Below are 113,446 nucleotides of genomic sequence, written 5' to 3'. Positions count from 1 at the left end.
CGCGCTCATCATCGGCGGTGGCCATAACGGCCTCGTCTGCGCCTTCTACCTCGCGCGCGCCGGGCTCAAGGTCCGCATCCTCGAACGCCGCCATGTCGTCGGCGGGGCGGCGGTAACCGAGGAATTCCACCCCGGCTTCCGCAATTCGACCGCGAGCTACACCGTCAGCTTGCTGCGCCCCAAGGTCATCGCCGACATGAAGCTGCACGACCGCGGCTTTCGCATCATCGAGCGGACGATCAGCAACTTCTTCCCCTTCCCCGACACCTATCTCACGCTCGGCGGCGGCACCGCGCGCACGCAAGCGCAGTTCGCGCGCTTCAGCCAGAGGGATGCCGACGCCTACCCGGCCTATGACGCCGCGCTCGAAAAGGTCGCGCAAGTGCTCCGCGATCTCGCGCTCAAGTCCCCGCCCAATGTCGGCGGGGGGTTACGCGCGCTGCTCGCGGGTGCGGCGCAGGGCTGGCCGGTCGCCAAGATGGGGATCGAGCAGCAACGCGACCTGCTCGACATCTTCACCAAATCGGCGCGCGATTTCCTCGGCGGCTGGTTCGAGGACGACCATGTCCAGTCGGCCTTCGCCTTCGACGCCGTCGTCGGCAATTATGCCGGCGTCTCGACGCCGGGCAGCGCCTATGTCCTGCTCCACCACGTTTTCGGCGAGGTGAACGGCAAATACGGCGCCTGGGGCCATTCGGTCGGCGGAATGGGGGCGATCACGCAGGCGATGGCGCACGCCTGCCTCGAAGCGGGTGTCGAGATCAGCCTCGACGCACCCGTCGCCAAGTTGCTGACCGAAGGTGGCAAAGTCGCGGGCGTCCGCCTTGAGTCGGGCGAAGAGATTGCTGCCAAGATCGTCGCAGCCAATGTCGGCCCGGCCTTGCTCTATCGCCAGATGGTCAATTCCTCCGATCTGACGGCCGACTTCAACCGCCGGATCGCCGGGTTCAAGACCGGCAGCGGCACCTTCCGCATGAACGTAGCTCTGTCCGAACTGCCCGATTTCAGCGTGCTGCGCGGCAAGGACAAGGCCGAGCATCATACCGCCGGGATCATCATCGCGCCCGGCATGGATTACATGGACCAGGCGTTCATCGACGCGCAGCAATACGGCTGGTCGAAACAGCCGATCGTCGAGATGAAGCTGCCGACGACGGTCGACGACAGCCTCGCCCCGCCCGGCCAGCATATCGCCAGCCTGTTCTGCCAGCAATTCGCGCCGACGCTGCCAGATGGCCGCTCGTGGGACGATGCGCGTGAGGAGGTCGCCGATCTGATCATCGACACCGTCACCGCGCACGCCCCCAACTTCAAGGCGAGCGTGATCGCGCGCCAGATCCATTCGCCGCTCGATCTCGAGCGCAAGTTCGGGCTGGTCGGCGGCGACATCTTCCACGGGGCGATGGGCCTCGATCAGCTTTGGGCGGCACGACCGGTGCTCGGCCACGGCGACTATCGCGGGCCGATCAAGGGGCTCTATTTGTGCGGATCGGGCGCGCATCCCGGCGGCGGCGTGACCGGCGCGCCGGGGCACAATGCGGCGCACGAGATCCTGCGCGATCGCAGTCTAGTCGGGCGCGTCTTCGGATAGCGCCGCGCGATACCGCAGCAGATACAGCGGGATCGCGGTCAGCATCAGCCCGACGCTCAGGCCGATCGCCTCGATCCCCGCGCCCCACATCGCCCACGCGGCAAAGGCCAGCCCCAGCGCGGCGGCGACGGGCGCGATCCGCAGGATCAGCGCGGTGAGGCACGCGCCGACATAGAGCCAGATCGTCGCCGCTGCCGTCAGCCGCAGCATGAAGTCGAGCAGCCCGCCGAGCGACCGCGTCGCGTTCGACAGAACGAGCAAGCTGGCGAGCGTGCTCGACACGAGCAGGATCGCAACCGGCACGTCGCGCGCGCTGGTTGCACCGATCCAGCGCGGCAGCAGCCCGGCGCGCGCCATGCCGAGCGGCACCTCGCCCTGCACCAGCGTCCAGCCGTTGAGCGCGCCGATCGCCGCGATCGCGGCGAAGCCTGCGGTCGCAAGCCCCGCCCAAGGCCCCCAGAAGGTCGAGACGAACAGCGCGAACGGTGCCTGCGCATTGGCGACAGCCGCGCTCGGCAATGCGAAGATGATGCCGGTGCAGACGATGAGATACAGCACCCCCGTCAGCGCGAGCCCGAACAGCATCGCGCGCACCACATTGCGCGCCGGATCGCGCACCCGCTCGGCGGCGACGCTCGCCGCTTCGAACCCGACGATCGCGTAGAAGGCGAAGGTCAGCGCCGGCGTCAGACCGCCCCATGCGAAATCCGCATAGGGCCCGGCCGAATGCCCCACCCCACCTCGCCACGCGATCCCGACGAGGATCAGGACAATCGCACCAAGCGGGACGAGCTTGATCACCGTCGTGCCGACTTGGAACGCCCCCGCCAGCCGCGCACCGCCGAGGTTGAGCACCGTCAACAGCCAGATCAGCACCGTCGCCGACACCGCCTGGGCAAGCGCCGTCGCGCCGATCATCGGCACGAATTGCGCGAGATAGCGCACTGCGGTCAGTGCGATCACCGCATTGGCGGACCAGATACCGATCCAATAGCTCCACCCGACGAGCACGCCGCACAGCGGACCCAGCCCGGCGCCGCACATCGCGACCACTCCCGTCGCTTCGGGCATCGCCGCCGTCAGCCTTGCGAGCACCCAGGCGATCAACATCGCGCCGCTGACGCCCACGATCCACGCCACGATGCTCGTCCAGCCATAAGGCGCAAGTTGTGCGGGCAGGACGAAGATGCCCGAGCCAATCATCCCGCCGACCACCAGCGCGGTCGCGGTCCAGAATCCGAATGGGCGGTGCGACTCCGACTCGATGCGGCAGCTCCCTTCGCCAGCGAATGGAGCACGCTGCGCAGCGCTATGCCAGAGCGATTTCCGTCGCCGCGAATTCCGCGCTGCTAGCGGTGACAGGCCTCGGCTGCAGGAACGCCCGAGAGCAAAGCGGTACGCTGGACACGGAAATCCTCGCCGCCACGCGTGCTCGGCTGCGCGCCAGCGCCGAGCCCGTTCCACAAAGCGGCGTTGAAAGCATCGGTATCGAGGCGATCCTCGGTCGCGAAATTCTGTCCTCGCATCGCAGCGGCCCAATAAGCGGCGTCGTGCGGGGCACATCCGGCAGCCACCGGTGCCGCCACGAAGCGATCCCGCGGGATCGGCAATTGCGTCGCGCGCAGCACGTCGGCGGCGACGGCGTGGTAGCGCCAGCCCGTCATCGCCGGATCGAACACATCGGCCATCGGCACCGCGAGCGCATCGTTCAACCCGAGCGGCGCCAGGCCGAGCACCGCCTCGATCGTCCGCAACAGGCTGACGGTGGTATAGCGCGTCGAGACCAGGGCGTTGTGGCGCACCATCGGCCCGACGATGAACGCCACGCTGCGCCGGGCATCGACATGGTCGGCACCGTTCTGCGCATCATCCTCGATCACGAAGACCAGGGTGGAATCACGCGCGCGGCTCTGCGCGATCGTCTCGACGACCTGGCCGAGCGCATAGTCATTGTCCGCCATTTGCGTCTCGACGGTGTTCACCCCGTCGATCGCATCGCTGAAATCGCCGAAATGATCGTGGCTGAGCCGCAGCAGCGTGAGCGCGGGGACTGCGTCCTTCGCGTCCGCCACGGCGAATTCGCGCTGCCATTCGAGCATGCGCCAATAATCGGGCATCTTCTGGTCGAAGCCGCGGAAATACGGGTCGCTGCGCGAGGCCAGCAAGCGGTCGCCCGGCGTGTAGATCCGCGTCCCTGTCTTCGCCGGCTCGCGCTCGAGCGGAATGAAACCGGGCTTGCCGAGATCGTAGACCGAAGCGTCCGAAAAGCCGTAATTGCGAACGCTCAGCCCGGCACGGATCGCGGCATTCCACAGGAAACCCTGGCCCGTCTCGTCGTCACGATCGCCATCGGGCGCAGTGAGCAGCGCTGGCCCGGGCAGCAGATCGGGATCGGTCGAGACCGCCGGATTCGTCGCGTGCCGCTCAGCGGGCGTCTGTGCTGTGTAGATGAAGCGATCGGCCTCCTCCGCCTCATACGCCAGCCCGCGCCCGGCATAATTGACCGGTGCGGTCTTCTCGAGGAGGTCTGGCACGCGCGCCGCGGTCGACCAGGTCCAGCCGGTGCTCGACTGCTCGCCGCTGTCATAGAAATTGTCGAGCGTGACGAAGTCGCGCGCGAGGCGGTGATGATTGGGCGACAGCCGCTCGCCGAGGATCGCGAGCCGCGGATCACCATTTCCGACCGCCAGATCGCCGAGCACTTGGTCGTAGGTCCGGTTTTCCTTGATGATGAAGACGACGTGCTTGATCCGCGCACGCACCGCCGCCATCGTCGCGTTCGCGGCCGCGCGCGCCTGCGTTGCGGTCAGCCCGATATTGTCGGCGACTTGCAGCGTGGTGCGCACCAACGCCGCTGGCTTGGGGAGCGCGAACTGCAGCAGCCCGGCCTTTTCGAGCTGGAAGATATATTGGTTGGCGGCGCCGCATGCATTGGGCTGGCCGCGATAGATAGCGAGCTTCGGCGCGCAGCCGAGCGGGTTCGGCCCCGGCGGGCTCTTGCGATTGACGACGAACACGCGACCGCCATCGCGGCTCACGGCGACCGCGCTGGGATACCAGCCCGTCGGCACGAGCCCGTCGACGCTCGCGCCATCGGCGCGCGGCGTAACCAAGGCGACCGCGTTGATTCCCCCCATCGTCACGAGCAAGCGGTGATCGGGGAGCAACGCCAGCGCATTGGCATTGAGCCCCTTGGCGAGCGGTGCCGCGCCGAGTGCGTCCGGCAGCCCGAGCCGCGGCTCGGCGGCGAGACGGCCGGTCTTGAGGTCGATGATCGCCAGCCGGTCGGCATTGTCCTCGGTCGCGTAGAGCCGGCCGAGGCGTGGATCGACCAGCAGTGCGGTCGGCGCACCGAGCGTCGCCACGCGGCCTGTCACACGGACCGCAGCGCCGATGATCTCCAGCGCGACGAGTTGCCGATCGCGTGGTGCCGACACCCAGGCATGCGTCGCATCGATCCAGACGATCGCAAACGGGTTCTCGCCGCCCGGAACGCCGACTTGCGCGGGATCGATCTTGCCAGGCCGCAGATCGCGCTCGGCGATCACCTTGCCCGCCGCCAGGTCGATCAGGCTGATCGAATCATTGTAGTAATTTGCGACCAGCGCGCGTCGCCCATCGGGGCTGACCGCAAGCCCCGCCGCCTGCGGCTTGACCTCGGCACCGTTTCCGGTCGCATGCCCCAGCGCGATCGGCGCGCGCGTCTCGGCGAAGCGGCTTCCGTGCGCCTCGAACCGATGGACGACATCGTCGACTCCACCCCCGACGACGAAACCGCGGCCGTCGGGCTGCCACGCGATCCCCGAATAGCTGTTCGGCACGCGCGTCGTCTGAAGCAACCGACCGCCGCGCGCGTCGATCGCGTAGCGAAAGACATATTGTGTCGACTGCGCGGGGAGCCGTTTGCCATCGCTGCCGTTGAACAGATTGAACCCGCTGGTCAGTACCAGCATCTCGCGCCCGTCGGGGCTGACCGCAATCGCTGCGGCGCCATCGGCGACATACTCGGGGTGCGGCGCGATGCGCGTCGTCAGCGGTTCGAATCGTGCGCCTGGTGCTGCCAGCGGGGTCAGCCGCTGCCCGGTCGGCAGCGCGACGCCTGGCTCGGAATGGTCGCGTGCCGCAACCGACGCGGTGATCGCGAGCAAGCCACCAAACAGAAATGCTTTGTGCATGATACCCATCCCGACGCCGTAGCGCGGGCTTACGACATTTTGGCGACACAGCCTATGGAGCGTTCGCCCTGTATCGCGACGCTCCGCCGCCCCCTTCGTACGGGAAAACCCCAATATCTGCTGCGGTGCGAAATCGGGTGAAGCCGGGCGACCGCTGCTGTGCGGCGTTAACGAAGATTGACCATGGATCCAGGTGTCGTCGACCTGTCGCGGCTGCAATTTGCCCTGACCGCGCTGTACCACTTCCTGTTCGTGCCGCTGACGCTCGGCCTGAGCTTCATGTTGGTGATCATGGAATCGGTCTATGTGATGACCGACCGGCCGATCTGGCGCGTCATCACGCGCTTCTGGAGCAAATTGTTCGCGATCAACTTCGTGCTCGGCGTCGCTACAGGGCTGACGATGGAGTTCCAGTTCGGCACCAACTGGTCGTATTTCTCGCATTATGTCGGCGACATCTTCGGCGCGCCGCTCGCGATCGAAGGGCTGATGGCGTTCTTCCTCGAGGCGACGTTTGTCGGGCTGATGTTCTTCGGCTGGAACAAGATGTCCAAGCTCGCGCATCTCGGCGTCACCTTCATGGTCGCGCTCGGCACCAATTTGTCGGCCTTGTGGATCCTCGTCGCCAATGGCTGGATGCAGAACCCCGCGGGCGCGACCTTCAACCCCGAAACGATGCGGATGGAAATCAGCGATTTCGGCACGGTGCTGTTCAACCCGATCGCGCAGGCCAAGTTCGTCCACACCGTGAGCGCCGGCTATGTCTGCGCGGCGGTGTTCGTGCTCGGCATTTCGGCGCTCTATCTGCTGCGCGGCAAATATGTCGGCGTGGCGAAACGCTCGATGGCGGTCGCCGCGGCGTTCGGCCTCGCTTCGTCGCTGTCGGTCGTCGTGCTCGGCGACGAGAGCGGGTATGCGCTTACCGACAACCAGAAGATGAAGCTCGCCGCGATCGAGGCGGCGTGGCATACCGCCCCCGCCCCCGCCGGCATCACGCTGATCGGCATCCCTGATGTCGCCGCGCGAACGACGCACTATGCCGTCGAAGTGCCGTGGGTGCTCGGGCTGATCGCCACGCGCAGCCTCGACACCGAAGTCACCGGCATGTCCGAACTCGTGCTGAAGGCGCAGGAGCGGATCACATCGGGCGTGGTCGCATACGACGCCGTCCAGAAGCTCAAGACCGACCCGACGAATGTCCGCGAGCGCGCACGGTTCGAGCTCCACAAGCGCGATCTCGGCTATGCCTTGCTGCTCAAGGCGCACGTCGCCGATCCGCGCCTGGCGAGCCCCAAGCTGATTGCGGCGACTGCGTGGGACGTCGTCCCGAACGTCCCGCTGATGTTCTGGAGCTTCCGCGCGATGGCGTTCATCGGCTTCTATATGATCGCGCTGTTCGCCACCGCGTTCGTGCTCGCGAGCCTGCGCCGCCACGACAGCACGCGCTGGTTCCTGCGGATCGCGCTCTATTCGATCCCGCTGCCGTGGATCGCGATCGAGCTTGGCTGGATGCTCGCCGAGATCGGGCGTCAGCCCTGGGCGATCGAAGGCGTGTTGCCGACCTTCCTCGCCACCTCGACGCTGAGCGTCGCGGCGTTGTGGACGACGATCATCGGCTTCACCGTACTCTACGGAGCGCTCGCGGTGATCGAAATCCGCTTGATGATCGCGGCGATCCGCAAGGGCCCGTTCGAGCATGTCGACGATCCCGTGCCCGACCAGAGCGATACCGTCGTGGTTCCCATTCTCCCCGTCGCCGCCTGAACCGAAAGGACGGACAATGTTCGACTATGAAACGCTGCGCGTGATCTGGTGGGCGCTGCTCGGCGTGCTGCTGATCGGGTTTGCGGTTACCGACGGCTTCGATCTTGGCGTCGCCAGCCTGCTCCCGTTCGTCGCGCGCAACGATGCCGAGCGGCGGATGGTGATCAATTCGGTCGGCCCGACCTGGGAAGGCAACCAGGTGTGGTTCATCACCGGTGGCGGCGCGATCTTCGCGGCGTGGCCGTTCGTCTATGCGGTCAGCTTCTCGGGTTTCTACCTCGCGATGTTCCTGCTGCTCGCTGCGCTGATCCTGCGCCCGGTCGGCTTCAAATATCGCTCGAAGCGCCCTGACGCGGCGTGGCGGAACCGGTGGGACTGGGCGCTGTTCGTCGGCGGTTTCGTCCCCGCCCTGGTGTTCGGCGTCGCGGTCGGCAATGTCCTGCTCGGGGCGCCGTTCCGGCTCGATAGCGACTTGCGGTCGTTCTACGAAGGCGGCTTGCTCGGCCTGTTCACGCCGTTCGCCTTGCTGTGCGGGCTGCTCTCGGTCGCGATGCTCGCGCTTCACGGCGCGACGTGGCTGACCTTCAAGGTCGAGCGTGGCGGCCCCGTCCATCGGCGCGCGCGCAGCTTCGGGGCGGTCGCTGCGATCCTGACGCTGCTGCTGTTTGCGGGGGGCGGATTGTACGTCGCGTTCGGCGACATTGGTTATCACATGCAGTCGGTGGCCGATCCGCTCGGCCAGTCGAACCCGCTACGCACCACGACGCAGCAGATCGCGGGTGCCTGGATCGGCAATTACGCGCTGCATCGTTGGATGCTGATCGCGCCAGTGCTTGGCATCGGCGGCGCGGTGCTCGCGTTCGTCGGCATTACCGTGGGCGCCGAGAAGAGCTCGTTCGGCGGTTCGGCGCTGGCGATCACCGGGATCATCGCGACCGTCGGCCTGTCGATGTTCCCCTATATCCTGCCCTCGAGCATCGATCCGCATTCGAGTCTGACGGTGTGGAACGCCTCATCGACCCCGGCGACGCTCGGGCTCATGCTGTTCGTCACCGCGATCCTGCTGCCGATCGTGCTGCTCTACACGAGCTGGGCGTTCAAGGTGATGTGGGGCCGCGTCACCACCGCCGACGTCGCCACCAACCCCGATTTCTACTGATCCCGAAAGGACTAGACGATGTGGTATTTCACTTGGGTTTTGGGTCTCGGGCTCGCAGTCGGCTTCGGCATCCTCAACGGCATGTGGCATGAATTCCACCTGCCGGCCGACGATGAGGACGCTCCACCGCCCGCGTGATCCACGCTTGCATACCAAAAGACCAAAGGCGATCCGAACGATCGGCAGCGGTCTGGCATAGACGGCGCTGTTCGCTGGCAGCAACGTCCGGGGCGGCGGGCTCGACGGAACGTCAGCCGTGGCTGAGCGCGAGCTGCTCTAACGGTGTTACGCGGGTTAAAGCGGGATGGGTGGCTCTGGCCCTCGGCGCGTCGCCGAAGCGCTGTTCGGAGGTACGAAGCGTGCTTTGCTCATGCACAGCCTACCTCCCGCTATTCCTCGCGCACTAAGTCCGGGCGCACCTTACGCCACGCTTCTGACGCGATCCCGGCCCGAACGCTTGGCATCGTATAAGGCGCTGTCGGCGCGAAGCATCGCCGATTTGAGCGACGCGTAGTCGCGCACGACCGCGAGCCCGCACGAAAAGGTCAGCGCGTCGCCGCCGCGATGGCCGATTTCGTCGCGATGGAGCGAGGCGCGCAGCCGTTCGACGATCTCGGTCGCTTCGTCGAGCGCGGTGTCGGGCAGCAGGATCGCAAATTCCTCGCCGCCCCAGCGCGCGGGGAGATCCGACCGGCGCAATTCGGTCTGCAGCCGCTTGGCGAACTCGACCAGGACACGGTCGCCCTCGTCATGGCCGTGACGATCATTGACCGCCTTGAAATGATCGAGGTCGAGCACCGCGACCACCGAATTGCGGTCGTCGCGCAACACCGGTGCGATCGCGTCCATAAAACCTCGGCGGTTGCGCAGCCCGGTCAACACGTCCTTTTCGGCGGCATCGGCCAGCCGCTCGACCCGCGCATGGGTTTCCGCCGAAGCGCGCGCGACCGAGGCGAGCAAGGCCCCTACCAGATCATCGCCGCCCGTCGGTACCGGCGGGACGGGCTCGCCGCGTTGCAACGACTGCAGCAAATCGGTCGCATGCGCCACCGGCGCGAGCAGCCCGCGCAGCGCGACGATCGCGGTGACCGTCCCGACCAGCGTCGCGACGAGCAATGCCGCGAAAAGGCGCCAATCCCACCGCGCCAGCACCAACTCGCTCACGCAGAAGACGATGATCGGCAAATGCACCGCGCCAAAGCAGATGCTGAACATGCGGAACTGGAAATTACGCGGAAACAGAAACCGCGTGGCTTGATAAAAACGCATGCCTATACTCCGGCAACCTCACCCATGATCGGCGCTATTGGATCGCGGTTTCTGAATCGTTAATCCCCAATACCGGGCCGCCCTCATCAGCGGCCACGCCGGAATAGCGGTGGTCGATCAGTAAACGACCACGCTGCGGATGCTTTCGCCGGCGTGCATCAGCTCGAAGCCCGTATTGATCTCCTCGAGGCTGAGGACGTGCGTGATCATCGGGTCGATCTCGATCTTGCCGTTCATGTACCAATCGACGATCTTCGGCACGTCGGTCCGCCCCTTCGCGCCGCCGAACGCGGTACCGCGCCAGTTGCGCCCGGTGACGAGCTGGAACGGGCGCGTGCTGATTTCCTTTCCCGCTTCGGCCACGCCGATGATGATCGACGTGCCCCACCCGCGGTGGCACGCCTCGAGCGCCTGGCGCATCACCGTCGTGTTGCCGGTGCAATCGAACGTATAGTCTGCCCCGCCATCGGTCAGCGCGACGAGGTGCGCGACGAGATCGCCGACGTCCTTCGGATTGACGAAATGCGTCATGCCGAACCTGCGGCCCCATTCCTCGCGGTCGGGATTGATGTCGACCCCGACGATCATGTTCGCGCCCGCCATCCGCGCGCCCTGCAGCACGTTCAGCCCGATCCCGCCGAGACCGAACACGATGATATTGTCGCCAACCTGGACCTTGGCGGTGTTGACCACCGCGCCGACGCCCGTCGTCACCCCGCAGCCGATGTAGCAGCTCGTCTTGAACGGCGCGTCCTCGCGGATCTTCGCGACCGCGATTTCGGGGAGCACGGTGAAGTTCGAAAAGGTCGAGCAGCCCATGTAGTGGAAGATGGTCTCGCCCTTGTACGAGAAGCGCGAGGTGCCGTCGGGCATCAGCCCCTTGCCTTGCGTCGCGCGGATCGCGGTGCACAGGTTGGTCTTGCCGCTGAGGCACGACTTACACTGGCGGCATTCGGGGGTGTAAAGCGGGATGACGTGATCGCCCGGCTTCACGCTCGTCACGCCCGGCCCGACTTCGCGCACGATGCCGGCGCCTTCATGGCCGAGCACGCTCGGGAACAGCCCTTCGCTGTCGAGCCCGTCGAGCGTATAGGCATCGGTGTGGCAGATCCCGGTCGCCATGATCTCGACCAACACTTCGCCCGCCTTGGGGCCTTCGAGGTCGAGCTCGACGATCTCGAGCGGTTGCTTGGCGGCAAAGGCGACGGCGGCGCGGGTTTTCATGGGGCACTCCTCGAGACGGTCGCCAATCCCTTACGGCTACGCCCGGTTGCGTCAACCGCCCGCCCGGTCAGAGGATCCCCCGCCGCGGCATGCCGCGCAGCACGAGCGCCACGCCCAAGGTCGCCACACCGAGCATCCCGATCACCCCCGGCACATCGCTGCCGAGTGCGATCATCGCGGTCGCGACGATCACCACCAGCACGGTGACGATCGAGTTGGCGATGTTGTTCGCCGCGATCACGCGCGAGCGTTCGGCCGCCGGCGTCGCGGTCGAGAGGATCGCGTAGAGCGGCACGATGAACATTCCGCCCGCGAACGAAATCCCGGCGAGCCCGATCAGGATATGCCAGCTCCCGGCCGCGGCGAAGAAGTGCGCGATGTCGAGCCCTGCCGCGCGCACCTGGAAGCCGTGCGTCGATGCCCACAGGTCGATCATGCACCCGCCCATCACCGCCGCCGACAGCGGCACGTAACGCGCCGAGACCTCGCCCCGCAGCAAGCGGTTGACGGTCAGCGAGCCGATCGCAATCGCGGTCGAGAAGACGAGCAGGAACAGCGTCACCACCGCCTTCGATCCCCCGAGCGTACCGATGACGAGTGGCGCGAATTCGGAAACCAAGACCGCCCCCGCGGCGAAGAACCAGCTGATCCCCAGGATCGACAGGACGACAAGCCGGTCGCGGCGCGCAGTCCGCAGGATGTCCGCGGTGCCGCGGAAGACGTTCCAGTCGATGCGGTGCTGCTTGCCCGACGGCGGTGCCGGCGGGATCGCAAGGCTCGCGGCGAACCCGACGCAGGCGAGCCCGGTCGCGGCAAGCCCAGCCTCCCACGGCGCGAGCACGCCGGCGAGCAGTTGCCCCCCGAGGATCGCGAGGAAGGTGCCCGCCTCGATCAGCCCGGTACCGCCCATCATTTCGTGATGGCCGAGATGCTGCGGCAGGATCGAATATTTGACCGGGCCGAAGATCGTCGAGTGCAGCCCCATCAGGAACAGGCAGACGAGCAGGGTCGCGATCGACCCGACCGCAAAGCCGACCAGAGCGACCGCCATGATCGCGATCTCGGCGGCCTTTATCCAGCGGATCAGGATGCGCTTGTCGATCGCATCGGCGGTTTGCCCGCCGATCGCCGAGAACAGGAAATAGGGTAGGATGAAGATGCCGGTCGAGACCGTCGCGAGCATCTCGCCGCTGAGACCCGTGCGATGCACCCCGAAATTGGCGAGGAACAGCAACGCGAACTTGAGCACATTGTCGTTGAACGCGCCGATGAACTGGACGACGAACAGCGGCGCAAAGTGGCGCTTGGTGAGCAGCGAGAAATCGGGCGATGCCATCGCCCGCTTGTCGCCGCAGCGCGACCCGGGCGCAAGAGGCGCGCCCGGGCCGATCGCTACCGAAGCGTGCCCCGAGTCAGAGGAACAGCTTGCGGATCGAAATTCGCACCGTGCGCCCGAGCGGATTGAGATAATCGGGCTGATAGGCGACCGGCGTCGTCCCGCTCGCATTGGTCACGCGCTGGCGCGTATCGAACAGATTGTCGACCGCCAGCGCGACGCGCATCCCGCGCATCCACGGGTGTGCCTTGACCAGATCGAGCCGCTGCCCGAGATCGCCGAACAGCCGGACGCCGAGCGTGCCGAGCGACGAGAAATGCAAGTTCTGCGGGTTGCCGAGCGTTCCGCCGTTGACGTCGGTCGCGCTTTGCCAATTCGCCGACAGGCGCACGCCGATGCCGTTGTTGCTGTATCCCGCCTGCCCCTCGAGCTCGTGGCGCGGTTGCCCGCCGTTCGAGCCGATCGCGTCGCCGTTCAAGAGGTCGAGCGCCGGGCCACCCCGCTGGACGAGCACGCGCTCGCTGAAGTGCCACGTGTGGTAGAGCGCGAACTGTAGCCGCCCGCCGCCGCCGCCACGGCCACCACCCCCGAAGCCGCCAAAGCCGCCACGCCCGCCGCCGGGGCCGCCGGGACCACCAGGACCGCCTGGACCACCTGGACCACTAGGTCCGCCGGCACCCCCGCCGCGCTCCGCTCGCGCTTGCGCGATCTGGCGTTGTACGCTGTCGGGAACCTTGATCCCGGCAAACGGGTTCGGCCCCGTCCCAGCGCGCCACGCTTCGATCTGTTTTTGCAGCTTCGACTTGAGCGCCATCGAGAAATTGATCCCCCAGCGCAGCTCGGAGCGGCTGCTCTGCGCGAAATTGATCGGTCGCGTGTCGAGCTGCGTCAGCACCAGATCGCCATTGGCATCGCGCACGCGCGTGAAGCGCGACGGGAAGGCCGTTTCGATCGCAGCGGTCGCGGTCGGGAAGGCGGCGATCGGATTTTCGATCCGTGCGTCGATATACATCGCGGTGAGCGACAGGTCCTTCGTGCTCCACGGCTTGACCGTCGCGCTGAGCTTGTAGGTGTGACTGTTGCTCGCGATCAGATTGGGGTTGCCGCCCGAAACCGTCGTGACGCTCGCATTCTGCCCGAGCACATAGTCGAAAACCGGCACGTTGGGCGTGACGATCTGCGGATTGCCGAGCTGCGTCGCGCTCGGCGCGGTATCTTGCATCGTCGCCGATGCGATAATCCGCAGCGGCACGATCGGCGACCAGTTGAGCCCGTAGCCAAGCGTCGTCAGCGTCCCGAAATCGGAGAGGTGGTTGACCGCGACATTGCCGTTGACCGAGAGCGTGCCGATTGCCGCGAGGACGTCCTTCGCGCGGCTGGTCAGCGGCACGTCGACGTTGAGCTGGCCATTGACGATGTTGCGTGTCACCGCGCCGGTCGAGGTCAGCCCGGCCCGATACGAGCGGCTATTGAAGCTGCTGATGTCGCCGCCAAGATGGACGCTCGTTGAAACCTCGCCCGCGGGCAGCTTGAAAATCGTGCCGTTGAGCAGCACGTCGAGCTTCCCCTCGTCGGAGGTCGAATAGCCGCGCGTCGTCGCGCGCGTCCCGATCTGCGAGGCACCAAGCGCGGCGAACGGATTCGCGGTCGGGTCATTGGCCGCGAGCCGCGCGTTGAACGCGGTCGCGTCGAGCCCCGCATCGGTGAAGGTCTTCGATTCGGAATGGTCATAGGTGCCCGTCACCGACCATTGCCACGCCGTGCTGATCGCGCCGTTGAACGTCGTGCCGAGGTGCGCCGCGATCGCTGAGGTGCGCTGCTTGAGCGGCGAGAAGTCCCCTCCCAGCGTTCGACTGACCGTCACCGCGCTGGCCGAAAAAGGATTGCCCGCCGGAACGACGAGCGTCGTGCTTGGCAACCCTTGCAGTCCGGTCGTGTTGCTCGCCGAAAGCGTCCCGTTCAGCGTTCCCGAAACCGCGCCAAAGCTGCGCGCGTAGGTCGAGTTGGCGTTGAACGTGCGGCCCGAGGGCAGCAACGTGCGAAACGGCCGTTGGTCGGTCGGATCGGTCGCCACGGTGGTCGCGCCTGGAATCGTCGGACGGACAGTCGGGAGGATGCTGCGTTCGCTCTCGGTCAGCGCCTCGACCGGCTGATATTCGAGGTGAAGATTGACCCGCCCCTTATTGGCGATCTGGAGCAAGTCGAGTTCGCCCTGCGGCGCGTTTCGCCCGCCTTCGGTGGCGAGCTTGTCCGACAGCTCGACCGTCGCCGCGCGGAAGCGACGGCGCAGGACGAAGTTCACCACCTTCTGGTCGGCGGTGTAGCCATATTTGAGCGCGACTTCCTCTGGCAGAATGTCGACGCGCGCGATCGCCTCGGTCGGCAGATCGCGGATTTCAGCAAAACCCGAGATCCGCTTGCCATCGAGCAAAATGACGGGCGCACCGCCGCCACCGCGATCGCTGCGAATCTGCGGCGCGAGTTCGGTCAGCAACTCGGTGATCGAGCTGACCCCGTACGAGCGGATGTCTGCAGGGCTCAGCTGCTGTTCGGGCGGAATGTCGCCGATCACCGAACCAGGCTGCCTTGCCCCGCGCACGACGATATCGGGGCCGTCCTCGCTATCGTCGGGCGCCGCCGCCGGTGCCGCTGCTGGCGCCTGCTTGGTCGTGCTCTTGGTCGTCGCCTGTTGCGCCGAGGCGAACGCCGGGGTCGCCGCGAGCGCGAGCGTAAGCAGTTTTGTTGTGCGGATCATCGTAGCCCCAAAATGTCTTTCCCGTCAGCTAGCGTGCTTATGTCGCAAGAGTATGTCGAAGGCGCGCATGGCTGGAACTTCGATCGGGGCTGCCGTAGGACAGCCCAATGAGTGAAGAGCGATTCGAACGCCATCGGCAGCCCTGGACGACCGACGAGATCCAGAAGCTGCACACGCTGGCCAAAAAGGGCATGGCGCTCAAGGCGATCTCCAAGGCGCTCAAGCGCAGCGAAGAATCGACCAAGGACCGTGCCAAGGCCGACGGACTGACCATCGCGAAGCTGCGGTGATGCGCATAGGGTTCGGTAATGGTTGAATTGTGGCCGTACCGGGACAGTTGATAAGCCCCCGGAACAATCGCTACTAGGCAGCGTTTGGCGACCGTTCCGTAGGGTATCCACCGTGCGGGAACAGCCTTGAGAGCGGTGGACACAATGGCGGCTGAGTTTTCTTCCCTGCGCTCGATGATCGTCGTCGGTGCATCGGCGCTTCTGCTGACGGGCTGCGGCAGCGCAAAACAGGAAAAGAGCGGCCGTGGCGCCCCCAAGGGTCCCCCCGAAGTCGGCTATATCGTCATACAGCCGAGCAGCGTCCCGCTGGTGACCGAACTCGCCGGCCGCACCGCCGCCTATCAGAGTTCGGAAGTCCGCCCGCAGGTTACCGGTCTGATCCGTCGCCGCTTCTTCACCGAAGGCGCGCTCGTCCGTCAGGGACAGCCGCTCTACCAGATCGACCCGAGCCTCTATCGCGCGTCGGCGAACCAGGCGAACGCGAACGTCGCGAGCGCGATCGCCAATGCCGAGGCGACGCGCGTCAAGGCCGATCGGTACAAGCCGCTCGCCGACATGCAAGCGGTCGCCAAGCAGGATTACACCGACGCCGCCGCCGCCGCACGCCAGGCCGCCGCGACGGTCTCGCAGACCAGGGCGGCGCTCGACACCGCCAAGATTAACTTGCGCTTCACGACCGTGCCCGCGCCGATCACCGGGCGAATCGGGCGCTCGCTCTACACCGTCGGCGCGCTCGTCACCGCGAGCCAGACCGACCCGCTGGCGACGATCCAGAAGCTCGATCCGATCTATGTCGATATCCAGCAGGCCAGCGCGGACCTGTTGCGGCTCCGCCGCGCGCTCGCATCGGGGGGATCGGTGGCGACCCGCGCGAATGTCCAGCTCAAGCTGGAGGACGGCTCGGATTACGGGCTCAGCGGCGACGTCGAATTCTCCGAAGTCGTGGTCGATGCGGCAACCGGCACGGTGACGCTGCGCGCACGCTTCCCCAATCCCAAGGGGCTCTTGCTGCCCGGCATGTTCGTCCGCGCGCGCTTTGCGCAGTCGATCAATCCCAACGCCTTCCTCGTTCCGCAGCAAGCGGTCTCGCGCACGCCCAAGGGCGAGGCGACGGTCTATGTCGTCGGCGCCGACGGCAAGGGTGGCTACAAGGCCGTCCAGCGCCCGATCACCGCGACGGCGACGCAGGGTACCAACTGGATCGTCACCACAGGCCTCAAGCCTGGCGACAAGATCATTACGCAAGGCGTCGGCAAGGTGAAGGTCAACCAGACCATCAAGCCCGTTGCCGCCAACGCGCCGCAGACGATCAAGTCGCCCAAAGCGGGTGATGCAGCCGTCCAGAAGAACTGAGCCAGCCCTGTGATATCGCGCATCTTCATCGACCGGCCGATCTTCGCCTGGGTCGTTGCCATCATCATCATGCTCGCGGGCGTCGGTGCGATCTACACCCTGCCGGTCGAGCAGTTTCCGGACATCGCGCCGCCTCAGGTCAACATCCGCGCGACCTATCCCGGCGCGTCGGCGGCGACGCTCGAGAATTCGGTCGCGCAGGTCATCGAGCAGCAGCTCACCGGCATCGACGGCTTGCTCTACTTCGCGACGAGCTCGTCGTCGCGCGGCCAGGTGACGATCACGGCGACCTTCGACAAAGGGACCGATCCCGACATCGCGCAGGTGCAGGTGCAGAACAAGGTGCAGCAGGCGCTGTCGCGCTTGCCGCAGCAGGTCCAGCAGCAGGGCCTGACCGTCACCAAGTCGAACCCCGACTTCCTGCTGATCGCCGCGATCTATGACACGACCAACCGGACGACCAACCAGGACGTGTCGGACTATCTCGTCTCGAACCTGCAGGACACGATCGGCCGCATCAAGGGTGTCGGCGACATCAACGTGTTCGGCGCGCAATATGCGATGCGCATCTGGCTCGATCCCAACAAGCTCGCCAGCTACAGCCTGATCCCGAGCGACATCACCACCGCCATCACCGCGCAGAACGCCGAAGTCGCCGCAGGCGAAATCGGCGGCGTCCCCAACACGGCCGAGCAAGTGCTCGATGCGACCGTGACCTCGCAAACGCGTCTGTCGACCCCCGAGCAGTTCCGCGCGATCGTCGTCAAGACGCAGCCCGATGGCTCCTCGGTGCACCTGTCGGATGTCGCGCGGATCGAGCTTGGCGCCGAAAGCTACAACGTCACCAGCCGCGTCAACGGCCATCCGGGCGCCGGCATCGCGGTGAGCCTCGCGCCGGGCGCCGACGCACTGAGCACGGCCGAACTGGTCAAGGCCGAGATCGAGCGCTCATCGAAGGCCTTCCCCAACGGCTATGCCTACAGCTTCCCGCAGGATTCGACCTCGTTCATCAAGCTGTCGGTCGAGGAAGTCGAGAAGACGCTGTTCGAGGCGATCCTGCTCGTCGTCGTCGTCATGTTCGTGTTCCTGCAGAATTGGCGCGCGACGCTGATCCCGACGATCGCGGTGCCAGTCGTATTGCTCGGCACCTTCGGCATCTTCTCGCTCGCCGGCTTCTCGATCAACACGCTGACGCTGTTCGGGCTCGTGCTCGCGATCGGTCTGCTCGTCGACGACGCGATCGTCGTGGTCGAGAATGTCGAGCGCTTGATGGAAGAGAATCCCGACATGTCGCCGCGCGATGCGACGATCCAGTCGATGAACGAGATCACCGTCGCGCTGATCGCGATCGCGCTCGTTCTCTCGGCGGTATTCCTGCCGATGGCGTTCTTCGGCGGATCGACCGGCGTGATCTATCGCCAGTTCTCGGTCACGATCGTCTCGGCGATGGTGCTCTCGGTCGTCGTCGCTCTGGTGTTGACCCCGGCGCTGACCGCAACGCTGCTCAAGCGCAAGCAGGACATGAAGCAGGACGGCTGGCTCGCGCGCAAGACGCAGCCGGCCAAGGACTGGTTCAACACCGGCTTCGACAAGACGATCGATCGCTACGGCACCGCCGTCAGCACGGTGATCGATCGCAAATGGCTGTTCGTGCTGATCTATGCCGGCGTCATCGCAATCCTCGCGATCTTGTTCCTGCGCTTGCCGACGGGCTTCCTCCCCAACGAGGACCAGGGCATCGCGCAGATCCAGTACAATCTCGCGCCAGGCGCGACGCTCAATTCGACGCGCAAGGCGCAGCTCGAGATCGAGAAGTATTTTGCCGGCCCCGAGGCCAAGAACGTTGCCGGCTATCTGACCGTCGCCGGCGGCGGCGGCGGGTCGGGCGGGCAGAATGCCGGGCGCGGCTTCATCGCGTTCAAGGATTGGGCCGATCGCAGCGGCGTCGAAAATGGTGCCGAGGCGATCACCGGGCGCGCGACCAAGGCGCTGAGCGGCCTGCGCGACGTCGAATTCTACGCGACCGTTCCCTCGCCAGTGCGCGGGCTCGGCCAGTCGACCGGCTTCACGATGGAACTGCTCAATTCGGGCGGCCTGAGCCGTGACGAATTCAAGGCGGCGCGCGACAAATTGCTGGCAGCGGCACGCGCCGACAAGACGCTCGCGGCGGTGCGCCCGACCGACCTCGATGACCAGCCGACGCTGCAGGTCAATCTCGACGCGCAGAAGCTCAGCACGCTCGGCCTCACCCAGGCGAACGTCAACTCGACGCTCTCGACGGCGTGGGGTGGCAGCTATGTCAACGACTTCAACGACCGTGGTCGCGTCAAGCGCGTCTACGTCCAAGGCGACGCGCCGTACCGCTCGTCGCCCGACGATCTCGCACAATGGTATGTCCGCGGCTCGACCGGCGCGATGACCCCCTTCTCGGCCTTCGCCACGACGAGCTGGAGCACCGCGGCCCCCTCGCTCGCGCGCTTCCAGGGGATTTCGTCGTACGAATTCTCGGGTCAGGCCGCGCCGGGGCAGAGCTCGGGCACCGCGATGGAGAAGATGACCGAACTTGCTGCGCAGTATCCCGGCACGAGCGTTGCGTGGAGCGGCCTGTCGTATCAGGAGCGGCTGTCGTCGGGCCAGGCGCCGTTCCTCTACGGGATCTCGCTGCTCGTCGTGTTCCTGTGTCTCGCCGCGCTCTATGAGAGCTGGTCTATCCCGATCGCCGTGCTTCTGATCATTCCGCTCGGCTTGGTCGGCGCGGTGTTCGCCGTGACGCTCCGTGGCCTGCAGAACGACGTCTATCTCCAGATCGGGCTGCTGACGACGATGGGCCTGGCGGCGAAGAACGCGATTCTGATGATCGAGTTCGCCGAGCAAGCCGAGAAGTCGGGCAAGCGCGTGATCGATGCCGCGCTCGAGGCGGCGCGGATCCGACTGCGCCCGATCCTGATGACGAGCTTTGCCTTCATCTTCGGCGTGCTGCCGCTGGCGATCTCGACCGGCGCCGGCGCGAACAGCCGCGTCGCGATCGGCACCGCGGTGATCGGTGGGATGCTGACCGCGACGATCCTCGCGATCTTCTACATCCCGTTGTTCTTCGTGATGATCCGTCGCGGCGCACGCGGCATCTCGCAAAAGCTCCACCACGAACAGAAGCCTGCCGACGAGACGCCCCCAACGCGTCCTTCCGGCCAGGGCGAGGCGACCGCATGATCCGCAAGACTGTCTCGCTCGTCTCGCTCGCCGCGCTGTCGGCGTGTTCGCTGGCGCCCAAATATGTCGAGCCTGCGTTGCCAGTCCCGCCGAGCTGGCCGGTCGGCGACGCCTATCTCGCGCAGACTGAGGCGACGCTGCCGAGCGTGAGCTATCGCGACATCTTCCGCGATCCGCGCTTGCAGAAGGTGATCGAGCAAGCGCTCGTCAACAACCGCGATCTCCGCGCCGCGGCGGCCAACATCGCGATCGCGCGCGCGCAGTACCGCATCCAGCGCGCGGAGTTGCTCCCAGAAATCGGCGGCTCGGCGGGCTATACGCGCCGCGACAACGGGACGCGCGGTGTGTCGAACACCGGGACCGGGACTGGAACCGGGACAGGCACCGGCAACACCGGCACGATCACGACGAGCGGCGGCGCGACCAACAACTTTTCGGCCAGCCTCGGCATCACCGCATTCGAGATCGACCTGTTCGGGCGGATCCGCTCGCTGACCACCGCCGCGCAGAATCGCTATTTCGGCAGTGAGGCGACGGCGCGCGCGACCCGCCTGACGCTGGTCGGAGACATTGCCACGGCGTGGCTGACCTATGCGTCGGACGTCAGCTTGCTCAGGATCGCGCGCGAGACCGCCGCGCTATCGGCCCGCAGCGTGGCGCTGACGAAATTGCGGCTCGACGGCGGCATCGCCCCGCGGACCGACCTCGCCCAGGCGCAGATCGTGCAGCAGACCGCCTTGTCGGACCTCGCCACGCAAACCACTGCGGTTGCGCAGGATGTCAACGCGCTCCAGTTGCTGGTCGGCGCGCCGGTCGATCCGGCCCTGCTCCCCGCATCGATCGAGGAAGCCGCGCCGACGATTGCCGAGCTTCCTGCCGGGCTCAATTCGAGCATCGTGCTGCGCCGCCCCGACGTCGTTCAGGCGGAGTATGAGCTGCGAGCGAGCAACGCCGAGATCGGTGCGGCACGCGCTGCCCTGTTCCCGACGATCTCGCTCACCGCGCTCGCGGGGCTCGCGAGCAGCTCGCTCGGCAATCTGTTCACCGGCGGCGCGTTCAACTATTCGGTCGCGCCGAGCGCGAGCTATCCGATCTTCCGGGCCGGCGCCGGCCGCGCCGGTGTCGTGCAATCGCGCGCGCAGCGCGATTATGCGCTGGCGACCTATGAGAAGGCGATCCAGACCGCGTTCAGCGAAGTCGCCGACGCGCTCGCCCGGCGCGGCACGATCACTGCGCAGCTCAATGCGCAACGCGCGCTGACTGCCGCCTCGACCGACAATTACCGCCTGTCCGACGCGCGCTACCGCGGCGGGATTGATACTTTCCTGCAGAGCCTGACGGCACAGCAATCGCTCTATTCCTCGCAGCGCAGTCTCGTCACCGCGCAGCTGACCCAGGCCAGCAACCTGGTGACGTTGTACCGCACGCTCGGCGGCGATTCGACGCTCGAAGTGACTGCGGCGGGGCCGAAATCGGCTCAGCCATAGCGATTGCCACCCAGCGCCCGAACGAGCGCGTGACAAGCCGAAGCGCGCATGGCAGCACAGCGGCTTAGACCAGAATGATCCAGCCTTGGATCGACGCGCCGGGGAGTGATCAAGATGGGCTATCACATCCGGCGGTTCGAGCCCAAGGACGCGGCGGCGATGCTCGCCTTTGCCGAGACGCTGCCCGAGCATGACTTGCTTTTCCTCGGCCGCGACCTGCGCCATCCGCGCGTCATCGCCGCCTGGGTCGCGGCGATCGACGAAGGCTATATCGACAGTCTCATCGCCGAAGATGGCGGCACGTTCGTCGGAACCGCCGCGCTGGTCCGCGATCCGCTCAGCTGGAGCGCGCATGTCGGCGAGATCCGGCTGCTCGTCGCGCCGGGCAAGCGCGGCGCCGGGCTGGGCCGCGATCTGCTCGAAGGGATATACTCGATCGCGCTCGAACGCCGGCTCGAGAAGATCACCGCACACATGACGCCCGACCAGATTGGATCGGTCATGCTGTTCGAAAGCCTCGGCTTTCGCGCCGAAGCGCTGCTCAGGGACCAGGTGCGCGACCGCGCCGGCAACACGCACGATGTCGCGATCCTGAGCCACGACATCGTGCGCACCGCCGCGCCCGCGCGCTGAGCGACGGGCGCCGGCGGCAGGCTATTTGTCGCCGCGCACCGCACCGACCGCTTCGCGGCCGAATTGCAGGATGACTTCGCCCATTTCGCGCGCCTGCGCCATGCTGCGCTGGCCCTGGTCGCGCAGGAAGTCGCCCTGGATCTTCATCACTTCGGACAAATCCTTTGCACCTGCGGCGGCGCGCATCGCGGCGAACGCCTCGCGGGCATTGGCCTCGGCCTGATCGAGCATCTTGATCCCAACCGCCGAACCGCTCTCGGCCATCTTGCCGCCGGCGTCTCTGATCGCCTCGCCGGCTTTCTTGGCGGGCTCGGCGATCGTCTCGTTGAACGCGTCGCGAATCTTGTCGGTCATGGGATGATGTCCTTTCCACAGGGTGTGCGACCGGAGCGCCGGGCACGGCACAGCGTCGCGCGAACGTCGCGCTGGCACGTGGCTGACGGGGTGCGGCATCCGACTCTCCTCTGCCGCGGTCTGTGCCGCACGCAGACGCGAAGCTTAAGCGCCCCATCCGCCGAGCGCAAATCGCTGTGCGGGAGACCCTTAACGCGCTGGCAACCCGATCGGCGCAAAGACACACCATGCTGCGTCCCGCCCCTCCCCTGCGAATACCGCCGCCGAGCGCGGTCGCGTGGTTGCTGCTGCCGCTCAGCGTAGTGGCGAATGGCGCGGTGTTCTGGCCGGCGGCGTGCCTCGTCGCGATCACGGCGGCGGGTGCACGTCACTATGGCGCTATGCTCGTCTGGTATGGGCTGGCAGTCGGTTTCGACCGTAACGCACTGATCCTTGCGCCATTCGTCGCGGCGGTCCTGCTCGGCGCGAGAGTGCGCTGGCGGCTGCTGCCGCTTGCGCCGGTCTTCGCGCTGGCGATGCTGCTGGCCCGCGCCCCCGCAGCCCCCTCGCTCCTGTCGCTGCCGCAGCCGATCACGCTCCCCGCCGCGCCTTCGCTTTGGACGATCCTCCAGGTGCTGCCGTGGATCGGGACGCTGCCGCTCGGCGGGCTGGCGCTGACAAGCGCGTTCGGCACGGCGGTGGCCTATGGTGCATGGGCCTCGACCCAGCCGCTCCGTCCTCCCGAAGTGCGCGAGCGGGCGCTGCTCTGCGCGCTGGCGATCCCGATGCTCCTGCCCGGCCTCGATCCGAGCGCGTTCCTGCTTGCTGGCGGACTCGCGCTGCACGCCGCGCTGCGCGAGCGCAGCGCACCACGCCGGCGCATCGCTGCCTTGGTCGGGATCGGCATGCTGGTCGCCTGCTCCGGCGGCGTGGGCGCGGCGGCGTTTGGGGCGATCGCGATGATCGGCGCGACGCTGCTTCAGGCGCGAGCCGTGCTCAAACGCGGGGCCGCCAACGATAACCCTGCGATGGCGTGGGCGGCGGCAGCGCGCCCCCTGCCGCTGCCGCGCGTGATGTGCTAGGCCGCCGCCGAATTTGACAGTCGGGGGCGGGAACGATGGCAATTTTCAACGGTAAGGCGCGCGATGGCGGCGGCGGCGTTTCAGGCCATTCGATACCATCGGGAAGCGGCAAGCGCGGCGCGTTCTCGGTGATCAGCGCCGATGTCGTCGTAACCGGCAACATCGCGGCGAGTGCCGACCTTCACATCGATGGCCGCGTTGACGGCGACGTCCAGTGCGGGACGCTGATCCAGGGGCAGGACAGCCGCATTGCCGGCGCGGTGATCGCCGAGAGCGCCCGCCTCGGCGGCGCGATCGAGGGATCGGTCGCGGTGCGACAGCTGACGATCGAACGCTCGGCCCGGATCATCGGCGATGTGCATTATGAGACGATCTCGATCGAGATCGGCGCGTCGGTGGACGGGAACCTCAAGCACGTCTCCGCCGAGAGCGCCGTCAGCCCGTTCGAGCCCGGTCCGGGGAGGGCGGTGCCGATGGAAGACGTCGTCCACTTCACCTCGACCGCAACGCCCGGCTGAGGCCGCGACGCCTAGCGGAGCAATGCCGCGTAGGAGCTCGGTGCTGCGGGGAGTATCAGCCGCGCCACGGTTCCCGGGACGATCACCAGCGCCAGCGCGACGCCTGTCCAGAGCACAGCGCGCCGCGACCAGCGCGCCTGCGCCCATAACAGGATCGTCGCGAGCGCGGTCGCGACCATCGGCCAGAGGTGATAGCGCAAGTCCGACGCAATGCTGAGGACGGTGAAGCTGGCCTCGAGCACTACCGCCGATGCCAGCAACGCCAGCGCGACATCGCGAAACGGCGCCGGCGGGCGACGCAGCGCGACGACGATCGCGCACACCGCCAGCGCCAGCCATGCGGCGGGCCAGCCAAGCGGGAGCTCGGCATTCCACCGCGCGAGCACTTGCCAGCGGGACGCGGCGGGCCCGGGGCTGTGCAAGCCGATCGGATTGGCTTCGCTCGCACCCGGGGGCACCGCGCTCGGCCAGCCTGCCGGGACGATCCACCGTTCGGTCGAATTGAGGTGGCCGAGCCGGTGCGTCGCATAAGCGAGCGGATGCCGCACGATCGCTTCGACGAGCAACCGGTACAACGGCCCAGCGGTCAGACCATGCAGGCGCTCGAGCGTCGGGCCGCAGCGGTCGGCGGTTCCCAGCGGGTCCCAGAAGAACGGCTTGGCGCAATGTCGCGCGAGCACTGCGCGCGCCTCGGCTTGGGTCAGCCCGATGGCATGCGCCGGATCCTGCGCCGCGATCGCCGACAGGTCATAAAAGGCCTCGGTCCGCTCGACACCACTCGCGGTCGCTCGAAGAACGCCGTGGTTGATCGCCTGGGCGAGCCCCAGCACAGCGACGATGCCCGACAGCGTCAATACCGCCCGCGCCCACCAGCGCGTCGGCCCGAACAGCATCACGACGAGCGGCACGGTTGCGAACACCGCGTTCGAGCGAACCAACGTCGCGTAGGCCAGCAAGACAATCGCCGCCACGCCGGCAAGGACCGGCAGCCGCGCCCCCCGCAACCGCCACCAGCCAAAGATCCCCGCCGCAGCGAGCATCGCGCCGAGCATCTGCGTGTCCTTGAGCACCACGCCTTGCCAGCCGAGAAACAGCGGCAGCCCCGCGATGCACAGCACGGCGACCGCCGCATGGCGCCGTTCTTCGCGCGCGAGCGTCGCGGCAATTGCCCCGAACCCCGCCCAATAGAGCACCATCTGCAGCACGAGCATCGGCGCCGCGCCGCCGCCAACCAGCCCGTGCAGCGCATGCCACAGCCCCGCCATGATCGGTGGATGCCAATCCTCGAAGTGCCCGGCGAGCGCCTGCCCGAATTGCGCGATGCCGTCGTAGGTCACGATGCCCGGCCAGAAGAGCGCAAGCGACCCAAGCAGCAGCAGCAAAGTCGCCCCGCCGATCCTCGCGGCCGCCGCGCGCTCGGTGCGAGGCGGCGTGGACCTTGGCTCGGTTGCGCGCGTCATGAGGGGGGGCATGACGCGCCGCAGCATAAGTGTAAAGCGCCGACTGGCTGCCCTCGCCCCCCCGTTGCGGGGCATTTCCTTGGCTTAGATGTGGATCGCGCGGCCGTACGCGCCGAGCACGCTCTCGTGCATCATCTCGCTGAGCGTCGGATGCGCGAACACCGTTTCCATCAGCTCGGCCTCGGTCGTCTCGAGCTGGCGCGCGACGACATAGCCCTGGATCAGCTCGGTGACTTCGGCGCCGACCATGTGCGCGCCGAGCAGCTCGCCGGTCTTGGCGTCGAACACCGTCTTGACGAAGCCCTCGGCCTCGCCGAGCGCGATCGCCTTGCCGTTGCCGATGAACGGGAACTTGCCGACCTTGAGCTCGTAACCGGCTTCCTTGGCCTTCGCCTCGGTCAGGCCGACGCTTGCGACCTGCGGGCGCGAATAGGTGCAGCCCGGGATGTTCCACTTTTCGAACGGGTGCGGGTTGAGCCCCGCGATCGCCTCGACGCAGACGACGCCCTCATGGCTCGCCTTGTGCGCGAGCCACGGCGCGCCGGTCACGTCGCCGATCGCATAGATGCCCTCGACATTGGTGCGCGCATAGCCGTCGACGTCGATGTGGCCGCGGTCGGTCTTGATGCCGAGCGCCTCGATCCCGATATTTTCGGTATTGGGCACGATACCGATCGCGACGATCGCATGGCTGAACTCCTCGGTCGTGATCGTGCCGTCCTTGCCCTTGATCTTGGCGGTCACGCCCTTGGCGTTCGGCGTCAGCGCCTCGAGACCGGTGCCGACGAGCAGCTTGATCCCCTGCTTGGTGAGCGCCTTGTCCATGAACGCGCTGACTTCCTCGTCCTCGACGGGGAGGATGCGCGGCAGCATCTCGACGATCGTCACATCGGCGCCCATGTCGTTGTAGAAGCTCGCGAATTCGACGCCGATCGCACCCGATCCGATGACCAGCAGCTTGGTCGGCATTTCGGGCGGAACCATCGCATGGCGATACGTCCAGATCCGCTCGCCATCGGCCTTGGCAAACGGCAGGTCGCGCGCGCGCGCGCCGGTGCCGATGATGATGTGCTTGGCTTCGAGCTCGGTCGTCTTGTCGCCCTGCTTGACCGACAGCTTACCCTTGGCGGTGATCGCGCCGAAGCCCTCGTACACCGTGACCTTGTTCTTCTTCATCAGCCCCTTGACGCCGGCATTGAGCTGCCCCGCCACCTTGCGGCTGCGCTCGACCACCTTGTTGAGGTCGAAGGAGACGTTGTCGGCCTTGAGCCCGTAGCTCTCGGCATTCTGCATGTAGTGATAGATTTCGGAGGTCCGCAGCAGCGCCTTGGTCGGGATGCAGCCCCAGTTGAGGCAGATGCCGCCCAGGCGCTCGCGCTCGACGATCGCGGTCTTGAGACCGAGCTGCGCCGCGCGGATCGCGGCGACATAGCCGCCGGGGCCCGAACCGAGGATGATGAGGTCAAATTGGTCAGCCAAGGGAGGATTCCTCTATCACTAGCGGGCGCGGCCGGTCGTCCTCGCCCATCGAAACAAGAATATAGGTGCCGCGTGCGGCGCGTTGCGTGGCGGGACGGTGCCGGTCGCGCCGCCACACATCGACCGCAACGGTCATCGAGCTGCGCCCGGTCTTGACGATCTCGGCATGGAACGAGACTTCGTCGCCGATCTCGACAGGTGCAGTGAAGCTGAACCCGTCCGCCGCGACGACGGGGGCGCGCCCGCCGCAATGGCGCGAGGCGACCGAACCGGCGGCAAGCGCCATCTGGCCCATCAGCCAGCCGACAAAGATCTTGCCGTACGGGTTGGCGTCGCACGCCATCGCGGTCGCGCGGATCGCCGGTGCGGTCGTCGGGGGCAGATCGGTCATGCCGCGGCGATCAGTCGCGAAGCGCCGGATCGTGGCGGTTGCGGTCGGCACGCCACGCCATGCGCAGCGGCCGAACCCCCATGAAGACGATCACCGCCATCATGCCGAACGCCACTTCCCAGATCGGGCTCGCGGCATGCGGCAGCGCCCAGACCGCGCCATAGGCGATCACCGCCGCCCCGATCACGCCGGCGGCGATGTGCAGCAGCTCGATCAGGGTCCGGCGGCCGATCATCAGGCCAGCATCGACAGCGGCGATTCGACCAGCGCCTTGAACGCCTGCATCAGCTGCGCGCCGTCAGCGCCGTCGATCGCGCGATGGTCGAAGCTGCCCGTTGCCGACATCACCGTCGCCACGCCGAGCGCGTCGTCGATGATGTACGGGCGCTTCTCGCCCGCGCCGATCGCCATGATCATGCCCTGCGGCGGGTTGATCACCGCTTCGAACTGCTTGATCCCGAACATGCCCATGTTGCTGAGCGACGCGGTGCCGCCCTGATATTCCTGGGGCTTGAGCTTGTTGTCGCGCGCGCGCGCGGCGAGATCCTTCATCTCGGTCGAGATCGTCGCGACGCCCTTGGTGTCGGCGCCGCTGATGATCGGCGTGATCAGCCCCGACGGGGTCGACACCGCGACCGAGATATCGGCGCGGCTGAAGCTGATCAGCTGGTCGGGGGTGAACATCACGTTGCACTTCGGCACCTGGATCAAGCTTGCGGCGAGCGCCTTGATCAGCAGGTCGTTGACCGACAGCTTCACGCCGCGGCCCTCGAGGCCCTTGTTCATCTCGGCGCGCAGCTTGAGCAGCGCGTCGAGACGGATGTCGACCGTGAGATAGATGTGCGGAACCGTCTGCTTCGATTCGGTCAGGCGGCGCGCGATCGTCTTGCGCACGTTGCTGAGCTTTTCCGCGGTGTGCGGGATGTCGGGGATCGCAGCGGGCTTGGCGGCGGCGACAGGTGCCGGGGCGGCGGTTTCCGCAGCGGGTGCGCTAGCAGCAGCAGCCGGCGCATGGCCCGACTTTGCCCCCTCGAGATCGGCGCGGACGATCCGGCCGTTCGGGCCCGAGCCCTGCAGCGTCGCAAGATCGATGCTCTTCTCGGCCGCGATGCGGCGCGCGAGCGGGCTCGCCTTGACGCGATCGCCGTCCTGGCGGGCGACCGGAGCCGATTTGGGCGCAGCGCCGCCTGCCGGATTGCCGTGATCCTCGGCCTGTTCGGGCGTGCGCTCGACGGGCTTGGCTTCGCTGCCGGTCTTGTTGGGGTCGACCGGCGACGGCTTTGGCTCGGATTCCTTCGCGGCGGGCGCAGGCGTCGTGTCGCCAGCGCTCTCGCCCTCGGCGAGCAGCGTCGCGATCACAGTGCCGACCTTCACGTTGTCGGTCCCCTCGGCGACGAGGATCTTTCCGATCGTGCCTTCGTCGACGGCTTCGAATTCCATCGTCGCCTTGTCGGTTTCGATCTCGGCCATCAGGTCGCCCGACTTGACGGTATCGCCTTCCTTGACCAGCCACTTCGCCAGCGTGCCTTCCTCCATCGTTGGAGAAAGAGCGGGCATCTTGATTTCGACCGGCATCAACGCGTCCTCATCTAACCGAATCCGTAGGGGTCGTCTCTCGCGCCCGGCGCGCGGATGGTCAAGGCCATGGCTTGCACGATGCGCTACTTAGCCCCACCTATCGCTCACAATATCGCTGCGGGGGGAGAGCGAGCGCCATGCGGACCTATCTGGTCGTGATCGACGAGACACAAGAAAGCAGCATCGCATTGCGCTTCGCGGCGCGGCGCGCGGTCAAGACGGGGGGCGGGGTCGAGATCCTTGCGCTAATCCCGCCGACCGAATTCACCGCATTTGCCGGCATCCAGGCGACGATCGAGGAAGAAGCGCGCCAGCACGCGGAGGGCCTCGTCACCGCGGCGGCGGGCACCTTGCTGCAGGAATCGGGGCTCAAGCCGGCTCTGACAGTGCGGCAAGGTGAAGGCCCGAAGGTAATCCGCGACATGATCGCCGCAAATCCCGACATCGCCGCGCTCGTGCTCGCCGCAGCGGCAAGCGGGGTGCCAGGGCCCTTGGTCGCGCATTTCGCAGGCGCCGACGCGGCCTTGCCGATCCCGCTGATGATCATCCCCGGCTCGCTCGACCGCGAAGCGATCGACCGGCTGAGCTGAAGTCTGCTCCCCTCCCTTGCAGGGAGGGGAGGCAACTTGCCTCGCTCCCCAAACCTCGCCACGATGCGGCGATGCGCACCCTTCCCACCGCCGCCGCGATCCTTGCGATTCTTGCCACACCCGCCGTCGCCAAGGACGCAGCGCACCCCGCGCCCGACCCGGCGCGTCTCAAGGCGACGGTCGAGAAACTCGTCAGCTTCGGCACGCGCCACACGCTGTCGTCGCCCGACGATCCGGTGCGCGGGATCGGCGCGGCGCGGACATGGACGGGTGGCGAACTCACGCGCATCGCCGATGGCTGCAACGGCTGCATCACCGTCGCCAATATCGCGCGGACCTTCACCAACGCGCGCGCTCCCAATGGCGTCAACGTCGTCGATGTGCTCGGCTTCCAGCAAGGGCTCGATCCCAAGCGCGTGATCATCGTCGGCGCGCATATCGACAGCCGGATCAGCGACGGCATGGATGCGACGCACGACGCGCCCGGCGCGAACGACGACGCATCGGGGGTTGCGCTCGTGCTCGAGGCGGCGCGGATCCTGTCGAAGGAAAAATTCCGCGCGACGATCGTCTATGCGGTGTTCTCGGGCGAGGAACAGGGCCTGTTCGGCGGCACGCTGCTCGCGGAAACCGCCAAGGCGCGCGGCTGGACCGTTTCGGCGATGCTCAACAACGATATCGTCGGCAATACGATGGGGCAGAACGGCGTCCGCGTCGCCGACCGCGTCCGCGTCTTTTCCGAAGGCATTCGCGCGATCGAGGATGTCCCCGCGCAACTCGCGCGGCGCGGCAATGGCGGCGAAGACGACGGCCCCTCGCGCAGCCTCGCCAAGACGATCGACGGTGTCGCCGGCACGATCCCCGGCGGGCTCGACGTGTTCGTCGACCGCCGGCCCGACCGCTTCGGGCGGGGCGGCGATCACGAGCCGTTCCTCAAGCTCGGCTATCCGGCGGTACGCTTCTCGGTCGGCGCCGAGAATTGGACGCAGCAGCACCAGGACGTGCGCGTCGAGAACGGTATCCCGTATGGCGACACGGTCGACAAGATGGACTTCCCGTATCTCGCCAAGGTCACTGCGATCAACATCGCGACGATCCGCCGCCTCGCCGCCGCCCCCGCCGCACCCGACGGCGTCACGGTCGCGGGGGCGCTGAGCTTCGACACGACGGTGAAGTGGCAGCCGGTCCCCGGCGCCAGCACGTACCGCGTCCACTGGCGCCGCAACGACACGCAGGACTGGCAGACGTCACGCGACGTGCCCGCCGGCGCGACGAGCACGGTGCTCAAGGATATCAGCGTCGACGATCACTTCGTCGGCGTGAGCGCTGTCGCGGCGGACGGGTCGGAAAGCGTGGTGAGCTTTGCCGGACCCGAGCCGCGCGCGAAGTAGCGGCCGGTCAGCTTCCGAGGACGGGCTGTTCGACCGGGCGGCATACGGGCTTGCGCCGCACCGGACGGTAATAGCGCTTGCGCGGGGCGGCGCGATAGACGTGCCGTTCGCGGACGGTTTCGACATATTCGGTCGTCGTCGTGGTGACGATCGGGGCCGACTGTATCGTCACGACCGTGGTGGTCGCGCCCGGATAGGCATAACCGCCGCCGTAGCTCGTGGCGTATCCGCCGCCATACCCAGAAGAGGTCGAATAGGTCGTGACGTTGCCGTTCTGGACGATCGGCGGCAGCGGCGCGGGGTAGCGCTGCGGCGGGTAGGATCGGCCGTAGCCACCCGCCTGATCGTAGCCGCCATCGTCATAGCCGCCGTCCCAGTCCAGACCATTGACCGAATCATAGACCCGACCGCGCGAGTCGAGCAGCACGGCGTCGTCATAATAGCGATACCAGCCATAGCCCGCGGGCGGAGCCGACAGACCGTAACCGGCAAAGTCGCCGATGAAGAAGTTCGGCGAAGACCAATACCGCGGCAGGCGATAGCCGCGTGACGGCTGGCGATAGGCGTTCCACCCGCCCGGTGCGTTGGTGCCGCCCTGCCAATGGCCGCCCGTGCCGCCGCCCCAGCGTTGCCGATCGGGCCGGTTTACGGGTCGCGTGCCGTTGTACGACGGGTGCGGTACGTTCATCGGCGGCCGCTGCATTTGCTGCTGCGGCTGCGGTTGCATCTGCATTGGCGCGGGCGGCGCTGGCATCGCGCCGTTGGGCATCGGGTACGGCGCCCCCGGAACAGCCCCACCACGGACGCGCTGCGCATCTGCCTGCCCCGCGCCAAACGCAGTGACCAGCGTCAGTGTGGCCAATATCAAGGGTCGCATCGTCAAGCCTCCGGAACCGCGCCGCACACAGAGTGTGTACGAAGTGTTAACCCGTCAGCTACCATTTCGCTCACTGCGATTCTAGATTAACGGCTGTCCCGTTTCGGATCAGCTCGCGATGCGCGGCGCGAGCAGCGCCATCAGCGCTTCGCAGCCCGCGGCATCGGACGCATCGAAGCGCGCCGCGCTCGGGCTGTCGAGATCGAGCACGCCGATCAGCCGCCCGTCATGGACGATCGGCACGACCAGTTCGGAGCGACTCGCCGCATCGCACGCTATGTGGCCGGGAAAGGCGTGGACGTCCTCGACCAGCTGCGTCGTACGCGTCTGTGCGGCCACGCCGCACAAACCGTCGCCGATCGCGATGCGGATGCACGCCGGCTTGCCGAGGAACGGGCCGACGACGAGCGTGTCGTCGAGCAGCCGATAGAAACCCGCCCAGTTGAGATCGGGCAGATATTGCCAGATCAACGCGGCGGCATTCGCCATATTGGCGACGGCGTCGGGTTCGCCATCGGTCAGCGCATCGAGCGCCGAATGGAGGTCGCGGTAGAGCTCGGTCTTCGAGCTTTGGTCGATCGTGAAGTCGTACATGCCCTGCCCCTACCGCGTTCGCACCGCATGTGAAAGCGCGCCTGCATGATCGACCGCGCCACGCTTATCTTTTAGGAGTGCGCGATGGCCGCCATCCCGATCACCCGCTCGATCAGCATCGACAGCGACGAACTCCAGGAATCGTTCACCCGCGCCGGTGGCCCGGGGGGCCAGCACGTCAACACCACCGACAGCGCGGTGCTGCTGCGCTTCGACGTCGGCGCCTCGCCGTCTCTGCCCGATGCGGTCAAGAACCGGCTCGCTGTGCTGGCGGGATCGCGGCTGACGCGCGACGGCGTGCTGGTGCTGCGCAGCGAAGGCGCACGCTCGCAACTCCTCAACCGCCAGGAAGTCCGCGAACGCCTCGTCGCGATGATCCGCGAGGCGACGATCGTCCCAAAGCGCCGCCGCCCGACCAAGCCGTCGAAGGCCGCCAAAGCGAAGCGGCTCGACGGCAAGACCAAGCGATCGAGCGTCAAGTCGCTCCGCGGCAAGGTGACCGACTAGAGATCGCGCAAAGCGCTCGCGGGCCGCGCGCGCAGCGCCGGGAGGCTTCCCGCCAGCCCGGCCCCGAGCGTCAGCGCGACGGCGGCGCCGAGCGTCATCGCGATCACATCCCAGCGCGGCGCCCAGCCGATCTTGAACACTTGCGTGACGACATACCAGCCCGCCGCCGATCCCATCGCCAGCGCCACCACGACGAGGACGAGCGACAGGATCGCATATTCGAGCGCCTGGGCGCCGAGCACCTGCCGGCGACTGCCGCCGAGCAGCTTGAGGATCACCGCATCGTAGCGCCGCGTCGCGCCCGAAGCCGCGACCGCGCCGATCAGCACCGCGATGCCGGCCGCGACCGTCACCGCGGCCGCCGCGCGGATCGCGAGCGCGATCTGGCCGAGGATCGCGCTGACCTGTCCGATCACGTCGCCGACGCGGATCAGCGTGACCGAGGGCAGGGCCGTCGCGACCTGGCGGGCGATCGCGCCGTCGCTTGCCGGGGCGGCATAGACGCTCGCGAGCAGGCCGTGCGGCGCTTCCTCGATATAACCGGGCGAGAAGACGATCGCGAAATTGAGGCCGAGCCCGCCCCAGTCGATCTTGCGCAGCGCCGCGATCTTTGCGGGCACATCGACGCCGAGCACCGAAACGGTAATCGTGTCGCCGATCTTCAGCCCGAGCGAAGCGGCGGCCTTGTCCTCGAGCGATACCAGCGGCGGCCCGCGATAGTCGGCGGGCCACCACCGCCCGGCGACGACGGCATTGCGCGGCGGCAGCCGAGCCGCCCAGGTGATCGTCCGGTCGCCGCGCAACACCCACGCATCGGCCGGCAGCGTCTTGATCGCGCTCACCGGCACCCCGCGCAGCGCGACGATCGATCCGCGGAGCGACGGCAGCGCCTCGATCGTCGCACTCGGTGCCGCGCTGCGGACGGCGCGCGTGAACGTCGCGGCATCGTCGGGCTGCAAATCGATCGCGAAGAAACGCGGCGCCTTGGCGGGCGCGGCGTTGCGCAGCTCGGCGCCAAGGCTCGAATCGATCACCGCGAGCGCGACGAACAGCGAGAAGCCGAGCCCGAGCGCGACGACGAGCCGGTCGGTCTGGGCGCCGGGGCGGTGCAAATTGGCGATCGCCAGCCGCAGCAGCGGACGGCGCGCACGCGGCAGCCGCGCCGCGATCGCGCGGATCGCGACACCGCAACCCCACAATAGCGCGATCAACGCGAGGATCGCGCCGACGAAGCCCAAGGCCAGCCAGCGATCCGACGCCGTCGCGACCGCGAGCGCGATCAGCGCCATGATCAAAACGATCATCCCGCCAAACACGCCGAGGCTCGGCCAGCGCCGCGCCGACAGCGTATCGCGCAGCAGCGTCGCCGCCGGGACCGAGCGCGCGCGTGCCAGCGCGGGAAGCGCGAAGAGCAGTGCGACCAACACCGATAGGCTCGCTGCGGTCAGCAAGGGCACCGGATACACGCCGAGCCGCGGCGGCACCGGCAACGCCGAACCGGCAAAGGCCGTGACGATCCACGGCAGCGCCGCACCGACGACGAGCCCTGCCCCGATCCCGACCGCCGCGACGACGCCGAGCTGTGCCAGGAAGATCGCCGCGATCGTCCGCGACCGCGCTCCCAGCACCTTCAGCGTCGCGATGATCTTCGCCTTGCCGGCAAGGTACGCGGCCACGCCGCTGCCGACGCCAACCCCGGCAATCGCCAGCGCGGCAAGCCCGACGAGCAGCAGGAATTGCCCGAGCTGCGCGATCCCGCGCCGGAAACCGCCCGCCGCCTGGTCGCTCAGCTTCGCAGACCAGCCCGCGCCGCGAAACTGGCGGAGCACGGCATCGCGAGCAGCCGGCGCCCGTCCGGGCTGCGCGAGCACGATACGGTAATGGCTTTCGTACAAGCTGCCGGGCTGGAGCAGCGCCGTCGCGTCGAGCCCGGCGAAATCGACCAGCACCGGCGGCCCCAGCGCGAAGCCAGCCCCGAGCCGGTCGGGTTCGTTCGCGATCAGGCCAATGACGCGGAGCCGCGCCCGACCGAGCGAGAGTGTATCGCCAGGCTTAACGCCGAGCCGATCGGCCAGCGCGGGCGCAATCGCGATCTCGCGCCCATGCGGCCGCTCGGCGAGCGCCCCCGGCGCAAGGCGGAAGCGCCCGAGCAACGGCCAGGCGGCATCGGTCGCGCGCAGATCGACCAGCACCGGGGCACCGCCTACGCTCGCCATCCCGCGCAGCGAGAGCGTCTCCGAGACGCGTCCGATCCGCGCGAACGCGGCGAGCTCGTCGACGCTTGCGCGGCGCTGCGAGACGTTGAACTCGACGTCACCGCCGAGGATCTGCCGCGCATCGACATCGAGGGCGGCGATCATGCTCGCCGCCAGGCTGCCGATCCCGGCGAGCCCAGCCGTCCCGAGGAACAGGCAAATCGCGAGCAACAGCAACCCGCGCCCGCCCCGGCGCAAATCACGCAGCGCCAGCCGCCAGACGAGCGTCACGCGCTACGCCGATCGCCGACGATCCGCCCGTCGCCAAGCTCGATCACGCGGGCACAGCGCGCCGCCAGCCCCGGATCGTGGGTGATGATAAACAACGTCGTCCCGCTCGCCGCATGCCGCGCGAAGAGCAAGTCCATGATCGAGGCGCCCGTCGTCGTGTCGAGATTACCGGTCGGCTCGTCGGCAAAGATCAGCGCAGGGCGCCCGACCAGCGCGCGCGCGATCGCGACGCGTTGCTGCTCGCCGCCCGACAGTTGCGCCGGATAATGGCCGATCCGGCGGCCGAGCCCGACCGCCGCGAGTTCGGATGTAGCGCGTGCGAAGGCATCGCCCTCCCCGGTCAGTTCGAGCGGCACCGCGACGTTTTCGAGCGCGGTCATCGTCGGGAGCAAGTGGAAGGCCTGCAGCACGATCCCGATCCGTCCACGCCGCGCGACCGCGAGCGCATCCTCGTCGAGCGTCGTGAAATCGAGCCCGGCGACCGACACGGTCCCGCCGGTCGGGCGCTCGAGCCCGGCCAGCACCGCCATCAGCGACGATTTCCCCGATCCCGACGGCCCGAGCAAGGCGACGCTTTCGCCCGCAGCGACATCGAGATCGACCCCGCGCAGGATCTCGACGCTGGCGGGCGGACGCCCGAGGACAAGCGAAACATTGCGCGCGGCGATCAACGCGCTATCGACGGTGGATGGCATCATCGGTCTTCCTTGGGCGATATCGCTGGCAACGGCAAATCGTCGCCAGCGGTCTCGCGTTGCTTTCGGTCGTCATTCCGTTCGGGGCCACCGCCTCGCCCAAGGCGCCGCTGATCTGGGCGTTCGGCGACAGCCTCACCGCGGGCTATGGCCTGCCCCCCGAAGCGGGCTTCACCACCAAGCTGCAAGCCGCGCTGCGACGCGCCGGGATTGCGGCGACGGTTCGCAACGGCGGGGTCGCCGGCGACACTGCGGCACAGGCGCGTGCGCGGCTGCGCTGGGGGTTGCGCGGGCTCGGCGCGACGCCCGATCTGGTGATCGTCGAGCTCGGCGCGAACGACATGCTGCGCGGGCTTCCCGTCGCGCAGGCGAAGGCGAACCTCGACGCGATCCTTACCGAATTGCAGGCGCGCCACATCCCCGTGCTGCTCGCCGGCATGCGCGCGGCGCCCAACCTCGGGCCCGACTATGTCAGCGCGTTCGACGGCGTGTATCCAGCCCTTGCCAAGGCCCATGCGATCCCGCGCTACCCCTTCTTCCTCGACGGCGTCGCCGGGAACCCCCGGCTGATTCAGGCCGATGGCCTTCACCCCAACGCCCGCGGCGTCGACATCATCGTCGGCCGCTTGCTGCCCAGCGTGCGCAGCGCGCTTGCGCGGGGTGCCCGGCAATGAACCTCGACGACCAGTTCCTGCGCTATTTCGGCAGCAGTGACCTTGCGGCCGTCACGCCTGCCGCGCTTCAGGCCGGGATCGAACATATGCGCGTCGATTTCGGGCTCGAGCAGGACCGCGATCGGCGCTTCGGCCTGTGGACGCTGCTCCACATGCTCGGCGCGGCACCCGATCTCGACGTAGCGTTCACCTCGAGCGCGGACCAGGCGGCGGCGCGACGCTTCATCGAGCTGACCGAGCAGCACGACGACTGAGCGCGCAACGCCGCCGGGCGGGTCAGTCGGCGACGTCGATCGCATGCGTCACGATGATCTCGGGCCGCGCCGTCGCGATATCGCGCGCGGCGAGACCGAGTGCCTTGAAATGGTCCGATGCCATATGCTGCTGCACGGCGGCGTCATCGACGTAGAGCTCGTTGAACACGAAGCGCTGCGCGCCCTCGGTCTCGCGCCACAATTCGTAGTGAAGCACACCGGGCTCGGCGCGCGATGCGGCGACGCAGGTGCGTGCGGCGGCAATGAAATCCTCTTCCGAACCAGGCTTGACGGTGATGAAGGCGACGATCTTGACGGCCATGAAATTCACTCCTGTTTCGTGAGCCCAGACCTGGGGTCTCGCGCGCGGCAAAGCAAGCGATGCGCAGGGTGAGGCCGGGAAACAATGGAACCCGCGCCATCTCGGGTCATTGGACGGTCGTGCCCCGCTGCCCGGGGGTTAGGAATCCCGTCATGCGCCGTCTTCTCCCGCTCCTCCTGGTCGCGACCGCCTCATCGGCGATGGCGCAAGAGGCGGCACCGTCCCAGCCCGCGCCAGTGACGATCCCGCTCGGCGCCAATCTCGAGAGCTTCGCCTATCCCTTCCCGGTCCGCTGGTACGAGACGCAGTCGCAAGGCGCGCCCGTTCGGATGGCGTATCTCGATGTCGCGCCGACCTCGGCGGCGAACGGCAAGACGGTCGTGCTGCTCCACGGCAAGAACTTCTGCTCAGCGACATGGCAGGACACGATCGTCGACTTGGCGGCGCACGGCTACCGCGTCCTCGCGCCCGACCAGATCGGCTTCTGCAAATCGTCGAAGCCGACCGGCTATCAGTACAGTTTCGCCGCGCTCGCGACGCTGACGCAAGCGCTGCTCGACCAGGCCGGCGCGGGCAAGGTGCTGCTCGTCGGGCATTCGACCGGCGGCGTACTCGCGGTGCGCTTCGCCTTGCTCTACCCGCAGCGAGTCGAGCGGCTCGTGCTCGTCAATCCGCTCGGCCTCAACGACACGCTGGCGCAAGGCGTGCCCTATACCGAGCTTGGCGCGCTGCGGCAGGAAGAGGCGAAAACGAACGCCGCGTCGATCAAGGCGTATCAGCAGCGCACCTATTATCACGGCGAATGGCGCCCGGCGTATGACCGTTGGGTCGCCATGCTGGCGGGCCAATATGCCGGCCCCGACGGCGAGCGCGTGCGCGACGCGCAGGCGCGGCTGTCGGATATGCTCGAAACGCAGCCCGTCGCGGCCGAACTCGACCGCGTCGCCGCGCCGGTGTCGCTCATCATCGGCCAGCGCGACGTGACCGCGTTTCGCGCCAACACCGCGCCGGTCGCCGTCAGAGCGCACGTCCAGACGGTGCCGCAAGCGGCCGAAGTCGCGGTCCGTCGCTTCCGCGATGCCAGGATCGTCCGGATCGCGGGCGCCGGTCATGCGCCGCACGTCGAGGATCCAGCAGGCTTCGCGCCGCTGTTGCGCGCCGAACTTGCGCGCCCGTGACTCCTGAAACGGCCGAAACGTGACGATAATTTCACGCGACAGCGTGCAACCAGAACGGCAAGGCCCGTGTTTCCAGATCCTCTACAAAGGACATTGTGTATGCGTATCGTTTCGCTCATTGCCGTTTCCGCCGCCCTCGCCTCGGCCTCGCCGGTGCTTGCCAAGGGCTGCATCCGCGGTGCTGCCGCCGGCGGTGTTGCGGGCCATTTCGTCGGAAAGGGCCACGCCGTGATGGGCGCCGTCGCAGGCTGCGCGATCGCACACCACCACTACGCCAAGCAGGCGCGCGCGCAAAAGGCTGCCGCGCGCGCACAGCACTGAGCGACTATCCGACCACGCCCGACGGGCGCTATTTCGTCGTGCGCGGGCGGCTCTGGCGCAAGAGCAATCCCGCGCTCGACGCAGCGACACGGACGGCGCTGGTCGGGGATTTGATGGACGCACGCCGCGCCGTCGGCGCGGCGCTGCGGGCCAAGGACAAGACCGCGGAACAGACCGCACGCGCCGCGGTCAATACGGCCAAACACGCGCTCGGCGAACGCGGCCCGGTCTGGTGGGATGACGCCGCGCCCGATTATACGCGCCACATGGCGCGCACCACGCCCTACGCCGATTGGTTCGCGGGTCTCAGCTAGCGCGGCGTTTGCGCACGGGCGCGTCGGCAAGTTCGATCCAGACCGGCGCGTGATCGCTCGTCTTCTCCCACCCGCGCACGTCGCGATCGACTTGCGCATCGACCAGGCGACCGGCGAGCGCAGGGCTCAGCAGCAAGTGATCGATCCGCAACCCCGCATCGCGCGCATAGGCGTTCCGGAAATAGTCCCAGAAGGTGTAGATCGTCGCATCGGGGTGAATCGTGCGCAGCGCGTCGGTCCACCCCTGCCCCACCAGCCGTGCGAACGCTGCGCGGATTTCGGGCGCGAACAGCGCATCGTCGATCCAGCGCTCGGGCTTGTAGACGTCGCGCTCGGTCGGCATCACGTTGAAATCGCCAGCCAGCAGCACCGGCAGACCGGACTCGAGCAAATCCGCGGCATGCGCGATCAGCGCGTCGAACCAGCGCAGCTTGTACTCGAATTTCGGCCCAGGCCGCGGGTTGCCGTTGGGCAGGTACAAGCCGCCGATCAGCACCCCGTTGACCGCCGCCTCGAGATAGCGACTTTGCGCAGGGTCGGGATCGTCGGGCAAACCCCGCCGCGTCTCGTGGATCTCACCGACGCGACTGAGCAACGCGACGCCGTTCCAGCTCTTCTGTCCATGCCAGATCGCGTCATAGCCAAGATCGCGGATCGCGGCCTCGGGGAACTTGTCGTGCGGTGCTTTCAGTTCCTGCAGCACCACGACGTCGGGGGCACTCTCGGCGAGCCAGCGCAACAGCACGGGCAAGCGGCCGTTGACCCCGTTGACGTTGTACGTCGCAATCTTCACGCAGCTTCGCTGGCCGGGCGGTCGCTTGCCGGCGCGAGCGCCTTTACGACCATCGCGTTGACATCGACGCGCGCCTTTAGCCGCGCGGCGAGCAAGGCGGTGCCGCTGATCTTGCGCTGGACGAACAGCGTGTCGATCGGCGGGAGGTGCCACGTGTCGCGGTCGGCGGCCATCGCCATCCCCTGATCGCGCAAGACGCCGACGAATGCGCGGTCACCGAAGTCGAACGGGCCCGAGCGGTTGAGCTCGACAAGGATCACGTCGATCATCCGATCGACCAGCGCGCCGTGCCGCGCGACCGCTGCATCCCCCAGGAACCCGGCACCGACCGCGGCGTCGCGCACCGCCGCACGGTCGCCCGAAAACCCGGCTTCCAGCAGCCGCCGATAGCCGTCTGCCGTCTCCGGCGCGACCGGGCGGGTCGCGCCGAAATCCAGCAGCACGAGCTTTCCGGTCGCGGGCTGATAGCGATAATTGGCAAAGTTCGGATCGGTCTGCATCAGGCCGAACTCGAACATTTCGCGCAGCACCAGCGCCATCAGCGACTCCATCGCCGCATCGCGCACGCTCTGCTCAGCATCGACGAGCGATTCGATCGCCACGCCCTCGACAAAGCTCATCGCGAGGACGTCCGAACCGCTGAATTCGCGGTCGAGCACCGGCACGACATAGGCGGGATCATCCGCCAGCAACGCACCGAAGCGCTCGAGCTGCTCACCTTCGCGGACGTAATCCGCCTCTTCGTGGAGTTGCCGCTTCGCCTCGGCGAGCAGCGGCGCGATGTCGATCGACTTGGGCAGCGCGCCGGACACGCGCAGCAGCGTCGCGACATTGTCGACATCCGAATCGATACTGTCGCGGACGCCGGGATATTGCACCTTGATCGCCAGATCGCGCCCGTCGGGGGTTCGCGCGCGGTGGACCTGGCCGATCGACGCCGCGGCGAGCGGCCCGGCATCGAAGCGCGCGAACCGGCGCCGCCAATCCTTGCCCCAATCGCGCGCGAGCACTTGCTGCAGCTGCGCCGGCGGCATGTGATGCGCATTGTTGCGCAGCCGCGCGAGGATCTGCGACAGCTCGGGCGGGAGGAAATCGCCCGAGTCCATCGAGATCATTTGCCCCAGCTTCATCGCCGCGCCGCGCAGGTGCGACAGCTGATCGGCGACGCGCCCGATATTGGCGGGGGTGAGCAGCAAGTCGCTCATCTTCGGCCGCTGGCCATCGGCGATCCGACGCGCGCCTTCCGCCAGCACGCCGCCCGCGACCCCGCCGGCCAATCGCCCGAACACCCCGAGCCGCGCGATGCGCCCGCTGGGAACGGATTTTCCGCGAGAATCGCGATCGTCGGTCATGCAGACGCCTTCACCAAAATCGGCTGCCCGGCACGCCCTTGAACGGCCCGGCAAAGGCGGAGGTGATCCACCCGCCATAAAAACCCCCCGGCTGCGGCACGACGGTCTCGCCATTCACGCTGCAGCGATCGAACGGCGCGGCGTAGAAGGCGACATGATCCTTCAGCAGCGCAAAGGGGCGGGTCGGGCTCGGATAGCTCCAGCCGACGCTTGACAGCGTCTCGCCGTCGAGCACGACGTCCCAATACGTCGCCGCGCCCTTCCATTCGCAGAACGAACTGCCAGCACCGCGGCGCAACGCGCTTTCCAGAATATCGGCGCGCGGGATGTAATAGCTCGGCGGATGGCTCGTCTCGAGCGTGCGAATGCTTGCGCGCGTATCGGCGAGCACGACGCCGCGATGCTCGATCACGATCCGCGCCGAACTCGGCTCGGCGATCGCGGGCCGCGGGAACGACCAGACGCTTTCCTGGCCGGGCGCTGGTGGAATCGGTTCGGGTGTCATCGGCGGTCCCATCCCAAAGCGAGGCGCTGCAACCGAGGGCGGACCCGCAGAAACAGACGATAGGCGTGTTCGAGCATCGCCAATATGTGGCGATTGCGCGCCACCAATCCAAGCGGCCGCAGCACCGGAATCGCGCGCCACATCGCGGCGAACGCCGCGGCGCCCGACAGGATCTGGCCGTCTTCGCGCGCATGGAAGCGCGCCAGCAGATCGGCGCGGTCGATCGGACAAGCGGCGGGCGCATCGCCCGAGATGTCGATGAAGTCGATACGCTGCGCCCGGTCCAGCCGCCGTATCCCGGCGATCTCGCGCCGACACAGCGGGCAACCGCCGTCAAACCAGACAGTGACGCGCTTCGATCCAAGGGGGGCTTCACGGTTCATGCGATTGCCTAACGCCGGAGTGCAGCGTTCGGATGCACCCGGACGCGGGCGCGGGCAATGCGTCCGTTGCGATGCGATCGACACCGTGCTGATGGAAACGCACCAGTCGCGGTTGACCCCGATCATGTCACTGCCGCTTGCTCCGGCCGCGCGCGCATCGCATGGAACGACGATGACCAACTGTTGCGGCACCGCCCTCTCGACCCCGCGCCTGCGCGCACTGATCCTTCTCGCCCTTGCAGCGATGCCGAGCGTGGCGCTCGCGCAGGAACCTGCGCAGGGCGATCCGTCACAGGGCACCGGGCCGCTCCCAAACAATGTCGCGCCAAGTCCGACGCCGATCTGCACCGACCGCCCGACGCGCGCGAGCGTCGCGTGCACCGTACCCGCCGGCGCCTTTCAGCTCGAAACCGATTTCATCGACTGGACGCGCGAGACGCTCGACGGCGTTCGCACCGATACGATCCTCTACACCAACCCCACGCTCAAATACGGCGTCGGGAAGCACACCGATGTCGAGGTCAACATCGCCCCGTACCAGACCGTCCGCACGCGGATGGCCGATGGCAGCGTGACGACCGACGGCGGCGTCGGCGATCTGTTCGTCCGCGCGAAGCAGCGACTGACCGCCGACAGCTCGATGACGCACGTTGCGGTGATCGGATCGGTGAAGGCGCCGACGGCCGGCTCGGTCGTCGGCAACGGCAAATGGGAGGGCAGCGTTGCGCTTCCGGTCAACATTCCCCTGCCCGCCAAGTTCACGCTGACCACCAGCCCCGAGTTCGATATCTCGGCCAACGAAGGCTCGCCCAACCAGGACCCCGTTACGGGCCATCATTTCGAGCTCGTCAACCTCATCAACCTGTCGCACCCGGTGGGCAAGAATGCGACGGTCTATGCCGAATTTTGGACCAAGGAGAGCTTCGAGCCGCGGCATAACACGCAGCAATATTCGGCCGATGTCGCGGCCTCGTATCAGCTGACCAAGACGCTTCAGCTCGATGCCGCGGCGTATATCGGGCTCAATCGCGAAACCCCGGGGCTGCAGCTGTATACCGGTCTGTCGACCCGCTTCTAGCCGCGGCTGAGCGCGACGAGGCTGCGGAGCAGTTCGTCGCGCCGGAACGGCTTGGTCAGCCGCGGCAGATCGGGCGCGATTCCTTCGCTCTCGGCATAGCCCGAGATCACCAGCACGGGCAGCGCCGGATCGCCGCGCAGCAGCCTCCGCGCGAAGTCCGATCCGGTCATTCCCGGCATCAGATGGTCGGTCACCACCAGATCAGGCGCCACACCGGCGTCGATCAGCGCCAACGCCGCCTCCGCCGAGTCCGCCTCGACTACGTCATATCCCAGCTCGCCGAGCATCGCTGCAGTGCTCAAGCGCACGAATTCCTCGTCATCGACCAGCAACGCGGTCCCGCGCGATGGCTCGAGCAATTGCGGCACTGCTGCGGGGACGAGCGGTGCCACAGCCTGCCCTTGCGGGAGCCATAATTCGACGCACGTGCCCTCCCCCGCCGTGCTGCGCAGCCGCAATGCGCCACCGAGCTGTGAGGCAAGGCCGTGGACCATCGACAGGCCGAGCCCGGTCCCCTTGCCGACCCCCTTGGTCGAAAAGAACGGCTCGACCGCGCGCGCCATCGTCTCCGCGCTCATCCCGGTGCCCGTATCGGTGACGGACAGGCAGATGTAGCGGCCCGGTGCGAGATCTCCGTCCTGCACGATCGTCTCGGGCATCGCCGCGATCCGCAGCGTTCCGCCATCGGGCATTGCGTCGCGGGCATTCACCACCAGGTTGAGCAGCGCCATCTCGAGCTGGTTCGGGTCGGCAGTGGCGGTGGGGAGGTCGTGGGGGGCCTCGACCAGTACGCGGATCTGCGGACCGATCGTGCTGGCGACGAGATCGATCATCCCGCGCACCAGCGCAGCGACGTCGACCGCAACCGCCTGCAGCGGCTGCCGCCGCGCGAAGGCGAGCAGCCGCTGGACCAGCGTCCGCGCGCGTTCGGCCGACAGCGCAGCGCCGTCGATCAAGCGCTTCTCGCGCTCGCCGCCGAGGCCCTTGCGCTGCAACAGATCGAGCGCGCCGACGATCGGTGTCAGCAGATTGTTGAAATCGTGCGCGACGCCGCCGGTCAGCTGGCCCATCGCCTCCATCTTCTGCGCTTGGCGCAACGCCTCCTGCGCGGTTGCGAGTTCGGCCTTCGCGCGCAGCCGGCCGGTCACGTCGCGCGCATGATGAAACGCGCCGATGATCCGCCCCTCGGCGTCGCGCAGCGGGGAATAGCGGATTTCCCAGCTCGGGGCTTCGATCTCTGGATTGCCGAACTGGGCTTCGGTGACGAAGGTTTCGCCGTGCAAGGCACGCGTCATCAAGGCGTGCATCGCCGCGCGCTGCTCGGGAACGAACAGTTCGAAGAACACGTCGCCGAGCTTGGTGTAGAAACCGTGGCTTCGGAAAAAGGCGTCGTTATGCGCCTGGTTGAAGGCGATGAGACTGTAGTCGGTGTCGAACGCGCAAATCGCCGTGGCGTCCGACTGGATGATGTTCTCGTGCAGCAGCAGGGCCTGGGTGCGCTCGACCACCGTCGCCGCTAGCGTCGCGTTGAGCTTGGCGAGCGCGTCACGATCCGCGCGGCGCTCGGTCACGTCCTGCACCACGCCAAGCAGCCGCACCGCGGTGCCGTTCGCATCATATTCGAATTCGGCGCGACGTTCGATCCAGCGCACTTCCTGCGTATCGGCGCGACGGATGCGATATTCGACTTGCAACGCCATCGCCTGCGAGGCTCGCACCGCGGCATTCGAGCCGATCGCGGCGTCCTCGGGCAGGATCATGTCCTCGATCCGAGTCACGTCGGTCGTTCGATCATCGGACAGGCCGAACAAATGGTAGAACTCGGCGGATCCGGTGAACGTCCCCTCCGCGAGGTCGACCGTAAAGACGCCGATGTGCCCCGCTTCCTCGGCGCGACGCAGGCTTTGCTCGGCTTGCTGAAGCGCTAGGTCGACGCGGCGCTTCGATTCGACCTCGACGACCGTCGCAGTCGTCTCGCTGGTGATGCACAGCACCCCGGTGATCGCGCCAAGATCATCGAAGACGGGCGAGAAGGAAAAGGTCCACCACGTTTCCTCGGGCTCGCCCCAGCGCGCCATCGGAACGGGATGATCGACGACGCGGAACGGCGTACCGCGCAGGGCATCGAGGAACATCGGTTCGACCGCAGCATAAGCATCGGCCCATACCACATCGAAGCGCGCGCCCATCGCCCCGTCGATGCGTGGCCCGAGGATCGGCGCATAGGCGTCGTTGAAGAAGAAGGTACGTGTCTCGCCCCACACCAGGTACATCGATTCGGGCGACGCCAGCAGCAGATGAAGCGTCGCCTTGAGCGATGTCGGCCAGCCCTCGCGCGGGCCCAGCGGATGCGCCGCCCAGTCGACGGCGTCCATCAAGTCGGCCACGCGCGAGCGCGCAGCGGTTCCGCTGCGTTCCGGCATGCCGTCTTGCGTTCCGCGTACCAACCCTACCTCCGCAAGCGGCATGCGCGCGCATGCCGGAGAATAGCGTTACCGTGCTCGTAGGGCACATCGCAACCTCTGATCATACCAGCAATTTCGACGATTGTGGCGAGGGGTGCCGCAGGCCCACGCGTTGGTCCTCGCCGCGATTACGAATATGCCCGCACGCCGCTGCAGCGGATGCCGATGGAGCGCTCTACGGGTAAGCCCGTATAGCGAGCGCGCGTTCAAACGGCGACGAGCGTCGGGTCGGTTGCCGGATCTCGCGCGGTTGCGCGCGGGGCCGCCGCGTCGGCAGCTGGTCCTGCCCCGGGGCCCTTGCGGAGCCGCTCATGTCCGATCCCCTTTCCCCCGAACAGGTCGCGGCGCTCGACGCGTATTGGCGCGCGGCGAACTATCTCTCGGTCGGGCAGATCTACTTGCGCGGCAATCCGTTGCTCGAACAGCCGCTCAGCCTCGCCGACATCAAGCCGCGCTTGCTCGGCCATTGGGGCACGACGCCTGGCCTCAATTTCATCTACGCGCACCTCAACCGGCTGATCGTCGCGAACGATCTCGACATGATCTATATCATCGGACCGGGGCATGGCGGCCCCGGACTGGTCGCCAATGCCTATCTCGAAGGCTCCTACACCGAGCATTATCCCGCGATCGAGCGCAGCCGCAGCGGCATGGAGCGGCTGTTCCGCCAATTCTCCTGGCCGGGCGGGATCCCCAGCCATGTCTCGCCCGAATGCCCGGGGTCGATCCACGAAGGCGGCGAGCTCGGTTATTCGCTCGCGCATGCGTATGGCGCGGCGTTCGACAATCCCGACCTGATCGTCACCTGCGTCGTCGGCGATGGCGAGGCCGAGACCGGGCCGCTCGCGGCGAGCTGGCACAGCAACAAGTTCCTCAACCCCGCGCGCGACGGCGCGGTGCTGCCGATCCTCCACCTCAACGGCTTCAAGATCGCCAATCCGACGATCCTCGCGCGGATCGGCAAGAGCGAACTGACCGAGCTGCTCCACGGCTATGGCCACGAACCGTATTTCGTCGAAGGCGACGACCCCGCGTTGCTCCACCAGCAGATGGCTGCGACGCTCGACACGGTGCTGCGTGCGATCAAGACGATCCAGGCCGATGCGCGCGAGGCCCCCGCCACTTCCCGCGGACGCCCGCGCTGGCCGATGATCGTGCTGCGGACACCCAAGGGCTGGACCGGCCCCAAGATCGTCGATGGTTTGCCCGTCGAAGGCACATGGCGGGCGCATCAAGTCCCGATCGCCAATTTCAAGAAGCCCGAGCATATCGACCAACTCGACGCCTGGATGCGCAGCTATCGCCCGGCCGAGCTGTTCGACGCGAACGGCAAGATCGCCGAGGCGATCTCGGCGGTCGCCCCGACCGGGCATCGCCGGATGAGCTCGAACCCGCACGCCAATGGCGGCGCGCTGCTCCAGCCGCTGTCGCTGCCCGACTTCCGCGACTTCGCGATCGCGCTCACCGCTCCCGGCGGGGTCGAGGCCGAAGCGACGCGCGTGCTCGGCCAGTATCTGCGCGAGGTGATGCGGCTCAATCTCGACAGCCGGAACTTCCGCCTGTTCGGGCCCGACGAAACCGCCTCGAACCGGCTCGACGCGGTCTATGACGTGTCGGGCAAGGCGTGGATGGCCGATGTCGAACCGGTCGACGTCAATCTGAGCCCGAGCGGGCGCGTGATGGAAGTGCTGAGCGAGCATCTCTGCCAGGGTTGGCTCGAGGGGTATCTCCTCACCGGTCGGCACGGCTTCTTCTCGTGCTACGAGGCCTTTGCCCACATCGTCGATTCGATGCTCAACCAGCATGCCAAATGGCTTAAGGTCAGCCGCAAGATCGCGTGGCGGCGCCCGATCGCCTCGCTCAACTATCTGCTCACCTCGCACGTCTGGCGGCAGGACCATAATGGCCTGTCGCACCAGGACCCGGGCTTTATCGACCAGGTCGCCAACAAGACCTCCGATATCGCGCGCATCTACCTCCCGCCCGACGCCAATTGCCTGCTGTCGGTGGCGGATCACTGCCTGCGCAGCCGCGACTATGTGAATTTGATCGTCGCGGGCAAGCAGCCAGAGTGGCAATGGCTCGGTATCGACGAGGCGGTGCGGCATTGCACCGCGGGTGCGGGAATCTGGCACTGGGCAGGCGTGCAGGACGACGCGCCCGATGTCGTGATGGCGTGCGCGGGCGACGTGCCGACGCTCGAGGCGCTGGCGGCGGTGATGCTGCTGCGCGAGCAAGTCCCCGACATACGCATCCGCTTCGTCAACGTCGTCGACCTGATGGTGCTCGAGCCGAGCGATCAGCATCCGCACGGACTCGACGATCACGCCTTCGATGCGCTGTTCACCACCGACACGCCGGTGATCTTCGCGTTTCACGGCTTTCCGGCGACGATCCACACGCTGACCTATCGCCGCACCAACCATCACAACATCCACGTCCGCGGCTTCAAGCAGGAGGGCACGACGACGACGCCGTTCGACATGGTCGTGCTCAACGATCTCGACCGCTATCGCCTCGCGCTCGACGCGATCGAGCGGATCCCCAGGCTGAAGGCGCAAGTGCCTTCGGCGCGCGACCGCTATTGGGCGGCGATCGAACGCCACAAGCTCTACATCGCCGAACATGGCGAGGATCTGCCCGAGATCCTGGACTGGCGCTGGTCGGCATGACTGCTGCCGGCGGAAGCGCGGGCACGGTGATCCTGACCTTAAATGGCGGATCGTCGTCGCTCAAGTTCGGGCTGTTCGATGTCGCCGAAGGCAAGGCCGAGCCGCTGCTGACGGGCGAGATCGAGACCGAGGGCGGCGGCGCAGTTCGGCTGCATGCAGCTTCCGCCACCGGACGCTTCCATATCGACCATTCGCTCGGCGAGGCCGCGCCAGGATCGTGGATCGGCCACGTCGTCGATGTGCTCGAACGCTCGGACCTTCCAGCACCGGCGGCGATCGGGCATCGCCTCGTGCACGGTGGGCCGCGCTTGCTCGCGCCGGTGCTGATCGACGATGCGGTGCTCGATCAGCTTGAAAGCGTCCGCAGCTTCGCGCCAGTCCATATCCCCGCCGCGCTGGCGACGATCCGTGCCGCGCAAGGACATTTCCCGGGTTGCCCGCAGATCGCCTGTTTCGACACCAGTTTTCACACGACGATGCCGGCGGTGGCGAGCACACTCCCGCTCCCCAAGGCACTGCGCGATCGGGGAGTGTGGCGCTACGGCTTCCACGGCCTCTCGTGTGAATCGATCGTTCGGCACCTCGGGCCGGCTTTGCCCGAGCGGCTGATCATCGCGCATCTCGGCAATGGCGCGAGCGTCACCGCGGTGCGCGCCGGCCGCTCGATCGACACCAGCATGGGGCTGACGCCGACTGGCGGGCTGATCATGGGGCGGCGCACCGGCGACCTCGATCCCGGCATCCTGCTGCATTTGCTGCGCGACTGCGGCTACACGCCCGCGACGCTCGCCACGCTGGTCGACCGCGAGAGCGGAATGCTCGGCATATCGGGGATCGACAGTGACTTGCGCAGGCTCAACGCCGCCGCGCCGACCGAGCCGGACGCCGCGCTTGCGATCGCGATGTTCGGGCACTCGCTCGCCAAGATGCTCGCGGCGATGGCGTGTTCGCTCGGTGGGGTCGACATGATCGTCTTCACTGGCGGTATCGGCGAGCATGATTGCGGGGTGCGAGCGACCGCCGCGACGGCGCTCGCCTGGATGGGAGTCGCGCTCGATCCCGCCCGCAATGCCGCTGGCGCCGAGACGATCAGCGGCAATTCCTCGCGCGTCGTGCTCCGCGTGCTCGCCGCGCAGGAAGACGCGCAGATCGCGCTGCACAGTGCCGACCTGCTCGGCGCGAGCAACCGCTCACTCCGCGACGACGAGCCCGTCTAGCGCGCGGACGATCGCGCGCGCCTGGCCGCGGACTTCCTCGAGGTGGCGCCGCGCCCAGCCCGGCTCCATGTCGTGGGTGATATGGCCGAAATGCACGTGCCGCGACGGCGCCATCGCAAAGGCGTGTTCGATATAATGGTCGAACGCCTGGGTGAGCGCGCGCAACTGGCCCATCTCGTCGAGCCATATCTCCTTCAGGCCCGAGGTCGTGAAACTGAGCAATTGCTTGCCCGCCAGCACGCCTTTGGCGGTACCCTCGTAGACCGCGTCGGGCAGCACCCCGCTGCCGAGCACACGCTCGACATAGCCCTTGAGCATCGCCGGTGGCCCACCGAACCAGATCGGATAGACGAGGACGAAGACGTCGCTGTCCTTGAGCACCGCGAGCTCTTCGGCGACGTCTGCAAACTGGCGCTCGCCTGGCCCCGGGCGCTCGGCCGATTTCAGCACGGGATGGAACCCCATCGCATAGAGATCGCGGACGATCACCTCATGGCCTTGCTCGCGCACCGTCGCGCTATACGCTGCGGCCATCGCTGCGTTAAAGCTGTCCTGCTCGGGATGGCAGAGGATGACGACGTGCCGCGGTGGCTTGGAACGAGTGTCAGGCATGCGAGATCTCCTTGTAAACGCGATACCCTGCGGTGCCGGACCGCGCGCTACGGGATTCTACGGAGGACCGCGCGGATGCGTTCAGTGGCTCAGCACCAACGGCAGTTTGCAAATGCCCAGCATCCGCTTGGTCACCCCGCCGAACGTCTCGAGCAGACGACCGTGGGTGTAGCCGCCCATCAGGATGTAATCGGCGTTGAAGCGTGCGGCTTCGGCCTCGATCAAACGGTCGGGGGCGGTTAGTCCGTCGTCGATCGTCCGGATGGTCGCGTGGATGCCATGACGCGAAAGATATTCCGCCGCCTCGGTCGGCTCGGTGCGCTCGCCGCCATCGCGCGCCATGAAGATCTCGACCGCGTCGGCAAGCGCCAGCAGCGGCACGCACGCCCGCAGCGTCGCGGCTGCCGATCCCTGACCATCCCAGGCGATCAGCACGCGCGCGAGCGCGAGCCGCGTCAGCGTGTCGGGCACCGCAACGATCGGCGTGCGCGCTTGCATCAGCACGCGGCTCGCGACGTCTCGCATGTCGGGATCGCGTTCATCGGTGAGCTTGCGGCTCAGGACGATCAGGTCGGCGAGTTTCGCCACGTCGAGCACCGAGTCGGCGAGCGGCCCAGTCGCGTCGGTCCAATCCCAGCGTACATCCTCGCGGGCGAGCCGCGCGACGATTTCGGTCTTGTTTTCGGATTCGCGAGTCCGTTCGTCCTCGAGCAGGCCGACCGCGGCGATGCCATAATAATCACCGTTGAGCGTTGCCGGAACCACGACGTCGACGCACGACAAATGGCCGTCGAGCGCACGGGTCAGATCGAGCGCAGCCTGGATCCGCGATTCCTGCCCGGTATCATCGTGCACGAGCAATAGAACATTCTTCATCGCCGCCTCCCTTGATGGTGATGCGACGCTATGCGGCGGCGGCACCCGCCGATATCGGGAAACCTACGGATACGCGCGGCGGACCGCCCGGCAGCGCCCACCCTGGCACGTCGAGCGATACGACTTGGTCGCAGAACGCGGCGAACGCCGGCCGGTGGCTGACCAGCAACAGCCCTTGCCGCGTTCTCGTCAGGCGGGCGGCGAGGCGCGCTATAACCATTTCCTCGGTCGCGGCGTCGAGCCCTTCGCTCGGCTCGTCGAGCACCAGCCACGACGCCGGGCGGAGATAGGCCCGCGCGAGCGCAAGCCTCCGCCGTTCGCCGCCCGACAGCCGCGCACCGTTCTCGCCGATCCAGCTGTCGAGCCCCTGCGGCAAACCGTGTACCCGCATGTCGAGCGCGGCATCGTGAAGCGCCTGCCAGAGCGCCGCCTCGTTGGCCTGCGCACAGCCTAGCAGCAGATTGTCGCGGACGGTTCCCGACAGTAAAGCCGCGTCCTGCGGGACCCAGCCGAAGATCTCGCGGCGGAGGTCGCTCGCGATATCGACGAGGTCGCGATCGTCGAACCAGACCTGTCCGCGCTCGGCGGGGCGGAGGCCGAGCAGCGTTTCGACCAAGCGTGTCTTGCCGGCTCCCGAACGTCCGGCAAGCTGGACTCGTGCGCCGGGAAGCAGCGGGCCATCGGCAAGCGCAAAGGTAATCGATGGCCACGCGACCGCCAGTTGGCGTGTCGGTGATAGCGATCCGCCGTCGAGCAGTGCGCCCAGCCGCGCCTCCGCCTCGCGGACTGCGCCGCGCTGCGCCAGGCTTCGCACCAACGGTGCGGCGCCATCGATCGTCATCGCCGCGGCGAGCGCGGCGAGCGCCGTCACTGCCGCACCATTCCCCCGCGCAAGCACGACCACCGCACCCGCAGCGACCGCGATTGCCGCTGCCTGCGCCAGTTCGAACCAGCCCAGCACCGCAGCTTGCGTTTCGACGGCGTCCCCGAGCGTCTCGCTCCGTTCGGCAATTCGCGCCGCGGCCCAGCCTTCGAGGGCGTAACAGCGGAGCTCGGCAGCGGCGGCAGCCTGTGCGGCGAGCTCGTCCTTCAACGCCCCGGTCGCGCGTTGCACCGCCCGCCCCGGGGCCTCCAGTGCGGTCGCGAGCCGATCTGCGACGAGGAGCAGCGTGCCGAGGCACGCGAGTGTCGCCGCCGCCGCCGCCCACCCGCCCAGGACCGTCAGGCCCGCCCCTGCAACCGCCGCCGCAGCCATTCCCCACGGCGCCGACGCCATTGCAAAGCGCGTCTCGATCACGCCGACGTCCTGGACGATCCGTGCCGTCGCCTCGCCCGTCGAGAAGGACAGCGCGCGCGCAACCGGTGCCGCCGCGATTGCACGGAAGAGCGCCGGGCGGATCCGCGCAAGCGCGCCGAACGCCGCCTCGTGGCTGGCGAGACGCTCGCCATAACGGGCACCGGTCCGCACGATCGCCAGCAAACGGATCCCTGCGCTCGGCAGCATATAGTTGAACCCCTGCGCGACGACCGGCCCGGCGAGCCCGGCGATCGCCGCGGCGGTAAGGAACCATCCCGAAAGCCCGAGCAACAGCACGGAAGCCGCCGCGACCAGCGCGGCATAGCCCGCCGCGCGCACCAGCATCGGGCGCTGGCGGATGCGCTGTTCGCCTAGCAACGCGTCAAGCGCGGTCACGCGTGCAGCTCCAGCGAGACCGTCCGGTCGGCGATCGCCGCGAGCGCGGCGCTGTGCGTCGCTATGATCACGGTGCGTCCGCAGCACGCCGTGCGGATCGTTTCGATCAGCGCCGCTTCGGCGACCGGATCGAGATGCGCGGTCGGTTCGTCGAGCAACAGCACCGTGCTCGGCTTGAGCAGCGCGCGCGCGAGCGCGATGCGCCGGATCTCGCCGCCCGACAATCCGCCGCCACGCGCGTCGATCGGCGCGTCGAGCCCGCGCACCGCAAGCATCGGCCCGAGCCCCGCGCGCCGCGCTGCATGCTCGATCTCGCGCGCCGTCGCGGCCGGTTAGGCGAGCGCAATATTCGCACGCAGCGTTCCCGTGATGATCAACGGCGTCTGCCCGACCCAGGCGGAGGCCGGCGCCAGCGTAACACCCTCACCAAGCGCGATACCGTCGACCGTCACGCGTCCCGCGCCCAGCGGCGCCAGCCCGAGGAGGAGATGCAGCAGACTGCTCTTGCCGCTCCCCGACGGGCCGAGCACTGCGACGATCGTCCCCGGCGCGATATCGAGCGAGAAATCGCGGATCGCCGGTGTATCGGTTCCGGCATAAGCGATCGCCACATCCGTGAGCGTGATCCGTGGCGCGGTTTCGGGCGCGCGCTGGGCGACCGGCGCGGTCGAGGGGGCGAACAGCGCATCGGGGAAGCGCTCGACCGCGGTCTGTGCGGCTTGCTTGTCATGATAGGCGGCGGCGAGCCGGCGCATCGGCAAATAGAATTCGGGCGCCAGCGCCAACACGAAGAACGCCCGCGCCAGATCGAGCTTTTCGGGCACGGGAAACGGCAGCAATCCGAGCACGTTGAACCCGGCATAGACCGCCACCAGCGCCACCGACAGCGCGGCGAAGAATTCGAGCGCGCCAGACGACAGGAACGCGACACGCAGGACGCGCATCGTGCGCCGCGCCACTTCTTCCGAAGCGCGCGCCAGTCGTTCGGCTTCACGCTGTTCCCCGCCGAACGCGAGCAGGATCGGCAAGGCGCGGATGCGATCGGCGAACAGGCCCGAAAGCCGCGACATCGCACCGAACTGCCGCCGCGATTCGTCAGCGGCGGCCCCGCCTGCAAGAATCATCGCAGCAAGGAATGGGATGAGCGTGACGACGAGGATCGCCGCCGCGATCGGACTCGCGAGCGCGGCGGCGGCGATCACCAGGAGCGGCGCCGATCCAGCCGTAGCGCGTGCCGGAAGGAAGCGCGCGACATAGCCATCTGTCGCTTCGACCTCATCGACGCACGTGGCCAGCAGGGTGCCCGTCGTCGCGTGCCCGCCCGGCGCGCGCGCCAACAGATCCGTGACGAGCGCGGCACGGAGCGTTCGCTTGGTCCGCCGCGCCGCGTCCGCGCCGACGCGCGCCGCAAGCAGCGCACATACCCCGCGCGCGCAGCCTGCGCCGACGAGCAGCGCCAACCATGGCAGCATCGCGCTCAGCCCTGCCGGAACGTGCACCACCGCGCCCGCGAGACCGCCAGCGAACCCGATCCCCGCCACCGTATCGCCAAGCAGCAAAACCGTCGGAGGCCAAAGCCGCACCGTGGGAGGAACGATCGACTTGAGCCGCAGCACAACACTGACGGGATCGGGCTGCGTGGGGATCGAGTGCATCGCGATAGCCTAGCGAGCGTCATCGCACCGGCGAATACGCAATACCCCTCACCGCCGTCCGGCATCGGATCCGTATAGACCCGTATAGCGCACCGACGAACGCGTGTGCTTCGATGGGTCAGCAAAGGAGCGAGCCCATGCCAAACCGCACACCCCGCAACGCCGCCCGTTGGCCCAGATCAGGATCGGCAAAGGGAGCCGCAGCGATCGGGCGGGGCTCGCTATGACACACGGCGCGACGCCCGCTGCCGAACAGGCCGCCCTTCGCCATGTCGTCGTGCTCGGTTCTCCGGGCGCCGGCAGCTTCACCACCGCCGTCGCGCAGGCATATTGCGACGAAGTTCGCGCCTGTGGCCAGGAGGCGGAAATCCGCGATCTCTATGCGATGGAATTTAACGCACTGCTCGCCAATTCCGAGCGGCCGACCGCGCCGGACTACCGACAGCCCGCCGATGTCGCGGCCGAACTCGCCGTGCTTGAGACCGCGGCGGTCATCAGCTTCGTCTACCCGCTGTGGGTCGGCATGCCGCCCGCGATCATCAAGGGCTATATCGATCGCGTGCTGGGCGCGGGTTTCGAAGAGCCAGAACGGCGCTCGGGCGACCGGGTATCGACACTGCGCGGCAAACGCTTGCTCAGCTTCAGCGCTTCCGCCTCTACCCGGCCCTGGCTTGAAGAACATGGCCAGTGGACCTCGATCCGGCAGGGCATCGACAGCTATCTCTCGACGGTCTTCGAATTGGTCGATGGCGGACACGTCCATTTCGACTCGATCGTCGAGGGCGTATCGGAGTCCTATGTCCGCCAGTGCCTCGCCGATGTGCGCGAAGTCGCGCGGCGGACGTGCGCCGCTGTCCTGAGCGAACGCCATGCCCGCCAGAACGACGCGCGCCGCTTGCAGCTTTCACACTGAGGAAGCGGCAGAACTCCCCGACAGAACTCGAACGTGGCGGGTCAATCGCGCCAAAAAGCAGCGGGGGCAGGCACGGGATGGCGCCGCCGCCGCATCCGGCCTAGGCTGCTGCGCGGCGGACGGAGTCGAAAAGGTGGCTGAACAGAGACTTGTCCATATCATCGACGATGAGGAAGCGATCCGCAGGTCGGCAAGCTTCATGCTCAAGACGTCGGGCTTCGCGGTCGAGACCTGGGCGTCGGGCGTCGATTTCCTCCGGGAGGCGAAGCACGCGGCGATGGGCTGCGTACTGCTCGATGTCCGCATGCCCGAGATGGACGGGCTTGCAGTGCAACAGGCCATGATCGAACGCGGCATTGCGATGCCGGTCGTCGTGCTGACCGGGCACGGCGATGTCTCGATCGCAGTGCGAGCAATGAAGGCCGGCGCGATCGATTTCATCGAGAAGCCCTTCGCCAAGGCGCTGTTGCTCGACTCGCTCGCCGTGGCGTTCGAGCGGATCGATCGTTCCGAAGCCGATGCCGTGCGCGCGGCCGACGCTGCGATCGCGATCGGCGCACTGACGGCGCGTGAACGCGAGGTCCTTGAGGGCCTGGCGAGAGGGCTGCCCAACAAGACGATCGCCTACGACTTCGGCATCTCGCCGCGCACCGTCGAAGTCCACCGCGCCAACATCATGTCCAAGCTGCACGCGCGCAGTTTGTCCGAAGCGCTGCGGATCGCCTTTGCCGCGGGGTTGGGCAGCTCGCGCGGTTGAGTACCCGGACCGCCGGTCCGATCCGACGCTCCAGACGCGATCGTACCTGCCACGACGCCCGCCGCGAGCAGCACGAGCACGACCGGCGAAACCGTTGCCATCGCCTCATAGGCGCGCACCCCCGAGCGCGGCGGTAGCCGTGCGGCGGACATGTCGCGCAAAAGCAAGCCGATCGGCTTGCGATCCAAGACGTCGATATCGCGCGAAGGCGCCGGGCGACACGGCGTGCGCGGTGCCGTATGGGAATTCCTCGTCAACGGGAAATCACCGGATCGCCGAACCTCAAAAGCCGCGCAAGGAGCGCAATCCCCGCGATAAGGGCGATCCGGGCGTGAGGACCCTGCGATCAAGACGGGGTTGCGACGCAGGCGGGATCGCGGGGTCAGGCGGTCGCCGGGGTTTGGCACCGACCACCGCGAGCTGGCCGCATGCGGGGTTGCGGCCGCATGCCTTCAGCCGCATTGTCGCCACACGCCAACGGCATAGGCCGCGGCAAGCAGAAATTGAGCCGTGGACACCGTGTTGCGTTTTTCTCCTATCGTCGGTCTTCTCGGTCTGTTGCTGGCGGCGCCCGCCGTCGAGGCGGCGTCCTCCTCGTTCGACCTTGTCGGCCCCCGACTGGACGTCAGCGTGGTGCGCGACGGCGTTACGCTCCCGCTCGAGCGCGTGCCCAACCTCGCCGAAGGCGATCACATCTCGGTCAAGCTCGCCCCCCTTGCGGGGCATGACGAACATTATCGGCTGATCGCGGTGTTCCTGCGCGGCGCGGTCGATCGCCCCGGTAAGGACTGGTTCCGCGAGGCCGAGAGTTGGCGGGAGAAGAACGCCAGCCTGTCGCTCGTCGTCCCCAAGGACGCACAGCAGATGGCGCTGTTCATCGTTCCCGAGCGTGGCGGCGGCGCAAACGCGGTGATCAGCGCGGTCCGCAAACAGCCCGGTGCGTTCGTCCGCGCGGCGCAAGAGCTGAACCAGGCCTCGCTCGACCGCGCACGGCTCGACACCTTCCTCCTCGAGATGCAGCGTGCCGAGCGCAAGAACCCCGAGAGCCTTGCCGCCGTCTCGCCGGTCCTGACGCGCAGCCTTGCGGTCAAGCTCAAGGCCGAATGCCTCGCGCAGCCGACCGAAGTCCAATCGGCGTGCCTCACGGGCGACCGCGAGACGCTGTTGCTCGCCGACACGCACAGTTCGGCGCTCGCCGACACGCTCGCCGGCGCGCCGACCGACCTCGCTTTCCAGCTGAGCGCGACACCGCAAGCCGGATACGGCTCGTACAGCTCGTATATCGGCGTGGTGCGCGACCTGTTCCGGATGTTCGGCGCGTTCCAGTCGACGCAGCTCCAGTTCATTCCGGCGCTCGCGCAGCAGCGTAACGGCACTGTGACGGTATTGCTCAACACGCCGGTCTCGTTCGCCAAGCCGACCTCGGTGATAGTCGTCGCGCTCCCGGCGATCGAAGCGCCCAAGCCGCCGCCGCTGCGCCAGCCACTGCCGGCGACGATGCTGTGCGCCGCACCAGGGGTCATATTGCCAGTCGAAGGCGCACCGCTGGTCTATGCCACGGGCTATGCGCACGACATGGTATTACGGCTCAAGCGGCTTGACGGGACGCAAGCCGAGATGCCGGTCCGCGCCGATCCAAGCCTTGGCGGCTTCGTCGCGACGGGCGACATTCCGTTCGGGCCGTTCGGCCCGGTGATCTCGGCGCAACTGCACGGTGCCTGGGGCTTTTCGTCGTTCGATGGCCCGAGCTACGTCCTGACCAAGCCGGGCGACGGGACGTGGAAGGCAACCGATCGCACCGCGCTGGTCGTCGGCCGCTCGAACGAACTGCAACTGTCCGGCGGCAGCGCAGGGTGCGTCACCAAGATCGGGCTGCGGCGCGGCGATGGTGCGGTCGAGCCGCTCAGCTGGAAGCAATCGGCCACGCACGGGATCGTCGCGACCGTCCCGCTCGAGCAATCCGAACCCGGCACGGTCTCGATCGTGATCGAGGAAAAGGGCGTCGCAACGCCGACCGAACTCCCGCTGCGCGCGCTGCAACAGGCCGGAAGCGTCGATGAACTGAGCTTCCACGCGGGCGACGACCAGGCCACACTGACCGGCACGCGGCTCGACCAAGTGATCGGAGTGACGCTCGGCACCCTCGCCTTCCAGCCGGGCGCGCTGACTCGCGTCGGCAAGCAGGATCGCGTCGCGTTGCAGGCCGCCAATCCGGCCAGCGCAATGGCGCTCGCTGCGGGCACGACGCTTCCCGCCGACATCAGCTATGTCGGCGGACGCCACAAATCGCTGAGCGTGACGATCGCACCGCACCGCGTCTCGGCAACGCTGCTCCGCGTTACGGCGCGGGCGCCGGTGCGTGATGGCGCCTTGCCGATCACCCTGCCCGGCACCGCGGTCTTTGCGCAGGACGCGCGACTGACCTTTGCCTTCCACCTCAACGACGCCCCCCCGCTTTCGGGGCGCGAAAGCATCGAGATCGGGACGGTCGACGGGCGTACGAGCACGATGGTCGCGGCGGGCAAGGGCTATGATCTGCAGGACGCCAAGACGGGGATCGTCTCGATCAACCCGGCCGAAGCGCTCGGGCCCACGGCCTATGGCGCCCTGCGCTTCCGCATCGCAAGCGACGGCGCAGGGTCATCGTGGACGCCGCTCGCCACGGTCGTGCGACTCCCCGAAATCCACACGATCAGCTGCGCGGCGCGGAAGGTCTGCAAGCTGTCGGGCAACCGCTTCTTCCTGATCGAAGCGGTCGGGACGAACGCCGAGATGCAGCCGAGCCAAGCGATCCCCGACGGTTTCGTCGCGACCGAAATCACCACGCGCGCCAGCGCCGAAGGGCGGATCTACCTGCGGCTGCGCGATGCCCCCGAAGCCACCGCAACGGTAGCCGCGCCCTAACGATCCGGCGGTTGAAAAGGGTGTGGTTACCCCGCGACTGGCGCTTCGGGGGCAGGTCCGGTCCAGCCGCCTGCCGTTGCCACGTATAGCCGCGCCACGTTGAGGAACTGGCGCGTCTGCGCCAGCACCAGGCCATTGCGGGCACGCTGATACAGGCGCTCGGTCTCGAGCACTTGGAGGATGCCCGAATTGCCGACCTGATAGCTGCGTTGCGACAGATGGCGCGATCGTTCGGCGACCGCGACCGACTCGCGCTGGTTGACCACCGAACGCGCGTCGCTCTGGATCGCCGAGAGCAGATCGGCGACTTGGCCGAATGCAGTCAGCACGGTCTGCTGATAGGTCGCCTCGCTCGCCTTGGCGCGGTTGATCGCCGCCGCGCGCTGCGCCTTGAGCGTCCCGCCATGGAAGATTGGCGCGGTCACGCCGGCGAAGATGTCGTACCCCCGGAACGCGTTCTTGACGAGGTCGCCGATCCCCGGTGCGCCCTGCGTCAGCGTCGCGCCGAGCGTGATGTCGGGATAGAGCCGCGCGGTCGCAACGCCGACCCCGGCGGCGGCGGCATGCAGATCGGCTTCGGCCTGGAGGATATCGGGCCGACGATGCACGAGCTCGGACGGCAGCGCGACCGGGATTGCGGTGGGCAAGGTCAGCTTGGCGATGTCGAACTCGGTCTCGCCGAGCTCCGACGGCGCGATGCCGACCAGCGTCGCGAGCAAGTGCCGCGCTTCGGCCAATTGCTGCTCGAGCTGCGGGATGTCGCCGCGATCGGCGGTGTATTGGCTTTGCGCGTTGAGCACCTCGACCAGCGTACCCTCGCCGCCCTTCCGCCGCTTCTGCGTCAGATCGACGTTGCGCAGATCCTCGGCGAGCAAGGCATTGGCGGTCGCGACCTGCGCACGGATCGCGGCGACGGTGAGCACCTGGTTGACCACCTGCCCGGCGATCGAGAGATGCGCCGCCTCGGTCTGGCGTTGCTGCGCCTCGACCTGCGCGGCGCTTTGCTCGACCTGACGGCGCAGCCCGCCAAACAGATCGAGATCGTAGCTGATCCCGCCGCCGACCGAATAGAGATGGAATTCGGGATTGCCGCCGGGCGCGAGCGGATTGTTGCCCGAAAAGCCGAAGCCCGCGAGATTGACCTGCTGCTGATCGACGCGCGCATTTGCGTCGATCTGCGGCAGACGGCGACCCGCGACGGCGCGCAGCTGGTCGAGCGCCGCGGCAAGCGTCGCATTGCTCGCCGCCAAACTGCGATTGTTGGCGATCGCACGGTCGACCAGCGCATCCATTTCGGGCGATCCGAACGCCGTCCACCAGCGCTGCGCCGGCCCCGCGCCGAGCGTCACCGCAGGCGCACCGCGCACCGCGACGCGTTGCTCGCTCGGTGGCTGGTAGCCGGTCACCCCCGGCGTCTGCGGGCGCGCGAAGTCGGGGCCGACGGTGCAGCCGGCGAGCGCGGTCGCGGCGAGGAGGATCGGGAGAAAGCGCATTGGCATCAGTCCATATGGATCGTTGGGCCGTCGGCCGCGCCCTTGCGCGGGCCGCGCATCAGCAGGAGCAGCGGAATCACCGCGAGCGTCAGCACGAACAGCAGCCAGAAGGCGTCGATATAGGAGACCATCGACGCCTGCCGGGTGACTTGGGCATTGAGCGCCGCGACCGCGCTTGGGAGATTGAAGTCGAAGCCTTGCGCCAGCGCGGGATTATCGGGCCGGACGCCTTCGGTCAGTCGCGAATGCACCGCCGCGGCATTTCGGATGGTCAGCGCCTGAAGCACCGAAATGCCGACCGCCGAGCCGATATTGCGCGTCAGCGTGAACATCGCCGCGCCCTCGTTGCGGTATTTGACGTCGAGCGTCGCGAACGCGATCGTCGTCAGCGGCACGAAGACGAGCCCGGTGCCGAGCCCCTGGATGAAGCCCGAGACGATCACCAGCCGCTCGCTCATCTGCAGCGAAAAGCCCGCCATGATGTAGAGCGAGACCGCCGCCAGCGCGAAGCCGACGAAGATCAGCAGCCGAGCATCGACGCGTTTGATGATCCGCCCGACGATGATCATCGAGATCAACGTGCCGATCCCGCGCGGCGCGGTGACGAGCCCGGTCAGCACCACCGGATAGCCCATCAGCGTCTCGAGCATCGTCGGCAGCAAAGCGAGCACGCCGAACAGCACGGTGCCGAGAAAGAAGCCGAAGATCGAGCCGGTCAGGAAATTGCGATCCTTGAACATCCCGATGTCGATGAACGGTTTTTTTGCGGTCAGCGTGTGCACGACGAAGAGATAGCCGAAGAACAGAGCGAGCCCTCCCTCGATGCAGATTTCGAGCGAGCTGAACCAGTCCTTGGTCTGCCCGCGATCGAGCATCAGCTGGAACGCGCCGATCGCGAGCGCGAGCATCGCAAAGCCGAACACGTCGAGCCGCGGGCGCGCGGCGTCCTTGGTCTCGGTGAGAAAGCCCGACAGACCGACAAAGGCGAGGATGCCGATCGGCAGATTGATGTAGAACACCCAACGCCAGGTGAGATTGTCGGTCAGCCAGCCGCCAAGCGCGGGGCCGATGATCGGCCCGAGAATCGCGCCCATGCCCCACACCGCCATCGCCGGGCCGTGGCGCTCGGGTGGATTGATGTCGAGCAGGATCGCTTGGCTCATCGGGACCAGCGCTGCGCCGAACACGCCCTGCAGCAAGCGGAAGCCGACGAGTTCGCCGAGGCTGTTGGCCAACCCGCACAAGCCCGACACGACAGTGAAACCAACGATCGACCACAGCATCAACCGCTTGCGGCCGAAGCGCCCGGCGAGCCAGCCGGTGAGTGGCGTCATGATCGCGGCTGCGACGATATAGGAGGTCAGGACCCAGGTGATCTCCTCGCTCGATGCCGAGACGCTGCCCTGGATATGCGGCAGCGCGACGTTGGCGATCGTGCTGTCGAGCGAGTTCATCACGGTCGCCGCCATCACCGAGGCGGTGATCAGATTGCGGATGGCGGGGGCCGGATAGGCGCTCGTCATCGCACCGGGGTCGCGGCGCCGAACAGATGGCGCTGATAGCCGGTATCGACCGTGACCTCGACGCTCAGCCCGGCATGGAGCGGGATATCGCGCGGCACTTGGTCGATGCTGAACTCGATCGGCAGGCGCTGGACCACCTTGACCCAGTTCCCCGTCGCGTTCTCGGGCGGGAGCAGCGCGAAGCTGTTGCCGGTGCCGGGGCTGAAGCTCGCGACGCGGCCAGTCAGCTTGAGGTCGGGAAAGGCATCGATCTTGAAGGTCGCGCGCTGGCCGACGCGCATATGGTCGAGCTGGTTTTCCTTGAAATTGCCCTCGACCCACAGCCGCGTCCCCGCCAGCGTGAACACCGGCTTCGCCGCCGAAACATAGCTGCCAAGCTGGAGCTGATCGACCTTGGTGACGATGCCGTCCTGCGCGGCGCGGACCACGGTATAGCCGAGGTTGAGCCGCGCGCGTTCGAGCGCGGCCTGTGCTCGCTGGACCGCCGGTTGCCGCTCGGTCGGCGCGGAGACGCTGCCGGTCAGTGTCGCGGCAACGCCGGCATTCTGCTCGACCGAGGTCGCGATCTGCTGGCGCGCGGTCTGCGCGGCGAGCACCGCCTGGTCGTATTGCGCTTGCGACGAGATGCCCTCGGCGAGCAGCGCCTTCTGGCGCGCCGCCTCGCGCTGCGCGTAAACGAGCTTGTCGCGGCCGGCCTGCAGCGTCGCTTCGCCTTCGCGATAGCTCGCGCGGACCGAGGCGACCTGGGTGCGCGCACTGGCCAGTTCGGCGGCGGCTTCGTCGACGGCCGCCTGATACGGGGCCGGGTCGATCCGGAACAGGACGTCGCCCGCCTTGACGCGCTGGTTGTTGTGGACCGCGATCGCGACGACGGGGCCGCTGACATTCGCGCTGACTGAGACAAGCCCGGACTGGAGATAGCCATTGTCGGTCGCTTCGTAGCGGCCGCCGCTCAGATAGAAATACACGATGGCCAGCACCGCGACGATCGGCGCCAGCAGCAGCAAGGGCGTCCGCAAGCGACGCCGGGCGCGGGGCTGGCGGTCGGCGGATTCCACTACGGGAGCAGGCGCGACGATCGGGGTCGAGTCTTCCACCGTGGAATAGTCGGCCGAACGACCTGGTGAATCTTCCAAACTCATAGACTTTGCTCTCGAAAAGCAGTCGGTCCGCAGACGAAAATCGGACTCGGATAGCGCGTGCAACCGCAGTCGCGCCTTGCCGCTTCCGCCGATACCACGCAAGCAGATAATATGCATGCTTATGTTTTGAAAGAGGCTAATGCGATTTGGCGACGAGGCTCCAGCGCGGATGCGCGGTGGAACGCGGCGCGGCGACCCTACTGCGCGCGTAAGAAGGCGGTTTTGAACATGCGGAGACCCCGACCGCCTCGCAATGATCGCTCTTCCAGATGACCTTCAGGCGCTAACGGCAAAGGCCATCACCCTCCGCGCAGCAGGGCCGGCACCCGCCGCCTTGAGAGAGCGGCTTGCGCCGCCCCCCGGGCGGCGCACGTGATCAGGCCGGATCGTCGAGCGAGAACAGATCGCCGTCATCGTCGAACGCGAACAGTTCGGCGTAGCGACCCCATTCGGTCACGGTGCGCAGCGTGGTCGCGGCGAAATCGGGCGACATATGGTCCTCGAGCTCGTCGCGGAAGCGCCGCGCCGGCGCTTGGTGGCTTGGCCGCTCGTCGAGCACGACGCGGATGTGGCGCGCCAGCCGGACATGCGTTTCGAGCGTGCGGCGGAAATTGGCCTTGCGCTGGTCGACATCCTCCTGCGCGAACGCCGCGCCGCGCTTGGTGAGCACTGCGTCGCCATCGTCGATATCGACGAACTGCAACATCTGCAGCGTCTCGACGATCGGGAACAGATCGTCGATCTCGAGCTGGAGCGTGTCGGCGAGCGTGGCGAGCGGAGCGCGGCCCTCGAACGGCGCGGCCTCGATCTCCTCGATCAGGCCCGCCAGGCTGTTGATCGACACGTCGGGCAACGGCCGGTCGAGCCCGTGCTCGGGCTGCGTCCCATGGATCGCCACCGGCACCGCGGCACGCTGCGTCATCCGCGCGTAGATCTGTTCGACCAGCTCGCGGAAGTCGGGATCGAGCCGGTCGCGCGGCTGCGGCAGATCGACGGTGAACTCGGCCGCGATCCGACCCGGGTTGGACGACAGCACGAGAATCCGGTCGCACATCAGCACGGCTTCCTCGATATTGTGCGTGACGATCAGCACCGAGGCGATGCCGAGCTTCCCCTCGCCCCACAGGTCTAGCAGATCGGTGCGCAGCGTCTCGGCGGTCAGCACGTCGAGTGCCGAGAAGGGTTCGTCCATCAGCAACAGCGACGGTTCGACGACGAGCGCGCGCGCCAGGCCCACACGCTGGCGCATCCCGCCCGACAGTTCCTTGGGAAAGGCGTTCTCGAACCCGTCGAGCCCGATCAGATCGATCGCGGCGAGCGCGCGGGTGCGGCGTTCCACGGTCGGCACGCGCTGCGCCTCGAGGCCGAGCTCGACATTCTGCAGCACCGTCAGCCACGGGAACAACGCGAACGACTGGAACACCATCGAGACCGAGCGCGGCGCGCCCTCGGCATCGGGCACGAAACGAAGCTCGCCGCTCGAAGGGCGGACGAGACCAGCGATCGAGCGCAGCAGCGTCGACTTGCCCGATCCCGAGCGGCCGAGCAGCCCGACGATCTCGCCCTCGCGCACGGCGAGCGCGACGTCTTCGAGGATCGGCGGGCCGCCCTGCTCGCCGCCATAACTATGGCTGACATGCTCGAGCGTGACGACGGGGCGGGCGGTGTGCGGGATCATGATAAGGTCCTCAAGACAGACGCAGGCGGCGTTCGGACAGGCGATAGAGCGGGCGGAACAGCAAGCGATTGATCGCGATGACGAACACCGACATCACCATAATGCCGAGCAGCACCCGCGCGCCGTCGCCCGCGGTGGTCGCATCGGCGATATAGCTGCCGAGCCCTTGCGCGCGCAGCCGCGTGCTGCCCCAGGACACGGCTTCGGCGACGATGCTCGCGTTCCACGATCCGCCCGAGGCGGTCAGCGCGCCGGTGACGTAATAGGGGAAGATCCCCGGCAGGATCAGCCGCCGCCACCACTGCCAGCCGCGCACCCCGAACATCTGCGCCGCTTCGCGCATGTCGCTCGGGATCGCGCTGGCGCCTGCAATGACGTTGAACAGGATGTACCATTGCGTCCCGAGCACCATCAGCGGCGACAGCCAGACATCGGGATCGGCATGAAAATGGACGATCGCGACGACCGCGATCGGGAACAGCACGTTGGCCGGGAACGCCGCGAGAAATTGCGCAACGGGCTGGATCCGCGAGGTCCAGCGCGGCCGCAGCCCGACCCACACGCCGATCGGCACCCACACGATGCTCGCCAGGATGATCAGCACGATCACGCGAAGCAGCGTGATCAGCCCGAAGCGCAACGCCGCCAGCGCATCGGCAAGCGACAGCGTCTGGTGCAGGAAGTCGATCGCATAGCCCGTCGCGGCGAGCGCGGTGAGCGCGACCACCGCCGCCCAAAGCCGCATCCCGCGCGCTGCCGGTGCGACCGCCCTGGCGGCGAAGTGCCGCTGCTGTGCGATCGGGCGGCGCGCGGGTTCGAGCAGATGGACCATCTGCCCGACCGCGCGCAGCGGCGCAGTGAACGCCGGAAGCAACCGCGCGCGCCGGAACAGGTCGAACAGCCACGATTTCGGCGGGGCGACGCTCGCGGTTTGCTCGACGCGAAAGCGATCGGCCCAGGCGATCACCGGGCGGAAGACGAGCTGGTCGTAGAGCAGGATGACGACCGCCATTGCGCCGACCGCGAGCGCGACCGCGCTGAGATTGCGCTGCTCGATCGCGATCGCCAGCCACGACCCGATCCCCGGCAGCATGATCTGCGTATGCCCGACGCTGATCGCCTCCGACGCGACGACGAAGAACCAGCCCCCCGACATCGACATCATCGCGTTCCACACGAGGCCTGGTGCGGCAAACGGCAGTTCGAGCCGTATCAGTTTGCGCAGCGGCGAAAGGCCGAAACCGCGCGCGACCTCGTCGAGATCGGCGGGCACTTGCCGCAGCGACTGGTACAGGCTGAACGCCATGTTCCACGCCTGGCTGGTGAAGATCGCAAAGATCGCCGCGCACTCGACCCCGACCCGGCTGCCCGGAAACAGCCCCATGAAGGCGGTGACGGTAAAGGTCATGAACCCTAGGACCGGCACCGACTGGAGGATGTCGAGCGCGGGGATGATGACGAGTTCGGCCCGCCGGCTCTTGGCGGCGGCGGTCGCCGCGACCAGCGTGAAGACGAACGATGCCGCCAGCGCCGCGAACAACCGTAGCGTCGTCAGCAACGCGTAGCGCGGCAGTTGCCACGCATCGAGCACGACCGGCTCGAGCCGAAGCTGCGCGAGCGGCTCCGTCGCGTCACGGACCCCCGCCGCGATCGCCACCCCGGCCGCAGCAAGGATCGCGAACAAGGCGGCATCGGGCCAGCCGAACCGCACTTTCAGGCGCCGCGGCGAGAAGCCGAGAAATCCGGGCGTTTGCATGTCAGAACGCTCCATGCAGGCGTAAGGCGGCGATGTTCGCCGGTCCGCGATCGCGATTGTAGCCGGGGTTGGCGATATGCTGCGCGTCGAGCGTAGCATCGACGCCGGGCAGGAGATGCACATCGTAATAGAGCTCGGCAATCTGCTCGCTCCCCGCATCCGGCAGCCGCGCATCGCCGACGAGCACGCCGATTCCGCCCGCCGCGAGATAGCGCTGATGCTCGGCCGAGATGCCGTTGACGATGAGCGCGAGCCCGACCCGGTCGGTCGACCGCCCCCAGCCCTTGCCCGCCAGCACCGCGCCGACTTGCGCGGTGCGATCGATATCGGTGAAGTCGTACGGCTCGATGCCGCCATCCGACCAGCCGAGACGGCCGAAAATCCCGAGCGTGTCCGACAGCTCCTGCTCGGCATTGGCATAGGCGCCCACCCGCGTCCGCCGACCGCGCACCAGCGCCGTATCGGCCGGGGCAGCGCTTGCCGCGCCGAGCGCCAGCGCGTCGTCGAACCGGCCGAACTGCCCGCGATTGCGGAACATGCCGAGCCGGATCGATCCTGCACGGGGCCCGAAGCTGTGACGATGTTCGACTTCGCCATCGAGCTGATACTGGCCGAAACCGCGCTCGAGCGTCTCGCCATTGGGCACGCGCGACAGGTTGAACGCACCAACGCGGATGGTCCAACGCCCGCGATAGGCCTCCAGCGCCGCCCCGGTCGAATAGCCCCAGGCGTCGGCGGCGTAATCGAAGCTGCCCGCATCGACCACCGACCAGTTGAGGAAGTCGGCGCGCGGGTCGTGCGCGTAGCGGTTCGTATCGAACACGTCGCCGACGCCGATCTTGCCGACGGTGAGAACCAGCCGATCGATCGGCCGCGCTCCGCCCAGCTGGTTGGACGACGCCAGCACGGCCTCGCGCTCGCTGCCGAGAGCGATCGTCTGGCGGAAGAGCACGCGCTGTAGGCGGAAATAGGGTGCGGACTTGCCGACCTTGTACGCTTCCGCACTCGGAAAACCCGCCGCGCCGAGCGTGTTCGACAAGCCGAAGCCCTGATCGATCTCGGGGTTGGCCCAAACCTCCGCCCCCTGCCAAGGCGCCACGCCGAGATACGCGGTGACGTCGGCAGTTTCCTGGACCTGACGCGGCGTCAGGCTGTTGGGGCCAGAGTAAGGCGAGGCGAAGCCCCCTACCCCCTGGACAACGAACGTCGCCTGGCCGTGCAGCGCAAAGGTCTGCGGATCGCCCGTCCGCGCGGCACTGGTCTGCGCCGCGACGGGACCGGGGGTGAGCAGCAGCGCGCTTCCGAGGGCCGCGATCGGCAAATACGGGACCGCGACGCCTTTGGGCATGCGCGACCGAAACAGCGCGTCAGCGACGCGCACGGGGGGATATGGTGCGCGCTTGGGCGCGAAACATGGTCATCAGCGAAATCCTCGGGTCTCTGGGTTCGAGCCCGCCGGATATCGCCTCATGCCGGCATGATACCGCCCATGACGACCCGGCCGGGCCCAGGATTCCGGCAATCGGCAGCGCAGAAGCCGAGGCTTCTACTGTCGCCGTCGCCGGACAAGGGGCTAGATCGGGGCATTGGGATCCTTTGGAATAGAGGCATCAAAGTCGTACCGAATCGGACGGGCGATTGCGATATCGCGCGGCGCCTAGCAGCTTGCCGTGCCCTCGCACAGTGTTTGTGCGGCAGTGCGGTACGATGCCGTGCCGAGGCTCAATCGGCCGCCACCGGCCCCAGCATCTCGGCCATCGCCCGCGCGACATTCTCGAGCGTGTACGGCTTTTGCACGACCATGCGGTCGCGATGGTTGGCCGGCAACTTGGCCTGTTCGCCATACCCCGTCGCGAACAGGAACGGTACGCCAAGTACCAGCAGGCGATCGGCGATTGCAAAGCTGTTGCGATCGCCAAGGTGGATGTCGAGCATCGCAATCGCGGGCCGATTCTGCTCGATCGCATCGAGCGCGCCGTCGACCGTGGCCGCGGTCGTAACGGTTTCGGCGCCGAGCCGCGTTACGATGTCCTCGGCATCGAGCGCGATGATCAAGCTGTCCTCGACCAAGAGGACGTCGCGCCCCTTCAGCATGCGATCGGGCACCACCGCGGGCAGCCCCGGCGCGGGCCCTGCATACCGAACCGGCGGCGCAAGACCGGGCGGCGCTTCGGAGACGTGTCGCGCGGGAATGCGGAAGCGCGCCTCGACCCCCGCGGGCCGATAGTCGACCTCTGCCGTCCCGCCGATGTCGTATGGCACCGAGCGATGGATGATCGTCGTCCCGAATCCTTTGCGCGTCGGCTTGGCGACGGTCGGGCCGCCGGTTTCACGCCAGGTAAAGTGCAGGTCCTGCGCCGCGTCGCGCTGCCAGCTGATCGCGACACGACCTTCGGTCACGGACAGGCTGCCATATTTGGTCGAGTTGGTGACGAGTTCGTGCAGCACCAACGCCATCGTCGAATAGGCCTGGGGATTGAGCAGCACCGGCGCGCCGTCCGAAATGATCTTGTCGCCATCGGCAAGAAAGGCCGCGGCCTCGGCGTCGATCAGCGCCTGCATCGGCGCCGGGCCCCAATGGTCATCGGTGATCTGGTTGTGCGCGCGCGCCAGCGCATGGATCCGCCCGTCGACCACCTTGACGAAATCCTGAACGACATTCTCGGTGGGCTGCGACTGGCGGATCAGCCCGCGGATTACGCCGAGCACGTTGCGCACGCGGTGGTTGAGCTCGGCGATCAGCAGCTCCTGTCGCGCGCTGGCGTGCTGCCGCTCGGTCGAGGCTTCGTCGGCCATGCGCAGCACGACTTCGATCAACGTCGCGCGCAACGTCTCGGCAACGCGCACCTCGGACGGTGTAAAGGGCTGCGAACGCCCCTGGACGAGCTCCTTCCACTCGGCAAAACTCTCGCGCGGCGACAGGCGTGGCCCATTGACGCCATATTCGACCGGCTTGTCCGGGTTGCCGGCCCAGCGCACCGATCGCACGAGTTCCGAGCGGAACAGCACGACATAGTCGCGCGGCGCACGCGAGATCGGGATCGCCAGCAAGCCGGCGGATTGCGAGACGAACGCCTCGGCACCCGGCAGGATCGAGGCAATATGATCGGTCGCAAAAACCTTCCCCGCAGCCGTGCTGTTGAGGGCGCGAACGATCCGCTGGAATTCCTCGACCGACGGCGTCACCCCGGAAAACGCATGGTTGCCACCGATCCACACGCCGACACCGTCTGCGGCGATAGCGTTGGTCAGGATATCGCCGAGCCAGTCTGGATCCCTCAACAGCGTATCGTCGGAGGCAACCGCGCCGAGCAACTGGTCGGCGATCTCGCGCGCACCGCGCTCGAATTCGACCGTCGCCTGGCGCTCGCGGCTTTCGAGCCGCATCGCGAACATCTGCGCGAACAATTCGCTGACCGAACGCCGCTCGAAGGTCGGGCAACGCGGCGCATAATGGTGGCACGCGAACAGCCCCCAGAGCTTCCCGTCGACCAGGATAGAGATCGACAGCGACGCCTGGACGCCCATGTTCTTGAGGTATTCGATATGGATCGGCGACACCGCGCGCAGCACCGAAAGCGACAGGTCGAGCGGCTGGCCCTGCGTGTCGCGGGCCGGCACGATCGGGACAGTCTGGTGATCGACATCGGCGATAACGCGCAGCAAATTGCGCTTGTAGAGTGCGCGCGCCTGGACCGGGATGTCGCTTGCCGGATAACGCAGCCCGAGGAATTTGCCGATCCCGGCCTTGACCGCCTCCGCCACGACCTCGCCCGAATCGTCGGCGTTGAAGCGATAGACCATCACCCGGTCGAAGCCGATCAGCGCGCGGACCTGGCGTGCGCCTTCGCGGAAGAAGCTCTCCATGTCGGCGCATTGATCGAGCCGTGAGATCATCGAGCTGACGAGGCTGCTCGCATCGCCATATTCCCCCGATGCCGGCTCGGCCTCGATAACGACCTGGCCACCCGAATAATGGATCGCGACATCGAACGCAGTGCCGCCGGGAACGAGCACGAGGTCGAACACTCGCTCGACCGCATCGGCGCCGCGCAGGACCGCGGCACGGTTGCGCAGGTCGTGGATGACCGAGGCAGAGAAGATTTCGGCAAGCGGCAGCCCGATCAGATCTTCCGGAGTATGGCCGATATAGTCGGCGATATTCGCCGACGTGCGCGCGACAAGCCAGTCGGCGGTCAGCGCCAGCAGGAACCCAATCGGCTGAATCGCCCCCAGGATGTGGATCGGTTCGCGATCACAGTTCGTCAGATCGACCGATCGGAAGTCGTCAGCCAAGGTGCCCGGTCTCCACAATTCGTTGTCCGCTGGTTTCAAACAACGCAAACACGTTACGCGCCGCGGCGACCGCGACGGAGCGTTTTAAACCAGTATCGAGCCGCACGTCGAGCATCTGGAGCAAGCTGCGCCACGCGGCCGAATCGACGCCGCCAAGAAAGCGCGTCGGGAAGTCGGCGGGGACCAATCGCCTGAGCATCGTCCCGCCCAGCCGCGACCCCTCGAGCACATAGAGGCCACCAAGCACCGCCGCTTCATCCGAAAAGACGATCGGTCCGGCGGGGTCGGGCACGGGCAGACCGAGCACCGCGAGATCGGCTCGCACCAGATCGCCGCGCTGGCGGATATCCCAATCCGGGACGATCGCGCCCACACCCGCTTCGACAAGGGCTTGCTCGACGGGGATGTGAGCAGCCGCCTGCGCACCGAGAAATGCGCCATAATCGTCGCGGTCATCGAGCCGGATCTGCGAGTATAGGCGATCGACCCGGTCGTGCTGCTCGTGCGTTGCCGCCCGCAACGCGCCTCGCGCGGTGATTTGATGCGTCATCGCGTCATAGTAGTTCGGTTCGACGCAAATGTAACCGCGCGCTATCATAGGCTGGATCAGCAAACGCCGCCCGTGCGCGATGGTGCGAGCGCGCGATCACACGGGTTTGCTCAGATAGCGCGACCCCGCGAGACAGAAGCGCCACGGCGTTGTCGCGCCCTTGCTGATTCCGATCCGCACCCCCTCGACGATGCCGGGAGCGGTCGCAGGCAAGGCGATCGCAAATGGCGGACCATCGAGCGGCGCTCCGTTCAGCTCCGCATCGATCCCGAGCGCCTGTGCCAGCCGCCCCGGCCCGCTGCAGAGCAGTCGGTCGGCGACGTCGCCGCGACGCGCCTGCATGACGTCACGACCGTATAACGGTTCGATCGCGCGGATCAGCACGGCACTCCCCGGCTGCTCCGCCGCGCAAACGAAGTTCAGGCACCAATGCAATCCGTAGATGCGATAGACATAGGCACGCCCGACGGGGCCGAACATCACGGCATTGCGCGGCGTCATTCCGGCGAAACTGTGCGAGGCTGGATCCCCCGCATCATACGCCTCGGTCTCGACGATCCGGCCGCCCGCGCCACCGACTTGCAGTTCGGCGCCGATCAGGCCGCGCGCAACGCACACCGCGTCGCGCGCGAAGAACCCGGCGGCGACTGTCACAGCAGCCTCCCCTCACCGACCCGCACGCCGCGATCGCATCGATCGATGACCATCGGTGGCGGAAGCGGGCAAGTTTGTGGTGGCATCACGGCCCCCGGCTTGTATGGCACGCGACGCGCGGATCAACCCCCGCATGCTACGGAGAGGCTGCCGAATCGCCCGTCGCCGCTGTTCGGTGACGGACCCTGGAGCCTGTCATGCCTGCCCCCTTCTCGACGCCCGCGCGCACCGACCGCGCGCCGCACGTCGGCCTCGTCCACGCGGCGCTCGCGGTTGGCGGTTTCGCGATCGGCACGACCGAATTCGCGACGATGAGCTTGCTCCCCTATTTCGCGCGCGACCTGCACATCGACGAACCGAGCGCCGGACACGTCATCAGCGCCTATGCGCTCGGTGTCGTCGTCGGGGCGCCGCTGATCGCGATCCTGTCGGCCAAGGTCCCGCGCCGCACGCTGCTGATCGCACTGATGACGGTCTTCGCGGTCGCCAATGCGCTGTCGGCGCTCGCGCAATCTTACACAATGCTGTTGCTCGTCCGCTTTTTGAGCGGCTTGCCGCACGGAGCGTATTTCGGCGTCGCGTCGCTCGTCGCGGCGTCGCTCGTGCCCGACGAGCGGCGAACTCAAGCCGTCGGCCGAGTCATGCTCGGGCTGACCGTCGCGACGATCGTCGGCGTGCCCGCCGCGACATGGCTCGGGCAAGCATTCGGCTGGCGCTATGGCTTCGCGATCGTCGCGGTGCTTGCGTTGATCACCGCAGGTCTCGCGGTCGCGATCGTCCCGCACGACCGCCCGCAAAAAGACGCGAGCCCGTTGCGCGAACTCGGCGCGCTCCGCCGGCCGCAAGTGTGGCTGACGCTCGCGATCGGCGCGATCGGCTTTGGCGGGCTGTTCGCGGTCTACACCTATCTCACCGCGACGCTGACCCAAGTGACGCGCATCTCGCCGGCGCTTGTCCCGGTCGTCCTCGCGTCGTTCGGGATCGGGATGACGATCGGCAACCTCGTCGTACCGCGCTTCGCCGACAAGCGGCTGATGCGGACGGGCGGCGTGCTGCTGCTGTTCATGGCGCTCGTCCTTGCGCTCTACACGGTTGCCGCGCACAATTTCCTCGCGGTGACGCTCGATGTCTTTGCGATTGGGCTCGGCGGTGCCCTCGGGACGGTGCTGCAGACGCGGCTGATGGATGTCGCGGGCGACGCGCAGACACTCGCGGCGGCGCTCAACCATTCGGCCTTCAACGTCGCCAATGCCCTCGGACCATGGCTCGGCGGGATGGCGATCGCGGCCGGCTTGGGCTGGACCTCGACCGGCTGGGTCGGATGCGCGCTCGCGCTCGGTGGGTTCGCGGTGTGGTGCGCCTCTGTGCTGCTTGAAGCGAGAGGTCGTCGCGTCGTTTAGTCGGCCGGGATCGGCGCCGCGCGGCTTCGACAAGCGCCGCAGGCGTGCGTAAGAGGGGCCATGTCCAACGCCTCGACCCGCCGCATCCTTCTCGCCAGCCTGATCGGCACCTCGGTCGAGTTTTACGACTTCTACGTCTATGCGACCGCGGCCGCGCTCGTATTCGGCCCGCTGTTTTTCCCGGCGAGCGATCCCGGCGTCCAGATGATCGCATCCTATGCGAGCTTTGGCCTCGCCTTCTTCGCGCGCCCGCTTGGGGCCGCGCTGTTCGGACATTTCGGCGATCGGCTCGGTCGCAAATCGACGCTGGTTGCCTCGCTGATGCTGATGGGCGGATCGACCGTCGCGATCGCCTTCCTGCCGACCTATGCACAGATCGGCTGGATCGCGCCGCTGCTGCTGTGCATCCTGCGCTTTGGCCAAGGGCTCGGGCTCGGCGGCGAATGGGGCGGCGCCTCGCTGCTCGCGGTCGAGAATGCGCCGAAGGGTCACGAAAATCGCTGGGGCATGTTCCCGCCGCTCGGCGCGCCGATCGGCTTCATCGCGGCGAACGGCTTCTTCCTGCTGCTCGGCGCGGCGCTGACGCCCGCGCAGTTCGCCGCCTGGGGCTGGCGCGTTCCGTTCCTCGCCAGCGCAGTGCTCGTCGTTCTGGGGCTGTGGGTGCGTCTCAAGCTCACCGAAACGCCGGCATTTCGCGAGGCGGCGGCGCACGATGCGCTGCCGCCGGTGCCGATCGCCGAGCTCTTCCGCCACCATCTGCGCGCAACGCTCGCCGGGACTGGCGCGGTGATCGCCTGTTTCGCGCTGTTCTACCTGACCACCGCCTTCGCGCTGAGCTATGGCACAACGACGCTCGGTCACAGCCGCCAGGCGTTCCTCGGGATCGAGATCGGCGCGATCCTGTTCCTCGCGCTCGGTGTCATCGTCTCGTGCACGCTGGCCGACCGGACCGGGGCGCGGCCGATGCTGCGCTGGGGGTTTCTGGGGTGCGCAGTGTCGGGACTGCTGATGGGGCCGATGCTCGGTGCGACGTCCTTGTGGATCGTGTTCGCGTGGCTCGCGCTGTCGCTGTTCGCGATGGGCTTCGCTTACGGCCCGCTCGGCGGCTGGCTGCCCTCGCTGTTCGACGCGGGGGTGCGCTATACCGGCGTGTCGATCGCGTTCAATCTCGGCGGAATCCTCGGCGGCGCACTCGCCCCGATCGCGGCGCAGAAACTCGCCGAAACAGGCGGACTGAACCTGGTCGGCATCTATCTCATTGGCGCAGCCTTGCTGAGCCTTGGCGGCCTGGCGCTGCTCAAACCGGCGCATTGATCGGGCCGGACGCGCGGCCTTGGCGCGCAACTTGCCGCGCGAAACGATCGGCGGGTCGGAAGCACGCTTGACCGCCGGGCCAGCGACACCCACGGAGTCGCCAAAGCCTGCGCCGGGAGCCTTTCACGGCGGCCAGACCACGACCTTATCATCGAGACCTCTTATGTGGCCGGCGCGGCTCTTCACTTTCTCTTCCAACGACATGGCGATCGACCTCGGCACGGTGAACACACTGGTCTATCTCCGCGACAAAGGGATCGTGCTCGACGAACCCTCGGTCGTAGCGCTCGAGACGATCGATGGCGTGACCAAGCTGCGGGCGGTCGGCACCGACGCCAAGCTGATGATGGGCAAGACCCCTGAGGAGATCCGCACGATCCGCCCGATGCGCGACGGCGTGATCGCCGACATCGATGTCGCCGAACAGATGATCAAGCATTTCATGGACAAGGCGCTCGGCGGCGCGAGCCGGATGCCGCGACGCCACAAGGTCGTGATCTGCGTGCCGTCGAGCTCGACCCAGGTCGAACGTCGCGCGATCCGCCAGGCCGCAACCAATGCCGGCGCGGCCAATGTCCTGCTGATCGAAGAACCGCTCGCCGCCGCGATCGGCGCCGGCATGCCCGTTACCGAGCCGATCGGCAGCATGGTGGTCGATATCGGCGGCGGGACGACCGAAGTCGCGATCCTGTCGCTGCGCGGGCTTGCCTACAGCACGTCGGTGCGCGTCGGCGGCGACAAGATGGACGATGCGATCGCCTCGTACATCCGCCGCAAATACAACCTCATGATTGGCGAGGCGACCGCCGAGCGCGTCAAGATGACGATCGGCATGGCGCGCAAGCCCGAGAACGGCGTCGGGCTGACGATGAACGTCCGCGGGCGCGGGCTGGTCGGCGGGATCCCGACCGAGATCGAAATCAACCAGGCCGAAGTCGCCGAGGCGCTCGGCGAGCTCGTCGCGCAGATCGTCGAGGCGGTGATGAACGCGCTCGAGCAGACGCAGCCCGAGCTTGCCGCAGACATCGTCGACCACGGCATCGTGATGACCGGCGGCGGATCGCTGCTGCGCGAGCTCGATACTGTGCTCGCCGATGCGACCGGCTTGCCCGTCGTCGTTTCGGAAAACGCGCTGACGTGCGTCGTCACGGGTGCGGGCCGCGCGCTCGAGGATGCGGTGTTCAGCGGCGTGCTCAGCGAAAGCTGAACCTGCGAGGGAACCTCCACCGCGTACTTGCGCTTGGTCAAGCGCACGGGCACATCGCGCCCTCCCACGATCTGGAGCATTCTGCATGGCCGCCGACAAGATGGATATTCTGCACTCGAGCCTGCTCGACAATGATGACGAGCGCGTCGTCGAATTCATGGGCGAAGTCGATGGCGAGGAATATCAGTTCGCGGTGCAATATGCCGTGCTCGAAGCGCTGAGCGGCGACGCGCCCGAGGATGACGCGATCGAGCAGTTCAACCGCTTCGAGGATTCGATCGCCGAAGCGGGCTTGGTCGCGCTCGCGCGCAACAGCGACCAGGCGATGATCGTGATCAGCGAAAACGATCTCGAATAGCCCTTGTAGCCATGCCGGGAACGTCCCGGCATGGCGCCTCGCGAGGCGGGTCTCACGTGGATAGGCCACGAAAACCGTCGTGAGGTGTTCCGTATGGTGCCCGCTTGCTCTTGCCTGGCTGCTCGCTCTCCGTGTGGCGGGATAAGGCCCGCGCCTATCACGCCCGACGTAGCGACCCCCAAAGGGTACGTTGCCCGATCCTGCGCGATGGACCGCGTATCGCTTGGCGTTGACGATCGGTCCCGACCATCCCCGCTTCACCGCCGATGACGAGATCGACATCCCGGTGAAAACTCAGGCCTCGGTCTTCTACGGCCGCGACAAGCCCATCGCCACGGCACCCGCCAAGCGCGGGACCATGCTGATCCCCGCACGCCCTACCCAAGTCGACAGGACCCGCGTCGTGTAACGCGATTCTTCGAGCCCCCCTCCCGCTCCCCGTACCAAGGCCGGCGCGGTTGGCGCGAGTCGATCGCATAATAACGCTCCCCCGGCATAGGCCGAGGGAGCGTCTCGAAGATCGAAGAAGAATGTCCCGACGTGCCGATCAGGTGCGGCTCGCCAGTTCCTTGTTGAGCCACAGCGCGAGCAAGGTCGCCAGCGACCCCGACAACAGATACGCGCCGCCTGCGACCAGACCGAAGTGCGACGACAGGAACAGCGCGACCAGCGGCGCGAAGCCTGCACCGACCAGCCATGCGATGTCCGACGTCAGCGCAGCGCCGGTATAGCGCGATTCGCCCGTGAATTCCGAAGCGACGACGCCCGACGACTGGCCGAACGAGATGCCCAGCAAGGCGAAGCCGAGCACCATGAAGATCACTTCGCCAAGCTCGCCTGCGGCCAGCAACTGCGGCGCGAAGCCTGAGAATACGGCGATCGCCGCCGCCGACGCACCCAGCAAGGTGCGGCGCCCGATACGATCCGCGAGATACCCCGACGCCACGATCGCGACGACGCCGATCGCTGCGCCGACGACTTCGATCGCCAGGAAGCGCTCGGGATTGCTCTTGGTATAGAGGAAGACCCACGACAACGGAAACACTGTGACCATGTGGAACAAGGCAAAGCTCGCCAGCGGTGCGAACGCGCCGAGCGCGATCGTCCGCCCCTGCTTGCGGACCGTCTCGAGCACCGGCGCCGGGATCAGATCGCGGCTGGTGAACATGTCCTGATAATCCGACGTGCTGACGATGCGCAGCCGGGCGAAGAGCGCGACGACGTTGATCGCGAAGGCGACGAAGAACGGATAGCGCCAGCCCCAGTCGAGGAAATCGACAGACGACAGCGTTGCGGTGAAATATGCGAACAGCCCCGCCGCGACCATCAGGCCGAGCGGCGCGCCGAGCTGCGGTATCATCGCATACCAGCCGCGCTTGTCCTGCGGCGCATTGAGCGCCAGCAGCGACGACAGGCCATCCCAGCTCCCGCCGAGCGCCAGCCCCTGACAGATCCGCAGGAAACCGAGGACGAACGCGGCATAGACGCCGATCTCGGCATGGCCTGGCAGGAAGCCGACCGCGACGGTCGATCCGCCGAGCAGGAACAGCGCAATCGTCAGCTTGGTGCCGCGACCATATAGATGGTCGATCGCGAGGAAGATCATCGATCCGATCGGCCGTGCGACGAAGGCGAGTGCGAACAGGCCGAACGAATACAGCGTGCCCGTAAGACGGTCGACATAGGGGAAGATCATCGTCGGAAAGACGAGCACCGAAGCGATCGCATAGACGAAGAAATCGAAGAACTCGGACGTGCGCCCGATCACCACGCCGATCGCGATCTCGCCCGAGGAAACATGCTCCTGGTTGATCCGGCTGGCATCGGCCTCGATCGCGCGCGACGTCGGGGTGTGGGTGGCTTGCATCGGTGTTCGAACTCCCGGCCATGATCGCCGTTTATGGCGTTCCTCTACGCGTGCTGCAGCGCAGCGAGGATTGGACAAAATGTCCAATGGGAGGCGCCGCCATAGAGGCTTAGCTCCGCGACATGATCCGACGTCCCTCGCCCCTTCGCCCCGCAATCGCGGGCCTCGCGCTGCTAGCGCCCGCCTTGCTCGGAGGGTGCAGCACCGTCGTGCTGTCGCCCGCGGGAGATGTTGCACAGCAGCAGGGTGACCTGGTGGTCATCGCTACATTGTTGATGTTGATCATTATCGTGCCCGTTATGGCGCTGATCGCCTTTTTTGCCTGGCGGTATCGCCAGGCCAATACCGATGCACCGTACAGCCCCGAGTGGCATCATTCGACTGCGCTCGAACTGGTCATCTGGGCAGTGCCGCTGTTGATCATCATCTGCCTTGGCGCAGTAACTTGGACCAGCACGCATCTGCTCGATCCATATCGTCCGATCGGCCGGATCGACGCGACACGCCAGGTGGCGCTCAACGCCAAGCCGATCCGCGTGCAAGTCGTCGCACTCGATTGGAAATGGCTGTTCATCTATCCCGATTACGGGATCGCCACGGTCAACCAGCTGGCCGCGCCGATCGATCAGCCGATCGAGTTCGACCTGACCTCGGCCGACGTGATGAACGCGTTCTACATCCCCGATCTTGCCGGCATGATCTATGCGATGCCGAGCATGACAACGAGGCTCCATGCAGTTGCCAACAAGCCCGGCAACTATGCGGGTTTCTCGTCCAACTTCAGCGGCGACGGCTTCTCGTATATGAAGTTCCGCTTCCTTGCAGGTACGCAGAGCGACTTCGACGCCTGGGTCGCACGGGTCCGTGCGAGCGGCGCCATGCTCGACCGCGCGACCTATCTCAAGGTCGCCAAACCGAGCATGAACCATGCACCAACCTTCTATTCGGGCGTCGCGCCCGGCCTGTTCGATGCTGCCGCCAACAATTGCACCAAGCCTGGGCAAGTCTGCATGGACGCGATGATGCGCGCCGATGCGGGACCGCACAGTGGCGCGCATGCCGAAGGCCACGCCAAGAACGACGACGCGATGAAGATGTCGGCGATGCCGATGCCCGGTTCAGGGAAACCCGAAGCGGTAGAAGCAACCAAGATCACCGCCAAGAATTCCGCCCAAAGCACAGCGCGCCTTGCCGGCGCAGGTCTGCCGATGCCCGGCGACCGGAGGACCTTCTGACATGATGCCCCCCATGAGAGATGTACACCCAGTGGTCAGCCCGCTTCTCGGGCGTCTGACGCTCGATGCGTTGCCCCTTCACGAATTGCCCGTGCTGCTCGCCTTTGGCGGCGTCACGGTCGGCGGCCTCGCGCTGCTCGCGATCATCACCTACTTCAAGGCGTGGGGATGGCTGTGGCGCGACTGGTTCACCTCGGTGGACCACAAGAAGATCGGCATCATGTATGTCATCCTCGCGCTCGTCATGTTCCTGCGCGGCTTCTCCGACGCCCTCATGATGCGCGCGCAGCAGGCGATGGCGTTCGGCGACAACGCCGGGTACCTTCCGCCCGACCACTATAACCAGATCTTCACCGCGCACGGCGTGATCATGATCTTCTTCGTGGCGATGCCGCTGGTCGTCGGGCTGATGAACTTCGTCGTCCCGCTGCAGATCGGCGCGCGCGACGTGTCCTTCCCGTATCTCAACAATTTCAGCTTCTGGCTGACCGCGTCGGGTGCGATCATCACGATGATCTCGCTGTTCGTCGGCAACTACGCGCGCACCGGCTGGCTCGCGATGCCGCCGCTCTCGGGGATGGAGGCGAGCCCGGACGTCGGGGTCGACTACTATATCTGGGGGCTGCAGATCGCCGGTCTCGGCACCTTGCTCTCGGGCGTCAATCTGCTCGCGACCATCGTCAAGATGCGCGCGCCCGGCATGACGCTGTTCAAGATGCCGATCTTCGTGTGGACTGCGCTTTGCACCAACACGCTGATCGTCGCCGCCTTCCCGGTGCTGACCGCCGTGCTCGCGATCCTGTCGCTCGACCGTCTGCTCGGGATGCAGTTCTTCACCAACGGCCTCGGCGGCAACCCGATGATGTACGTCAACCTCATCTGGATCTGGGGTCACCCGGAGGTCTACATCCTCATCCTGCCGGCGTTCGGCATCTATTCCGAGGTCGTCGCGACTTTCTCGCAGAAGCGCCTCTTCGGCTACACGTCGATGGTCTATGCGACGATCGTCATCACGATCCTCGCCTACCTCGTCTGGCTCCACCACTTCTTCACGATGGGTTCGGGCGCGAGCGTCAACTCGTTCTTCGCGATCACCACGATGATCATCTCGATCCCGACGGGTGCGAAGATCTTCAACTGGCTGTTCACGATGTACCACGGCCGCATCCGCTATGAGCTGCCGATGATGTGGACGGTCGCCTTCATGTTGACCTTCACGATCGGCGGGATGACCGGCGTGTTGCTCGCCGTGCCGCCAGCCGATTTCGTGCTGCACAACTCGCTGTTCCTGGTGGCGCATTTCCACAATGTCATCATCGGCGGTACGCTGTTCGGCATGTTCGCGGGCATCAACTTCTGGTGGCCCAAGGCGTTCGGCTTCAAGCTCGACCGGGTATGGGGCAAGCGCTCGTTCTGGTTGTGGGTCGTCGGTTTCTGGACCGCCTTCGCACCGCTCTACGTGCTCGGCCTGATGGGCGTGACGCGCCGCTTGAGCCACTTCGACGATGCCTCGTACCAGCCCTACTTCATCGTCGCGGCGATCGGCGCGGCCATGATCGCGGGTGGCATCGGCTGCATGGCGATCCAGTTCTTCGTCAGCATCCGCGATCGCAACACCGAGCGGCTGCGCGACCTGACTGGCGATCCGTGGGATGGCCGCACGCTCGAATGGTCGACCTCGTCGCCGCCGCCAGACTACAACTTCGCGTTCACCCCGATCGTCTATGACAATGATGCGTTCTGGGACATGAAGACGCGCGGCTTCGAGCGTCCGACGGCAGGCTTCAAGGCGATCCACATGCCAAAGAACGCCGCCGCCGGCGTCATCATCGGCCTGATCAGCGTTGGCTTCGGCTTTGCAATGATCTGGTACATCTGGTGGCTGGCGATTGCTTCGCTGGTAGCGATGCTCGGCGTCTCGATTTGGCATTCGTTCAACTACAAGCGCGATTTCCACATCCCCGTGGAGGACGTGATCCGCACCGAGGACGAGCGCACGCGTCTCCTCGCAGCGCAGAAGGTTGTGGCATGAGCACCGAACTGACCCACGAACAGATCACCGGCGGCGGGAAGCCGGTGTTCTTCGACTTCGACGAGCACGACCATCCCGAGGGCGGCAGCACGATGCTGGGCTTCTGGATGTACCTGATGAGCGATTGCCTCATCTTTGCGGTGCTGTTCGCTTGCTACGGGGTGCTTGGGCACGGCTATGGCGGCGGGAAGGGCCCGAAGGAGCTGTTCGAACTCCCGCTGGTCGCGTTCAACACCGCGATGCTGCTGTTCTCGTCGCTGACGTACGGCATCGCCATGTTGACGATGGAGAAAGGCAGCGTTCGCCAGGTGCAGTTCTGGCTGGTCGTCACCGGCCTGTTCGGCCTGACCTTCCTCGGCGTCGAGATGTACGAGTTCAGCAACTTGATCGCGGAGGGCAATGGCCCGTCGCGCAGCGCGTTCCTCTCGGCCTTCTTCACGCTGGTCGGCACGCACGGCTTTCACGTCACCTGCGGCTTGATCTGGCTGACCACGCTCGTCATCCAGATCGGGACGCATGGCCTTGGCCAGGCCAATCGCCGCCGCCTGCAGTGCCTCAGCATGTTCTGGCACTTCCTCGACGTCATCTGGATCGGTGTCTTCACCATCGTCTATCTCATGGGAGTGCTCGGATGAGCGCCGATACGCACAGCGCACACGCGCCCGAATACGACGCCGGCGCCGGCGGCTACCATGACGCGCATGGCGACGACATGCCGCACGGCTCGATGCGCGATTACGTCATCGGCTTCATACTCTCGGTCATCCTGACGGCGATCCCGTTCGCGCTGGTCATGACCGGGGCACTCGATCACACATGGACCGCGATCCTGGTGCTCGGCTCCGCGCTGATCCAAGTGTTCGTCCACATGATCTACTTCCTGCACATGAAGACGAGCAACGAAGGTGGCTGGTCGTTCATCGCGCTCCTGTTCACGCTGATCGTCATCGTCATAACGCTGTCGGGATCGATCTGGGTGATGTATCACATGAACGCCAACATGATGCCGATGAGCCCCGCCATGTCGTCCGAGACGATGAGCCAGCAATGAGACGGTCCCCCGCGACGATGGCTGCGCTGCTGGTCGTCGCGGGGGTTTTGTGTGCCGGGCTGATCGGGCTCGGTATCTGGCAGATCCAGCGGCTCAGTTGGAAACTCGCGCTGATCGCATCGGTCGAACAGCGCGTCCACGCCGCCCCAATCCCCGCACCCGGCCCCGACCGTTGGGCCACGATCAGCGCGACGCCGGACGGCTATCGTCATGTCCGCGTCGCCGGTCGCTACCGCGATGACGCGACGGTGTTCGTTCAAGCGGTGACCGAACGCGGTCCCGGTTTCTGGGCGATGACCCCGCTCGTCTCCGATCGCGGCTTCACCGTTCTCATCAACCGCGGCTTCGTGGCGGATCGCCGTACGCCGGCGGGCGGCGTTGCGAGCGTTGGCGGGCTGCTGCGCCCGAGCGAGCCCGGCGGCGGCTTCTTGCGCAGCAACGACCCAGCAGCAAACCGCTGGTATTCGCGCGACGTGGCGGCGATTGCGGCTGCGCGGCGACTTGGTCCGGTTGCGCCCTATTTCATCGATGCCGAAGCAGGACCGCCGGGACGCGTGCCGGTCGGCGGGCTGACCGTCATCCGCTTTTCGAACAATCATCTCGTCTACGCGCTCACCTGGTTCGCGCTCGCGGTGATGGTTGCCGGTGCCGCAGCGATGCTCGTGCGCAGCCAGCGGCGCGACGCTACATGAGCGCCCCGCTCCCGCCGCTCGATACGACCGGGCGCGACAATCTGCGGCAATTGATCAATTTGCGCTGGCTCGCGGTCGGTGGCCAGTTCGCGACGATCCTGGTTGCGCAATTCCTCATGGGTCTGACGCTGCCGCTGGCGCCGATGCTGCTGGTCGTCGGCGGGCTGGTCCTGCTCAACGTCGTCAGCATTACGCAACTGCCGCGCCGCGTCGCGATCTCGAATGGCGAACTCTTCGCCAGCCTGTTGCTCGACGTCGGCGCGCTAACCGCCCTGCTCTATCAAAGCGGCGGCGCGACCAACCCGTTCATCGCGCTGTATCTCGTCCAAATCGTGCTCGGCGCGATCCTGCTCGAGGCGTGGTCGAGTTGGGCGCTGGTCGCGGTGACGATCGCCGCCTTCGCCCTGCTCGCCGAGGTGCATATGCCGCTGCTCTTGCCGCAGCGCTTCTCCTACGACTGGAGCGATCTGTATGCGCTCGGTTCGCTGATCTGCTTCGTGCTGATCGCGGTGCTGATCGTCGGCTTCGTCACGCGGATCAACCGAAACCTGCGGATGCGCGACGCGCGGCTCGCGACGATGCGCCAGCAGGCTGCCGAGGAGGATCATATCGTCCGCATGGGCCTGCTCGCGACCGGCGCGGCGCATGAGCTCGGGACGCCGCTCGCCTCGCTCTCGGTGATCGTCAACGATTGGGGGCATTCCCCGGCGTTGCGTGCACAGCCGGGCCTCGCCGAGGAGATCGAGGACATGCGCGTCGCGCTGACCCGCTGCAAGACGATCGTCACCGGCATCCTGATGGCGGCGGGTGAAGCGCGGGGCGAGCATCCGACGATCACCAGCGTCCATCGCTTCTGCGACGAAGTCGTCGCCGAATGGCGCGTGCAGAATTCGGACGACGCGATCGTCTTCCGCAACCGCTTCGGCAACGATCGTGCGATCGTCGCCGATACCGCGGTCAAGCAGATGATCTGGAATTTGCTCGACAATGCCAAGGAAGCGTCGGGCCAGCCGATCACGCTCGAGGTCGCGCGCGACGGGCCGTCGCTGCTCTTCGCGGTGAGCGATACCGGCCCGGGCTTCGCGCCCGAGATGCTTGCCAATATCGGCAAGCCGTATCACTCGACGCGCGACCGGCTCGGCAGTGGGCTGGGGCTGTTCCTCGTCGTCAACGCAATGCGCAAGCTCGGCGGGTCGGTCGAAGCGCGCAATCGCCCGAGTGGCGGCGCGGTCGTCACGTTGACCTTGCCGCTCTCGGCACTGGAGTGGGATGGCGTATGAGCGAGAAGCATCTGTTGATCGTCGAGGACGACGGCGCGTTCGCCCGCACGCTGCGCCGCTCGTTCGAGCGCCGCGGGTATTTGGTCGAGGTCGCTGCCGACCAGGGAGCCGTGACGAGCGCGCTTGCCGAGCGCACCCCCGATTTCGCGGTGGTCGATCTCAAGCTCGGCGCGACCTCGGGGTTGGCGTGCGTCCAGGCGATCCACGCGCATGACGCGACGACGCGGATCGTCGTGCTGACGGGCTATGCGAGCATCGCGACCGCGGTCCAGGCGATCAAGCTCGGCGCGACCAACTATCTCGCCAAGCCGTCGAACACCGACGATATCGAGGCGGCGTTCGGTCAGACCGACGGCGCGGCGGCGGGCAATGTCGACACCCCGCTGACCAACCGCCCGACCTCGATCAAGACGCTCGAGTGGGAACATATCCACCAGACGCTTGCGGCGAACGATTTCAACATCTCCGAGACGGCGCGCCAGCTCGGAATGCACCGCCGCACACTCGCGCGGAAGCTCGAGAAGCAGACCGTCAAATAACCTTGCCCATTGTGGGCGGCGTGCGGCCAAACGCGCATCCGTGCGTTGCAGCGATCGTCTTACCCGGAGTGTTTCATGCCAGGCCCAAAACTGTTCGAGCCGATCGCCATCGGCGGTCTCGCGCTGCGCAATCGCATCGTGATCGCCCCGATGTGCCAATATTCCGCAGTCGATGGTGCGATGACCGATTGGCATTTGATCCACCTTGGCCAGCTGGCGCTCTCGGGCGCTGGCCTGCTGACGATCGAAGCCAGCGCGGTGCTGCCCGAGGGGCGGATCAGCTATGGCGACGTCGGGCTGTGGAATGACGCGACCGAGGCCGCGCTTGCGGGCGTCATCGCCAGCGTCCGGCGGCATTCCGACATGCCGATCGCGATTCAGCTGTCGCATGCCGGCCGCAAGGCATCGACCGACCTGCCGTGGCACGGCGGCAAGCAGATCGCGCCATCGGCGCCGAACGGCTGGCAGACCGAAGCGCCGTCGGCCGCCGCCTTCGCGGAGGGCGAGAACCCCCCGCTCGCACTCGATCGTGACGGCCTTGCCCGGATTCGCGATGCCTTTGCCGCATCCGCCACGCGCGCGGCCCGGCTCGGGATCGAATTGATCCAGCTCCATGCCGCGCACGGCTATCTGCTCCACCAATTCCTCTCGCCGCTGTCGAACCACCGCGATGACGACTATGGCGGCAGCCTCGAGAACCGGCTGCGCTTTCCGCTCGAAGTGTTCGATGCGGTGCGGGCGGCCTTCCCCGCCGACAAGCCCGTCACGATGCGCGTCTCTGGGACCGACTGGGTCGAGGGTGGTTGGGGCGTGGATGGCACGATCGCCTTCGCACGGGCGCTCGAGGCGCGCGGGTGCGCGGCGATCCACGTGTCGAGCGGTGGGCTCGATCCGCGCCAGGCGATCCCGGTCGGCCCCAACTATCAGGTCCCGCTCGCGCGTGCGGTCAAACAGGCGGTGACGATCCCCGTCGTCGCGGTCGGTCTCATCACCGAGTTCGAACAGGCCGAGGCGATCATCGGCACAGGCGATGCCGACATGATCGCGCTGGCGCGGACGATCCTCTACGATCCGCGCTGGCCATGGCATGCCGCGGCGCATCTCGGCGCGCGCGTCGCCGCGCCAAACCAATATCTGCGCTCGCAGCCGCGCCAGCACAGTCGCTTGTTCGACCTGACGGACTGATCGGGCGCAGGCGTCGCCGACCTGCCCCCGACCTCTACTCGAACGTGGCGGCTGGCCGTTACGCCGCCGCGCTCATCGCGCTGCCGATCATCGCCGCGACCATATTGCCTTCGATCGGGCGGCTGAAGAGATACCCCTGAATGCTGCTGCACCCCTGCCCGCGCAGCTCGCTCAGTTGGTCGCGGTCTTCCACACCCTCGGCGGTCGTCTCCATGTGGAGCGCGGTCGCCAGGTCGACGATCGCGCGAACGATCGCCGCCGCGCTGCGGTCCTCGGCGACCGCGTCGACAAAACTCTTGTCGATCTTGATCTTGTCGAACGGGAAACTGCGCAGATAGCTGAGCGACGAATAGCCGGTCCCGAAATCGTCGAGCGCGATCCGCACGCCCATCGCGCGCAATTTGTGGAGCAGCGTGACGACGGTCGTCTCACCATCGAGAAACACCGATTCGGTGATCTCGATCTCGAGCCGGTCGGGGGAGAGCCCGCTATGGCTCAGCGCCTGGAAGATGACGCTCGGGAAGCTCGAATTGCGAAATTGCAGCGGCGAGACATTGACCGCGACGCGGACATGCGCCGGCCAGGCAGTCGCTTGACGACACGCCTCCTGCATCACCCAATCGCCGATCGCGATGATCAGGCCGGTCTCCTCGGCAACCGAAATGAACTCGATCGGCGGGACGTTGCCGCGCGTCGGATGCTCCCAGCGCAACAACGCCTCGAAGCCGCCGATCCGATCGCGCTTGAGATCGAAGATTGGCTGGAAGTTGAGCCGGAACTGGCCACTCTGGATCGCTTCGCGCAAGTCGAGCTCGAGCGCACGCCGCTTGCGCGCTGCGGCATCGAGCGCGGGCTCGAAGAAGCGAAATACTCCGCGGCCGTCCTGCTTGGCACGATACAGCGCGAGGTCGGCATTCTTGAGCAACGCGTCGCTGTCGGCGCCGTCGTTCGGGCTGATCGCGATGCCGATGCTGGCCCCGGTAGCGATCTGATGCCCATCGACGAGCAACGGGCTGCGCATCTCATCGAGGATCGCCTGCGCCAAAGCGCGCGGGCGATCGACATCGTCATGATCGGCGAGGATGATCGCGAACTCGTCGCCGCCAAGCCGCGCGACGACTGCATCGCTGGCGATACGCGACAGGATGTCGCCCATCTGACGGAGCAAAGCGTCGCCGATCGGGTGGCCGAGCGAATCGTTGATCCCCTTGAACCCGTCGAGATCGAGGCACAGCAAGGTCGTGCGCTGTCCGCGTTTGAGCGAACGCTGCAATTCGGACTCGAGCTGCTGGCAGAAATAGGTGCGGTTTGGCAGGCTGGTCAGCGTGTCATGGAACGCGAGATGCGTGATGCGATGCTCCCGCTCGACGATACCCGCCGACATCCGATTGAAGCTCTGCGCGAGCCGCCCGACCTCGTCGTCGCTCTCGACCAGCAGTTCGGTGCGCGTGCCTTCCTCGAGCGCGCGCGCGGCCGCATCGAGCGCTGCGATCGGACGGGCGATCCCGTTCGCCAAGCGGCGGCTGCCGAGCAGGACGAGCAGCAGCCCCATCACGCCGGCGAGCGCGATACCGATCTCCATCGTGCGATACGCCGCCATCGCCGCTGCCCACGGATAGCTCAGCAACAGGACCGCGCTCGGCTTGCCCGCCGGCCCGAGCAACGGCTTGGCGAGCGCCAGCGCATCGCCATCGGGCAGGGCCAGAAACGCCGGCTCGCTGCGCCCGCCGATTGCGGTCGCGACGAATGCGTCGAGCGCCCGCGACCCGGTAACGTCGCTCGATACGCCGTGCCACGATCCCTTCGCATCGCGTGTCAGGATCGTCGCGGCGAGCGGGATAGCGGACAGATGCTGCAACGCCGCCATCTCGGCGCGATCGAGCGGAAGCGCGAACGTGACCCAACCGATTTCATTCGGGGCGAGGACCGGTGCGACGATGAGCCGGAATGCGCCGGTTCGCGTGGCGATGACCGCCTCGGTCCGGCCGCGCGCGAGGGTGGTCGGCACGCTCGCGATCGCACGCCGAACGTCACCCGAGCCAGTACCGAAAACTTGCCCCTGAAGATCTACGAAGAATGCCTGCGGCACGTCGGCGCGCGTGCGCAACGACGCGAGGGCAGACTCGATCGTCGGCCGATCGCCGCTCGCGACCGCCGAGCGGAAGCCGAAATCGCGCGTCAACACCGACGCGCTGTCCATAAGCGCGTGCGCGCGCATCGCCCAAATACGATCGTAGACGCTGCCGCTCGTCCGCAACTCGGCGCGGACCGCGTCGCGGGCCTGCCCCCAGATCACGAGCTGCCCGACGATTGCGACAACGAGCAGGCTGGCTGCGAACAGCACGCCATATTGCACCGCGAGCCGCGTGCGCAGATGCCGGAAGCGCCACCGCGGCAGGGCCCGTACGGTCATCTCAGCGCCCGCGAATGGTGTAGGTGGTGGTGTACCCGGTCGCAGTCACCGTGGCCGATTGAGCCAGCATATTGTCGGGCGCGCGGATTGATGGATGCCACACGCGGATCGTAGCGCCCCCAACCGGGACGTCCGCGATCGTCGCATGCCCCTTCGCATCCGATTGCACAGCATAAGGCGTTTCGACGACGATGATCGACCCGTTCATCGCATCGTGGATATTACAGCCGAGGGCGACGACTCCGGGCTTGTCGAAGACGACGGAGCGAGTCTCGTCCTTGCCGTACAGCTTTAAGTCGAACTTGCGCGCCTTCGAGAAGGAATAGACGTGGTGGCGCACCTTGTCGCGATTGGGAAAGCTGACCGTCGCCCCGACCGGCACGATCAGCACGTGCGGGACGAACGCGATATTCTGCTGCGCCATCTCGTACGGACCGCCCGGCTTCATCGCGCCGGCCGGTTTGCGGGGGGTATCGACAAGCACCACCGCACCGGCGAGCGGTTTGCCATCGGCGCCGATCACGTCGACCGAAACGGTCGCGGCGAAGGCCGGAAACGAACATGCGAGCGCCGCGGCCGCTCGGGTGAATCGCATAACATGGATTAACATCACACCCGGCTAAGCCGGAAAGGTGGCGAAAACGTAAAATACGTATTTACGGAACCCTAAGGGTCTTTCCCTAGGCAACAGGCCGCGCCTGCACTTCAGGCGGCGCGGGTGGGCGTATCATGTTTCGACACTTTCAGGCTCTGGTCGTTTGCGTGCTCGCCTTGCTGTGCGCGTCTCCCGGCTTCGCCGGCGAATTGCGCCAGGGCGGCAAGTTGATGCTGACGAGCGGGGTCTCGACCGTCGAGGGATCGGCCGGCGGCGGACTGGCGACTTGGGCGCTGATTGCCGGCAATGAGACCGATGCCGGGATCGGCGGCAGCGCGCATGCGACCATCGTCGCGCTGCCCGATTTCGACCTGAAGAGCGTCGGCGGCGCGATCGGCCTGCACAATCGCGTTGAATTTTCCTACGCGCACCAGAGCTTCGACACGCGCCAAGCGGGCGCGACGCTCGGGCTCGGGCGCAACTTCACGTTTGGCCAGGACGTGTTCGGTGCAAAACTGCGCGTGATCGGCGATGCGGTTTATGACCAAGACCGCGTGCTGCCGCAAATCTCGATCGGCGTGCAGTATCACCGCGCCGCCAAGAGCCCGATCATCGCGGCGGTCGGCGGCAAGCACGCGCAGGGCACCGATTTCCTGCTGTCGGCGAGCAAGGTCGTGCTCGCGCGCAGTCTCGTTCTCGGCGCGACGGTTCGCTTCACCAAGGCCAATCAGTTCGGGCTGCTCGGTTTTGGCGGCGACCGGAGCGATGCCTATCACGCCGAATTCGAAGGGTCGGCTGGTCTGCTCGTCTCGCGCCGCCTGCTGCTTGGCGCCGAGATTCGCACCAAGCCCGACAATCTCGGTTTCGCGCGCGAGCGCAAAGCCGTGGATGCCTTTGCGGCGTGGCAATTCGAGCGCCACCTGACGGTGACTGCCGCCTATGCCGATCTCGGCAGTATCGCGACCTTCAAGCGCCAGCGCGGCGCATTCCTTTCGCTCCAGGCGAGCTTTTGAGATAGGCGCGTTTCCATGGTACTTCTTGCTCTCGCGCTCGCGCTTCAGACCACGCCGCCTGGCGAGGATCCCGTCGATCCCTATCCGCACAGCAACGCCAATGCCGGAGCGACGCCGTTCAAGGGCAGCGCGATGCTCGTCGCGTTCCACGGGCGCGCAGGCGTGGACCGGATCGCCGACGATCTCGTCACCCGCATCAAGATCGACCCGCGAATCGCCGATATCCTCAAAGGCCAGGACGAGGTGCGGTTGCGGCGGCTGCTCAAGGAGCAATTCTGTTACATCCTCAACGGCGGCTGCGGTTATAGTGGACGCACGATGCGCGAAGGCCACAAGAATCTCGGACTGCAGACCGCCGACGTCGGTGCCCTCGTCGAGGATCTCCAGGCGGCGATGCGCAAGGAAGGCGTGCCCTTCGCCGCGCAGAATCGCTTTCTCGCCAAGCTCGCGCCGATCAAGCGCGATGCGGTTGAACGCTAGGTTCGCTGACGCGTCCGCACGTGTGACAGGTCTGGACGTCGCGGGCAGAATGCCTATATACCGACCGGTATGAATAGCGTTTGCTCCCCCTCGGCGCCGAAAGGCAGGCCGCGTGAGTTCGACATTGACGAGGCACTGGGCCAGGCTTTGCTGGTGTTCTGGCGCAACGGCTATGAGGCTGCGTCGATGACCGAGCTGACCAGTGCGATGGGCATCACCAAGCCAAGCCTGTACGCTGCGTTCGGCAATAAGGAGCAGCTGTTCCACAAGGCGCTCGACCTCTATGAGCGCGAAAAGCTGGCCTATATGACGTCGGCGCTCGAAGCACCGACGGCGCGCGGTGTCGCCGAACGCTTGCTGCGCGGATCGCTCGAAATGCAGATGAGCACGTGCGATCCCAAGGGTTGCCTCGGGGTGATCAGCGCCGCGACCTGCGGCGCCGAGGCCGAACCGATCAAGGCCGAGGTCGTCAAGCGGCGCGCCTCGTCCGAGGCAGCGCTGGTCAAGCGCTTCGCCGAGGCACAGGCCGCGGGCGAATTCCCCGAAGGCATGACGCCCGAGGCGCTGACCCGCTTCCTCTTCGCGATCCTGCAAGGCCTCGCGCTGCAAGGCGGATCGGGCGCGACCTGCGCTGAGCTTTCGCAACTCGTCGAGACCAGCATGGCGGTTTGGCCGACCCAATAAAAACTTGTCGATAAATATTCGGACCGGTACAGAATACCGTTGACGCACTCCTTTGGCGCTTTATATACCGAACGGTACTGAAGCTGGATCCTAACGCGGAACCGGTAGCGGCAAAAGGGTCTGTACCCATGACCAACACGATCACCTGACTGAAGGGTCCGTCGGTAATGCCGCGGGCCTTTTCTACACTTTCCAAAGCTTGATCAGCAGAAAGCATGTGCTTCCTGGCATGATTTCTCACGCCCATCGCGCGGCTACCGCAGACGAAGCCTCGTCTGCGTAGGGTGCTGCTCGTCTGTCCGCCAAAAACCCAAGAGGGGGATTTTCCATGGCCTATCTCGACCTCGACAATATGTTCGCAGCGCCCGTCACCAGCCGCAGCCAGACGCCTGCCACCGCTGGGCTTGCCGGGTTCTCGGCGCTCGAATGGAGCGTCATTGCGCTGGCGCAACGCGATACGCTCGGCAGCCTTACCACCCCCGGCCGCCTGGCGCGCGCGCTTGGCGGCGTGTTCGGGCGCGGCACCGCATCGCGGCTCGCCGATCCGAAGCTGGAAGCGCTCCGCCGCGTGGCGGTGCACGCCCGGCATCGCGGTTTCGCCCTGCCAACGGCTGAAATCGCGCATTTCCATTCGGTTGGCTTCAGCGAGGCGCAACTCGAGACGCTCATCACCAGCGTGACCGGAATGCGCGTCGGCCGTACCGACCGGAGGATCTTCGCATGAACATGATCGCACCGATCGATACGACGCAGGAGCTTCGGACTGAATCCGACATATCCAAACCAAAGCGTTGGACGCGCTGGCAAAAGCGCGCGGCGGTGCTGGTGCCGATCGCGGTCGCCGGGGTCGTCGGCGTCAAGCTGTTCGACCATTCCGACGCGGTCGCAGCGCTTCCGCCGCCCGCCGCCGTGACCATCGCCACGCCGTTGGTGCGCCAGGTCAGCGAGTGGGACGACTATGTCGGCCGCTTCGCGCCTAGCCGTAGCGTCGAGGTTCGCCCACGCGTCGCGGGTGAAGTGACCGGGGTGCATTTCCACGACGGCGATGTCGTCCGCCAGGGCCAATTGCTCTTCACGATCGACTCCCGCCCCTTCGCCGCCGCGCTCGCCGAAGCACGCGCCAACGAGGCCAGTGCGCAAAGCGCGCTGGTGCTGGCGCGCACCGATCTCGGCCGCGCGACGCGGCTGATCGCCGACGATGCGGTTTCGGCCGGCGAAGTCGATGCACTGCGCGGAAAGCTGCAGGCGGCGCAAGCCGGCCTCGCGGCGGCGCAAGCCCGCGTCCGGGCGCGCGCGCTCGATGTGTCCTTCACGCAGATCCGGGCACCGATCGGCGGACGCATCTCGGATCGCCGCGTCGATGCGGGCAATCAGGTCGCCGGCGGCGAAGGCACCGGCGGCACTGTGCTGACGACGATCAACGCGCTCGACCCGATCTACTTCACCTTCGACGGTTCGGAGGCGTTGTTCCTCAAGACGCAACGCAACCGCCAGCCGGGTGCCGCTGCGCCTGCGGTCGAGATCCAGTTGCAGGACGAGACGAGCCATCGCTGGAAGGGCAAGCTCGACTTCACCGACAACGGGCTCGACACGCATTCGGGCACGATCCGCGGGCGTGCGGTGCTCGCCAATCCGGGGCTGTTCCTGACGCCGGGGATGTTCGGCAACATGCGGCTCGCCAGCGCCGGGACCAGGCCCGCTTTGCTCGTCCCCGACGATGCGGTGCAGACCGACCAGGCGCGCAAGGTCCTGCTCACGGTCGATGGCAACAATGTCGTGACCGCCAAGCCGGTCGTGCTCGGCGCGGTGGTCGACGGGATGCGCGTGATCCGATCGGGCGTGGGCCCGCAGGATCGCATCATCATCAAGGGCACGCAGATGGCGATGCCGGGTGCCAAGGTTGCGCCCACGGTTGGCAAGATCGCGGTTTCGGCGGATGCATCTGCGCCGACCGCGCAGCCAATCGCGGGCGAAGCGACGCTGAGCCGGTAATGCCCCTACTCGTCACCCTCGCGAAGGCGAGGGTCCCGCTTCTTCTCCTACGACGGGGCAAGGCAGCGGGATTCCCGCCTTCGCGCGGATGACGGGAGTGGCGTCTGTCCGGACCCAATAGCCGATCGATTCATCATTGCCGTTCGTCGCTTCGGCGTCCGCTCTTGGACGCTGCCCGGTGACGTGCGCGCTTCTTCTAGGGACACTGTCCATGCGCTTCTCGCGCTTCTTCATCACCCGGCCGATCTTCGCCGGGGTCATCGCGGTGGTCATCACCATCGTGGGTCTGATTGCCTATTTCACCCTGCCCGTGTCGCAATATCCCGATATCGTGCCCCCCACGGTGACGGTCAGCGCGGTCTATCCGGGCGCTTCGGCCGAAACGGTCGCGGAAACCGTCGCCGCGCCGATCGAGCAGGAAATCAACGGCGTCGACAACATGCTGTACCAGTCGTCGCAATCGACCGGCGACGGCAAGGTGACGATCACCGTCACCTTCAAGATCGGCACCAATCTCGATGCCGCGCAGGTGCTCGTGCAAAACCGCGTCGCGGTCGCGGTCCCGCGGCTACCCGAGGACGTGCAGCGCCTTGGCGTGGTGACGCGCAAGACCAGCCCGGACTTCCTGATGGTCGTCAACCTGATCTCGCCCGACAATTCGCTCGATCGCGGCTACATCTCCAATTACGCGCTCACCCAGGTCCGCGATCGCCTCAGCCGCATCGATGGCGTCGGTGACGTGCAACTGTTCGGCGCGCGCGACTATTCGATGCGCGTCTGGATCGACCCCGGCCGTGCCGCCGCGCTCGACCTGACCGCAGGCGAAATCGTCGCGGCACTCCGCGCCCAGAACGTCCAGGTCGCGGCGGGCACGCTCGGCCAGCCGCCCTACGCCACTGGCAACGCGTTCCAGCTCAACGTCGAGACGCAGGGCCGCCTCACCGACCCCAAGCAGTTCGCCGACGTGGTGATCCGCACCGACAAGGATGGCCGCCAGGTCAAGGTCTCGGACGTCGCGCGGGTCGAGCTCGGTGCGCAGGACTACGGCGCCAACACCTATCTCAGCGGCAAGCCGACGGTCATCGCGGCGGTCTTCCAGCGCCCCGGCTCGAACGCGCTCGCCGCCGCACAATCCGTCTCGGCCGAGATGGAGACGATGTCGAAGAAGTTCCCCAAGGGGCTCGCCTATCGCGTAATCTACAACCCGACCGAATTCATCGCCCAGTCGATCGACGCGGTGAAGCATACGCTGATCGAGGCGATGATCCTCGTCGTGCTCGTCATCCTCGTCTTCCTGCAGAAATGGCGCGCCGCGATCATCCCGATCGTCGCGATCCCGGTCTCGCTGATCGGTACTTTCGCCGTGCTCGCGGCGGTCGGTTACTCGCTCAACAACCTCTCGCTGTTCGGTCTGGTGCTCGCGATCGGCATCGTCGTCGATGACGCGATCGTCGTGGTCGAGAATGTCGAGCGCAACCTCGAGCACGGCCTTTCCCCGCTCGAGGCGGCGCGCAAGTCGATGGACGAAGTGTCGGGCGCGCTCGTCGCGATCGTGCTCGTGCTCTGCGCGGTGTTCATCCCGACCGTGTTCCTCACCGGCCTGTCGGGCGCCTTCTACCGCCAGTTCGCGGTGACGATCTCGACTGCGACGATCATCTCGCTGCTGCTCTCGCTGACACTGTCGCCCGCGCTCGCGGCGATGCTGCTCAAGCCGCATGGACCGGCGGATTCGGGCAACCGCGCCGCGCGGCTGGTGCGCCGCGCGGGCGACGCCTTCAACCGCGGCTTCGAGCGGATGAGCGAGGCCTATGGCCGCATGACGCTGCGCCTCGTCAGCGCGCCGCGGAAAATGATGCTGGCGTATGGCGCGCTGATCGCGCTGACCGCCGTCGTCTTCACCGTCACGCCGTCGGGCTTCGTGCCAGCACAGGATCAGGGCTACTTCCTGACGATCATCCAGCTGCCGCCGGGCTCGGCGGTCGATCGCACCGATGCGGTGATGCAGAAGGTCGCTAAGCGTATCCTGCCGCTCGCCGGGGTCAAGGGCGCGGTGATGCTCGCGGGCTTCGACGGCCCGTCGCAGACGCTCGCGCCCAACAGCGCGGCCGCCTACATCCCGCTCAAGAGCTTTGAGGAACGGCGCAAGCTCGGCGTTACGCTCGCCTCGATCATGGGCGAGGCGCAGAAGGCGACTGCCGACATCAACGAGGCACGCCTGCTGATCGTCCCGCCGCCGCTGATCCAAGGCATCGGCTCGGCGGGCGGCTACCGCCTGATGGTGCAGGACCTGCAGGGGCATGGCTATCAGGAGATGGGCAAGACCGCCTACGGCCTGATCGGCCAGGCGAACCAGACCAAGGGGCTGGCGCAGGTCTATACCTTCTTCGACACCGCCACCCCGCGCATCTTCGCCGATGTCGATCGCACCAAGGCGAACATGCTGGGTGTGCCACCCGAGCGCGTGTTCGAGGCGCTGCAGGTCTATCTCGGGTCGGCGTTCGTCAACGACTTCAACCTGCTCGGCCGCACCTACCGCGTCACCGCCCAGGCCGACGCGCCGTTCCGCAACACCACTGCCGATATCGCCAACCTCAAGACGCGGTCGAACACCGGGCAGATGGTGCCGATCGGATCGGTCTCGACCTTCCGCGACAAGACCGGACCGTATCGCGTCGTGCGCTACAATCTGTTCCCGGCGGTCGAGGTCGATGGCGATACCGCCAAGGGGAGTTCGTCGGGCCAGTCGCTCGTCGCAATGGAGAAGCTCGCCGATACCGCATTGCCGACGGGGTACGCGCATGAATGGACCGGCATCGCCTTCCAGCAGAAATCGGCGGGCAGCACGGCGGGGCTCGTCTTCGGGATGGCGGTGCTGTTCGTCTTCCTCGTGCTCGCCGCACAATATGAGAGCCTGACGCTGCCGCTCGCGATCATCCTGATCGTGCCGATGTGCCTGTTGGCAGCCATGACCGGGGTGAATCTGCGCGGGATGGACAATAATGTCCTGACGCAGATCGGCCTCGTCGTGCTGATCGCGCTTGCCGCCAAGAACGCGATCCTCGTGGTCGAGTTCGCCAAGCAGGCCGAGGAGGAAGACGGCCTGTCGCCGGTCGAGGCGGCAGTCCGCGCGGCGAAGGACCGGTTGCGCCCGATCCTGATGACGAGCTTCGCCTTCATCCTCGGCGCGGTGCCGCTGGTGATCGCCGAGGGGGCTGGCGCCGAACTCCGCCAGGCGCTCGGCACGGCGGTGTTCTTCGGGATGATCGGTGTGACCGGCTTCGGCCTGCTCTTCACCCCCACCTTCTACGTCGTCGCGCGCGCGCTGGCGAAGCGGCTCGAACGCCGCCGCCCCGCCCCGCACGCGACCCATGGCCCCGCTGCCGCGCCCACGCTGCAGCCAGCCGAATAGGAACGATGATGAAAGCCGTCCTGCTCACCAGCCTCTCCGCGCTCGCGCTTTCCGCCTGCGCCGCTGGCCCCACTTACGTCGCCCCCCTGCCCCCACCGAGCGCCGCGGCGCCGTTCGTCACGACCAATGCCGCGACGGTCACCAGCGATGCCGAGCTGAACTGGTGGCGGATGTACCGCGATCCCGTCCTCGACGGGCTCGTCGCCGATGCGCTCGCGGCGAACACCGATCTGCGCGTCGCGGTCGCGCGGCTCGACACCGCCCGCGCCTCGCTGCGCGGCGCCAAGACCGACCGCGAACCGCAGGTGAATGCCGGCGCGAGCGGCACTTACGCACGGTCGTCGCAACTCCAGAGCCTGCCCGGCTTGGCACGCGAGCGCGCCACCTACGACGTCGGCCTCGACGTCAGCTACGAGCTCGACCTCTCGGGCCGAGTCCGACGCAACGTCGAGGCGGCACGCGGGGATGTCGGCGCGGCGCAGGCCGATGCCGATGCGGTGCGCGTCTCGATTGTTGCCGCCACGACGCGCGCTTATGTCGATGCCGCCTCCTCGGCCGAGCGGCTCGCGGTCGCGCGGCGGATCGTCGACCTCCTCGAAAAGTCGACGATGCTGACCGGCAAGCGCGTCGACGCCGGGCGCGCGACCAAGCTCGACCAGGTCCGCATCGCCGCGCTGCGTGACCAGCGCGCCGCGCTCGTCCCGCAGATCGAGAGCGAGCGGCAAGCCGCGCTGTTCCGCCTGGCGACGCTCACCGGTCGAACGCCGCGCGACCTCCCCGCCAGCGCCAGCGCGCGCAGCACGACGCCGCGGCTCGACCAGCCGATCCCGATCGGCGACGGGGCGGCTTTGCTCGCCCGCCGCCCCGACGTTCGCGCCGCCGAGCGCCGCCTTGCCGCGTCGACCGCGCGGATCGGGGTGCAGACATCGCAACTCTATCCGCAGATCTCGCTCGGTGCCTCGATCGGCTCGACCGCGACCACCGTCAGCGACATCTTCACCGGCGGCCCGGTGCGCTGGCTGCTTGGGCCATTGCTCAACTGGTCGCTCAACCAGTCGGCGGCGCGCGCCCGGATCGCCGGGGCGAAGGCCGAGACGCGCGGCGCCCTCGCGACCTTCGACGGCAGCGTGCTGAGCGCGCTCGAGGAGACCGAGACCGCGCTGTCGACCTACGCCCGCGAACTCGACCGCCGCACGCAGTTGCAGTCGGCGCGCAACAATGCCGCGACCGCCGCGCGGATCACCCGCGCGCGCCAACGCGAGGGGACGATCGATTTCCTCGAAGTGCTCGATGCCGAACGCACCTTCGCCGACAGCGACGCCGAACTGGCCACCGCCGACGCGCGGATCGCCGATGCGCAGATCGATCTGTTCCGCGCGCTGGGGGGTGGATGGCAGGCCCGACAAAGCTGATCGTGCAGGGCGCGGCGGCGGCCGATCGAGGGGCCATCGGCGGCGCGTCGACCCACACGGACGCGCTCCTAACGGCTAAGCCAGGGCCGCGCCGCACAACCGACGAACCGCTGGCGCGGTCGGCCAACGCCCCGCCGGCCGGTCCGAACCAAAATTCGGCCCGGCTTGGACCCAAAGCGGTTTCGTTTCGTTGCCGTCGCATTCCGTCCTCAAGGGTTGCGAACGCGCCATGCATCATTACTTAGCACGCTAATGATGTCCGAACGATCTAACGTCGGAGCCGCTTATGCTCGCACACTCCTTCCGCTTGCGCGCATGTGGCGGCAATCCGCCGACCGTGCGCTGAGCGGCTTTGGCCTATCCGCTTCAGGCGGGTGGACGATCGTCCAAGTCGGGCGCCTTGGTGACGATGTGCGACAGACCGACCTCGCCGCCGAGCTCGACGTTTCCGCCGCCTCCTTGGTTCGCGTGGTCGATCAGTTGGTCGCGGCCGAACTGGTCGACCGCCAGCGTGACGACGTCGATGCCCGCGTCAGCCGCGTCCGCCTGACCGAGCGGGGCCGCGCGCTGGTCGCAACGATCGAGGCGGCGTTCGAGGCCTTGCGACGCGAGATGCTCGCCGATGTCGCCGACGCCGATCTTGCCACCGCCCTGCGCGTTGCCGAGCAGCTCGAGGCGCGCTTCACCCGGAAGCGCAACCGATGACGGGCAATCGCTTCGGCTGGAAAGAGGCGCTGTTCTCGGTCAAATGCCTGATCGCGGCGGTGCTTGCCTATTATATCGCGCTGCGGATCGGCCTGACGCGACCGTATTGGGCGGTGACGACGTCGTACATCGTCGCGCAACCGCTCGCCGGTGCCGCGCTGTCGAAGGCGGCATTCCGCGTGATGGGGACGGTACTCGGCGCCGCCGCCGCCGTCGTGCTGGTGCCGAACCTCGTCAACGCGCCCGAACTGCTGTCGCTTGGGCTCGCGCTGTGGCTGGGCGTGTGCCTCTACATCTCGTTGCTCGACCGGACACCGCGCGCCTACGTTTTCCTGCTCGCCGGCTATACCGCGAGCATCATCGGCTTCCCCTCGGTCGAAGCGCCGGGTGCGATCTTCACCACCGCGATCCTGCGCGTCGAGGAGATCACGATCGGGATCCTGTGCGGCGCGTTGGTCCACGGCTTCGTCTTCCCGCAGACCGTCACTGCAACGCTGCTCTCGCGCGTCAACGCGATCCTCGCCGATGCCGAGCGCTGGTCGCGAGATTCGCTCGCGGGGCTCGCCGACAGCCGGCTCGACCGTGATCGGCGACGGCTCGCGCTCGATATCAACGAGCTCCACCAGCTCTCGATCCATCTGCCGTTCGACACTGCACGCCTCCAGCCGCGCGTCCGTACGCTGCGCGCGCTTCAAGCCGAGCTGTCGATGCTGCTGCCGCTCGCCAGCGCGGTCGACGACCGCATCCGCGAATTGCTGCGTGGGGCCGATGCGCCGCGGCCCGAAGCGCTCGCGTTGATCGAGGAGGTTCGCGCCTGGCTCGCCGCTGCGCTGCCGATGGCCGAGCGCAACGCCACCGGCGATGCGCTGATCGCCCGCGCGCGCGCGCTCGAGCCGCCTGTGGCCGAGCCATTACTGTGGCGCGACGCGCTGCGGCTGAGCTTGCTCGCGCGGCTCGCCGAGCTGATCGACGCGCATCGCAATGCGCGCGACTTGCTCGACCAGATGCGCTCGCCGTCGCGCACGCCGCTCAACCCCGGCGTCGCGCGACTGCTCGCGCGGACCGCGCGCCGCCCGCTCCACCGCGACCGTGGCATCGCGCTGCGGGCGGCGGCGGGAACCGTAGCGACGATCCTGATCGGCTGCGTCTTCTGGATCGGGACGGGCTGGTCCGATGGCGCGGGTGCTGTGCTGATCGCGGGCGTGTGTTGCGCGCTGTTCGGCAACAGCGACGATCCCGCGCCGTCGATCATGGCGTTCTTCTACGGGACGATCCTCGGCCTGACCGTGGCGGCAATCTACGCTTTCGCGATCCTGCCGCGCGTCACCGATTTCGTGACGCTGATCGCGGTGCTTGCGCCGGCGATGCTGATCGGCGGCGTATTCCTGTCGCGCCCGCGGACGACGCTGGTCACACTCGGCGCGTTGCTCGGCGGGATCAATACGGTCGGGCTCAACGATCGCTACGGCGGCAGCTTCGACGGGTTCGTCAATGGCGGCGTCTCGCAGCTGATCGGGACGATCTTCGCGGTCGTCACCGTCGGGCTGTTCCAGACGATCGGCGCCGATACCGCCGCGCGCCGCCTGATCCGCGCCGGTTGGCGCGAACTGGCGCAGCGTAGCAACGCGAAGGGCCCGCCCGACGCCGCAGGCTGGGTCGCGCGGATGCTCGACCGGATCGGCTTGCTGGCGCCGCGGCTCGCGCTGCAGGACAAGGATCCGGGCAAACCGCTGCTCGATGCGTTGAGCGACCTGCGCGTTGGCGTCGCGATCGGCGAATTGCGGCAATTGCGGCTCGAGGGAACGCCCGACGACGCTGCGAGCATAACTCCCGTACTCCAGGGCGTCGGCACGCATTATCGCGCGCTGCGGCCCGATCGCCCCGCCCCACCCGAACCCGAGCTGCTTGCCGATCTCGACAGCGCGATCGGCGATCTGGCGGCCAACCCCGAACCCGCCCGCGCGCGCGCCGGCGTGCTGGCTTTGACGTCGTTGCGCCGCAACCTGTTCCCCGGCGCGCCGGCGTATGGAGTCGCGGCATGATCGGCGAAGTCTCGATCGGCGGGGTGTTCGTGCCGACGATCCTGCTGCTGGCGATCGCCGCGCTGGTGCTGACCGCCGTCGTCACGCGGCTGTTGTCGGCGTTCGGCGCGTATCGCTTCGTTGCATACCGACCCTTGGTCGACCTCGCGCTCTTCTTCCTCATCCTCGGACTCTTGTCCTTGCTGACCGGACCCTCGTTATGAAATCGCTGCTCGCCCCGCTTGGCCGTTCCGCCGTGACGATCGTGATCGTGCTGCTCGCGATCCTCGTCGCTTTGTGGCTGTGGCGCCGCTACGAGACCGATCCGTGGACGCGCGACGGGCATATCCGTGCCGATGTCGTCCGCATCACCCCCGATGTTGGCGGGTTGATCACGCAAGTCGCGGTGCATGACAATCAGCGCGTAAAGGCGGGCGACGTGCTGTTCGTCGTCGATCGCCCGCGCTTCGCACTGACACTCGCTCAGTCCGACGCGGCGATCCAGAGCGCGCGCGCGACGCTGCTGCAAGCGCGGCGCGAGGCGCAGCGCGACCTCGCGCTCGGCGATCTCGTCGCCAAGGAAACGCACGAGCAGAATGTCGCGCGCGTTGCGACCGCCAGCGCGGCGCTCGCGCAGGCGCAGAGCGCGCGCTCCACCGCCGCGCTCAACCTCGCGCGGACCACGGTGCGCGCGAGCGTCAACGGCACGGTGACCAATCTCGATCTGCACCCGGGCGACTTCATCGCAGCGGGGGCGCAAGCGATGGCGCTGCTCGATTCGGATTCGATTCGCGTCGAGGGCTATTTCGAGGAAACAAAGCTCGGCAGCATTCATATCGGCGACCCCGTCACCGTCCATCTGATGGGCGAGCCGCGCGCGCTGAAGGGCCGCGTCGACAGCATTGCGGCGGGCATCAGCGACAACGAGCGCAGCATCAGCGCGAACCAGCTGCCGACGGTCAACCCGACCTTCACCTGGGTCCGCCTCGCACAGCGTATCCCGGTGCGCGTCAAGCTGACCGCGGTGCCGCAGGGGGTCTCGCTGATCGTCGGGCGCAGCGCGACGGTAACGGTCGTCCCGCAAGCCCCACAGGTGCACGCATGAGGCGCGGGGTCCTCGCGGGAGCTGCCGCGCTTCTGCTGGCCGGCTGCACCACTGCCGGACCGAACTACACGCTGCCCGATCCCGCCGTCGTCAACCGCCCGAGCGCGCAAGGCGCGTTCGACAGCGGCAAGGAGAAGCGCTTTGCCGATGTCCCGCTGCCCGATCACTGGTGGCAGCTCTATGGGGACACGCGGCTCGACGGCTTCGTCGCGGAGGGTCTTGCCGCCAATGCCGACCTGCGCGTTGCCGACGCCAATCTGCGCCGCGCCGATGCGGTCGTGGCGGAGGTCGCAGCGGGACGGACGCTGTCGACCGCGCTCGGCGGCGGCGCGTCGCTGTCGCGGCCCGCTGGCACCGGCGGATCGCTGCCGGGGACGGTGGGCTACGATGTCGGGCTGTCGCTCGCCTACCCGCTCGATCTGGCGGGCCGGATCCGGCGTGCAATCGAGGCGGCGCAGGGCGATGCCGAAGCCGTCGCCGCCGCGCGTGACAATGTCCGCGTGACCGTGGCTGCCGAGATCGCGCGCAGCTATGCGGCGGCCTGCACGGCGAACATGGTGCTCGCCGCCAACAACCGCGTGCTCGCGCTCCAGCGCCAGACACTCGGCGTGACGCAGCGGCTGCAACGCGGCGGTCGCGGCACCGCGTTCGACGTCACGCGCGCGCAAAGCGCAGTCGATCAGAGCGCCGCGCTCGTCCCCTCGACGATCGCGACGCGCACCGCCGCGCTCTACCGGCTTGCCACGCTGATGGGCCGCGCACCTGCGGACTACTCCAAGGACGTGGCGAGCTGCGCGACCGCGCCGACGATGCGCAAGCCGCTGCCGATCGGTGACGGCGCAGGGCTGATCGCGCGGCGGCCCGATATCCGCGCCGCCGAGCGCTCGCTCGCCGCCGCGACCGCGCGGATCGGCGTCGCCACGGCGAACCTGTATCCCCAGGTCAGCCTCGGCGGATCGGTCGGGCTGACCGGGCCGCTCTCGGCGTTCGGGTCGGGCGATGCCTTCCATGTCGGGCTGGGACCGCTGATCAGCTGGAGCTTCCCCAACCGCCCGATCGTCCGCGCACAGATCGCGCAGGCGGGTGCGGCCGCCGACGCTGCGCTCGCGCAGTTCGATTCGACGACGCTCGAGGCGCTGCGCCAGACCGAGACCGCGCTCTCGGCCTATGCGCGCGAGGCCGATCGCAACGCGGCACTCGCTCGCGCGCAGGCGAGTGCCGCGCGCGCGGCGAACCAGGCGGGCACGCTCTATCGCTTCGGGCGGACCGATTTCCTCGCTCTGCTGAGCGCACAGGCCGCGCTCACCACGGCGCAAGCGAACCTTGCCGCCTCCAACGCGTTGTTGGTCGATCGGCAAGTCGATGTGTTCAAGGCCCTTGGCGGGGGCTGGCAGTCCTGACGCGCCGCCCGGAGCAATGATGAAACAGGTTTCCCTCCCCGATGGCACGACCGTCCCCGCGCTCGGCCACGGCACTTGGATGATGGGCGAGGACCGCTCGAACCGCAGCGCCGAGATCGCGGCTTTGCGCGAGGGCATCACGCTTGGCATGACGCTGATCGACACCGCCGAAATGTACGGCGACGGCGAATCCGAGGCCTTGGTCGGCGAAGCGATCGCTGGGCTTCGCGATCAGGTGTTCCTGGTCAGCAAGGCCTATCCGCAGAACGCCGGGCGCGCGCGCCTTCGCGCGGCGTGCGAAGCGAGCCTCAAGCGGCTCGGAACCGACCGGCTCGATCTCTATCTGCTCCACTGGCGCGGCTCTGTGCCGCTGGCCGAGACGATCGAGGCGATGGAGGCACTCCGCGATGCCGGCATGATCGTGCGCTGGGGCGTCAGCAACCTCGACACCGACGATATGGAGGAGCTGGTCGAAGCCGGTGGCGAAAGCTGCGCGACCGATCAGATCCTCTACAATCTCACGCGGCGCGGGCCCGAGCATGACCTGCTGCCATGGCTCGCGGCACGGCGGATCCCGATCATGGCGTACAGCCCGGTCGAGCAAGGACGCCTGCTCGGCAACGGCGCGCTGGCGACGATCGCTGCCGCGCGCGACGCGACACCGGCACAGCTCGCGCTGGCCTGGACGATGCGGCGCGACGCCGTGATCGCGATCCCCAAGGCCGGCAGCGTCGCGCACGTCCGCGACAATCGTGCCGCGCTCGATCTCGAACTCGACGCGGAAACGCTGGCAGCGCTGGACGCAGCGTTCCCGCCGCCACGCGCGCGTACGCCGCTCGCAATGCTCTAAGCGGCTCGCGCGATCGCGGCGAGCAGCGTCTGTTCGGACACGATCCGGATCGGCTTGCCCGCGCGGCGCAGCGCTTCGGCCTTGCCATATGCCGGGCTCATCAACGTCGCACGCGTGAAGCGATCGCCACCGGCGACGATGAGGACATTGGTGCTCGTACCGACCGAGGTCATCACCTTGGCGCCGAGCGCCGCGAGCCGATGCGCCAACGGCCCATCGCGCGGCTCGCCGACGATCGCGACGCGCTCGCCGAGCAGTGGCCCTGCCTCGGCCGGGGTCGGCGCTGGCCCCGGCTTGCGCGGCGGTGCCAGCCATTTCTCGAGCGAGATCCCGGTCTGCTCGATCGCCTTGACGATCACCCAGCCCGCGGCGCGCGCATCGCTCAGCGCGTCGTGATGGCGATGCGCGATTCCGAGATAGCGCGCCAGCCCCCCAAGCTTGTGGTTCTCGAGATCGGGCCAGGCGCGCTGGGCGACGCGGACGCTGTCGAGCCACGTCGTCTCGATCATCGGCCGATCGTGCTGCCGGCAGGCCGCCGCGAGCGCGCTCTTGTCGAAGAACGAATGCGCGACCGTGGTGCGCCCGGCGAGATGCCGTTCGACCACCGCGTGCACGTCGCCGAAGCGCGGCTGCCCGACGACATGGTGCGCGGCGATCCCATGGATCCGCGTATTGAAGATGTTGAACTCGTCGCACGGATCGAGCAGCGTTTCGTATTCGAAGACTTCGCGGCCTCCGCGAAACCCGACAATGCCGATCTGGCAGATGCTGCTCGCGCGCGAACAGGCGGTCTCGACGTCGATCACGACGAAATCGGGCGGCGGGGATTGGAACTCGGCAGACGACACGTCGTCCGGCATAGCAGTTTTCAGGCGGGCATTGTCCACAGGCTTAGCGATTTGCGGCCGCGATCAGCGCCCTGCCCGTGTCGGAGAGGCTGCGAAAGGTGATCGACCAGCGCGGTGCATCCATTTCGGCGATGCTGTGCTCCCACGCGTGCCGTGCGACGCCGCTCAGATGATAGGCGCCGCGCGGATTCAGCAGCGCGGTGGCCCGCTCGAAGCGGTCGCCGATCCGACGGCGGAAGCGCAGCGTCGCGGGCGCGCCGAGCGAGATGCCGACGACATGCTCGAAGTGCGGCCGGTCGCGGTGCCAGCCGATCCCGGCACCGATGTCGTAGCGGATCACCAGCGCTTGGACGAGCGTGCCAGCGGCCAATCCCGCCATCCCCTCGGCACGGCCACGAAGCGGATCGAGCCACGCCGGAATTGGCGAAGCCTCTGCCATCCCGCCGGTGTCGAAATCGTAGTGCCAACCAAAACTATGCGTCAGCCGCTTGCCGAGCCACCCCTGGAAACGGAACGGCTCTAGCTCGCAAGCGTCAATTGCAGCGATCAGCGCGCCCGCTTCGTCCGCGGACACGAAATCCTCGACTGCGGTCAGGCCGGGCAGGATCGGGGTATCGAACAGATCACGCATCACCGATCCAAAGACAAAAGGCCGCCCCTTGCGGGACGGCCTTTCCATTGTCGGCCTCAGGCCGGCAAAATTTCAGGCGAGACCGCCCTCCACGAGGGAGACCGAGCTCAAACCCTGTGCCGACTGCGGCGTGAGACAATGAGACATTCGACCACCTCCTTTCCATTGTTGAACGATGACAGGAAGATGGTGACGCCTCCGGGGATTGCAAGATCCCCGAATGTCCGTTCGATCAGAAGCTGAAGCGCCCGCCAAGCGACAGCACGACGGCATGCGCGTTCTGCAGCAGGCCCTTGGTCAGGATGACCGTCTGCGCGGCGGTGCCGGCATAGGCTGCGGTCGCACGGTCGATCGTCGTGTCCTTGAAATCGACATAGCTCGCCGCCGCATCGATCGTCATGTGGTTGCTCATGCGATAGCTGCCGCCCGCCGAATAGGTCCAGCGGTTCGAATCGGGCACGCGCGCGTCCCGCAGGCCATCCTGTGTCGGGGTCACCGCGCGCTGCACGCCGGCACGCACCGTCGCCTTGGGGCTGACCGCGTAATCGAAACCGCCGGCGAGGCTCCAGCTGTCGCGGTAGTTCTCGGGCAGTGCGACGTTGAGCGGCGCGCCGAGGCGGATCGCGTCGAACTTGCTCCAGTTATACGCGACGACCTGTGCGTTGAGCGTCAGCGCTTCGGTTGCGCGCAGGCGGCCACCGACGATCACCTGACCCGGTGTGTTGAACTGTGCCTGGACACCCGAGAGCGAACGGTTCTGCGCCGCGAGCGGCCCGACCAGCCCGGCAACGGTGAGATCGCCCTTGAGCGTGTGCTTGATGCTCGACTTGTAGCTGATGCCGACCGAAACGAGCTTGTTGTGGAGCTGGACGCCTGCGGTCCAGCCGAAGTCCCAGCCGTCGCCGCGCAGCGTCTGGTTGCCGTCGGGCAGTGCCGCCGAGACGTTGGGCAGCGCGTTGCTGAGGTAAGCGTCGGTATATTCGACGTTGAGCGCGCCGCCGACGCGCAGCCAGTCGGTCAGCACCACGCCGATCGAGGGCTGGATGTCGATCGTGCGCAGGCGCGTCTTGTCGGCGCTGTAGCGCGTCCAGCTATTGGCGTCGTAATCGGTGGTGAAGCTGAACGGCGACGTCACCGCGAGGCCGACCGCGATCCGGTCGTTGATCGGATATGCGACCGATCCGCTCGGCAGCACGCCGTTGTTGATCGGATTGCGCGAGCGGGTCTGTCCGCCGATCGGCGCGAAGGCCTGGCCGGGGCGCGCGATCAGCGTGCCGTTGTCGACGACGTCACCCTTGGGCAGGATTGCAGTCGCGCTGACCTGGACTTCGGTGTCGGTGATCCCGGCGATCGCGGCAGGGTTCCACCACAGCGACGACGGTCCCGTGTCGGCGACTTCACCCGAGAACGAACGCCCCGCGCCGACCGTGGTCTGTGACTGGAGATAGAAAGCATCGGCGTGCGCAACGCCGGCGAAGCCGACGGTCGAGACGAGTGCAGACGCGGCCAGCAACGGGGCCTTGCAACGGATAACCATGATATATTCCTGAACTGACTTTTCGAGGGGGAAGAAAGAACGTGGGCTCAGCGCACGCGCGTCCACGTTTGCGTCTTGCAGAGCGGGAAGAAGACGCAGCCGCGCAGCTTGAGCCGGTCGCTGCCAACGGGGGTGATACGACCGCTATAGGTGTGGCCGTCCTCGGCATTGTAGACTTGGCCGTTGGCCCATACGCCGTCCTTGTCGGGTGCAAAGCCGCTCAGCATCAGCATTCCCTGGACAGGACGCGTGCGCAGCTTTTCGTCCGAATTCTTGGCGTCTTTGAGCGAAGGATTGGCGCGGATCGCATCGGACGTGACGACTTTACCGCAGATCGAGGCGCCGCAGCGGCTGATCTCGACAATGGCATTGAGCGTCTCGGTCTTCCAGCGGCCGATCACGGTGTCGGCGGTGGCGGGGGCGCCGGCGAGCAGGACGCCAATGAGCAGCAGGGACATATACGTTCCTCTCCAAGCACCACCATCTCGGTGGTGCAATCGTGGTTGCCGTGCTTGAGCGATCCCCGCACGGTCGGTTCTGGTGTCGCTCCGTTTCGGCCCTAATGGCGAGCCCGTTGACGTATGCGGCAGATGGCTCGCAGTAGATTCGTATGCCGACAAGTCAAGCACTTGTCGGTACCGCTCGGGCACACCAACCCGGCAACACCGCAAGATCGCGCTTCCCCAACGCGATGAAATCCGCAACACACAGGCCAAGACGTTGATCGCCACGCATTCGACAAAGGAGCGTGTCCGTTGCTCGCCGGTGGTCCGGCAAGGGTCGGCGTCCTTGGATCGAGGGCGTGAATGAAAGAGCCGATGCAGGATCTGACGGGGATCAACGAGGTCGCGCGCATGCTCGACGTCACGCCCCGCACGTTGCGTTTCTATGAGGATAAGGGGCTGATCACCCCGTGCCGGGTCGGCGCGATCCGCGTCTACACGCGGCGCGAGATCGCGCGGATGCGGTTGATCCTGCGCGGCAAACGGCTCGGCTTCACGCTACGCGATATCGTCGAATTTCTCGATCTCTACGATACCGATCCGCAGCATGTCGAACAGATGCGCGCGCTCGCGCAGCGATGCCGCCAGCGGATCGACCGGCTCGCCGCGCAGCAGGAGGCGATCGCCGAGACGCTCGTCGAGCTCGAGAAGATCGAGCGCGAAGCCTTGGCACGCGTGCCCAAACCCCGCCGCCCGCGTGTCGTCCTGTCGTCGGACGCTGCGCCGCGCGAGGCCTAGCCGTCCGATCACGTGTCGTCGTGCTCGCGCGCAAGGATCAGCGCCAGCACGTCGGCGATGATCTGCTGCATCGCATGCTGCGCCGCCAGGCCGTCCCTTGCCTCGATTGCACGCAGCACCGCGCCGTGTGCCGCGAGATCGGCGCTGCGGCCCTTGAAACGATTGGTGAAGCGAATCGACGAGCGCAGCGCGGTCGTCACGACGTCCTCGAACTGCGCGAAGAACGGGTTGCCGGCGGCGCGCAGGATCGCGACGTGGAACGCGATATCGGCGTCGAGCGAGTCATCCTCGCCCGCCTCAGCCGCGACCATCCGCGCGTAGCCCGCGCGGATGGCGATGAGCCCGCCCGCGCCCGCATTGCGCGCGGCAAGCTCCGCTGCAGCGGGCTCGATCGCGATGCGGAGCTCGCTGAAATGCCGCAGCAGCCCGAGCGAGAATTTCCGCTCGAGCAACCAGCCGAGCACATCGGCATCGAACAGGTTCCACGACTCGGCCGGCTGGACGATCGTCCCTTGGCGCGGCCGGGCCGACAGCAGCCCCTTGGCGGTGAGCATCTTGACCGCCTCGCGTGTCACCGATCGGCTGACGCCGTGCTGGCTCGCGAGATCGGCTTCGGTCGGGAAACGCTTGTCCGTATACACCCCCGTCACGATCGCCCGCCCCAACGCATCGAGCATCCCGTGCGTAAGATTGCGTCCGAGCGAGCTGCGGACGTCGTGCGGCTCGGGTCCCTCGCCGCTGGTCACAACGACGCGCGAGCAGCGCGCCAGGCTGCGATCAGGCCATCAGCCTGGGCGCCGACGCGCGCGGCATCGTCGCCCGGGCGGTAGAGCGCGCCCCCGACGCCGATCCCCTCGGCGCCCGCGGCGAGCCATTCCCCGAAATTGTCGGCCCCCGTGCCGCCGACGCCCCACACCGCGACATGCCGCGGCAGCACTTCGCGGATCGCCTTGAGGTAGTTCGGGCCAAGCGCGACCGCCGGGAACAGCTTGATCCGCCGCGCACCCGCATCGATCGCGCGGAACGCCTCGCTCGGCGTGACGAAGCCCGGCATCGGCTCAAGCCCGAGCTCGACCGCGCGCGCGATCAGCGCGGGCGCGGTGTTGGGCGTGACCATCACGGTCGCCCCGGTCGCCGCCAGCGCCTCGACCCCGGCAAGATCGAGCACCGTGCCCGCGCCGATCGCCGCAGTGTCGCCGAACGCCTGCTGGATCGCGGCGATGCTGGTGAACGGATCGGGCGAGTTGAGCGGCACCTCGATAATGCGAACGCCGGCCTTCACGAGCGCCTCGGCGACGGGGAGCGCCTCATCGGGCCGTATCCCGCGCAGGATCGCCACGACGGGCGGGGCACCAGCGGCCAGCAGATCGTCGATCGTCATCGGTCAGTCTCCAACAAGGCAAGCCCGGCGAGCGCACAGGCATCGCCATCGAGCAATTTCGTATCGGTCCCGCGCGCGACGAGCGCACGGGCATAGCGGGCACAGAGCGCGGGATCGCCGATCAGCCCGATCGTCTCGCCCGCGGCGGGGGCGACCTCGGCGATCTCGCGACCGATCAGCAGGCCCGACAGATAGCCGACGGCCCAATCGGGCGAACGCCCGTCGATGAGCTGCGCACTGCGCGCCTCGAACAGCGCGCCGAGCACCATGTCTCTGTCGTTCGCCCGCGCGAGACCGTGGGCGAAGCCTGCCTGCTCGGCGGCAGGGTCGGCGTCGCCCTGGCTGGCCGCGCGCAGCAGCGTCGAGCGATCGCGCAGCAGCGCGAACAGCTCGCCGGTGAAGAAGGTCTGGAAGCCGGTGATCCGCCCATCCTCGATCGTCGCCCATTTGCTGTGCGTGCCCGGCAGAGCAAGGCGATGGCGTCCCACGCGCAGCGCAGGATCGCGCGCGATCGCCCCGAAGAGTTGCGTTTCCTCGCCGCGCATCACATCGGGGCCGCCCGACGGCGCGGTGCAAGCGAGCCCGGCCATGATCGTGACCGGCACCCCGTCGAGCGCAACCTGCCCAGCCCCGGCGAGCCAGCCCGCGACATCGGCAGGACACCCCGCATAGGGCACTTCGATCCAGCCGTTGCGCGACCCGACCATTCCGCACAGCGCGATCGACTCGGCAGCGCCGTCGGCGCGCCACGGCGCAATCGCGTTGCGCAGCGCCGCCTCGGGCGTGCCATCGAGCGCGCCGATACCAGCGCCCTCGGCGCGCGAGACGACAGCGCCGTGTTCGATGCGAAACAGCCGCAACCGGCTGGTGCCCCAATCGCCGACGATGCGGTAGCTCATCGCACGATCCTGACGGCAGGAAGCGGTAGTCCGGGGGCAGGCGCATCGAACGCGAACAGCCCGCCGGCAAGCGGTTGCGCGGCGAGATCGGCGTCGGACAGTCCGGCGCGCGCGGTGGTGACATAGCCGGTCCGCAAATCGGGCCCGCCGAATGCCACCTTGGTGACATTGGCGCACGGCACGGCGACGCGCATTAATACGCTGCCGTCGGGCGCGTAGCGTCGCGCTTCCCAGCCACCCCACAGACCGACCCAGACGCACCCTTCCGCATCGACCGTCACGCCATCGGGATTGCCATCCTCCGGCGCGATCGTCGCGAACAGCGTGCCGTCGCGCAATTGCGCATCGGTCGCGATGTCGAAGCGGTGGATCGTGCCAGCGAGCGTATCGACATGATAGAGGAAGCGCCCGTCGGGGCTGATCGCGGGGCCGTTGGTGATCGTGCATTCGCCGCCGACCACGGTGATGCTGTCACCGTCGTAGGTGTGGACCGCGCCACTCGGCCGCGACTCTTCGTCGTCCATCGTGCCGAACCAGAGCCGGCCCTGCGGGTCGACCGTGGCATCGTTGGTCCGGTTATGATCGGGCATCGGCACCGTCGCGATCGGCGCCCCGAGCGCCGCGCCGTCGAACAGCTGGAGCGCACCGCGATTACCGACCAACAGCGCGCCATCCGCGGTTGGAACGATGAAGCTTGGCGCTCCGCCGACGGCAAAGCTCTCGCGCGTGTCGGTACCCGGATCATAGCGATGGATCGCGCCGGACTTGATATCAACGAACCACAGCACGCCATCGACCCAGGCAGGCCCCTCGCCGAGCGTTGCGGCGACCGGCCAAACCAAACGACTTTGTGACACAGCGCTCTCCGATCCTGACCTCGCGGCCGATAATGTGTGATCGATCATATAATTAAGCCGCAGGGATCGGGCAATCGCCGAAGCGTCGCGGCAAATCGGGTCACGGGCCGCCGCCAGGCTATGCCGCATGCATCCCAATTCTCCGACTTTTTGCGTTATCCCCGCTAGCCTTGCGGTCGATAATCGGGCACCTGCGCCGCATGACCGGCTTACCCCAAGTTCGAACGCCGACAATCAGCCTCATCATCCCGGCGTATAACGAGGAGGACTATCTCCCGGCCTGCTTGGATGCGGTCATGCGCAACGTCGCGGGCAAGGCGTTCGAGATCATCGTCGTCGACAATAACAGCACCGATGGCACCAAGGCGGTGGTCGAGCGCTACCCTTCGGTCAAATATGTGTTCGAGCCGAACAAGGGCATCACGCGCGCACGGCAGCGCGGCTTGATCGCGTCCAGCGGCGATATTCTGGCATATGTCGACGCCGATACGCATCCGCCCGCCGGCTGGATCGAGCAGATCTGGGAGCAGTTCGCCGCGAACCGCGATCTTGCCTGCCTGTCGGGCCCCTACAGCTTTTACGACCTGAGCGGCTTGCGCAATCGCGTGTCGACCGCGTGGTTCGTCGCGGCACGATCGATCTACGGGATCACCGGCTATCTGATGGTCGGCGGCAATTTCGCGATTCCGCGCCATGTTCTCGAGAAAATGGGCGGCTTCGACAGCTCGATCGAATTCTACGGCGAGGACGTCGACATCGCCAAGCGCGCCAAGCAGCAGGGAAAGGTCCTGTTCTCACCGCGCTTCGTCATGCCGACATCGGGCCGTCGCATGCAGAAACAGGGCTTTGCGAAGGTCGCGGGGATCTACCTCGCCAATTATGCGTCGATCATGCTGCGCGGCAAACCCGCGACCAAAGGGTATGAGGACATCCGCTAGCTCCCCCGTGGACGACATCGTGCGGGCCGGGAACGCTATGCCGCGCTGTACAGCCCGACCCACGCGCGGCCCGATTTGAGAGCGGTTTGTATTTTTCGACACCTACCTCCGCCACCATCGGCTATGGGGATGTGGTACTTGTCCGTTCGTGGGCGATCGTCGGCGCGAGCGAGGGCGCCAACGGCGTCATCCTGCGGGGCTGGTCGACGGCCTTCTTCGTCGCGGCGGTCGGCCGAATCCGGTTTGTCGAAGGGGAGATAGAGACATTACGGTGACCGCCACGGACCCGCTGGCCGATGCCTTCGCCCTGTTCGTCAACAGCACGACCGATCGCGCGCAGTTCCTGCTCGATCCCGCGGGCTTGGTGATGAGCTGGAATCGCGGTGCCGAAATTCTGACCGACTGGAGTGCAGAGGCGATCATCGGACAGTCCTTCATGCTGTTTTACCCCCCCGCCGATGCCGAACGCGGCGACCCCGCGGCCGATCTGGCGCAAGCGCAGAAAGACGTCACGACGCGCAAGGAAGCCTGGCGGATTCGCCGCGACGGTTCCGAATTCCTGGCGGATTCAACGCTCGTCGCGTTGCGCAATCCGGCAGGCGCGCTGCTTGGCTATGG

General features: G+C 67.1%; 100 protein-coding genes and 2 pseudogenes (2 of these 102 cut by a window edge). 55 read left to right on the top strand and 47 right to left on the bottom strand.

Annotated elements, in window-relative coordinates; genetic code table 11:
• Nucleotides 1-1,591: the 3' portion of a phytoene desaturase family protein gene (locus ACP7C5_RS06990; RefSeq protein WP_426263676.1), read on the top strand. The gene continues 17 nt to the left of window position 1, outside the view; only the last 1,591 of its 1,608 coding nucleotides appear in the window; its start codon lies beyond the left edge, outside the window; it ends in the stop codon at nt 1,589-1,591.
• Here the strand turns inward: ACP7C5_RS06990 and ACP7C5_RS06985 are convergent.
• Together ACP7C5_RS06985 and ACP7C5_RS06980 are read right to left on the bottom strand one after the other, a co-directional pair.
• Nucleotides 1,568-3,055, bottom strand: coding sequence for an APC family permease (locus tag ACP7C5_RS06985; RefSeq protein WP_426263675.1), 1,488 nt, complete (start codon nt 3,053-3,055; stop codon nt 1,568-1,570). The genes ACP7C5_RS06990 and ACP7C5_RS06985 overlap by 24 nt on opposite strands.
• A complete protein-coding gene (locus ACP7C5_RS06980) occupies nt 2,941-5,766 on the bottom strand; it encodes a bifunctional YncE family protein/alkaline phosphatase family protein (RefSeq protein WP_426263674.1) in 2,826 nt (941 codons plus the stop codon). Before ACP7C5_RS06980 ends, ACP7C5_RS06985 begins: the two co-directional genes overlap by 115 nt.
• 183 nt (nt 5,767-5,949) lie before the next feature.
• Between ACP7C5_RS06980 and ACP7C5_RS06975 the strand changes: the two genes are divergently transcribed.
• Genes ACP7C5_RS06975 through cydX form a run of 3 tightly spaced genes read left to right on the top strand, consistent with a single transcriptional unit; the run spans nt 5,950 to nt 8,827 of the window.
• Nucleotides 5,950-7,530, top strand: coding sequence for a cytochrome ubiquinol oxidase subunit I (locus ACP7C5_RS06975; RefSeq protein ID WP_426263673.1), 1,581 nt, complete (start codon nt 5,950-5,952; stop codon nt 7,528-7,530).
• A 16-nt stretch (nt 7,531-7,546) separates the two neighbouring features.
• The gene (cydB, locus tag ACP7C5_RS06970; RefSeq protein WP_426263672.1) at nt 7,547-8,689 is read left to right on the top strand and encodes a cytochrome d ubiquinol oxidase subunit II; all 1,143 of its coding nucleotides are present in this window, start codon (nt 7,547-7,549) and stop codon (nt 8,687-8,689) included.
• An 18-nt stretch (nt 8,690-8,707) separates the two neighbouring features.
• A complete protein-coding gene (gene cydX, locus ACP7C5_RS06965; protein WP_133188284.1) occupies nt 8,708-8,827 on the top strand; it encodes a cytochrome bd-I oxidase subunit CydX in 120 nt (39 codons plus the stop codon).
• 282 nt (nt 8,828-9,109) lie between these two features.
• Here the strand turns inward: cydX and ACP7C5_RS06960 are convergent, their stop codons facing one another.
• The 4 genes from ACP7C5_RS06960 to ACP7C5_RS06945 all read right to left on the bottom strand — a co-directional run bounded on the left by ACP7C5_RS06960 (nt 9,110) and on the right by ACP7C5_RS06945 (nt 15,273).
• On the bottom strand, nt 9,110-9,958 hold the full coding sequence (locus ACP7C5_RS06960) for a GGDEF domain-containing protein (protein ID WP_189674745.1): 849 nt from the start codon (nt 9,956-9,958) through the stop codon (nt 9,110-9,112).
• 117 nt (nt 9,959-10,075) lie between these two features.
• Nucleotides 10,076-11,182 (bottom strand): S-(hydroxymethyl)glutathione dehydrogenase/class III alcohol dehydrogenase, encoded by a 1,107-nt coding sequence (locus ACP7C5_RS06955; protein WP_133188288.1) that lies wholly within the window; start codon nt 11,180-11,182, stop codon nt 10,076-10,078.
• Between the two features lie 67 nt (nt 11,183-11,249).
• Complete coding sequence (locus ACP7C5_RS06950; protein ID WP_426263671.1) at nt 11,250-12,518, bottom strand: MFS transporter; 1,269 nt, start codon at nt 12,516-12,518, stop codon at nt 11,250-11,252.
• Between the two features lie 76 nt (nt 12,519-12,594).
• The gene (locus ACP7C5_RS06945) at nt 12,595-15,273 is read right to left on the bottom strand and encodes a TonB-dependent receptor (RefSeq protein WP_426263670.1); all 2,679 of its coding nucleotides are present in this window, start codon (nt 15,271-15,273) and stop codon (nt 12,595-12,597) included.
• Between the two features lie 107 nt (nt 15,274-15,380).
• Between ACP7C5_RS06945 and ACP7C5_RS06940 the strand changes: the two genes are divergently transcribed.
• The 5 genes from ACP7C5_RS06940 to ACP7C5_RS06920 all read left to right on the top strand — a co-directional run bounded on the left by ACP7C5_RS06940 (nt 15,381) and on the right by ACP7C5_RS06920 (nt 22,246).
• Complete coding sequence (locus ACP7C5_RS06940) at nt 15,381-15,563, top strand: hypothetical protein (RefSeq protein ID WP_026046530.1); 183 nt, start codon at nt 15,381-15,383, stop codon at nt 15,561-15,563.
• A gap of 144 nt (nt 15,564-15,707) precedes the next feature.
• Nucleotides 15,708-16,916: an efflux RND transporter periplasmic adaptor subunit gene (locus tag ACP7C5_RS06935; RefSeq protein WP_426263669.1), complete on the top strand. Its 1,209-nt coding sequence runs from the start codon at nt 15,708-15,710 to the stop codon at nt 16,914-16,916.
• 9 nt (nt 16,917-16,925) lie between these two features.
• Nucleotides 16,926-20,126 (top strand): efflux RND transporter permease subunit, encoded by a 3,201-nt coding sequence (locus ACP7C5_RS06930; protein WP_426263668.1) that lies wholly within the window; start codon nt 16,926-16,928, stop codon nt 20,124-20,126.
• Nucleotides 20,123-21,613, top strand: coding sequence for an efflux transporter outer membrane subunit (locus ACP7C5_RS06925; protein WP_426263667.1), 1,491 nt, complete (start codon nt 20,123-20,125; stop codon nt 21,611-21,613). Before ACP7C5_RS06930 ends, ACP7C5_RS06925 begins: the two co-directional genes overlap by 4 nt.
• Before the next feature lie 114 nt (nt 21,614-21,727).
• Nucleotides 21,728-22,246 carry a GNAT family N-acetyltransferase gene (locus tag ACP7C5_RS06920; RefSeq protein WP_322163770.1) on the top strand — a complete coding sequence of 173 codons (519 nt, stop codon included), beginning with the start codon at nt 21,728-21,730 and terminating at the stop codon, nt 22,244-22,246.
• A gap of 21 nt (nt 22,247-22,267) precedes the next feature.
• Here ACP7C5_RS06920 and ACP7C5_RS06915 read toward each other — a convergent pair whose 3' ends face one another.
• Entirely contained in the window at nt 22,268-22,600 is a 333-nt protein-coding gene (locus ACP7C5_RS06915; RefSeq protein ID WP_189674750.1) for a phasin family protein, read from the bottom strand.
• 227 nt (nt 22,601-22,827) lie between these two features.
• On the opposite strand from ACP7C5_RS06915, the gene ACP7C5_RS06910 reads away from it, so the two are divergent.
• Together ACP7C5_RS06910 and ACP7C5_RS06905 are read left to right on the top strand one after the other, a co-directional pair.
• Nucleotides 22,828-23,661 carry a hypothetical protein gene (locus ACP7C5_RS06910; RefSeq protein WP_426263666.1) on the top strand — a complete coding sequence of 278 codons (834 nt, stop codon included), beginning with the start codon at nt 22,828-22,830 and terminating at the stop codon, nt 23,659-23,661.
• A gap of 35 nt (nt 23,662-23,696) precedes the next feature.
• Nucleotides 23,697-24,179, top strand: a complete 483-nt coding sequence (locus ACP7C5_RS06905) for a bactofilin family protein (protein WP_426263665.1) — start codon at nt 23,697-23,699, stop codon at nt 24,177-24,179.
• A gap of 11 nt (nt 24,180-24,190) precedes the next feature.
• Here ACP7C5_RS06905 and ACP7C5_RS06900 read toward each other — a convergent pair whose 3' ends face one another.
• From ACP7C5_RS06900 to ACP7C5_RS06880, 5 genes are all read right to left on the bottom strand, one after another.
• The gene (locus ACP7C5_RS06900; protein ID WP_426263664.1) at nt 24,191-25,639 is read right to left on the bottom strand and encodes a hypothetical protein; all 1,449 of its coding nucleotides are present in this window, start codon (nt 25,637-25,639) and stop codon (nt 24,191-24,193) included.
• Nucleotides 25,640-25,723: 84 nt separating this feature from the next.
• Nucleotides 25,724-27,118: a dihydrolipoyl dehydrogenase gene (gene lpdA / locus ACP7C5_RS06895; protein ID WP_426263663.1), complete on the bottom strand. Its 1,395-nt coding sequence runs from the start codon at nt 27,116-27,118 to the stop codon at nt 25,724-25,726.
• Nucleotides 27,111-27,509: an acyl-CoA thioesterase gene (locus ACP7C5_RS06890; RefSeq protein ID WP_426263662.1), complete on the bottom strand. Its 399-nt coding sequence runs from the start codon at nt 27,507-27,509 to the stop codon at nt 27,111-27,113. Before ACP7C5_RS06890 ends, lpdA begins: the two co-directional genes overlap by 8 nt.
• A gap of 10 nt (nt 27,510-27,519) precedes the next feature.
• Complete coding sequence (locus tag ACP7C5_RS06885; protein WP_133188314.1) at nt 27,520-27,744, bottom strand: hypothetical protein; 225 nt, start codon at nt 27,742-27,744, stop codon at nt 27,520-27,522.
• A complete protein-coding gene (locus ACP7C5_RS06880) occupies nt 27,744-29,084 on the bottom strand; it encodes a pyruvate dehydrogenase complex dihydrolipoamide acetyltransferase (protein WP_426263661.1) in 1,341 nt (446 codons plus the stop codon). Before ACP7C5_RS06880 ends, ACP7C5_RS06885 begins: the two co-directional genes overlap by 1 nt.
• A 140-nt stretch (nt 29,085-29,224) precedes the next feature.
• Between ACP7C5_RS06880 and ACP7C5_RS06875 the strand changes: the two genes are divergently transcribed.
• Both ACP7C5_RS06875 and ACP7C5_RS06870 read left to right on the top strand, forming a co-directional pair.
• Complete coding sequence (locus tag ACP7C5_RS06875; RefSeq protein ID WP_133188318.1) at nt 29,225-29,677, top strand: universal stress protein; 453 nt, start codon at nt 29,225-29,227, stop codon at nt 29,675-29,677.
• Nucleotides 29,678-29,748: 71 nt separating this feature from the next.
• Nucleotides 29,749-31,068, top strand: a complete 1,320-nt coding sequence (locus ACP7C5_RS06870; RefSeq protein WP_426263660.1) for a M20/M25/M40 family metallo-hydrolase — start codon at nt 29,749-29,751, stop codon at nt 31,066-31,068.
• Between the two features lie 7 nt (nt 31,069-31,075).
• Here ACP7C5_RS06870 and ACP7C5_RS06865 read toward each other — a convergent pair whose 3' ends face one another.
• Both ACP7C5_RS06865 and ACP7C5_RS06860 read right to left on the bottom strand, forming a co-directional pair.
• Nucleotides 31,076-31,756, bottom strand: coding sequence for an RcnB family protein (locus ACP7C5_RS06865; RefSeq protein ID WP_426263659.1), 681 nt, complete (start codon nt 31,754-31,756; stop codon nt 31,076-31,078).
• A 297-nt stretch (nt 31,757-32,053) separates the two neighbouring features.
• Nucleotides 32,054-32,539 carry a GAF domain-containing protein gene (locus ACP7C5_RS06860; RefSeq protein ID WP_426263658.1) on the bottom strand — a complete coding sequence of 162 codons (486 nt, stop codon included), beginning with the start codon at nt 32,537-32,539 and terminating at the stop codon, nt 32,054-32,056.
• Between the two features lie 84 nt (nt 32,540-32,623).
• Here ACP7C5_RS06860 and arfB point away from each other — a divergent pair, with 84 nt between their 5' ends.
• Nucleotides 32,624-33,046: an alternative ribosome rescue aminoacyl-tRNA hydrolase ArfB gene (gene arfB, locus ACP7C5_RS06855; protein WP_189674758.1), complete on the top strand. Its 423-nt coding sequence runs from the start codon at nt 32,624-32,626 to the stop codon at nt 33,044-33,046.
• Here arfB and ACP7C5_RS06850 read toward each other — a convergent pair.
• Nucleotides 33,043-35,532, bottom strand: a complete 2,490-nt coding sequence (locus ACP7C5_RS06850) for an ABC transporter permease (protein WP_426263657.1) — start codon at nt 35,530-35,532, stop codon at nt 33,043-33,045. The two genes, arfB and ACP7C5_RS06850, sit on opposite strands and share 4 nt — an antisense overlap.
• Complete coding sequence (locus tag ACP7C5_RS06845) at nt 35,529-36,230, bottom strand: ABC transporter ATP-binding protein (protein ID WP_426263656.1); 702 nt, start codon at nt 36,228-36,230, stop codon at nt 35,529-35,531. Before ACP7C5_RS06845 ends, ACP7C5_RS06850 begins: the two co-directional genes overlap by 4 nt.
• Between ACP7C5_RS06845 and ACP7C5_RS06840 the strand changes: the two genes are divergently transcribed.
• Both ACP7C5_RS06840 and ACP7C5_RS06835 read left to right on the top strand, forming a co-directional pair.
• Nucleotides 36,221-36,901 (top strand): arylesterase, encoded by a 681-nt coding sequence (locus tag ACP7C5_RS06840; RefSeq protein WP_426263655.1) that lies wholly within the window; start codon nt 36,221-36,223, stop codon nt 36,899-36,901. The genes ACP7C5_RS06845 and ACP7C5_RS06840 overlap by 10 nt on opposite strands.
• Nucleotides 36,898-37,155: a hypothetical protein gene (locus tag ACP7C5_RS06835; RefSeq protein ID WP_426263654.1), complete on the top strand. Its 258-nt coding sequence runs from the start codon at nt 36,898-36,900 to the stop codon at nt 37,153-37,155. Before ACP7C5_RS06840 ends, ACP7C5_RS06835 begins: the two co-directional genes overlap by 4 nt.
• A gap of 22 nt (nt 37,156-37,177) precedes the next feature.
• On the opposite strand, the gene ACP7C5_RS06830 is transcribed toward ACP7C5_RS06835, so the two are convergent.
• Nucleotides 37,178-37,477 carry a putative quinol monooxygenase gene (locus ACP7C5_RS06830; RefSeq protein WP_133188336.1) on the bottom strand — a complete coding sequence of 100 codons (300 nt, stop codon included), beginning with the start codon at nt 37,475-37,477 and terminating at the stop codon, nt 37,178-37,180.
• A gap of 152 nt (nt 37,478-37,629) precedes the next feature.
• On the opposite strand from ACP7C5_RS06830, the gene ACP7C5_RS06825 reads away from it, so the two are divergent.
• The 3 genes from ACP7C5_RS06825 (at nt 37,630) to ACP7C5_RS06815 (ending at nt 39,290) form a co-directional block, all read left to right on the top strand.
• Nucleotides 37,630-38,655, top strand: a complete 1,026-nt coding sequence (locus tag ACP7C5_RS06825; protein ID WP_426263653.1) for an alpha/beta fold hydrolase — start codon at nt 37,630-37,632, stop codon at nt 38,653-38,655.
• Nucleotides 38,656-38,754: 99 nt separating this feature from the next.
• On the top strand, nt 38,755-38,976 hold the full coding sequence (locus ACP7C5_RS06820; protein WP_133188340.1) for a hypothetical protein: 222 nt from the start codon (nt 38,755-38,757) through the stop codon (nt 38,974-38,976).
• 38 nt (nt 38,977-39,014) lie between these two features.
• Nucleotides 39,015-39,290: a hypothetical protein gene (locus ACP7C5_RS06815; protein WP_426263652.1), complete on the top strand. Its 276-nt coding sequence runs from the start codon at nt 39,015-39,017 to the stop codon at nt 39,288-39,290.
• On the opposite strand, the gene xth is transcribed toward ACP7C5_RS06815, so the two are convergent.
• From xth to ACP7C5_RS06795, 4 genes are read right to left on the bottom strand one after another with little or no spacing between them, the layout of a single operon-like run.
• On the bottom strand, nt 39,283-40,083 hold the full coding sequence (gene xth, locus ACP7C5_RS06810) for an exodeoxyribonuclease III (protein ID WP_426263651.1): 801 nt from the start codon (nt 40,081-40,083) through the stop codon (nt 39,283-39,285). The genes ACP7C5_RS06815 and xth overlap by 8 nt on opposite strands.
• Nucleotides 40,080-41,435, bottom strand: coding sequence for an ABC1 kinase family protein (locus ACP7C5_RS06805; RefSeq protein WP_426263650.1), 1,356 nt, complete (start codon nt 41,433-41,435; stop codon nt 40,080-40,082). The genes xth and ACP7C5_RS06805 overlap by 4 nt, the downstream gene beginning before the upstream one ends.
• A 10-nt stretch (nt 41,436-41,445) precedes the next feature.
• The gene (locus ACP7C5_RS06800) at nt 41,446-41,940 is read right to left on the bottom strand and encodes a DUF427 domain-containing protein (RefSeq protein ID WP_426263649.1); all 495 of its coding nucleotides are present in this window, start codon (nt 41,938-41,940) and stop codon (nt 41,446-41,448) included.
• Nucleotides 41,937-42,323, bottom strand: coding sequence for a thiol-disulfide oxidoreductase DCC family protein (locus ACP7C5_RS06795; RefSeq protein WP_426263648.1), 387 nt, complete (start codon nt 42,321-42,323; stop codon nt 41,937-41,939). The genes ACP7C5_RS06800 and ACP7C5_RS06795 overlap by 4 nt, the downstream gene beginning before the upstream one ends.
• 172 nt (nt 42,324-42,495) lie before the next feature.
• Between ACP7C5_RS06795 and ACP7C5_RS06790 the strand changes: the two genes are divergently transcribed.
• The gene (locus ACP7C5_RS06790) at nt 42,496-43,401 is read left to right on the top strand and encodes a transporter (RefSeq protein WP_426263647.1); all 906 of its coding nucleotides are present in this window, start codon (nt 42,496-42,498) and stop codon (nt 43,399-43,401) included.
• Here the strand turns inward: ACP7C5_RS06790 and ACP7C5_RS06785 are convergent.
• Complete coding sequence (locus ACP7C5_RS06785; protein ID WP_426263646.1) at nt 43,398-45,824, bottom strand: PAS domain-containing protein; 2,427 nt, start codon at nt 45,822-45,824, stop codon at nt 43,398-43,400. The two genes, ACP7C5_RS06790 and ACP7C5_RS06785, sit on opposite strands and share 4 nt — an antisense overlap.
• A gap of 353 nt (nt 45,825-46,177) precedes the next feature.
• On the opposite strand from ACP7C5_RS06785, the gene ACP7C5_RS06780 reads away from it, so the two are divergent.
• Both ACP7C5_RS06780 and ACP7C5_RS06775 read left to right on the top strand, forming a co-directional pair.
• Complete coding sequence (locus ACP7C5_RS06780) at nt 46,178-48,538, top strand: phosphoketolase family protein (protein ID WP_426263645.1); 2,361 nt, start codon at nt 46,178-46,180, stop codon at nt 48,536-48,538.
• On the top strand, nt 48,535-49,755 hold the full coding sequence (locus tag ACP7C5_RS06775; protein WP_426263644.1) for an acetate/propionate family kinase: 1,221 nt from the start codon (nt 48,535-48,537) through the stop codon (nt 49,753-49,755). Before ACP7C5_RS06780 ends, ACP7C5_RS06775 begins: the two co-directional genes overlap by 4 nt.
• On the opposite strand, the gene ACP7C5_RS06770 is transcribed toward ACP7C5_RS06775, so the two are convergent.
• The 5 genes and pseudogenes from ACP7C5_RS06770 to ACP7C5_RS06750 form a co-directional block, all read right to left on the bottom strand.
• Nucleotides 49,729-50,367: an NAD(P)H-dependent oxidoreductase gene (locus ACP7C5_RS06770; RefSeq protein ID WP_426263643.1), complete on the bottom strand. Its 639-nt coding sequence runs from the start codon at nt 50,365-50,367 to the stop codon at nt 49,729-49,731. The genes ACP7C5_RS06775 and ACP7C5_RS06770 overlap by 27 nt on opposite strands.
• Nucleotides 50,368-50,448: 81 nt before the next feature.
• Nucleotides 50,449-51,243 (bottom strand): universal stress protein, encoded by a 795-nt coding sequence (locus tag ACP7C5_RS06765; protein WP_426263642.1) that lies wholly within the window; start codon nt 51,241-51,243, stop codon nt 50,449-50,451.
• Nucleotides 51,244-51,271: 28 nt separating this feature from the next.
• Nucleotides 51,272-52,936 carry an ATP-binding cassette domain-containing protein gene (locus tag ACP7C5_RS06760; protein ID WP_426263641.1) on the bottom strand — a complete coding sequence of 555 codons (1,665 nt, stop codon included), beginning with the start codon at nt 52,934-52,936 and terminating at the stop codon, nt 51,272-51,274.
• Nucleotides 52,933-53,691 (bottom strand): annotated as a pseudogene (locus ACP7C5_RS06755) (ATP-binding cassette domain-containing protein). Before ACP7C5_RS06755 ends, ACP7C5_RS06760 begins: the two are co-directional and overlap by 4 nt.
• A gap of 102 nt (nt 53,692-53,793) precedes the next feature.
• Nucleotides 53,794-54,408, bottom strand: a pseudogene (locus ACP7C5_RS06750) (ABC transporter transmembrane domain-containing protein); the annotation flags it as partial.
• Between the two features lie 406 nt (nt 54,409-54,814).
• Here ACP7C5_RS06750 and ACP7C5_RS06745 point away from each other — a divergent pair.
• The 3 genes from ACP7C5_RS06745 to ACP7C5_RS06735 all read left to right on the top strand — a co-directional run bounded on the left by ACP7C5_RS06745 (nt 54,815) and on the right by ACP7C5_RS06735 (nt 59,165).
• Nucleotides 54,815-55,504 (top strand): NAD(P)H-dependent oxidoreductase, encoded by a 690-nt coding sequence (locus tag ACP7C5_RS06745; RefSeq protein ID WP_426263640.1) that lies wholly within the window; start codon nt 54,815-54,817, stop codon nt 55,502-55,504.
• Between the two features lie 133 nt (nt 55,505-55,637).
• On the top strand, nt 55,638-56,261 hold the full coding sequence (locus ACP7C5_RS06740) for a response regulator transcription factor (protein WP_426263639.1): 624 nt from the start codon (nt 55,638-55,640) through the stop codon (nt 56,259-56,261).
• A gap of 519 nt (nt 56,262-56,780) precedes the next feature.
• Entirely contained in the window at nt 56,781-59,165 is a 2,385-nt protein-coding gene (locus ACP7C5_RS06735; RefSeq protein WP_426263908.1) for a hypothetical protein, read from the top strand.
• Nucleotides 59,166-59,191: 26 nt separating this feature from the next.
• Here the strand turns inward: ACP7C5_RS06735 and ACP7C5_RS06730 are convergent, their stop codons facing one another.
• From ACP7C5_RS06730 to ACP7C5_RS06690, 9 genes are all read right to left on the bottom strand, one after another.
• The gene (locus tag ACP7C5_RS06730; RefSeq protein WP_426263638.1) at nt 59,192-60,658 is read right to left on the bottom strand and encodes an efflux transporter outer membrane subunit; all 1,467 of its coding nucleotides are present in this window, start codon (nt 60,656-60,658) and stop codon (nt 59,192-59,194) included.
• A gap of 5 nt (nt 60,659-60,663) precedes the next feature.
• Nucleotides 60,664-62,181, bottom strand: a complete 1,518-nt coding sequence (locus ACP7C5_RS06725) for a DHA2 family efflux MFS transporter permease subunit (protein ID WP_426263637.1) — start codon at nt 62,179-62,181, stop codon at nt 60,664-60,666.
• On the bottom strand, nt 62,178-63,323 hold the full coding sequence (locus ACP7C5_RS06720; RefSeq protein ID WP_426263636.1) for an HlyD family secretion protein: 1,146 nt from the start codon (nt 63,321-63,323) through the stop codon (nt 62,178-62,180). The genes ACP7C5_RS06725 and ACP7C5_RS06720 overlap by 4 nt, the downstream gene beginning before the upstream one ends.
• A 376-nt stretch (nt 63,324-63,699) precedes the next feature.
• Nucleotides 63,700-65,001, bottom strand: a complete 1,302-nt coding sequence (locus ACP7C5_RS06715; protein ID WP_426263635.1) for a nitrate/sulfonate/bicarbonate ABC transporter ATP-binding protein — start codon at nt 64,999-65,001, stop codon at nt 63,700-63,702.
• 10 nt (nt 65,002-65,011) lie between these two features.
• A complete protein-coding gene (locus ACP7C5_RS06710) occupies nt 65,012-66,757 on the bottom strand; it encodes an ABC transporter permease (protein ID WP_426263634.1) in 1,746 nt (581 codons plus the stop codon).
• 1 nt (nt 66,758) lies between these two features.
• Nucleotides 66,759-68,105, bottom strand: a complete 1,347-nt coding sequence (locus tag ACP7C5_RS06705; protein WP_426263633.1) for a carbohydrate porin — start codon at nt 68,103-68,105, stop codon at nt 66,759-66,761.
• Between the two features lie 374 nt (nt 68,106-68,479).
• Nucleotides 68,480-71,053, bottom strand: coding sequence for an HWE histidine kinase domain-containing protein (locus ACP7C5_RS06700; protein WP_426263632.1), 2,574 nt, complete (start codon nt 71,051-71,053; stop codon nt 68,480-68,482).
• On the bottom strand, nt 71,046-71,603 hold the full coding sequence (locus ACP7C5_RS06695) for a biliverdin-producing heme oxygenase (protein ID WP_426263631.1): 558 nt from the start codon (nt 71,601-71,603) through the stop codon (nt 71,046-71,048). Before ACP7C5_RS06695 ends, ACP7C5_RS06700 begins: the two co-directional genes overlap by 8 nt.
• A gap of 96 nt (nt 71,604-71,699) precedes the next feature.
• A complete protein-coding gene (locus ACP7C5_RS06690) occupies nt 71,700-72,257 on the bottom strand; it encodes a DNA-3-methyladenine glycosylase (RefSeq protein WP_426263630.1) in 558 nt (185 codons plus the stop codon).
• 197 nt (nt 72,258-72,454) lie between these two features.
• On the opposite strand from ACP7C5_RS06690, the gene ACP7C5_RS06685 reads away from it, so the two are divergent.
• From ACP7C5_RS06685 to ACP7C5_RS06665, 5 genes are all read left to right on the top strand, one after another.
• Nucleotides 72,455-73,657, top strand: coding sequence for an MFS transporter (locus tag ACP7C5_RS06685; protein WP_426263629.1), 1,203 nt, complete (start codon nt 72,455-72,457; stop codon nt 73,655-73,657).
• Between the two features lie 60 nt (nt 73,658-73,717).
• A complete protein-coding gene (locus ACP7C5_RS06680) occupies nt 73,718-74,971 on the top strand; it encodes an MFS transporter (RefSeq protein ID WP_426263628.1) in 1,254 nt (417 codons plus the stop codon).
• Between the two features lie 163 nt (nt 74,972-75,134).
• Nucleotides 75,135-76,178 (top strand): rod shape-determining protein, encoded by a 1,044-nt coding sequence (locus ACP7C5_RS06675; protein ID WP_133188393.1) that lies wholly within the window; start codon nt 75,135-75,137, stop codon nt 76,176-76,178.
• Nucleotides 76,179-76,263: 85 nt separating this feature from the next.
• Nucleotides 76,264-76,536, top strand: a complete 273-nt coding sequence (locus tag ACP7C5_RS06670) for a DUF1488 family protein (RefSeq protein WP_010186626.1) — start codon at nt 76,264-76,266, stop codon at nt 76,534-76,536.
• Nucleotides 76,537-76,726: 190 nt separating this feature from the next.
• Nucleotides 76,727-76,945, top strand: coding sequence for a hypothetical protein (locus ACP7C5_RS06665; RefSeq protein ID WP_189674787.1), 219 nt, complete (start codon nt 76,727-76,729; stop codon nt 76,943-76,945).
• Between the two features lie 138 nt (nt 76,946-77,083).
• Here the strand turns inward: ACP7C5_RS06665 and ACP7C5_RS06660 are convergent, their stop codons facing one another.
• Nucleotides 77,084-78,403 carry an MFS transporter gene (locus ACP7C5_RS06660; RefSeq protein WP_133188395.1) on the bottom strand — a complete coding sequence of 440 codons (1,320 nt, stop codon included), beginning with the start codon at nt 78,401-78,403 and terminating at the stop codon, nt 77,084-77,086.
• A gap of 122 nt (nt 78,404-78,525) precedes the next feature.
• Between ACP7C5_RS06660 and cyoA the strand changes: the two genes are divergently transcribed.
• From cyoA to ACP7C5_RS06620, 8 genes are all read left to right on the top strand, one after another.
• The gene (gene cyoA, locus ACP7C5_RS06655; protein ID WP_426263627.1) at nt 78,526-79,638 is read left to right on the top strand and encodes a ubiquinol oxidase subunit II; all 1,113 of its coding nucleotides are present in this window, start codon (nt 78,526-78,528) and stop codon (nt 79,636-79,638) included.
• Nucleotides 79,639-79,651: 13 nt separating this feature from the next.
• Complete coding sequence (cyoB, locus tag ACP7C5_RS06650; protein ID WP_133188399.1) at nt 79,652-81,670, top strand: cytochrome o ubiquinol oxidase subunit I; 2,019 nt, start codon at nt 79,652-79,654, stop codon at nt 81,668-81,670.
• Complete coding sequence (cyoC, locus tag ACP7C5_RS06645) at nt 81,667-82,305, top strand: cytochrome o ubiquinol oxidase subunit III (protein WP_133188401.1); 639 nt, start codon at nt 81,667-81,669, stop codon at nt 82,303-82,305. The genes cyoB and cyoC overlap by 4 nt, the downstream gene beginning before the upstream one ends.
• Entirely contained in the window at nt 82,302-82,721 is a 420-nt protein-coding gene (gene cyoD / locus ACP7C5_RS06640; RefSeq protein WP_133188403.1) for a cytochrome o ubiquinol oxidase subunit IV, read from the top strand. Before cyoC ends, cyoD begins: the two co-directional genes overlap by 4 nt.
• Nucleotides 82,718-83,413, top strand: coding sequence for an SURF1 family protein (locus tag ACP7C5_RS06635; RefSeq protein WP_426263626.1), 696 nt, complete (start codon nt 82,718-82,720; stop codon nt 83,411-83,413). Before cyoD ends, ACP7C5_RS06635 begins: the two co-directional genes overlap by 4 nt.
• Nucleotides 83,410-84,693 carry an ATP-binding protein gene (locus ACP7C5_RS06630; protein ID WP_426263625.1) on the top strand — a complete coding sequence of 428 codons (1,284 nt, stop codon included), beginning with the start codon at nt 83,410-83,412 and terminating at the stop codon, nt 84,691-84,693. Before ACP7C5_RS06635 ends, ACP7C5_RS06630 begins: the two co-directional genes overlap by 4 nt.
• Nucleotides 84,690-85,232 carry a response regulator transcription factor gene (locus tag ACP7C5_RS06625; RefSeq protein ID WP_426263624.1) on the top strand — a complete coding sequence of 181 codons (543 nt, stop codon included), beginning with the start codon at nt 84,690-84,692 and terminating at the stop codon, nt 85,230-85,232. The genes ACP7C5_RS06630 and ACP7C5_RS06625 overlap by 4 nt, the downstream gene beginning before the upstream one ends.
• A 75-nt stretch (nt 85,233-85,307) precedes the next feature.
• Nucleotides 85,308-86,417, top strand: a complete 1,110-nt coding sequence (locus ACP7C5_RS06620; RefSeq protein WP_426263623.1) for an NADH:flavin oxidoreductase/NADH oxidase — start codon at nt 85,308-85,310, stop codon at nt 86,415-86,417.
• 58 nt (nt 86,418-86,475) lie between these two features.
• On the opposite strand, the gene ACP7C5_RS06615 is transcribed toward ACP7C5_RS06620, so the two are convergent.
• Nucleotides 86,476-88,830: a putative bifunctional diguanylate cyclase/phosphodiesterase gene (locus tag ACP7C5_RS06615; RefSeq protein ID WP_426263622.1), complete on the bottom strand. Its 2,355-nt coding sequence runs from the start codon at nt 88,828-88,830 to the stop codon at nt 86,476-86,478.
• A gap of 1 nt (nt 88,831) precedes the next feature.
• Nucleotides 88,832-89,440, bottom strand: a complete 609-nt coding sequence (locus tag ACP7C5_RS06610; RefSeq protein WP_426263621.1) for a methylamine utilization protein — start codon at nt 89,438-89,440, stop codon at nt 88,832-88,834.
• A 119-nt stretch (nt 89,441-89,559) separates the two neighbouring features.
• Here ACP7C5_RS06610 and ACP7C5_RS06605 point away from each other — a divergent pair, with 119 nt between their 5' ends.
• The 13 genes from ACP7C5_RS06605 to ACP7C5_RS06545 all read left to right on the top strand — a co-directional run bounded on the left by ACP7C5_RS06605 (nt 89,560) and on the right by ACP7C5_RS06545 (nt 104,496).
• Nucleotides 89,560-90,438 (top strand): DUF3034 family protein, encoded by an 879-nt coding sequence (locus ACP7C5_RS06605; RefSeq protein WP_426263620.1) that lies wholly within the window; start codon nt 89,560-89,562, stop codon nt 90,436-90,438.
• A gap of 15 nt (nt 90,439-90,453) precedes the next feature.
• A complete protein-coding gene (locus ACP7C5_RS06600; RefSeq protein WP_426263619.1) occupies nt 90,454-90,918 on the top strand; it encodes a group I truncated hemoglobin in 465 nt (154 codons plus the stop codon).
• A gap of 69 nt (nt 90,919-90,987) precedes the next feature.
• A complete protein-coding gene (locus ACP7C5_RS06595; protein WP_133188415.1) occupies nt 90,988-91,602 on the top strand; it encodes a TetR/AcrR family transcriptional regulator in 615 nt (204 codons plus the stop codon).
• 328 nt (nt 91,603-91,930) lie between these two features.
• Nucleotides 91,931-92,326 (top strand): hypothetical protein, encoded by a 396-nt coding sequence (locus tag ACP7C5_RS06590; RefSeq protein WP_426263618.1) that lies wholly within the window; start codon nt 91,931-91,933, stop codon nt 92,324-92,326.
• Nucleotides 92,323-93,594, top strand: coding sequence for an efflux RND transporter periplasmic adaptor subunit (locus ACP7C5_RS06585; protein ID WP_426263617.1), 1,272 nt, complete (start codon nt 92,323-92,325; stop codon nt 93,592-93,594). Before ACP7C5_RS06590 ends, ACP7C5_RS06585 begins: the two co-directional genes overlap by 4 nt.
• A 211-nt stretch (nt 93,595-93,805) precedes the next feature.
• Nucleotides 93,806-97,003: an efflux RND transporter permease subunit gene (locus tag ACP7C5_RS06580; protein ID WP_426263616.1), complete on the top strand. Its 3,198-nt coding sequence runs from the start codon at nt 93,806-93,808 to the stop codon at nt 97,001-97,003.
• A gap of 8 nt (nt 97,004-97,011) precedes the next feature.
• Nucleotides 97,012-98,415, top strand: coding sequence for an efflux transporter outer membrane subunit (locus ACP7C5_RS06575; protein WP_426263615.1), 1,404 nt, complete (start codon nt 97,012-97,014; stop codon nt 98,413-98,415).
• A gap of 315 nt (nt 98,416-98,730) precedes the next feature.
• A complete protein-coding gene (locus ACP7C5_RS06570) occupies nt 98,731-99,120 on the top strand; it encodes a MarR family winged helix-turn-helix transcriptional regulator (RefSeq protein ID WP_426263614.1) in 390 nt (129 codons plus the stop codon).
• Nucleotides 99,117-101,162, top strand: a complete 2,046-nt coding sequence (locus ACP7C5_RS06565; RefSeq protein ID WP_426263613.1) for an FUSC family protein — start codon at nt 99,117-99,119, stop codon at nt 101,160-101,162. Before ACP7C5_RS06570 ends, ACP7C5_RS06565 begins: the two co-directional genes overlap by 4 nt.
• On the top strand, nt 101,159-101,365 hold the full coding sequence (locus ACP7C5_RS06560; protein WP_189674800.1) for a DUF1656 domain-containing protein: 207 nt from the start codon (nt 101,159-101,161) through the stop codon (nt 101,363-101,365). The genes ACP7C5_RS06565 and ACP7C5_RS06560 overlap by 4 nt, the downstream gene beginning before the upstream one ends.
• Nucleotides 101,362-102,246, top strand: a complete 885-nt coding sequence (locus ACP7C5_RS06555) for an efflux RND transporter periplasmic adaptor subunit (protein ID WP_133188431.1) — start codon at nt 101,362-101,364, stop codon at nt 102,244-102,246. The genes ACP7C5_RS06560 and ACP7C5_RS06555 overlap by 4 nt, the downstream gene beginning before the upstream one ends.
• On the top strand, nt 102,243-103,646 hold the full coding sequence (locus ACP7C5_RS06550; RefSeq protein ID WP_426263612.1) for an efflux transporter outer membrane subunit: 1,404 nt from the start codon (nt 102,243-102,245) through the stop codon (nt 103,644-103,646). Before ACP7C5_RS06555 ends, ACP7C5_RS06550 begins: the two co-directional genes overlap by 4 nt.
• 19 nt (nt 103,647-103,665) lie before the next feature.
• Nucleotides 103,666-104,496 carry an aldo/keto reductase gene (locus ACP7C5_RS06545; RefSeq protein ID WP_426263611.1) on the top strand — a complete coding sequence of 277 codons (831 nt, stop codon included), beginning with the start codon at nt 103,666-103,668 and terminating at the stop codon, nt 104,494-104,496.
• Here ACP7C5_RS06545 and ACP7C5_RS06540 read toward each other — a convergent pair.
• The 4 genes from ACP7C5_RS06540 to ACP7C5_RS06525 all read right to left on the bottom strand — a co-directional run bounded on the left by ACP7C5_RS06540 (nt 104,493) and on the right by ACP7C5_RS06525 (nt 107,970).
• Nucleotides 104,493-105,356 (bottom strand): exonuclease domain-containing protein, encoded by an 864-nt coding sequence (locus tag ACP7C5_RS06540; RefSeq protein WP_426263610.1) that lies wholly within the window; start codon nt 105,354-105,356, stop codon nt 104,493-104,495. The genes ACP7C5_RS06545 and ACP7C5_RS06540 overlap by 4 nt on opposite strands.
• 31 nt (nt 105,357-105,387) lie before the next feature.
• Nucleotides 105,388-105,975 (bottom strand): alpha-ketoglutarate-dependent dioxygenase AlkB, encoded by a 588-nt coding sequence (locus ACP7C5_RS06535; RefSeq protein WP_426263609.1) that lies wholly within the window; start codon nt 105,973-105,975, stop codon nt 105,388-105,390.
• A gap of 232 nt (nt 105,976-106,207) precedes the next feature.
• Nucleotides 106,208-107,512, bottom strand: a complete 1,305-nt coding sequence (locus ACP7C5_RS06530) for an OmpP1/FadL family transporter (protein ID WP_426263608.1) — start codon at nt 107,510-107,512, stop codon at nt 106,208-106,210.
• Between the two features lie 47 nt (nt 107,513-107,559).
• Nucleotides 107,560-107,970 carry a DUF2147 domain-containing protein gene (locus ACP7C5_RS06525; RefSeq protein ID WP_426263607.1) on the bottom strand — a complete coding sequence of 137 codons (411 nt, stop codon included), beginning with the start codon at nt 107,968-107,970 and terminating at the stop codon, nt 107,560-107,562.
• A gap of 348 nt (nt 107,971-108,318) precedes the next feature.
• Here ACP7C5_RS06525 and ACP7C5_RS06520 point away from each other — a divergent pair, with 348 nt between their 5' ends.
• Complete coding sequence (locus ACP7C5_RS06520) at nt 108,319-108,753, top strand: MerR family transcriptional regulator (protein WP_426263606.1); 435 nt, start codon at nt 108,319-108,321, stop codon at nt 108,751-108,753.
• 8 nt (nt 108,754-108,761) lie between these two features.
• Here the strand turns inward: ACP7C5_RS06520 and ACP7C5_RS06515 are convergent, their stop codons facing one another.
• The 4 genes from ACP7C5_RS06515 to ACP7C5_RS06500 form a co-directional block, all read right to left on the bottom strand.
• Nucleotides 108,762-109,430, bottom strand: coding sequence for a FadR/GntR family transcriptional regulator (locus tag ACP7C5_RS06515; RefSeq protein ID WP_133188447.1), 669 nt, complete (start codon nt 109,428-109,430; stop codon nt 108,762-108,764).
• A 65-nt stretch (nt 109,431-109,495) separates the two neighbouring features.
• A complete protein-coding gene (locus tag ACP7C5_RS06510) occupies nt 109,496-110,134 on the bottom strand; it encodes a 2-dehydro-3-deoxy-6-phosphogalactonate aldolase (protein WP_426263605.1) in 639 nt (212 codons plus the stop codon).
• Nucleotides 110,131-111,033 (bottom strand): 2-dehydro-3-deoxygalactonokinase, encoded by a 903-nt coding sequence (locus tag ACP7C5_RS06505; RefSeq protein WP_426263604.1) that lies wholly within the window; start codon nt 111,031-111,033, stop codon nt 110,131-110,133. The genes ACP7C5_RS06510 and ACP7C5_RS06505 overlap by 4 nt, the downstream gene beginning before the upstream one ends.
• Entirely contained in the window at nt 111,030-111,890 is an 861-nt protein-coding gene (locus tag ACP7C5_RS06500) for an SMP-30/gluconolactonase/LRE family protein (RefSeq protein ID WP_426263603.1), read from the bottom strand. Before ACP7C5_RS06500 ends, ACP7C5_RS06505 begins: the two co-directional genes overlap by 4 nt.
• 200 nt (nt 111,891-112,090) lie before the next feature.
• Here ACP7C5_RS06500 and ACP7C5_RS06495 point away from each other — a divergent pair, with 200 nt between their 5' ends.
• The 3 genes from ACP7C5_RS06495 to ACP7C5_RS06485 form a co-directional block, all read left to right on the top strand.
• Complete coding sequence (locus ACP7C5_RS06495) at nt 112,091-112,828, top strand: glycosyltransferase family 2 protein (protein WP_426263602.1); 738 nt, start codon at nt 112,091-112,093, stop codon at nt 112,826-112,828.
• 86 nt (nt 112,829-112,914) lie between these two features.
• Nucleotides 112,915-113,103, top strand: coding sequence for an ion channel (locus ACP7C5_RS06490; protein WP_189674811.1), 189 nt, complete (start codon nt 112,915-112,917; stop codon nt 113,101-113,103).
• Nucleotides 113,100-113,446: the 5' portion of a PAS domain-containing sensor histidine kinase gene (locus ACP7C5_RS06485; protein ID WP_426263601.1), read on the top strand. The gene runs 1,174 nt beyond the window's last position; only the first 347 of its 1,521 coding nucleotides appear in the window; the start codon lies at nt 113,100-113,102; its stop codon lies beyond the right edge, outside the window. The genes ACP7C5_RS06490 and ACP7C5_RS06485 overlap by 4 nt, the downstream gene beginning before the upstream one ends.

The organism is Sphingomonas sp. PWP1-2 (genome assembly GCF_049898305.1).
Lineage (GTDB): Bacteria > Pseudomonadota > Alphaproteobacteria > Sphingomonadales > Sphingomonadaceae > Sphingomonas > Sphingomonas glacialis.
This window is presented reverse-complemented; position numbering and strand designations above follow the sequence as displayed.

Excerpts from the sequence above, each read along its gene's own strand:
- ACP7C5_RS06980 (WP_426263674.1), bottom strand. The coding sequence starts at position 5,766 with ATGCACAAAGCATTTCTGTTTGGTGGCTTGCTCGCGATCACCGCGTCG.
- ACP7C5_RS06975 (WP_426263673.1), top strand. The coding sequence starts at position 5,950 with ATGGATCCAGGTGTCGTCGACCTGTCGCGGCTGCAATTTGCCCTGACC.
- cydB (WP_426263672.1), top strand. The coding sequence starts at position 7,547 with ATGTTCGACTATGAAACGCTGCGCGTGATCTGGTGGGCGCTGCTCGGC.
- cydX (WP_133188284.1), top strand. The coding sequence starts at position 8,708 with ATGTGGTATTTCACTTGGGTTTTGGGTCTCGGGCTCGCAGTCGGCTTC.
- ACP7C5_RS06960 (WP_189674745.1), bottom strand. The coding sequence starts at position 9,958 with ATGCGTTTTTATCAAGCCACGCGGTTTCTGTTTCCGCGTAATTTCCAG.
- ACP7C5_RS06955 (WP_133188288.1), bottom strand. The coding sequence starts at position 11,182 with ATGAAAACCCGCGCCGCCGTCGCCTTTGCCGCCAAGCAACCGCTCGAG.
- ACP7C5_RS06950 (WP_426263671.1), bottom strand. The coding sequence starts at position 12,518 with ATGGCATCGCCCGATTTCTCGCTGCTCACCAAGCGCCACTTTGCGCCG.
- ACP7C5_RS06945 (WP_426263670.1), bottom strand. The coding sequence starts at position 15,273 with ATGATCCGCACAACAAAACTGCTTACGCTCGCGCTCGCGGCGACCCCG.
- ACP7C5_RS06940 (WP_026046530.1), top strand. The coding sequence starts at position 15,381 with ATGAGTGAAGAGCGATTCGAACGCCATCGGCAGCCCTGGACGACCGAC.
- ACP7C5_RS06935 (WP_426263669.1), top strand. The coding sequence starts at position 15,708 with ATGGCGGCTGAGTTTTCTTCCCTGCGCTCGATGATCGTCGTCGGTGCA.
- ACP7C5_RS06925 (WP_426263667.1), top strand. The coding sequence starts at position 20,123 with ATGATCCGCAAGACTGTCTCGCTCGTCTCGCTCGCCGCGCTGTCGGCG.
- ACP7C5_RS06920 (WP_322163770.1), top strand. The coding sequence starts at position 21,728 with ATGGGCTATCACATCCGGCGGTTCGAGCCCAAGGACGCGGCGGCGATG.
- ACP7C5_RS06915 (WP_189674750.1), bottom strand. The coding sequence starts at position 22,600 with ATGACCGACAAGATTCGCGACGCGTTCAACGAGACGATCGCCGAGCCC.
- ACP7C5_RS06910 (WP_426263666.1), top strand. The coding sequence starts at position 22,828 with ATGCTGCGTCCCGCCCCTCCCCTGCGAATACCGCCGCCGAGCGCGGTC.
- ACP7C5_RS06905 (WP_426263665.1), top strand. The coding sequence starts at position 23,697 with ATGGCAATTTTCAACGGTAAGGCGCGCGATGGCGGCGGCGGCGTTTCA.
- ACP7C5_RS06900 (WP_426263664.1), bottom strand. The coding sequence starts at position 25,639 with ATGACGCGCGCAACCGAGCCAAGGTCCACGCCGCCTCGCACCGAGCGC.
- ACP7C5_RS06890 (WP_426263662.1), bottom strand. The coding sequence starts at position 27,509 with ATGACCGATCTGCCCCCGACGACCGCACCGGCGATCCGCGCGACCGCG.
- ACP7C5_RS06885 (WP_133188314.1), bottom strand. The coding sequence starts at position 27,744 with ATGATCGGCCGCCGGACCCTGATCGAGCTGCTGCACATCGCCGCCGGC.
- ACP7C5_RS06880 (WP_426263661.1), bottom strand. The coding sequence starts at position 29,084 with ATGCCGGTCGAAATCAAGATGCCCGCTCTTTCTCCAACGATGGAGGAA.
- ACP7C5_RS06875 (WP_133188318.1), top strand. The coding sequence starts at position 29,225 with ATGCGGACCTATCTGGTCGTGATCGACGAGACACAAGAAAGCAGCATC.
- ACP7C5_RS06870 (WP_426263660.1), top strand. The coding sequence starts at position 29,749 with ATGCGCACCCTTCCCACCGCCGCCGCGATCCTTGCGATTCTTGCCACA.
- ACP7C5_RS06865 (WP_426263659.1), bottom strand. The coding sequence starts at position 31,756 with ATGAACGTACCGCACCCGTCGTACAACGGCACGCGACCCGTAAACCGG.
- ACP7C5_RS06860 (WP_426263658.1), bottom strand. The coding sequence starts at position 32,539 with ATGTACGACTTCACGATCGACCAAAGCTCGAAGACCGAGCTCTACCGC.
- arfB (WP_189674758.1), top strand. The coding sequence starts at position 32,624 with ATGGCCGCCATCCCGATCACCCGCTCGATCAGCATCGACAGCGACGAA.
- ACP7C5_RS06840 (WP_426263655.1), top strand. The coding sequence starts at position 36,221 with ATGGCATCATCGGTCTTCCTTGGGCGATATCGCTGGCAACGGCAAATC.
- ACP7C5_RS06845 (WP_426263656.1), bottom strand. The coding sequence starts at position 36,230 with ATGATGCCATCCACCGTCGATAGCGCGTTGATCGCCGCGCGCAATGTT.
- ACP7C5_RS06835 (WP_426263654.1), top strand. The coding sequence starts at position 36,898 with ATGAACCTCGACGACCAGTTCCTGCGCTATTTCGGCAGCAGTGACCTT.
- ACP7C5_RS06830 (WP_133188336.1), bottom strand. The coding sequence starts at position 37,477 with ATGGCCGTCAAGATCGTCGCCTTCATCACCGTCAAGCCTGGTTCGGAA.
- ACP7C5_RS06825 (WP_426263653.1), top strand. The coding sequence starts at position 37,630 with ATGCGCCGTCTTCTCCCGCTCCTCCTGGTCGCGACCGCCTCATCGGCG.
- ACP7C5_RS06820 (WP_133188340.1), top strand. The coding sequence starts at position 38,755 with ATGCGTATCGTTTCGCTCATTGCCGTTTCCGCCGCCCTCGCCTCGGCC.
- ACP7C5_RS06805 (WP_426263650.1), bottom strand. The coding sequence starts at position 41,435 with ATGACCGACGATCGCGATTCTCGCGGAAAATCCGTTCCCAGCGGGCGC.
- ACP7C5_RS06800 (WP_426263649.1), bottom strand. The coding sequence starts at position 41,940 with ATGACACCCGAACCGATTCCACCAGCGCCCGGCCAGGAAAGCGTCTGG.
- ACP7C5_RS06795 (WP_426263648.1), bottom strand. The coding sequence starts at position 42,323 with ATGAACCGTGAAGCCCCCCTTGGATCGAAGCGCGTCACTGTCTGGTTT.
- ACP7C5_RS06790 (WP_426263647.1), top strand. The coding sequence starts at position 42,496 with ATGACCAACTGTTGCGGCACCGCCCTCTCGACCCCGCGCCTGCGCGCA.
- ACP7C5_RS06785 (WP_426263646.1), bottom strand. The coding sequence starts at position 45,824 with ATGCCGGAACGCAGCGGAACCGCTGCGCGCTCGCGCGTGGCCGACTTG.
- ACP7C5_RS06780 (WP_426263645.1), top strand. The coding sequence starts at position 46,178 with ATGTCCGATCCCCTTTCCCCCGAACAGGTCGCGGCGCTCGACGCGTAT.
- ACP7C5_RS06775 (WP_426263644.1), top strand. The coding sequence starts at position 48,535 with ATGACTGCTGCCGGCGGAAGCGCGGGCACGGTGATCCTGACCTTAAAT.
- ACP7C5_RS06770 (WP_426263643.1), bottom strand. The coding sequence starts at position 50,367 with ATGCCTGACACTCGTTCCAAGCCACCGCGGCACGTCGTCATCCTCTGC.
- ACP7C5_RS06765 (WP_426263642.1), bottom strand. The coding sequence starts at position 51,243 with ATGAAGAATGTTCTATTGCTCGTGCACGATGATACCGGGCAGGAATCG.
- ACP7C5_RS06745 (WP_426263640.1), top strand. The coding sequence starts at position 54,815 with ATGACACACGGCGCGACGCCCGCTGCCGAACAGGCCGCCCTTCGCCAT.
- ACP7C5_RS06730 (WP_426263638.1), bottom strand. The coding sequence starts at position 60,658 with ATGCGCTTTCTCCCGATCCTCCTCGCCGCGACCGCGCTCGCCGGCTGC.
- ACP7C5_RS06725 (WP_426263637.1), bottom strand. The coding sequence starts at position 62,181 with ATGACGAGCGCCTATCCGGCCCCCGCCATCCGCAATCTGATCACCGCC.
- ACP7C5_RS06720 (WP_426263636.1), bottom strand. The coding sequence starts at position 63,323 with ATGAGTTTGGAAGATTCACCAGGTCGTTCGGCCGACTATTCCACGGTG.
- ACP7C5_RS06715 (WP_426263635.1), bottom strand. The coding sequence starts at position 65,001 with ATGATCCCGCACACCGCCCGCCCCGTCGTCACGCTCGAGCATGTCAGC.
- ACP7C5_RS06710 (WP_426263634.1), bottom strand. The coding sequence starts at position 66,757 with ATGCAAACGCCCGGATTTCTCGGCTTCTCGCCGCGGCGCCTGAAAGTG.
- ACP7C5_RS06705 (WP_426263633.1), bottom strand. The coding sequence starts at position 68,105 with ATGCCCAAAGGCGTCGCGGTCCCGTATTTGCCGATCGCGGCCCTCGGA.
- ACP7C5_RS06695 (WP_426263631.1), bottom strand. The coding sequence starts at position 71,603 with ATGACGCATCAAATCACCGCGCGAGGCGCGTTGCGGGCGGCAACGCAC.
- ACP7C5_RS06685 (WP_426263629.1), top strand. The coding sequence starts at position 72,455 with ATGCCTGCCCCCTTCTCGACGCCCGCGCGCACCGACCGCGCGCCGCAC.
- ACP7C5_RS06680 (WP_426263628.1), top strand. The coding sequence starts at position 73,718 with ATGTCCAACGCCTCGACCCGCCGCATCCTTCTCGCCAGCCTGATCGGC.
- ACP7C5_RS06675 (WP_133188393.1), top strand. The coding sequence starts at position 75,135 with ATGTGGCCGGCGCGGCTCTTCACTTTCTCTTCCAACGACATGGCGATC.
- ACP7C5_RS06670 (WP_010186626.1), top strand. The coding sequence starts at position 76,264 with ATGGCCGCCGACAAGATGGATATTCTGCACTCGAGCCTGCTCGACAAT.
- ACP7C5_RS06660 (WP_133188395.1), bottom strand. The coding sequence starts at position 78,403 with ATGCAAGCCACCCACACCCCGACGTCGCGCGCGATCGAGGCCGATGCC.
- cyoA (WP_426263627.1), top strand. The coding sequence starts at position 78,526 with ATGATCCGACGTCCCTCGCCCCTTCGCCCCGCAATCGCGGGCCTCGCG.
- cyoB (WP_133188399.1), top strand. The coding sequence starts at position 79,652 with ATGAGAGATGTACACCCAGTGGTCAGCCCGCTTCTCGGGCGTCTGACG.
- cyoC (WP_133188401.1), top strand. The coding sequence starts at position 81,667 with ATGAGCACCGAACTGACCCACGAACAGATCACCGGCGGCGGGAAGCCG.
- cyoD (WP_133188403.1), top strand. The coding sequence starts at position 82,302 with ATGAGCGCCGATACGCACAGCGCACACGCGCCCGAATACGACGCCGGC.
- ACP7C5_RS06635 (WP_426263626.1), top strand. The coding sequence starts at position 82,718 with ATGAGACGGTCCCCCGCGACGATGGCTGCGCTGCTGGTCGTCGCGGGG.
- ACP7C5_RS06630 (WP_426263625.1), top strand. The coding sequence starts at position 83,410 with ATGAGCGCCCCGCTCCCGCCGCTCGATACGACCGGGCGCGACAATCTG.
- ACP7C5_RS06625 (WP_426263624.1), top strand. The coding sequence starts at position 84,690 with ATGAGCGAGAAGCATCTGTTGATCGTCGAGGACGACGGCGCGTTCGCC.
- ACP7C5_RS06620 (WP_426263623.1), top strand. The coding sequence starts at position 85,308 with ATGCCAGGCCCAAAACTGTTCGAGCCGATCGCCATCGGCGGTCTCGCG.
- ACP7C5_RS06615 (WP_426263622.1), bottom strand. The coding sequence starts at position 88,830 with ATGACCGTACGGGCCCTGCCGCGGTGGCGCTTCCGGCATCTGCGCACG.
- ACP7C5_RS06610 (WP_426263621.1), bottom strand. The coding sequence starts at position 89,440 with ATGTTAATCCATGTTATGCGATTCACCCGAGCGGCCGCGGCGCTCGCA.
- ACP7C5_RS06605 (WP_426263620.1), top strand. The coding sequence starts at position 89,560 with ATGTTTCGACACTTTCAGGCTCTGGTCGTTTGCGTGCTCGCCTTGCTG.
- ACP7C5_RS06600 (WP_426263619.1), top strand. The coding sequence starts at position 90,454 with ATGGTACTTCTTGCTCTCGCGCTCGCGCTTCAGACCACGCCGCCTGGC.
- ACP7C5_RS06595 (WP_133188415.1), top strand. The coding sequence starts at position 90,988 with ATGAATAGCGTTTGCTCCCCCTCGGCGCCGAAAGGCAGGCCGCGTGAG.
- ACP7C5_RS06590 (WP_426263618.1), top strand. The coding sequence starts at position 91,931 with ATGGCCTATCTCGACCTCGACAATATGTTCGCAGCGCCCGTCACCAGC.
- ACP7C5_RS06585 (WP_426263617.1), top strand. The coding sequence starts at position 92,323 with ATGAACATGATCGCACCGATCGATACGACGCAGGAGCTTCGGACTGAA.
- ACP7C5_RS06580 (WP_426263616.1), top strand. The coding sequence starts at position 93,806 with ATGCGCTTCTCGCGCTTCTTCATCACCCGGCCGATCTTCGCCGGGGTC.
- ACP7C5_RS06575 (WP_426263615.1), top strand. The coding sequence starts at position 97,012 with ATGAAAGCCGTCCTGCTCACCAGCCTCTCCGCGCTCGCGCTTTCCGCC.
- ACP7C5_RS06570 (WP_426263614.1), top strand. The coding sequence starts at position 98,731 with ATGTGGCGGCAATCCGCCGACCGTGCGCTGAGCGGCTTTGGCCTATCC.
- ACP7C5_RS06565 (WP_426263613.1), top strand. The coding sequence starts at position 99,117 with ATGACGGGCAATCGCTTCGGCTGGAAAGAGGCGCTGTTCTCGGTCAAA.
- ACP7C5_RS06560 (WP_189674800.1), top strand. The coding sequence starts at position 101,159 with ATGATCGGCGAAGTCTCGATCGGCGGGGTGTTCGTGCCGACGATCCTG.
- ACP7C5_RS06555 (WP_133188431.1), top strand. The coding sequence starts at position 101,362 with ATGAAATCGCTGCTCGCCCCGCTTGGCCGTTCCGCCGTGACGATCGTG.
- ACP7C5_RS06550 (WP_426263612.1), top strand. The coding sequence starts at position 102,243 with ATGAGGCGCGGGGTCCTCGCGGGAGCTGCCGCGCTTCTGCTGGCCGGC.
- ACP7C5_RS06545 (WP_426263611.1), top strand. The coding sequence starts at position 103,666 with ATGAAACAGGTTTCCCTCCCCGATGGCACGACCGTCCCCGCGCTCGGC.
- ACP7C5_RS06540 (WP_426263610.1), bottom strand. The coding sequence starts at position 105,356 with ATGCCGGACGACGTGTCGTCTGCCGAGTTCCAATCCCCGCCGCCCGAT.
- ACP7C5_RS06535 (WP_426263609.1), bottom strand. The coding sequence starts at position 105,975 with ATGCGTGATCTGTTCGATACCCCGATCCTGCCCGGCCTGACCGCAGTC.
- ACP7C5_RS06530 (WP_426263608.1), bottom strand. The coding sequence starts at position 107,512 with ATGGTTATCCGTTGCAAGGCCCCGTTGCTGGCCGCGTCTGCACTCGTC.
- ACP7C5_RS06525 (WP_426263607.1), bottom strand. The coding sequence starts at position 107,970 with ATGTCCCTGCTGCTCATTGGCGTCCTGCTCGCCGGCGCCCCCGCCACC.
- ACP7C5_RS06520 (WP_426263606.1), top strand. The coding sequence starts at position 108,319 with ATGAAAGAGCCGATGCAGGATCTGACGGGGATCAACGAGGTCGCGCGC.
- ACP7C5_RS06515 (WP_133188447.1), bottom strand. The coding sequence starts at position 109,430 with ATGCTCGATGCGTTGGGGCGGGCGATCGTGACGGGGGTGTATACGGAC.
- ACP7C5_RS06510 (WP_426263605.1), bottom strand. The coding sequence starts at position 110,134 with ATGACGATCGACGATCTGCTGGCCGCTGGTGCCCCGCCCGTCGTGGCG.
- ACP7C5_RS06505 (WP_426263604.1), bottom strand. The coding sequence starts at position 111,033 with ATGAGCTACCGCATCGTCGGCGATTGGGGCACCAGCCGGTTGCGGCTG.
- ACP7C5_RS06495 (WP_426263602.1), top strand. The coding sequence starts at position 112,091 with ATGACCGGCTTACCCCAAGTTCGAACGCCGACAATCAGCCTCATCATC.